Genomic DNA, 85,127 nt, shown 5'->3' with positions numbered 1-85,127 from the left:
TCAATTGTAATAGCTCCACTGCTTACATCGTAAAATCTCGGAATTAAGGAACAAATCGTCGTTTTGCCTGCACCCGATGGACCTACAAAGGCAATCGTCTGCCCTGCTTGTATATCAAATGTAATATTCGATAATACCGTTTTTGAAGAATCATAATTAAAATGAACATTGTTAAATGAAATATCCCCGTAAAGGTGTGTAACGTTTTTTGCTCCATCCCGATCTTGAATTTCAGGGTCTTGCTCAATTAACTCACGGAAACGTTTAAAACCTGCCATTCCCTTTGGATATAGCTCTAATAATGCACTAATTTTATCAATAGGCTTTATTAGAACATTTGTATATAAAACAAAGCTTACCAGTTCTCCATAAGAGAGTTTTCCATTAAAGCTTAGCCATGCTCCAACAACAAGTACAACTAACGTTAATAAGCGTGTCATCATATAAATACTAGAGTGTGTCCCTGCCATAATTTTATAAGCATACAATTTGGCAGAGCGGAAAAAGCCATTTTGCTCTTGAAAACGTTCAATTTCAAACGCTTCATTTGTAAAGGATTTAACGACACGTACACCAGATACGCTATCCTCTACACGCCCATTGACATCAGCAATTTTTCCATACATAGTTTTCCATGCATTATTCATTTTTACATTACTAAACGTTACTAGCCATGTTAAAAATGGCACCATAATCGCTGCAATTAAAGCCAGCGTTGGATTAACATTAAACATAATAGCAAATGCACCAACAAACGTCATTATCGCAATAAATAAATCTTCTGGCCCATGATGTGCAAACTCCCCAATATCAAATAAATCATTTGTGATCCGACTCATGATATGTCCTGTTTTTGTATTATCAAAGAATCGAAACGATTGTCGTTGAACATGCGTAAAGAGCTCTTTCCGCATATCTGTTTCAATGTTAATGCCTAGCTTATGCCCCAAATAATTGACGATAAAGTTAAGAACTGTGCTCAGTACATAGACAAGCAGTAATAATACACTAACTTTGACTATCATACCCCAGTCACCCGTAGGTAAAAGCTCATCGATAAACCATTGTACTGCTAATGGAAATGCAAGTTCTAAAATGGCGACAATAATGGCACTTGAAAAATCGATAACAAACAGTCGCTTATGTGGTTTGTAATATGAAAAAAACTTTTTATACATATGTTCCCCTCTCAAGCTGTTAAATTTTCACTTATCTCCAATAGTACCACTTGTTTAAACCATTCCAAAAGTATTTTTTCGCCAAATTTCCATATTTCTATTTGCATTTCAGTTTAGAAATGCTATAATTTAATTATAAAGAATTGAATAGCTTTTGACATTATTGTCAAAGGGGAGTAGCTAGCAGATGCGAGTAATCCATCTGATTTCACATTCGTCATTACATGGTTTTTGACCATCGGGTGTGAAGGCATATCTTAAATGATAAGATATTTTTTCTGTATACATACAGTTAATCGCTTAGCAAGACCTTTGCCTATTTTTTAGGCATAGGTCTTTTTCTTTTGCCTAAAATAGGGAAAGACTAAGTTAAAAGCAGTCATTCACTTCTATAAAAGATTAAAGGAGGAAACAAATTTGGAGGCAATTTTATTAGAATACGCATGGGTACTCGTTGTATTAATTGTACTAGAGGGTTTATTAGCTGCTGATAACGCTGTCGTGATGGCTGTAATGGTTAAACATTTACCAAAGGCTCAGCAACAAAAAGCATTATTATATGGATTAGTGGGTGCATTTATTTTCCGCTTTGCCGCTCTATTCCTTATCACAACACTCGTTAATTTCTGGCAAATTCAAGCTATAGGGGCTGCCTATTTATTATTCATGTCTATCAAGCATATTTATGATTCTCGGAAAGCCTCGCAAAATCCGGAAGAAATTGAAGAGCCTAAAAAGAAATCTGGCTTCTGGGTGACTGTAATGAAAGTAGAATTAGCTGATATCGCCTTTGCAGTTGATTCGATTTTAGCAGCAGTTGCTATTGCAGTAACGTTACCATATATTGGAGATTTTGATATTGGTGGCATTAATGCAGGGCAATTTGCAGTTATGTTCCTAGGAGGAATTATCGGTGTGATTATGATGCGATTTGCAGCACGTTGGTTTGTACGTGTGCTCGATAAATTCCCATCCCTTGAAACAGCTGCCTTCCTAATTGTTGGCTGGGTTGGTGTAAAACTAGCCGTCCTAACATTAGCACATGAAAAACTAGGTGTAATTCCACATGAATTCCCTCACTCCACTTTATGGAAAGCAACTTTCTGGATTGTGTTAGTTGGTATTGCCCTTGGTGGTTATTTAGTGGGTGTCAAAAATCAACAGAAAAACACAAAATAAAATATTTGAAAAAATCACCTATAAAAAGCATTAGTATTTCAATATGAATTTGATTAAAAATGCTAATTGAGAACTAATATCAATTGAGTTTTGTAGCGATTACTGTGAAAAATTAAATTTTTGTATGTCTGCCTCTCTTCGCTGTATACTAGAAGAAAGCAGAAGGTATTTACTGCAAAGGGAGGAAAACTTTTATGTTATCTGAAAAACTACACACAGCATTAAATGATCAAATGAATTTTGAATTTTACTCCGCACATGCCTATATGGCGATGGCTGCGTACTGTACGGACCAAGATTATGATGGCTTTGCCAATTTCTTTTTAGTACAGGCAGAGGAAGAACGCTTCCATGCCATGAAATTTTATAATTTCCTAAGTGTTATGGGCTACCGTGCAACCATCCAAGGTTTTGAGAGCCCAGGTAATCATTTCGAATCTATTTTAGATGCCTTCAAAACGGCACTTTCTCATGAAAAAGAAGTGACTCGTCGTATTTACAATTTGTCAGACATCGCTTTAGATGAACGTGAGCATGCGACAATGGCATTCTTAAAATGGTTTATTGATGAGCAGGTAGAGGAAGAATCAACATTCGACACACTAATTCGTAAAATTGAACGTATTGAAAATGACTCCAATGCTATCTTTATGCTAGATGCGGAATTAGCTACACGCACATTTACGCCTGATGCTGAGGCATAGAATTTCATTTAGCCTATTTTAAATGAAAATTTAATTTGGAAAATGCAAAAAGCTACTAAGTTTTTGATGGAAACTTAGTAGCTTACTTTTTTGCTGAATTAATACGGATAAAATTTTTTTAGTTTTAATAAAAATTGCCATCTGCATAACCAAAAAATCCTACTTCTTCGTTCGGTTTTAATAACAATAGTTGTTCAGTACCCTTTAGGTAAAATAAGGGCGCATCAAAATTGCTATACGGTTTCCCTAAATCTTTATACCATTTTTCATTCTGTTGTTTAGAATAAAAATCAAACGAAATAAATTCAATCGTATCGCTTATACCTATATAAGAACAATAATGCGTCTCTATATCTTTTCCAGTACTATCCTTCAAATAATAAATATTACAGTCTATTTCACCATTTCCAGTTATGTACTGTTCCCTCTTAACTGGGTTTCCTAGCTTATTAACTACATCTTTTCTCGAAGAACCTAAAGTAATTCCATTTACTAAAAAAACATTTTTTTGTTTATCGATCTTAATGATAAATTTATCCCGTTCAAATAATTCCACCAATGATTGGTTATGCTTTTCAGCAATCTCCACTGCTGACTCCCCGTTACTATTTACACTATTTAGATTTGCCTTATTTTTTATTAGTACCTCAACAGTATTTTTATCTCCATTCAATATGGCTAAATATAACGGTGTTTGACCTTGCTTATTAAGTCCATTTAGATCTGTTCCCTTTTTTATTAGCTCAGACAAGAAAGTCATATCATCTTTTTTATGATTAAGTAAAACATGGATAGCATTATTTCCATTTTCATCAACCTTATTGAGATTTAGTCCTTTATCTATAAATAGTTGAACAATATCTTTATTTTGAGTAAGAATAGCCGTTTCATATGTATTTTGACCCGCTGCATTCTTTCTATTCAAATCAAGGTCCAGGTTCACTAAGTCCTTTAATAATTCTGTATTGCTTAACTGATGTAATAGGGCTACCTGTACTATATTATTTCCCTCATTGTCCACTTCTTGAAGATTCACTTTAATTTCATTAACAAGATAGTCAATCATATCTCTGTTCCCTATTTTCATTGCATAATATAGAACCGTGTGTCCTTGCTCATTTTTTACATTCATATCAACCCCAAATGGATGAAGCTCTTTTAGTATTTCATATTGGTTATTTATGGATGCAATATGTGCAAGAGTATTTCTTTCTTTACCAACCTTTATACTTCCTATTTCTTTATTCATTAAGGACATAGCAATTTTTTTATTTGGTAATTTTATAGCTTCACTTACTGAATTTTCACCGTCTTTATTAATAAAAGTAACTTTTGCACCGTTTTTAAGTAAAAATTCTATATTCTTTATATCTTCCATTTTAACGGCCTCAATTAAAGAGTTATTCTTATCTTTTAATAAAAGATAATTATTCCACGAAAATGTAAACTTGGTGATAAAGCCAAAAACCGCTATACCGATAAGCAATAAAAGACTTATAAACATCGAGCAATACATAATGACTTTCTTTACTTTTTTCTTATATATTTTATGCTGACGTTCTTTTTCTGCTAGTTCTTTCTTTTTATGATCTTCAATCTGTTTTTCATAGAATGTAATATTTTCATTTATCGTTTTATCATTCCCGTAATTTGATAGAATATGATCTTTTTCTCTTTTACATCGCTTACATGTTTTTGTATTCTCCACATTTAGACGTCCACATATACATAACCATTTATCATTTATTATTTGTGAATAGTATTTTGCATCATTTCCTTCCTGTGCTTTAACATAAGATAATTGTTTGGGGCTGTTAATTTCTTTTAGTTCTATATCCTCTAATTCAGTTTCCTGTTTAGTCCATGTTGTTTCATCACTAAATAGTACTTTATGAATAACTATATCCATTTTCCTTGTATGGCGAAAATTATCTAATGGAATTTTTTCACCGTTATCAAATGACTGGTTGGGCTTTATTGATTCCGTTAACTGCTGTGTGTATTCAAAGCTATTTGATTCCATCCCAACTGGCTCACCAAATTGATCATAACAATAGACAGTGGCTTTAAAGCCTTTTATATTTTTTTCTGAGATATTATTAAATCTAAATGAACAATAAACTTTACCTGTTTTTTTACTTCTAAATAACTGATACTCAAGCAATTCAACTGGACAATTTATATCAACTAACATTCTATTCCTCCTATTAATTCAACAACTCGAATTCTTCTTGAGGCTTATTAGTACCATTCGCCTTTTTTCCCCAGTACTTCATATCCTCTCTTTTTTTCCTTTAAACTTGATATTGGAGATAAACTAAAAATTAAAGTTGCAACAAATAAAATTATACTTGTTAGCTGTAGTACCAGTTTCATTAGAATTCCTCCACATATTGAAAAATAATAAATATTATATACTAATCACCCATTATTTACTATATATTTCAGGAACCTTGATTGATTTTGATATAAAAAAGAAACGCTCAAAAATGAACGTTTCTCTCTTTTGAAAATATGGAAATATTACTCTTATTTCAAGGGTATATCTACTTTTTGTGTTCCCTCTAAATAGAGTTCATCTGTAATAAAAGAAAGACGAACTGGATTGGCAACTCCATTTAGATTCAATATTTCAATTTGCTCAGTCAGATAGTCATTATTACTATTTATATCTTCACTTTCTGCGTCTACATTATAATCATTTGCATCTGTTGCATTCCCATTAAATCCTTTTATATAACTTGAGGTTGGTATATTTAATGTCACCATTGGTTTTTCTACTTTAACTTGTAACCCTGGAATAGATGGCTTGGATACCACTTTGTTTTGATTAAAATCTACATCTATATAATCCTGTTCTTTTCGTACTATCAATACTTTGCCAATAGATAACGTTAACTTCTTGGGCTCTCTAAAGTAATTACTTTGCATATAGTACGTTGTTCCTTCATCCACTGATCCTGTAGCAACTGTACCTCTATCGATTGCAGACCATTCCTCCCCTTTTTCATCCAAAATACGTATATCATCGAAATCAACAATTTTTTCCTCATTATTGGGGTCAAGTGCGATTGTTACACCTGTACGAATTGGTGAAATAGAGACTGACTTTACCGTAATATTCTGTCCTTCGAAGCTCATTTTCTCATTCAATTCATAGATCTTTGCTTTCGCAATTCCTTTTTTAAGTGCAAATGGAAACGTAAATTCAGTTTGTTTTTCATCCGCAAATTGTATATATAATTCAAATTGGGCATTTTCATAATTTATTGGGTCAAAGAATGTAACAATCAGATTGTCTTCAATTTGAAAAACTTTTTCCTCACGATATCGGTGAAAATCTACTTGGGCATGTACTGCTTCACCGTTTAATCGAAGCTCTATTTTCTCAGTAACTGAATCACTAAGATCCATTGGTGAAGAAATTTTATAGGGTAAAATCATCCCTGTTTCATCGGCAATTACCCCCTGAAGTGTAAACGATAAGTCATTTTTGGTTTGGGTTTGCCCTAATTCCTCATAATAGTGATGATCAAGAATATCAGCAACACCTTTATCATACGTAATCATTTGAACAAGTGGTGCAAGACCTGGAATATTACTAACGACACTAGCAAAAGCGGGAGATAAACGGATAGATCCCACAAAAATCATTAGAAGTGCACATGTTAGAGCCATGCCTTTCCATATTTGCTGACGTTTGCGGTTTTCTTTTCGATAGCGACGAACACTTTCCATACGTGCCACAGCTAGTTGATCATTTGGAACATGAATTTGTGCTAATTCCTGGACAAATGTATCATAGTTATACTTTTCTTCCTTCTCCATCTACAATTCCCCTTTCTCCTGAAAATAAAGTCTTAGCTTTTTCAATGCCGAATGCAATCTAGATTTCACAGTACCTTCTGGTATATTTTGAATGGCAGCAATATCTTGATTTCTATAGTCATGAAAATATTTTAGAAAAATAAGCTCCTGTTGCTCCTTTGGTAGTTTGGTAATGATATCCGTCATTTCAAAGCGGTCGTGGGTATGTACGTTTTCTTCAATTTCAATATCTTCCTGCAAATGAAGTCGCATACTTTTATTACGCATATCATGACAAACATTCAGTAGAATTCGAACAAGCCATGTTCCAAAATAAGCTGATTCTTTTAATGTATGTTTCTTTTTTAAGCTTCGATAAGTAGCTTCTTGAACAGCCTCAATAGCATCATGCTCATTTTTTAAATAGGCAAAGGCCATACGATACATGGTCTGTTCATATTGTTTTAGTAAATTTAAAAAAGCTTGTTCATCCAACTTTCTCACTCCTTTCTATTTATTAGACAGTTGAAAAGACTATATCGTTCATTTTAATTTTAGATTTCTTCATAAGAAAAGAGAAACGTAAAAAACCAACGTTTCTCTTTTCTTCTTTATAATTGGTGAGGCTCTCGAATTTCTCCGTCAAATGCAGCTCGATAAATCGTATAGATATCTTCTCGTTCTAGTAGCATCGGACTTCGTGCTAATATTCTTGTTTGCTTTGTTGCATCGTCCGTTAATTGCTCTAAGGCATCCTCTGGTATATGAAACCCTTTTAAAGTAGAAGGAATATTAACATCTTGAACCAGTTGTTGTAATGCATCTACACATTTATAGGAAGCCTCTTCTTGCGATAAATAGGCAGATGAGATACCCATTGCATCTAAAATATCCTTCAAACGTTTTTCACAGCTTTGACGAATATATCCCATGACATATGGTAAAAGCACTGCATTAGAGTCACCATGAGCTATATGGAATTGACCACCTAATGGATAGGCTAGAGCATGTACACCTGCTACTCCAGCATTGAAGAAGGCCAAGCCAGCTAAATAACTACCATAGCTCATATCTGAACGAGCCTGCCTATTTTGTCCTTCATGGACAGCCGTGCGAATGGAGCCACTAATTAAGCGAATTGCCTGTAGTGCAAGGGCATCAGTCACCTCATTGGCGTTGACTGAAACATATGCCTCAATTGCATGTGTTAAGGCATCTACACCCGTTGCAGCCGTTACCTTTGGTGGTAATGAAATCGTAAGCTCTGGGTCTACGATGGCAATATCTGCTAATAAATAGTCATGTGTCACAACGTCTTTTGTTGTTTCAAGCGACAGCACAGAAATATTTGTCACTTCAGAGCCTGTTCCAGATGTAGTTGGTATTAAAATTTTGGGTAATCCTTTTTGTTCGAGTGTTTTTGTACCTGTTAAATTTAAGTAATCTGCCACTTTTCCATCATGTACTGCTAAAACGGCAGCAAGCTTGGCTAAATCTAGAGCACTTCCGCCACCTAATCCGATGACTAGATCAAAGTGATATTTCCTAGTAAAGTCAACTAGCTTTTCTCCAATAGCAAGCGGTGGTTCTGGGGCAATATCTGTATAAATCGTAGTCGCATATCCTTTTGCAAGCAAAGGTTGTTCGATTTTATCTGTTAACCCTAGTTCTTTTAAAAATGGATCTGTGACAATTAAAATATTGGTAGCTTTAAATTTTTCTACTTCAGGTAGAAGCTGATGTAAACTTCCCCAGCCTGTATAACTTACAGGAGTAAAGGTTAATTTATGCATAAATGATCTACTCCAATCTATTCATAGTGACCTTCCGTCGATTTTCTAAATGATTTAAACTGGACAGGATCATGACCAAACCAAACCTGTGAATTCGTTTCATTAGCAAGTCGGCGAATTCGTTCAACGGTAGAATTATAGCCAACCGAATCATAAATAATTCCTGGTGGCTTCACAGGTGGACCAAAGCTTTCCGCTGTGTAAATGGCATCTGAAGCTAAAATTATACCGCCCGTTTCAGGCATATTAATATGAAGGCCAAGCATGCCCCAAGCATGGCCACTGCCAAAATTCAATACTTGAATCCCTTCCGCAAGCTTCACGTTGTCCTCACCTCGTTTAATGAGGCGCCATTGTAGATTATTTTTAATCCACATATCAATGTCACCCCAAATATAAGCACCTTCTTTTACATTTCTTGCATAGGTTTGGAGTGTTCCATTGAATTCATCTTCCTGTACAATAATCGTCGCATTGGTAAACAGTTCTAAGCAGCCTGCATGATCGAGATGCAGATGGGAAGCAACTACATATTTGATATCCTCAGGACGAACGTTTAATTCTTCTAAACGATGATGTAAATAGCATTCTTCTGGCATATTAATAGGAAATGCTTTTTGCGTAAATTCTCCCCAACGCCCTTCAGGTCCCATCGAGTTTGGATTACATGCAGTATCAAATAAAATTTTGCCCTCTGGATGATCAATTAACACTGTATATACTGGAAATTCTACAAATTCATTTGGCTGGTTTGGATGATCGATAGTTGCTGGATTATGCATAGCAATCATATAGTTTTTATCCATTCGCATCGTACCATTGTCCATTACATACAATTTTGGGTGTTGTTTGATGATCTTCATTTTTCCCATCTCCATTCATGATTAATTGTTATTCCAAATAATGAGCTTCATTTCTGTCATTTCTTCGATTGCATACTTAATGCCCTCACGACCTGTGCCACTTTCTTTTACGCCACCATACGGCATATGATCTACACGATAGGTCGGCACATCATTGATTAGGACACCTCCTACCCGTAATGCCCTTGAAGCCTTAAATGCAGTCTCTATCGAGGGTGTAAAAATACCTGCCTGTAAGCCATAATGAGAATCGTTAACAGCTTCTATTGCCTCCTCTATAGTAGACACTGAATTCACGATGACAACTGGTGCAAAAATTTCTTCACATGATACTCTGCTATGGGATGATACGTTGGATAGCACAGTTGGCAGTAGAACATTATGATCAATATGGCCACCAGATATTATTTTTGCCCCTTCAGCAACCGCTTCTTCAATCCATTGGAGGGCCCGTAGTTGTTCCGTTTCTGAAATCATCATGGCTATATCCGTTGTTTGGTCAAGAGGATCACCAATAATAAGCTGTGCTACTTTTGCACTTAGCTTTTCTAAAAACGCTTGTAACATGCTTTCCATTACATATATCCGTTGTAATGAGATACATACCTGACCTTGATTTGAAAATGCCCCCATTACAATTCGGTCCATAATCTGATCAAGTTGAACCCCTTCGTCAACAATCACCCCTGCATTTGAGCCTAATTCTAATGTTACCTTTTTTAAACCAGCACGATTTCGTAATGAAATACCTACAGCAGGACTTCCGGTAAACGTTATCATTTTTACATTTGGATGTGTTAAAAATACATCTCCTACTAATTTCCCTTGCCCAGTCACTAGATTAAAAGCTCCTGCTGGTAAATTAGTTTGTGCCAATAATTTCGCTAGAAAATGGGCAGATAAAGCTGTTTGAGTAGCTGGCTTTAACACAATCGTATTGCCCGCAGCTAAAGCTGGTCCCACTTTATGGGCTACTAAATTTTGTGGAAAATTAAATGGTGTAATAGCTGCAATGACGCCTATTGGTTCTCGGATTGTATAAGCAAAGCGCCCTTCTCCATTTTTAGAAGCGTCCATCGGAATCATTTCGCCAGATAATCGTTTTGCTTCCTCTGCTGCAAATTTATAGGTTTCAATCGTACGATCAATTTCAGCATAGGCATACTTTAATGGCTTTGCTGATTCTAGTGAAATAATACTAGCTGCTTCCTCTCGATTTTCCAAAAACAATCTAGATAGATGCTCTAAAATTTCTGCTCGTTGGAACGCAGTTAAGGCTGCCATTTCAGAGGCTGCTGCTTGTGCACTTTCAATGGCAAACTGTACATCCTGTTCAGTTGCCATTGCAAACTGTGCAATTACCTCTTTCGAATAGGGGGCTTGAACCTCCATAAATTCGTCTGTCATTTGCCATTGTCCTTTCATCCATAAGCCCCTTTTCAAGACTTCATCACTCCTTCCCTTGAATGGTTACGTATTCATTTCTGAATATAAAGAAATGAATACGTAACCATTTTGGTGTAAAAAAACAAACTGACATTTTATCAGTTTATTTTCTTACATGTTGTATTTCTTGGGAAAAGTTTAACAGATTCTGTTTGCTGTATGCAAGTACTTTTTTTCTCCATGACCTCAAATAATTTTTCAATTGCCATAAATCCAAGGTTTTTTTCTGATTCTAAGCCTACTGTTGTTAAGGCGATAGAATGATGCTTACTAAGCTCGACATTATCTATACCTATTACATTAAAATCCCCTGGCACCCTATAGCCCTGCGCTAAGCATAAATTTAATATTTCAATTGCTATAGCATCCGTCGCAGCACAAATAGCAGTTGGTCGCTTAGGAAGCTGCACAATCTCTTCAAAAACTCGTTCAATATCAATTTTATTGGTATTTGTAAAAAAAGACGGAACCGCTTTTACATCAATCTGATGATCCTCTAAAGCCTTTTGAAAGCCCTTATACCTTCCATAAAAGGTACTCATTTCATGAGGGCCGCCAATCCAACAAATATCTCGATGACCTAAAGATAAAATATGATTTGTCGCGATATATCCAGCTTCTACATTATTTATCTCTACAAAATGTCTATTTTCTTGATGCTTGCGATTAAACATAATAAAAGGTATGCCTAATTTTTCTAACTTAAAAAATAAAGGATCGGTATACAGCATTGACGATAAAATAATCGCATCTGCCTTCGTTTCTAAAACAGAATTATAAATCGTGTCTAAGTTATCCTCCGTTCCAAAATAAACATGAACTTTATAGCCACGAGCATTGACATAGTTAACAATTGCTGTAGTTGTATCAACAAAAAAAGGATTGTGTAAAGGTCCTGAAATCAATGTAATTGTCCCTGTTTTTTGCTGAACAAGTGATCTCGCTATATCATTTGGAATATAGTTTAATTCTTCAATCGCCCTCATTACCTTTTCAATTGTTTTCGGCTTAACTAACTCAGGCGTATTTAATACTCTAGATACAGTTGTTTGAGAAACACCTGCATACTTTGCTACATCTTTTGAAGATACCAAAAAACCACCCATTTCATCTTTGTAAGCCTATTTTATACCATTACAGGGATAATGTTAATAGACAGTCATAGATGTATAATGAGTGATTTAACATCTTGAAAGGTATTTATTTTTTTCGATCATAGGGCATTGCTGCTTCACTCGCTTTAAAATTATAAACAGGTTTAATAACTTTGATAATATCCACCGTTTCTTCAATAGCCGATGTAATCTCTATCATTGGCTTGTAGGCCATAGGAGCCTCATCTAATGTTTCCTCATTTACAGATGTTGTCCATATACCTTGCATTGTTTCTTTAAAATCAGCCATATTTAATGTCGCCTTAGCTGCTCGTCTAGAGTACATTCGCCCTGCCCCATGTGGTGCTGAGAAATTCCAATCCTCGTTTCCTTTTCCCACACAAATCAGCGAGCCGTCTCTCATATTCATAGGAATGACTAATTTTTCTCCTTTATTGGCACGAACTGCTCCCTTTCGTAATGTCATGGTATCTGTATCAATATAGTTATGAATAGTATCAAAGGTTTCATTAAAATTCCAGCCCATATGCTGAGCTATTGTTTCAGCAATGATCCAACGATTCATTCGTGCATATTGCTGCGCGATTTTCATATCATGCATATAATCATGGAAATACTCGCCTTCTAAATAAGCTAAGTCTTTGGGAACTAAAGGGTTTTGTTCTTTGTAAACCTTTATCATCGCTTGTATTTCTTTGTGACGCCCCTGTTCTTTCAGCTCCTCAATCTTTACTGTTAAATCCTCTCGACGCAATGTTTCATAGGCTCTCTTTTGATGCCAGTTAGCTACTTTGGCGCCGACATATCGAGAGCCGGTATGAATTAATAAATAATGGACATCGTTTTCGTCTTTTGCCAATTCGATGAAATGATTTCCTCCACCAAGTGTACCCAATGATAGATTGGTATACTCATCCTTTATACCACTCGCCTTAAATTGACTTCCTTCAAATTCTATAAATTGGCGCGTAGGTGAAACTTCAGGATGAACATCCTGCCCACTAGGTACATAATCTCTAATAGTTGCATCCAGCTTGGCAAAATCAATAGCTGACGCATCCAATTCCGCTACAAAAACACCACAGCCAACATCAACACCGACAAGGTTAGGGACTACGCGATCTTGTAGCTGGATAGTTGTGCCAATCACACACCCCTTTCCTGCGTGGTAATCTGGCATAATTCGTATTTTCGTGCCTGCCATAAAGGCCTGATCTGTTAATTCTTGAATTTGATCAATAGCTGATGGCAGTGCGCTTTTAGCATAAATTTTCGCTTCTGTAAAACGTCCGTTAACAGTAATCATAAAAATCCCTCCTCCCTAACTATACGGACAAATACCATCATTTGTTTCAAATGAAAAAATGTTCTAAAAGTTGACAATACTTTTAGAACATTTTTCTAGCACCTTACTCCTCGTAATGAATATCTAATTTTTTCGGTATGTCTGGAATATCATTTGATTTTACATCTGTTTCTACTAAGCTTAATGCATAAATTGGATATTTATCTTGAACATCAAAAGGAATTGCAATGCTTTCCATCTTATTATTCATTTGGCTACGTGCAAGAATACCATTATAGGATAAATCAATGCTCATAATACGATGGATTGTCTCTTTTAGCATTTCAAGGTCTTTTGCTTTAAGCGGCATTTGTCCATTTAATAAAAACGGCTGAATGTTTTCCTTAATATAGCCCTGTGCTTCGATTAAACAAGAAAATTCATTTAATTTATTGGCATATAATTTTAATTGGCGTTTTTCTTTTGAACGTTGTTGATTGAGCTCTTGTACCTTTAGCTCAATGCGTTGCAAACGTTTTTTCGTTAAATCCATTAGATAGCTTTGGATAGGATGAATAGCCTGAAGCATAATTGCCTCTGCTTCCTGTATTTTCTCAAATTGTTCAATACAAACAGCCTGCTGCTCATTTAGCTTATTCACACGTTCCTTGAAAAATTCATTTTGGGTATGCTGACCAAAAATTGCTTTCATTAATCCTTTTCCATGAATTTTTTTATGCTGTGCATCCAATCGATCATATTCACGTTTATATTCGCTATACATATTGCGATATTCTCGTAACACTTGCTGATAATGGATGGCCTTTTCTGTAAAGCCTTCTACAATTTTGTCCTGCAAATAGTCATGCTGAGAAATGGTTTGTAATAGCTGATATAATGTCTGAACATTTTTAAATACATTGGCGACATCTTCATATTCTTGTTCATATTCTGTGACAATTGTTAAATCGCGTTGATAGCGAGAAAACTCATATTGAGTATCGCCTGCATATTTTTCAATGTTCTCAACGGCAGATTGGAATGGATCACGTTGAGGAATCACAGTTAATTCAAAGCGGAATCGTTCTAGCCATTGCAAAAAGCGAATTAAAATAGCGTACGTTTTTTTATCACTATTTTGTGCAACTCGATGAATTTGAGTAATTAATTGCTCATATTGGCTCTTATGCCATAGCTCATCATTGTTAGTTTGTTGAGCCTTCAGTGCATTTGATGCTGAGATAGGAATAAAATCACTGACTAAATGACCAATTCGTTCTCTCTCGGAAAGAATAAACCCCTCTGTTTCTTCATTCGAATCTATCCCATTTATCACACAATGTGGTTCAACACCTTTATTTTTTAAGGTTTCCATTAATAATATTTCCGCATCAATGGCCATAGAACCTGAGCGTAAAACCCAAAAAATTTCATCCACTCGATTAATTAATGACTCAGAGAAGTAAGCTCTTTCCCCACCGCCAGCTTCCAATGACACTGAATCAATAATTGTTACTGACTTTAATAAATCATTTTTTAGATATACCTCCAAGTAATCTAAATGCTCCCGTAATATTTCCGATGCAAAAGTATCACCAGTTGTCAGTAAGTCAAGCTTACTCATATCAAATATTGCCACAACACCATCCAAAAAATAGGCTCTTATTTCTTCATGTTCGCCATATCGCAAAAATGTATTTACGCCAGTTGGATGCTGTTCACTCACAGGTAAAACGTGACGTCCTAAAAGCCCGTTCACAAGTGTTGTTTTGCCAACTCGCTCTTTCCCCACAATAAGAATCATCGTTTGATTATTGGCATCCTGTATAATTCGATTAAGATGCTTAGCTGTGTCTTTTACATATGTATTCTGTACGATGATGCCATGCAATTGTCTTAAACGATCAACAAGCTGTGGTAAAATATTATTTGCTGAGGCTGTATTTTCGATTGGCAGGTTGTCAATGTTTGTCATCCTCAAAACCTCTTTTCGTATGTATCTATAAGTCTATTATAAATGATACGAATCCTTTTCTAATACATAGTACTAAGAAATATTGACAAAAAAGGACAAAATGCTTACAGAGAGTCGTCAAAATTAGGAATTATCTCATGTATATTTAATCAACTATTACGTATATTATTCCCTATTATTGAGAAAGTAAATTTTATATCTATTATTCTTCTAATCCAGCCATACGTGCATATACCTCTCCAAGTGTTGGCATGCCAGCTTGAGCGCCAAATTTCTCAACGGATAGAGAGGCTGCAATGTTCGCAAAATATAGAGCCTGATCTAATGACTGACCTTCAACTAAAGCATAGGCAAGTGCTCCATTAAACGTATCACCTGCACCTGTTGTATCTACCGCTTTTGTCATATAAGCTGGCACATGAATCTGATATTCCCCATCAAAATAACGAGCTCCGTCACTACCTAAGGTTATAATCATTTTATTTGGATATTTTTTTAAAATAGTGTCAAAATCATCGCCAAAAATTTCTGCACATTCCGTTTCATTCGGTGTAATATACGAAATATCTTCCATCCATTGGACATCAAAATTAGCTGCTGGAGCAGGATTTAATAGCACAGGTATATGGACTTCTTTGCATAATTTTAGGGCATAGGCAACAGTTTCCTTGGGAATTTCGAGCTGTATAATGACCATTTGACTTTGCTGAATAATTTCCCTTGCCGCTTCAATCTGAGCAGGCTTTAACTCATAATTTGCGCCAGGCACTACAATAATGCGGTTATCTTGATTATAGATTAATATATTGGCAATCCCAGTAGGCACTGCCGTACTTTTAATAGCCTTAGTTTGAATTGACTCTTGCAATAAAACCTTTCGTAGGGTTTCACCAAAGCTATCATTGCCCACACAGCCAATCATTGTAACCTCACTTCCAAGACGTGCAGCAGCAATTGCCTGATTGGCCCCCTTACCACCTGGTGCCGTTTGAAACGCTGAACCAAAAATCGTTTCACCTTGCTTTGGAAAAGTATCCATTTGTACAACCAAATCCATATTAAGACTCCCAATAACTGTAATCATCTTTTTCCCTACCTTTCATTCCTTATATTCTATCGAAAAAAATGTGATCGAAACAAGAATAACGAGCGGTTTTTTCTCCTAGCTGAGCGCTTTTCTCTTCTGGCCGAGCGATTCTGGACAGCACCTGAGCGCTTTTTTCTCCTGGCCGAGCGATTCTTGATGGCACCTGAGCGATTTACTATCCTAGACGAGCGATTCTGGACGGCACCTGAGCGATTTACTATCCTAGCCGAGAGATTCTGGACGGCACCTGAGCGCTTTTTCTCCTGGCCGAGCGTTTCTTCTTGGTTCCGAAGGAGTTTCCCCTTACCCAAGCATTCACCATCCTCCATTTAACCGGCAACATCTAACTGCAATAAAAAGACTGAAGACAATTGTACCTCGTCTTCAGTCTTATGGAAAATCATCTATTAAAATGCAATACGTTTTGCTTCGTAAGCAGCAATTTGTTCCTCGTATTTTATCGTTAGGGCAATTTCATCCCAGCCATTTAGTAAAGTTTCTTTATAATAAGAATCAATGTTAAATTTATAGACGGCTCCATCTTCACCAGTTACTGTTTGAGCCTCCAGATTGACTTCCATCGTGTAAGGCTTATCGTGACCCTTTGCTAAAATTTCATCACATTCTGCTTCTGTTAGCTTAATTGGTAAAATACCATTTTTAAAGCAGTTATTATGGAAAATATCTGCAAATGATGGTGCGATAACAACATTGAAGCCATAATCTAGGATAGCCCATGGAGCATGTTCGCGAGAAGAACCACATCCAAAGTTATCTTGTGCTACTAAAATTTTGGAGTTTTTAAATTCAGGTTTATTCAATACAAAATCTGGAATTTCATTACCCTGTGTGTCAAAACGCCAATGATAAAATAAAAATTTTCCAAAGCCTGTGCGCTCAATTCGTTTTAGAAACTCTTTCGAAATAATTTGATCTGTATCTACGTTTTTACGATCAAGTGGCGTTATGACACTATTCACGATATTAATTGGTTCCATGTTCAATCATCCCTTCCGTGTAAAAACAAACTTACACCGTTTCCTTTACAAATTCACGTACATCCACAAAATGTCCAGCAATTGCTGCGGCTGCTGCCATTGGTGGTGATACAAGGTGTGTACGAGAACCTGCTCCCTGGCGTCCTTCAAAGTTACGGTTGGATGTAGATGCACAGCGTTCGCCAGCAGGTACAACATCATCATTCATAGCTAAACACATGGAGCAACCTGATTCACGCCATTCAAAGCCTGCTTCTGTAAAGATTTTATCTAACCCTTCTGCCTCAGCTTGCTTTTTTGTAGAATGGGAACCTGGTACAACGATTGCTGTGACATTATCATGTACCTTTCTTCCTTGGATGACACTTGCAGCCGCGCGTAAATCACTGATGCGTGAGTTTGTACAAGAGCCGATAAATACGTGTTGGATATCGATGGATGTTAATGGTTGCCCTTCTTTTAAGCCCATATAGGCAAGTGCTTTGCGAAGTGCCGCTTTATCTGATTCATCCTTGTAATCCGCTTGTGTTGGAACAGTTCCTGAGACACCTGTACCCATGGAAGGATTTGTTCCCCAAGTAATGATTGGCTCAATTTCTTCTGCTTTAATAATACGAACTGTATCATATGTTGCGTCCGCATCAGAAGCAAGGCTTACCCAATAGGCTGCCGCTTCATCAAATTTTTCGTCTTGGGGTGCATATTTACGACCACGAATGTAGTCAACAGTTATTTGGTCAGGTGAAATAAGACCAGCCTTTGCACCTGCTTCAATTGACATGTTACAAATCGTCATACGTTCTTCCATTGAGAGTTTGTGGATAGCCTCTCCAGTGAATTCCACAATATGTCCTGTACCAACGCCGATACCGAATTTAGCGATAATTGCTAGAATAATATCTTTTGCAGCTACACCAACAGGTAGCTCACCTTCAACACGAATTTCCATTGTTTTTGGCTTGTTTTGCCAAAGGGTTTGTGTTGAAAGTACATGCTCTACCTCAGACGTACCAATACCAAAGGCAATAGCTCCAAAGGCACCGTGTGTGGATGTATGGGAATCACCGCAAACAATTGTTTTACCAGGCTGTGTTAAGCCTAATTCTGGTCCAATAACATGAACAATTCCCTGATCAGGGTGCCCCATTCCAGCTAGCTCGACACCGAATTCTTCAGCATTTTTAGCCAAAGTTTCGATTTGATTACGTGCAATTGGGTCATTAATTGTTGGTAGATTTTTAGTAGGTACGTTATGATCCATTGTTGCAAAGCTTAAATCTGGACGGCGCACCTTACGTCCGTTCATACGCAGACCTTCAAAAGCCTGCGGAGAAGTAACTTCATGAATTAAATGAAGATCAATATATAACAGGTCAGGTTTGCCCTCTTCCTGATAAACAACATGTTTATCCCAAATCTTTTCAATTATATTTTTGCCCATTGTCTTCACCTATTTCTTAAATGTATGTTGTCATAATGCTTTCTGAAACAAAGCTAGTATCAATCTCGTTAATTACTTTATCTGTCCATTCATTCGTAGATAGAATACGACCACCATCACGAGCAAGATCTGCTGTGAAATAACCATCATCAAATACTGCACTAACAGCACGTTCAATTTCCGCCGCTTCTTCTTTTAAGCCAAATGAATATTGCAGCATCATCGCCACAGAAAGAATAGTTGCCGCTGGATTGGCTACACCTTGGCCAGCAATTTCTGGAGCTGAGCCATGTACTGGTTCATATAGACCGAAATTATCGCCACGAATGGAGGCCGATGGTAATACACCTAAAGAACCTGTAATAACAGAGGCTTCATCACTTAAAATATCACCAAACATATTTTCAGTAACAACCACATCATAGTGACCTGGATTTGTAATTAATTTCATCGCCACCGAATCAACTAAATTATGCTCAACCTGTACATCGGGATATTCTTTTTTCTTCGCTTCTACTACTTCTCGCCATAGTCGACTAGTTTCCAGTACATTTGCTTTATCAACAGAACATAATTTGCCTCCACGTAAACGTGCTAATTCAAAGGCATTTTCAACAATCCGTTCAACCTCAGCCGTTGAATAAACAGTTGTATCAATCGCACCATTTTCAGTACGCATACGTGGTTCCCCGAAGTATACGCCGCCTGTTAATTCACGTACAATCATTAAATCGACGTTTTCGGCAACTTCACGTTTTAATGGTGAAGCATCAAGTAAACTCGGGAACGCCTTTACTGGACGTAGATTTGCAAATAAATCAAAATGTTTACGAATACGCAATAAGCCTTTTTCTGGACGTAATTCAGGTGGATTATTATCCCATTTCGGACCACCTACTGCCCCAAGTAAAATTGCATCGCTGCTTTCACACATTTCAATCGTCTCATCTGGTAATGGATTATTGTGTTGGTCGATGGCAGCGCCTCCAATTGTTGCATAACCCAAATGGAATGTATGGTTGAAACGTTTACCAATTACTTGCAATACACGTACAGCAGAAGCAACAACCTCTGGCCCAATTCCGTCACCAGGAAGTACTGTAATTTTTTTCTCCATCGTCAAAACACCTTTCTTTGTATAGTGTAGACATACACTATTTTAGTAAAGACTCTCACCTACAAATATAGATGAGAGCCATCAATGTGAATGATACGAAGTCCATTCACTACCACTAATCTGTGACATTCACCAGAGGCTTAATGCTTAACTCACAGGTTGTGCACGTAAACTTGCCAGAATTAAATGACGATTAATCGCATTTAGATAAGCTTTTGCAGAAGCTTCTAAGACATCCTGTGAGGAATTTCTGCCAGTTGTCGACACACACCATCATAACGAATATTAATGATGGCTTTACCCAGTGCATCGCGCCCCTTGCCAACAGTTGCTTGGCGATTTCAATTTTTCTGCTGTATTTAATATAATACTAGCGGATTGTTCGCCGTCGCGAAGAGTTGTATCGAAAATATTAATTTTTCGCACTTGTTGCCACTTCTCTCACAACTTTTTCTTTCCCTTCATTGATGAATGGCATCATAGCACGTAATTTAGCACCAACTTCTTCGATTTGGTGGTTTGCACCTGCTTCTTTGAATTTTGTATATTCTGGACGACCGTTTTCGTTTTCTTGAATCCAACGGCGAGCAAACGTACCATCCTGGATATCTGTTAATACTTCTTTCATACGACCTTTTACGGATTCATCGATAATACGTGGTCCTGCAACATAGTCACCCCACTCAGCTGTATCCGATACTGAGTAACGCATTGTTGCCATACCACCTTCAAACATAAGGTCAACGATTAATTTTAATTCATGAAGTGTTTCAAAGTATGCTAATTCTGGTTGGTAACCAGCTTCAACTAATGTTTCAAAACCAGCTCTTACTAATTGTGTAGCACCACCACAAAGTACTGCTTGTTCACCGAATAGGTCTGTTTCAGTTTCCTCTTTAAATGTAGTTTCAAGAAGACCACCGCGAGCTGCGCCAATTCCTTTTCCGTATGCTAGGGCTAAGTCTTTCGCTTGACCTGTTGCATCTTGATGGATTGCGAATAAACCTGGTACACCTGCACCCTCTTGATATTGACGACGCACTAAGTGTCCTGGACCTTTTGGTGCTACTAAGAATACATCAACATCTGCTGGTGGTGTAATTTGACCGAAATGAATGTTAAAGCCGTGTGCAAACATAAGTGCTTTACCTGCTTCAAGATGTGGAGCGATTTCAGCCTCATAGACAGCTTTTTGGCGCTCATCTGGAAGTAAGATTTGAATAACGTCTGCTTCTTGTGCTGCCTCAGCTACAGTTTTAACGTCTAATCCATCAGCTTTCGCTGCATCGAAAGATCCGCCTGGACGAACACCTACAACTACATCAAAGCCTGATTCTTTTAGGTTAAGAGCATGTGCATGACCTTGTGAGCCATATCCGATAATTGCGATTTTTTTCCCTTTTAATACTTCCTCGTTGATGTTTTGTTCATAGTACATAGTAGCCATTGTTTGTTTCCTCCTAAATTTGGGTTTAATTTTTGACTTTAAATGCACAGTACAGTATTGCGCTATGCATCTAAAGCAATCAATTTTATATGCAAACTATTTTAAAATAGAGAGCTGCGGATTTGAGATTTTTTGTGTTTCTCGAACAGAAGCAGTTGCCCCTGTGCGTGTTAATTCTTTAATTCCATATGGTCGAATGAGTTCAATAAAGGCATCAATCTTATCTGGATGTCCTACAACTTGATATGTGACAACATTTTTTGCCGTATCAATAATTTGTGGACGGAATGGTTCAACAATTGAATTCATTTCCAATCGTAAGTTTGGTGGCGAAATAACTTTGACAAGCGCTAACTCACGTAACACGATTGATTTATCTGTTATATCATTGACCTTTAATACATCAATTTGTTTTGATAACTGCTTTACTAGCTGTTCAATTTTACTCTCATCTTCTACATTTACAACAAATGTCATTTTCGAGAAGTTTGGCTGCTCGGTATGACCAACTGTAATGGATTCAATATTGAATTGGCGTTTCATCAGCAAGCCCGTTACACGGTTTAATACGCCACTTTGGTTAATCACTGTTACTGTAATTACTCGTTTCAACTCTTTTTCACCCCGATCATTTCATGTAAGCCTTTGCCAGGTGCTACCATAGGATAAACACATTCAAGCTGTTTAACACGACAATCAATTAATACTGGATCATCTGAAAGAAGTGCCTCACGGAAAATGCTCTCCGCTTCATCGATTGTATTAATACGATAACCCTTTATACCATATGCATCAGCTAATTTAACAAAGTCTGGTTGGATTGGCATTAATGAAGATGAATAGCGCTCCTCATAAAATGTTTGTTGCCACTGGCGTACCATTCCAAGACAGCTGTTATTTAAAATTACCACCTTTACTGGTAGGTTGAATTCTTTTAATAGGGAAAGCTCTTGTGCAGTCATTTGGAACCCTGCATCTCCTACAATAGAAACAACCTTTTTGTCTGGCTTCGCAAACTGGGCGCCAATTGCAGCTGGGAAGCCGAAGCCCATCGTACCAAGTCCACCAGACGTTACCCATCCATGATCATTATTTAAGCGATAATATTGTGCAGCCCACATTTGATGCTGACCAACATCCGTTGTGACAATTGCATCACCTTCTGTAATTTTATGCACAAGCTCTAATGCTTCCTGTGGTAAAACTTCCTTTTCTCCAGGATCTTTGCAGTACCACAGAGGGTATTCATTGGCATGATTTCTTAAGTATGCAAGCCATTCTGCTGTATCAGGACCCTCAAAATCCTTTTTCAACAATGCTTTTAATGCTTCTTTTGCATCTGCCACAATAGGGATATCAGTTGGCACATTTTTACCAATTTCTGCTGGATCAATATCAATGTGTATAATTGTTGCATTTGGAGCAAATGTCGCTAAATTTCCTGTTAGGCGATCATCAAAACGAGCACCAATATTTAATAATAAATCAGATTTTGTAATAGCTGTATTCGCTGTAACAGTACCATGCATACCAGCCATTCCGATAAATAATTCATGTTCTCCATGGATGGATCCAAGCCCTAAAAGCGTGTTAGTTACTGGAATACGGTATTTTTCCGCAAATCTTGTTAATTCTTCACGTGCATCCGCAAAGAGTACGCCAGCACCAGCTAAAATGAGAGGATTCTTTGCTAATGAAATTGCCTGAATTGCTTTTTGAATTTGTAAATAGTTTGGCTTATAGGTTGGTTGATAACCTGGTAAATAAATTTCATTTGGAGCTTGTGGCGGATTTTCCACATCAAACAGCATTTGAGACACATTTTTTGGGAAATCCACTACTACGGGACCTTTCCTACCCGTATTGGCGATATGGAAAGCCTCTTGTACAATACGCGGAATATCATTGACATCCTGTACTTGGTAGTTATGCTTTGTAATTGGTGTTGTAATTCCCATAATATCCGCTTCTTGGAAAGCATCTGTACCAATGACAGATGTGGCCACTTGACCTGTAAAAATAACTAACGGAATTGAGTCAATCATAGCATCAGCAATACCTGTTACTAGATTGGTTGCCCCCGGTCCACTAGTGGCAATAACAACTCCTGGTTTATTGGAAACCCGTGCATAACCTTCTGCCGCATGGATCGCACCTTGTTCATGTCTAGTTAAAATATGACGAATTGGATTTTTATACATTGCATCATAAATTTGTAGAACAGCACCGCCTGGATAACCGAAAATAATTTCGACACCTTGATCATGCAATGCTTGCACTAAAACGTCAGCACCATCTTTCGCCTGATAGGTTTGTTCAGCCTTTGCTGTTGTTGCTAATTCTTCTTTTTCATTGATAGAAACATTCGCACTCATCAAATATGCCTCCTTCTTCTTTTTCATTCAATTTCACATTAGTGATGCGCATCAGTGAAGTATAACTGGCTGAAGGTCTCCTTAAGAAAGTAAGAGACTCTTCTGAAACGTCGACAAAAATAATAAAAAGCCTTTTTCTCCACACGCAAAGAACTACCTTACGTAGGGATGAAAAAGACTTTCCATGGTACCACCCTTTTTTATAGCAAAAACTTGCTACCTCGTGAATAAATGAAAGCATTTATGGACCAATGCGAGTTTATTCGCATCCAATACGGTGTCATAAAACATTTATTCATTAATAACGAGCACTTTCGATTATGCCCGGAGCTATCTAATGGCAACTGCGTTTAATAGCTCACTCCGAGGGGATGTCGGATCTAGTTGTATCGCCGGCTTCCAGCACGACCGGCTCTCTGGTAGATACAAGGCTCTAGAACCTTTAACCTCATCAACGTTTTAACATATCAAATTGTTAAATTTTCATTACGCCACCTGTAGAAGCGTTGGTTACTAATTTTGAATATCTTGCAAGCCAACCACGTTTGATTTTCGGTTCAAATACTGGCAGTTTTGCACGACGTTCAGCTAAAACTTCATCTGAAACTTCTAAATTGATTGTACGATTTGGTAGATCAATTGTGATGACATCACCATTTTCAACTAATGCGATTGGACCACCTTCTGCTGCTTCCGGTGAAATATGTCCAATTGAAATACCACGAGATGCACCTGAGAAACGACCATCTGTAATTAATGCAACCTTTGTGCCGAGACCACGGCCTTGAATAGCAGACGTTGGTGCGAGCATTTCAGGCATCCCTGGGCCACCTTTTGGTCCTTCGTAGCGAATGACGACTACATGGCCCTCTTTCACTATTCCATTATCAATATTTTCCTGTGCCGCTTCTTGTGAATCAAAGACGATTGCCTCGCCTCTGAATACCTGAATAGAAGGGTCGACAGCTCCTACTTTTATAACAGAGCCTTCTGGTGCGATATTACCAAATAAAACTGATAAGCCACCGACTGGGCTATACGGATTGTCTTTCGTACGGATAACTTGATCATTTGTGATGTGATAGTCTTTTACAAGTTCACCCATTGTTACACCAGCAACTGTTGGGCGGTCTGGATAAATTGCACCCGGAATAGTTGCTAATTCATTAATAATGGCACTAACGCCACCAGCTTTATTAATATCATCCATTGAAATATCTGAAGCTGGCATAATTTTTGCTAGATATGGAACACGTTCTGCCACTTTATTGATATCTTCAATGTTATAGTCAATTTCAGCCTCATTAGCGATCGCTAACGTATGAAGAACTGTATTTGTTGACCCACCCATTGCCATATCCAGTGCAAATGCATCATCAATTGCCTCTTTTGTAATAATGTCACGAGGCTTAATATCCTCTTTAATCATACGGACTAGTTGTTTAGCGGCCTCTTTTATAAGCTGATGGCGCTCTTCAGATGTAGCAACGATTGTACCATTACCTGGTAAAGCTACACCTAACATTTCCATTAAACAGTTCATAGAGTTCGCTGTAAACATCCCTGAGCATGATCCACATGTTGGACATGCGTTATTTTCAATATCTAATAGCTCTTCAGCTGACATTTTCCCTGATTTATGTGCCCCTACCCCTTCAAATACAGAAGTTAAAGATAGTTGCTTACCTGTTGCAGAAGTACCAGCCTCCATTGGACCACCAGAAACGAAAATTGATGGTACGTTTGTACGAACTGCTGCCATTAGCATTCCCGGTGTAATTTTGTCACAGTTTGGAATGTAGAATACACCATCAAACCAGTGTGCATTAATAACTGTTTCTGCAGAGTCTGCGATAATTTCACGGCTTGGTAAGGAGTAACGCATACCAATATGCCCCATCGCAATGCCATCATCTACCCCAATTGTATTAAACTCAAATGGAATTCCTCCTGCTTCAATAATGGCTTCTTTGACAACATCAGCAAATGTACGTAAATGAACGTGACCTGGTATAATGTCGATATAAGAATTACAAACCCCAATAAATGGCTTGCCTAAATCTTTTGCTTTTACTTTGCCTGTTGCATATAAAAGACTTCGATGTGGCGCACGATCTACGCCTACTTTAATCATGTCACTTCTCATTTTAAACGCCCCTCATTTATTGCTATGTTCGTTGCTATATACGAAATGTTCTGTCTATTTTGTTTTCGTCTATATGTTAACTGCCTGAAAGACAACTAACTGCTATAACGAACGTGTTAAATTGTTGTTATCATAGTACGAAAAAAAGGTCTCGTCAACAGTATTTTTTGAATTGTTTAAACAATTTAAATTATTCGTTAAATTTGAAATCGTTTTCATGCTGATTAAGCATCGCTTTTATCTCGTTTTGATAAATTTTTTGACATTTCGTTCAAATTTTAATTTTTCATAAATATCTTTATGTTGACTTTCCATTACCTTGGAAGATGAGTAGAAGTCTACAGAATAAGATAGCGCTTACAATGTGAATAATTTTCTTAAATATCCAGTGAAAAAAACATTATCTGGATCATACTGACGACGAATTGCTAAAAACTTTTCAATATCTGGATATAGTTCATACACATACTCAGCTGTTAAATGATTTTGTTTTCCCCAATGTGGACGTCCCTTATATTTCTTCATCATCGTATGAATCCATTCAAAATAAGGTTCTTCAGACATTCCTTTATACATATGAAAGGCAATAAAGGCTGATTCTTGCCCCTGCGTAGGACTTAAAAAACCTGCTTCACCAGCTGTAGTTCTACATTCCAATGGAAAATGAACATTAAAAAGCCCCTTCTTGAAGGTTGCATGAATCTCCTCCATACATGCTTCGAAATACATTAAGGGAATTGCATATTCACTTTCCTGAAACTTTACGCTTCTAGGGGATGGATAAATTTCATAACTAATGCCTGTTTTCTCCCCCTCTACAACATTTGCTGCAGCTATTTTACTCATCGTTCCACTTAATGAAGGCTTCCATTTACAAAGCTCAGACATTGCTAAAAATGCACCATTTTCTACTATTTGAAGTTTCATTATTTCAATTCTCCTGCTCCAGTCACTCTGATAAACAGGGTGTACCACATCCATACGTTTAACTTGTATGGTCTCACTACCGGGAAAATAAAACCATTCCACATGACGATGCTGTCGAATATCCTCGGCAAAAATAGTCAGTCCGTTTGTCAGGGTATCCCTTGTACCTATATAATGTAGGCCGTAAAGAGGTATTACCTTGATTGTCACCTTCACAAGCACACCAAGCATACCGAGTGATACATGTAAAGATTCAGATAAATCATCTAAGCCTCTAGTATGCTCTCGATATGTCCCAGTACCGTCAACAAATCCCCATTTTGTGACTGTTGAAGATAGCGAGCCTAGTGTTACTCCTGTTCCATGTGTGCCTGTTGACACGGCACCCGCAATGGATTGCTCTTGAATATCCCCCATATTACTTAGAGCAAAGCCATGTTTTGCAAGCAAAGGCCCAATTTCATATAAATAGGTTCCAGCCCAAAGCGTTACCTCTTGCTTTTCCTCATTTACAGCTATAAGCCCACGCATATTATGTAAAGAAAGTGCGATATGCTCAGGCATTGCAACAGCACTAAAAGAGTGAGCGGCACCTGTGACACGAATTGTTTTTCCCGATTCACGCGCTTGCTTCACTATATTGACTACATCCTCAATCGATTGGGGTAAATACATCTCACCTGGATAAGAGATTACATTGCCAGCCCAATTTGTCCATTTCTCACCATTTTTCCATTTCTCTATAGAAAACATTGCCCATCCCCCCTATAAGTATTATAAGACCCTACATACTTGTCCCCTCGAATAGTATGCAGTTTTTGAAATCTTTCACAAAGCTCTCCTGCTTTTGCATGTCGAAAATACAATGTGTCACCTACATTAATATTTTTATGCTTTACCTTAATCGGTGATTGAACTTCTCCTGCTCCTTCTAAACTAAGATATGAAAAAAAGGTGGGTTCATAGAATACCGGTAAACGATCAGCACCGATTGCACCAGAGGCAGTATAGCCTCCTCCGTGGCAAACAACAATATTCTTATCTGGCTTCCTCGTTACTCTTAAAGCAAAGCCAGCTGCCTTCTCAAGGTATAAATGCGTAAACTGATCAAACAATGCTGGGGCATAAAATGCAGAGCCCACTGTTATTTCCGTTACTTCTCTCTGCTGTGCAGTATACGCCATACTTCCTGAACCGCCACCGTTGATAAAGCGTACTTTTGGAAAATACGCCTTTATATGAGCAATGGCTAATCGACGGAACTGAGTAACCTGTTTTTTAGCTTGTTGCTGCATAACGTCTATAATTCTTCCCTTTATAGCATTTACAGGTCGATTACCCACTCCAGCAATTTGTGCTTCATACCCCATAGCTCCTACTACCTCGATATCTGGCTGTTGTTCTATAAATTTTAAGAACGGTGTTAAGGTCTCTAATGAATAAAGGGAAGAACGTTTTGTACCGAAATAAAGTAATTTAAAATCATTGGACACATTAATATCTATACATACCTGTACACGAACGCCAAGCTCTTGTCCTAGCCTAGCCAAAAAAGTCACATGCTCCTCCTTATCAACCATAAAAGTGACGGTTTTTCCTTCTTTTACGAAGTGTAATAACTTTCGTACAGATCCTTCTTCCATAACTGGATAGCCAAGCAATACATCATCAAAATGCTGCTGCAATAAGAAAAGAGTCTCAGCAGCCGTAAACGTCATATATCCAACAGCATTTGGAAGGTTGTCGTATAAATATCGTAGTATCTCTACAGAACGAATTGATTTTGTAGCAATTCGGATATTTTTTTCTCCGCAATCATTGCGAACCGTTGCAATATTTTTATCTAAAGCATCAAAATCTATCCAAGCAAATGGCCGCTCTATTTCTTGAAAAGCGTGGTCAAATCTTGTTGTCATCCAATCACTCCTTTACATGTACTATGTATTTGACAATTGTCTAAAAAATTCCTTTTCATATCACGATTTCAAAAGTATTTCATATAATAGTTCAAGACAACAAAAAACAACCGTGGACATATCATCAAAATAGCCATCACGGTTGCTTTAGTTTTCGACAAGCATTAAACTCACCTTTCTATATTATTTTTATTAGCTTACGAGACAAAAATGAAATCTGCTGCTATATTTAGCATCACTAGCAGATGTAAACCTGCAATAAGTAACCCTTGTCGATTTAAACGCTTCATAGCTGTCATATTCATATTGAACACTCTCCTTTTTTCATATTATACTCACAAGGAAAACAATTTTCAAACTATTCTTAATATTAAAATATAATCATTTTTCTGACAACCAGGCCCAAATATGGCATGATTAAAGTGAAATTATACCTATAGGGAGAGTGGAAAAATTGAAAAAAGCGTTATTAGTTATCGATTATACGTATGATTTTGTAGCCTCTGATGGAAAACTAACATGTGGTGAACCCGGTCAAGTATTGGATGAAAAAATAGCATCCTTAATCAAACAATTTATTGCTGATCAAGAATTTATTGTTTTTGCCAATGATTTACATGAAGAAAATGATAGCTTTCATCCTGAAACAAAGCTATTTCCTCCACACAATATTCGTGGCACAAAGGGGCGCCATTTATATGGGCAAGTAGGTGAAATGTATAATCTTTACAAAGATAAGGTATTATGGCTTGATAAAACACGTTATAGTGCATTTGCGGGAACTACTTTATCCATATTATTGAAGGAACGTGGCATTGAAGAAATTCATTTAGTTGGTGTATGTACGGATATTTGCGTATTACATACAGCTGTCGATGCTTATAATTTGGGTATTCCCACAGTTATTTATGCACATGGTGTTGCAAGTTTTGATGCTGCAGGCCATGAATGGGCATTACGTCATTTTGAACATACGCTAGGTGCAACAATTGTTCAATAAAGCCATTTCATGGATTTGTAATAAAAACCATAGAAGCTAGGTGCGTTTAATATGCTCTATTCAGGGTATAACTAAGTAATCGCCATTATATCTTAATTTTAAGGAGATGAAGAAAAATGATTAGCTTCATTTGGTATTTAATCATCGGCGGTATTTTAGGTTGGTTAGCTGGCGTCATTTTAGGAAAAGATGTACCTGGCGGCATCATTGGAAATATCGTTGCAGGGATTGTCGGTTCATGGGTCGGTAGCATGGTTTTGGGCAACTGGGGTTGGAGAGTTAGTGATTTTTACGTATTCCCAGCATTAATTGGTGCGATTGTGCTTATATTCATTGTAAGCATTATTTTAAAGAGTATGCGTAAAGCAACCTAAATATGTAGGAAAGAGCCATCAATTTTGGTGGCTCTTTACTTTTTATCATTTAACAGCACTGCGTGTTTCAACTCATCATGATAATCATTATATAAATTAAAATAATGTAACACCTTTTCAACGTATTCATCACTATGATTGTACTGAAAAACAGCCTGTTTAACATCGCCATTTGCTGCCCCGTTTTTTGATAAATAATTTGCTGCACTATAAATAGCATCCTCAATATCATATGGATCAGCAATTCCATCTCCATTGGCATCAACACCATAACCACCGTATTTCTTTATGGCTTCTGGACTCATTAGCTCTGTTTTTGAAATATTTCCTTTCCCTAAACCGGAACAGGAAGGATGTTTCCAGCCCACAAATGTACATGGCATAAATTGCATCGGACCTTCAGCACCTGCTGGGGAAACAAGAGATTTCATGGAGGAAAAGCGAGTTTCTATTCGATGATGGGCTGCTAGTAAAGTCCATGGCACACCATATTTCTCCTCTGCTGCTACATAAATAGGAATAAATTGTTCAGGAATTTTCATATCAAAATTTTGTTGAATATCTTCTATTGCCCGTTGTTGAGCGATTTTCTCAAATATCGGTAGTGTTTGAAGCTCCCTCCAGGCAAAAAAAGCAAGGACATAAACTGTTATGGCTATTGGTACTAATAGTGCTATCACTCCCAATTGAACGGATGATGATAATGGTTTTTTCTTCATATTTTTCGTCATAATTCACACCTAATTAAATTTTCTCTTTCTATATTACCAAATTTGTCGTTTTTTGTAGTCATTTTTTCAGTATATAATTTCCACTATTATAACAGTTGAAAAGAACGGGAAAAATATAGTAAAATATATTTTGATTCATTTATATGGGTAAATATTGGAGGAATTTGTTTTGTGGAAAGACTTTAAAGAGTTTGCTATGAAGGGCAATATTGTCGATCTAGCAGTAGCAGTGGTGATTGGTGGTGCTTTCGGTAAAATTGTTACCTCCTTAGTTGCAAATATTATTATGCCATTAGTCGGTATTTTAACTGGTGGTATCGATTTAACAGAAAGCTTTGTCTATGGCTCTGGTGATGCCACAGTTAAATTGGGTGAATTTTTACAGTCGATTATTGACTTTTTAATAATTGCTTTTGCAATTTTTATGGCATTAAGAATTATGACCAAGTTTTCTCGTAAAAAAGAAGAGGCAGTTGTGGAAGAACCAGCACCTGAACTAGATGCGAAGGAAGAGCTGCTAAAGGAAATTCGAGATTTATTAAAAAAAGAACAAGCCTAATATTACTAAAGAATCTGTCGCATTTTCCTATTAGGAAGCAGGCAGATTCTTTTTTTTAAAACAACAATTAAAGGAAGCTTTATGGGTTAGATACCTTGATTCATTTGCTAATAATTCCTCTCTCAACGCTGGAGTAAAGCAATCATAATTTGATAATCCAATGTGCCTCAATTATATCAATTTTTGCATATTATCCTGCTGCTATCTTAAATCTCAGTCATTTTGCCCTTAAAGACAAATATTCTTGCATTTCCGTTCTACCTATTCCTCTTGGATACTCCCCTTTCTCCATCTCCTACTATTCCTAGGTGATTTACCTTAAATAATCTAGCTAATTTTCTGAAATCATCTTGTTCTTCTTTATCATACATGTTAAATTGGTAACAATTATTGAGAATATGGATCAAGAGAAAATTTGACTCTTTCCATGACTACGATGCAGAAAAGAGTGACGATATGACAATCAACAGAAGTATTGAAACAAAACTTGTACAACTTGGCAATTTAAGTGATCCAAGAACAGGTGCTGTCAGCCCGCCAATTCATCTATCAACAGCGTACAAGCATACGGGGATTGGTGAATCCACTGGTTTTGACTATACACGTACAAAAAATCCAACCCGTAGCTTATTAGAAGAAGGAATTGCTGATTTAGAAGGCGGGGACATGGGTTTTGCCTGTAGTTCAGGTATGGCAGCCATTCAGTTAATTCTATCATTATTTAAGCCTGGGGATGAATTGGTGGTGCCTGATGATTTATATGGAGGTACATATCGACTTTTTCATTTCTTCGAAGAGACATATAATATTAAGCCTGTTTACTCAAAATTTGAATCGGTTGAACAGGTTGAAGCTTTAATCAATAACAATACGCGTGCCTTTTTCATTGAAACTCCGACAAACCCACTTATGCAGGAATTTGATTTGCAAACTTACGCGGAATTAGCCCACAAGCATGATGTTTGGTTAATTGTTGATAACACATTCTATACGCCATATTTCCAACGTCCAATCGAATTAGGTGCAGATATTGTTATTCATTCAGCTACTAAGTATATTGGTGGTCATAATGATGTCTTAGCGGGTTTAGTTGTCGCAAAAGGCGCAGAACTAGCGGAACGTATTGCCTTTCTTCATAATGGCAGCGGAATGGTATTAGGGGCAATGGATGCTTGGCTATTGATTCGTGGCTTAAAAACAATGCATCTTCGTCTAAAGCAGCACGATGCAAATGCAAAAGCAATTGCTGCTTATCTAGAGCAGGAAGAACTTGTAACTGACGTATTATACACAGGAAAAGGCGGTATGCTGTCCTTCCGTTTACAGAAAGCTGAGTGGATTGACCCATTCCTTCGTAACTTAAAATTAATTACGTTTGCTGAGAGCCTTGGCGGTGTTGAAAGCTTTATTACATACCCTGCTACTCAGACACATGCAGATATGCCATATGAGGAACGTATTGAACGTGGTGTATGTGACCGTTTACTGCGTTTCTCAGTCGGAATTGAAGAGGCTGAGGATTTAATTGCTGATTTAAAACAAGTATTCGATATCCTTAGAAAAGAGGCATAGACATGAAGCAACGTATGGAAACAAGCCTAATACACGCAGGAGTTCGTGACGGCTACGCTAATAAAAAAGGTGCAGTCAATGTGCCTATGTATTTATCATCAACGTTTCATCAGGAGAGTATTGATGAATTTGGAGAATATGATTATGCTCGATCAGGTAACCCTACAAGGGATGCATTGGAAAAAGCAGTTGCGGAACTTGAAGGAGGAGTTCGTGCACATGCCTTCTCCTCAGGGATTGCCGCTGTGTCCGCAGCCTTGATGCTATTATCACAGGGTGATCATATTGTGATGACAGAAGATGTTTATGGGGGCACATATCGTTTCGTCACTAAAGTATTACCACGTTTTGGGATAACGCATACTTTTGTTGATTTTACCGATTTAGCAGCTGTTGAAGCAGCTATCACACCTACAACTAAATTGCTTTATATGGAAACACCATCAAATCCTACGCTTGGCATTACAGATATTCGTGGGGTAGTTACCTTAGCCAAGCAGCAGCATCATTGTTTAACGTTTTTAGACAATACATTTATGACACCTTTACACCAACGTCCACTTGAGCTAGGTGTAGATGTTGTCATCCACAGTGCTACAAAGTTTTTATCCGGACACTCTGATATTATTGCAGGATTGACGGTTACAGCTGATGAAAAGCTAGGACAAGACCTTTACTTTATCCAAAATTCATTCGGCAATATTCTAGGTGTACAGGATTCCTTTACACTATTGCAAAATATAAAGACGACTGCTGTACGCTTTAGTCGCTCAGCGGAATCAGCACAAAAGATTGCAGAATTTTTAGCTGCAAACCCTCTTGTCGAGCAAGTATATTACCCTGGGCTTGAATCTCATCCAGGCTATGATATTCATCGTAGCCAGTGCACAAGTGCAGGTGCTGTCCTATCATTCCGTCTGCCAAGCTACAAAGCCGCAAAAGCACTTGTAGAAGCGATGAAAATTCCTGTTTTTGCAGTCTCTCTTGGTGGCGTTGAATCGATTTTATCCTACCCAGCCAAAATGAGTCATGCTGCAATGGAGCCTGAGGAACGTGCAAAACGTGGTATTACTGACGGACTATTACGCTTCTCAGTAGGACTAGAGCATGTTGACGATCTGATCGCTGATTTCACACAAGCATTAGAGATTGCCGAAAAGGCATAAAAAATAGTAAACAAAACAACCGCGTCTCTATCAACTAGAAACGCGGTTGTTTTAGCTAATATAGCCTATTTCTTCTAAAATTTTTTCGTGTTAAATTTTAGGAGAAATAGGCTATAGAATGTTCTATACATTAGTAGAAGCGCTAGTAATAAAGCTGAAAATTTGTGAACCTAGTCCCTTGCTAGTTTTCAGATTCCCCAAATGATTTCAATAACGGAAATACACTTAATGATTAATAGGAGCCATTACTCGATACAAATAATCTCCATGTCCTTTTGCTAGTGACACTTCCTGCTCATCTGTTATCCAATAAAAGGAGAATATAAAACCTGTTTCGTTTAATCCTGTAGGATGATGCTGCCATGTATCTCGTTTTTCATTCGTCGTTAGATGATAAAAATAGCGTTTTTGTAAAGCGCCTGAATAATGATTAAAATAATCTTCAGCAATTAACCCATTAACTGTTAAATGCGATAAGCCAGTCTCCTCAAACATCTCTCGAGTTACAGCCTCTAGCGGTGTTTCCCCTTCCTCTACTGTGCCTTTTGGAATTTGGATGCCGGCTCCTTCTGTATTTTGCTCAAATACTAGCACCTGTAACTGCCCCTCATGCTCTCTTGTAATATAGCCAAATGCTTTTTCAACTACTTGCATGAAGTCATCTCCTTTCGTATGATTTAATGTTACAATAAATAGAAAAATTGGAATTATGGGTGGTAAGTGTTGACACTCATTATACGACAGATACAAGAGAATGACATCTTTTTCGTGCAAGAAATTGCCAAGAGAAGCTGGCATCAACCATACGAAAGCATCATCCTATATGACATCCAGAATCGTTTTTTACAGGTTGCTTGATAGTGCTGGGCGCTTAAAAGAACATCTAGAAATCAGTCCTTTTTAAGTTGCTATACTAGAGGAATTAATTTAGTAGATTTCCAATTTTTCAAATATAAAAAACGATGAAGCTGAGCTTTTGGGCAATCTAATTCTTCCTGAAACACAGGGCAAAAAAGGTATCCAAATGTTTTCTTATCTTTGTGTAGAGAGGGAAAATATAAGAGGTATGAGCTTTTATCAAGCAAGAGGCTTTGTGAAACTAGCAGAGTATGAAAATCTATTCGATGGGCATATAAGTTAAACTCAGCTTAAAGCTGTAACGGAGCTAAAATTTACTCCGTTACAATTTGTGACTAGGCAAGATTGATTTGCTTAGATTCGAGGACAAGTGCTGTTAATCCCGAGTCACTTCCTGATTCATGTGCTTGGCCTTTTTGCCAAAATACACCCTCTCCAGCCTTTAAAAATATCTTCTCCTTATCTGCTCCACAAATCCATCCTTCACCTTGAATGACTATAAATAACTGGGGAACAGGAGCCTCATGCATTCCAACGATACCACCCTGCTCTATATACATAAAGCCAATACTCGTTGGTTCTACCGTTCTCATTATCTTCTTATAGAAAGCGTCTACTGAATCATAATTTATAATTTGATTGGCAAACTCTTGTGTGAAATTAAATATTTTCATATTATTTATATTTCCTTCCTATGAAATTAAACTATATTATTCTTAAAAGCATTGTGAGACAGCCCATGCCTTCACTATGCTAATTCTTCCTGTGCAAATGCTAACAGCGTCCCATCTTCTTTCTTGAAATAAAAAGCAAATGCATCATAGCCATTTCTTTTGATTGTGTTCCAGTCTGCTGTTTCTCCGCTAATCAGTTGTACATAACCTTGGTCATCTACCTCATAGTCATCCACTTCTTCATCGAAATCAATATTATAAAAAAATGATAATACAATCTCTGTTGGGGGCATGTTATATTTTTGAAGTGAACGATTAACACGTTGTTCTTCTGTATACTCATCACAAAACAATGCATTATAGCCATGCATGGTCCCATCAAACAATAAAATTTCCTCTGCTGTTAATGGGTCCTTTGCAACGATTTTAGTGGTTGTACCTGTAATGAAAGGCATTACCTCCCCCTCAAGCGATAACATATCACCATAATACCAAATTTCAAATTGTTGATTGCCAGTGCTAGAACAAAGCTGTAAGTGTGATTCAACTTCGTTTGGTTGTTGTACGTTTTCTGCAAATGGCTGTAAATATGTTGGAATTGGAATATTCATTACTTTCACTCCTTTTTAATTAACTTTATGCACTATTATAATAAAAGGAAACATTTAACTTTATCTAATGAAGATATATTATTCAACCAGAAGGCATAGTTATTGTAAATGGTGATAAAAATTTAATGATTCCAGGTGGGTATTAATGGAAAAAGGAAAGACGTTGATAGCGCATAGATTTTGTATAAAAGTCTATACCTAGAATTTGATTAGCCAATTTAATGAAATTAAACCATCTTATACATTAAAACATCATCAATATATTGCTTATCATTTAACTTAATTTCATTGATTTTTCTTCCTTCCTCCACAAATCCCATCTTTTTATAGAGAGCAATGGCACTTTCATTTGTTGAAAATACGCCAAGACTAATCTTTTCAATATATGGATTGAGCTCTGCCCACTTTAGTAGCTTCTCAAGCAAACGTTTTCCTATCCCAAGACCACGATATTCTTTTAATATCATCATGCCAAAGGAACCTGTATGAGCTAATCGTTTTCGATTTGGTGATTGAAACACAAGCAACCAACTATTTTTTCTTGATATTGTGCGATTAAGATTAATTCTCGTTCATTTTCTAATTTTGCTTGTATCCATTTTCTTTGCTCATCAATCGTTTGCTGAAATTCCTCTAATGTAGTGATTAAATAATCAACTTCTGCTAAAACTTCACTCTGTATTGCCAGCATATTTTCAGCATCCTCTTCAGTGGCAGCTCTAATTTTGATTTGTTCTGTCATTTAGTATCTCTCCCTTCAAAAAAGCAACACAAATAGTCTCCTTATATGATATGGACATCAAGGAGACTAAATGATTTTAATGATTTCTAGTCAGATATCTTTGGAAATTTTTTAAATCCTTTGCCAAAAACTCATTGGATAACCAAGCATTTGTTGTTTTGATATCCTCCATAAAATTGGAAAGAGAGGTTTTATCTAATTGACTAAATTGCTTTGAAACCTCTGTATTTTTAATGTTTTTTTGCCAATTACCATAGTCTTTTATTTTTTCTTGCACGAGATGTGGTTGATTTGTATAAATCGATTTTACCAATTGATTATATTCCTTGAATGCTTCCACAAGCGCATCTTTATCCTGTTTTTCAGTAGCAGCTACTATTTTATCTTTAAAGCTCTGCCATTTTTCAGGGTACGCCTCTTTTACTAAATCATCTATATGAATATAATCATCCGGTGCATGTACTAATGGTCCCTTTTCAATGGTATATGAAACAGTACCATTGTCATTTTTCACGCCATTGACTGCAAATTTTGCAATTGTTGTCATAGCCTCCATAAAATCTTTTGCCTGTTTTCCCTGTAAGTAGTTATCTGCAATAAATTGCGCTTTTTCTAAACCAAGTGAAATCATGGCTTGACGCTGTTCTTCCGTCATATTGCCAACATTATGCACTAAGAGATTTTGAGAGATTGTTGAATATGTAGCATCTAGTGCTTGCTGACTTGCACCTTTTAAGCTATTGACAAGTTTCTCGTTTGTTTGAATATGCGGGATGATGATGGCAAGAACATTATGTTCAATTTCCTCATCCAATCGAGCCTGCTGTTCCGCACGAATAGCCAGCTGCTCCTCACTTTCTACGTAGTTTAATTTCCCTCCATCCTTAAACATAGAGGTTATTTTTTGAGCTATCTCCTCTGGTGCCTCTTGCAATTGAATGTGAGAATCGAATAAACTACGCGCTTCATTTCCAATTGTGACAACATCCTGACCCTTTTTTAAAGTTTGAGGATTTCCATCTTCCTTAGACAGAGTATGGATGGTTTGAAGAAAATTAACTGTATTTGTATATGATGTTATTTTCATTATAATCCCCTCTCCCTTTTAAATTCGTTAGAGTTTATATCGGATTAATTACAAAATAATTGAAGATAAAAAAATAATTGGGTCTATTTTAGCTTACAAAATAAAAAACCCAGAATAAATTCTGGGCTTGATGACACTTACTTTTCTAGCATGATTAAAACTGTCGGGCCTTTGCTTCACTTCTCAAGATACGGTTGTGGAGAGTAATCTCCGTTTCACCATTTACTTGAGATTTAGAATGCTTAATCCTTGACCAGTTGCGGTGGATTTTTTGAGATTTGGGGTCTAATTGTTCAAACCTACTCATTTTTCCATCCTCCTCATCATTATAGATTTCATAAGTGAAATCCGTTTTAGTATGACCTACGAATTAAAAATTATTCTTCCCACACTTTTAAAAGGTATGGTAGGCAAATAATAGGAGGTCCCTTAAGTTAGCCGTTTTATTGGGATATAACTAACACACCTTAATTAACTACAGTATCAGTGCCATCAATAAAAAATTTAATAACCATTAAATATTTTGCCCTATATTGTGTAAGAAAATTAATCATTCATTAAGATTTTTTCTCTTCGAATATTTACCATCTTCCGAGTTGATATATATACACTTTCTATTGTGTTTTCCTTAATTATTATTTTTTGAGCCTCTAAATAAGTAAAATTAGGTAGATGATAAAAAGTAATAAAGCTTATTAATAGCCCTATAGGACAACTTTGTCGCATGGTGAAACAGCTAAATCCTGTCTCGAACGATACAGTCACCTTTTTTTTACCACAGAAGCATCGGCTAAGTCGTGAATTTGAACAAGAAAAAGGGGGATTATCAGTATTACTTAAAACAGCAACCCAAAGCTAGGAACTTAGCTAAGGGTTGCTGTTTTAGTTAGTTGAATCTCGATGAATGACTATTGGCTTAAAGCGATAGAGTTTTTGTTCATCAGCTATCTGTTCTTTTTTGATTTTTGCAAAGAGTAGTGAAGCAGATTTTTGAGCCATCGGTAGGATAGGCTGTTTTAATGTAGTAATGGAAGGAGTTAAAAAATTTGCATAGGGCACATCATCAACAGCTATCACTTGTAAATCATTCGGTACACGTAAGTTTCGCTTTTTTATATAAATCATTAATTCTTGAAAAATACGATCATTTGCAGCAATAATTCCCTTTGGTGGTTGTTCCAATGCAAATAATTGATCGAATATTTCTTCCATCTCTACTGGTTCACCATTTTTAATGTATCGCTCATCAACTAACATATTTTTATTTTGAAGTGCTTGGCGAAATCCTTCTAAACGTTCTACACGAGGAGTAATTGGTAAGGCTAAAGATGTGGTGATAATGGCTAACGGGTGCTTTCGAAACGTTTCCACTGCCGTACTCATTGCTGAAAAATTATCAAGCAATACAGCTGGAATATCCACTCCCTCTATAAAACGGTCGATAAAAACGATTGGAATCGCTTGTTGGTGAAGCCTTACATACAGATTTTTGTTTTCTCCTGTTGGAAAAACAATCAAGCCATCCACCTGTTTTTCTAGTAAAGTTTCGATATGTTTTTTTTCTTTTTTAGGATTATCCGCTGAATTACATACAATCATATGGAAGCCTTCTTTATCAAATTCTGCTTCCAGTGCATTTATAATTTTTGTTGAAAAGTCATGGATAATATTCGCTACTATAATACCTATCGTAAAGGTAGATTTCTGTTTTAAGCTACGTGCCATTAAATTTGGACGATATTGCAATGCTTCAATAGCTTCTTCAATTTTTTTACGAGTCTCTACACTCATATATTCATATCGCTTATTCAAATATTGCGAGACGGTACTATTCGAAACATTTGCATATTGCGCAACATCGGCAATTGTTGTTTTTTTCACTAAAATCAATCTCCTACCTATAAATATGGAAACTCTCCTTGGTATTATGTAGCATAGCATACTTTACTAGTTAAGTTAACTATTCAAATAGTTATATACTTGTTCTGGTAAATCAATGCCCTGATCCATTGTTTCCGCACTACATTTCTGTTCAATTTCACCAGGTACCAGTACCTGTTCAAAATTAGGTGCCGTTGGCGCATCATGTAATTCATTCATCATTTGTGAGATACTTGCTTTGAATTGATCAATATCTCCAAAAATATTTGGATCTAATACATATAAATATTGTCCTAGATTTCGTTTTTGTTCGTAATCGCTATACATTTTTGAAATGTGTGGACCAAAAGCTGCACTTGCTAAAATTCCGGAAAGAACATCTACTACAAGTGCCATACCATATCCTTTTGCCCCTGCAAAGGGTGTTAAAGATTTTACTTGATGAGGGTCTGTAGTTGGCACCCCTTGTGCATCAACTCCCCATGTATTTGGGATTGTTTCTCCTTTTTCACGTGCATATAAAATTTTCCCGAGTGCTACATTACTAGTTGCCATATCCAAAATGATTGGTTTATCGTTTGTTGGAAAACCGTAAGCTATTGGATTCGTCCCAAAATAAGGCTCTTTTCCTCCAAAAGGAACGACTGCAGAGTCGGTTTGTGAGCACATAATAGCAATTAAATTTTCACTAGTGGCCTGTTCAAGGAAATAGCCGAGTGCCCCACAATGGCTACTCTCTTGAATAATCGTTGTACATGAACCATGTTCCTTTGCTATTTTAATCGTTTCATCCATCGCTTCTTTACAAATAACATGTCCAAAACCATTATCACCTCTAAATAGAAGGTGATTTGTACCCCGTTTTTCTACTGAAAAATTTGGGTTTTTCGTTATGCCGCCTGCCTTTAAACGTGTTAAATAATGTTCCACACGCATAACACCATGAGAACTGACACCACGTAAATCAGCATAAATCAAAACATCTGCTACTTGCGCCGCCGTTTCAGCGTCAACACCCTGAGCTGTGAATTTTTGAACAACTATTTCTTTTAATACTGGTACAGAAATATTCATTGAAAATAATCCTCCCATTATTTAAAATAGATTTGGGCTTTATTCGTATTGTACTGTTTTGCCTCGAAGTAAGAAATTGCTTCGTCAAATGCAATATTTTTCGTGACATAGCCTTGCTTTATAGCACCTGATTGCATATAGTTCATGACTGTCTCAAAATCTTCCAAAGTAGCATTACGACTACTTTTCAACGTTAATTCCTTTGAATGGAATTCAGGATCGTTAAATGTAATCGTCTTCTTCATTAAGCCAATAAATACTAATGTTCCGCTATTTTCTACGTACTGGAACGAAGATTCCATTGATTGTTGATTACCTGTTGCATCAAAGACAACTGTAGGAAGTTCGCCATTAAAATTTTCATGTAATTGGGACATTACCTCATGACTACCAACAATTACGCCATCCGCTTCCGTCCATGCCTGTCCTGCTTTTAAACGTTCTTCATTCAAGTCCATTAAAACTGTTTTTGCTCCCCGTAATTTAGCAAAGCGTGCCGCTCCTAACCCAATTGGCCCTGCACCGATGACAAGTACTGTATCATTCTCTGTTAATTCTGAACGACGAACAGCATGAGCACCAATAGCTAATGGCTCAACAATAGCTAATTGATCGCCTGACACTGCATTATCTGTAATCACAATACTGTCATCGACTACGATATACTCACCCATACCTCCATCCATATGTACACCTAATACTTTCAAGGATTTACAGCAGTTCGTTTGGCCTCGACGACATGCAACACACTCCCCACAATGGATGTATGGAATAACTGTTGCACGATCTCCTACTTCAATGGCTTTTACTGCTTCACCGACTTCTTCCACGATAGCAGCTAGTTCATGGCCTAACACACGTGGATAACTAAAGAATGGCTGTTCACCTGCAAAAGCATGTGTATCTGTTCCACACACGCCAATATGTGTGATTTTTAATAGAACATCATGACTTCTTACAATACTTGGCTTGTCTACCTCACGTTCCACCATATGAAACGGTTCTTTAATAATCAATTGTCGCATACTATTTCCTCCAATAATCTATGAATTGTGGATAATTGTTGAATCACCTCGGTTGCATCACATTGAAAATGCTGTTCGATAAATTGTTGCATTGGCTTTGTCTGCCCCTGTTCAAAATGGTTATGGATATCAACCAACTTTTCGATAACCTGATCGGATTCACGCATGGAAAAGCGTGTTGGATTCATTGCATATATCCCTAATGCTAAAGCTTGATAGTATATTTCTGTTTCAGCAAATGGAGCAATACGTGTTTGCCACTTTGATAATTCATTTAATTGAATATCATATAGCTGATGCTCAATAAATGGATTTAAAAAACGTTCAAAGACATCTTGCTGATAGCGTTCATCTACTTGGAATCGTTGTGTAAAATCGTTTGTTACTTTTTCAATAAAGGCTCGAACGCCTGCATTAGAAAATGCCTCTCTTACGGTTGTATAATTATAAATTTTGCCAAATGCTGAAAGCAAAATATGACTACCATTTAAAATGGCGACTTTGCGTTTCCGTTACATGTCTAAATCATCAAAAACAAAAGGTAAATCAAGACATGTTGGCCAATATTTAAAAGGCTCTTTCTGATCAATCACAAATAAGAAATAGGGTTCACAAACTGTATATAAGGCATCCTTTCCCTGATACTCTTGTGGATAACCCGTTACAATACGGTCTACTAGTGTATTACAAAAAGTTAAAGTAGCGAGCCAGTCATTAAATGCTATAGGCAAGTTCCAGTCTTTGGCATGCTGTAGACAAATCGTTTTTAGTGTAGAGCCATTCTGTTCTATTAATTCCAGAGGCACAATTGCCAATTGTTTTTCACCTTGAAAATGATTGTAATATTGTTCTAGAAAGACTGTTAACTTTGCTGCATAGCTTGTTGGACAGGCAGTAGGGTATGGGATATTTTCGTAATAAATACCTGCCTCTGTTGTATTAGACACAATCATTTCTAATGTTTCTGACTGCGCATATTGTAAAAATGTATGCCAGTTCTCATATGGATGAATAGTATCTTGAATAATCTTAATAGTGGTTTCTTCTTCTACAACCTCACCATTTTTTAACCCACGTTCCATCACAGTGAATTGCAACTGTTGTTCTTCTAGCTGTTTAACTGTTTTTCCTCTTGCTGTTGCTGCGACTGAAACGATACTGCAAGGGACTCGTAGTTTTTCAACTGCTAAGTCAAAAAAGCCTCTAATAAAATTCCCATCACCTATTTGCATGATTTTAATAGGATGCTTCATATCATTTCTCTCCTACATCGTCACGCCATCTTTAAAAATGGCGATTTCTTTGAATCCATATTTCTCATTATTTGTTTGTACTTCTCCTGAAGCTAGCGCTACTATATAATCCATAAATTCATCCACTAATACATCCATCGGCTTACCTTCCACTAACTGCCCTGCGTTAAAGTCAATCCAATTTTTTTTGCGTTCATAAAGTGGTGTATTTGTTGAAATTTTGACTGTAGGTGTCGGTCCTCCAAACGGTGTGCCCCTACCTGTTGAAAAAAGGACGATTTGGCAACCCGTTGAGGCAAGTGCTGTTGTTGATACAAGATCATTTCCTGGACCGTTTAATAAATGTAGCCCCTTTGTTGTCATACGGTCTCCGTAATCAAGCACTTCTTTTACCTCTTGGAACCCCCCTTTTTGAATACAGCCAAGTGATTTTTCCTCCAATGTTGTTATTCCACCCGCTTTGTTTCCTGGAGAAGGATTTTCATAGACAGGTTGATTATATTTCATAAAATACTGTTTAAAATCATTTACTAAGTGCACAATATCCTCAAAAACAGAGACATTTTTTGCACGTTCCATTAAAATCTGTTCAGCACCAAACATTTCTGGAACTTCCGTTAACACCGTTGCACCGCCTGCAGAGATCAATTGATCAGAAAATGCGCCAATCATCGGATTAGCTGTAATGCCAGAGAAACCATCACTACCGCCACATTTTAAACCAATTTTCAGTTCTGAAATAGGGTACGCTTGTCTTTCGAATGTCGTCACATAGTCAAAGGCCTTTTCAAGCAATTGTTGACCCTCTTTCATTTCATCTGCAGATTCTTGAACATTTAAAAAGGCTACGCGTTGTTCATCATAATGGCCGATTGTTTTCTTAAATAGCTCAATATAATTGTTCTCACACCCTAGCCCAAATACAATCACTGCCCCTGCATTTGGGTGGTGAATTAAATTAGCTAATATTTTTTGTGTATACGTTAAATCATCACCGAGTTGTGAACAACCATATGGATGAGCGAAATGCTGTACACCATCAAAGTTGTCAGCCTTCAAAAATTGATTGCCTAACTTCGCCAGATTTTCAGCTACTTTGTTAATACATCCAACCGTATTAATAATCCAGATTTCATTTCGTACACCAACCTGACCATCTGTTCTACGATATCCCTTGAATGTGCGCTGTGCATGACGAGGCTCGGCTATGGGATGTGTTTTTGGATTAAATTCATAGCTTAATTCACCCGATAAATTGGTTTTCATATTATGTGAGTGAACCCAACTACCTGCTAGGATTTCTTCTCTCGCATGTCCAATTGGAAAACCATATTTTGTGATATGTGTATCTTTAGAAAGAGTTGTGATGGCAATCTTATGCCCACGTTGTACTGATTGCTGTAACGTTATTTCTATCCCATCCAATGGAAGTAAAAAGCCTTGAGGAAGATCACTCAAGGCTATGGCAACATTGTCCATCGGATGAATTTTAATAACTGACTGATTGTTCATTTGAATCCATCCTTTCTATTTCTAAGCTATTTCTTTATGAACAATTGGTGTAACAAATTTAATAACTGCTAAGGAAGCGATGACTGCTAAACCACCTGCAAGTAAGAAAGCCGCAGAGAACGTGCCTGTTTTATCTACTAAGAAGCCTGTTAAAGTTGGTCCAATAATCCCTGCCGTGTTTGCAAGGAAATGCATAAAACCACCAACAGATCCAACATATTTTGATTCCACCACGTCATTGATGATTGCCCAATAAATAGCACCTGTTAAATATAAGAAGAAAACAGAGGTAGCAACAAGCGCGACAGCACTAACTGTTGTTGTTACAATACCTGCACAGCCAATAGATACGGCTGCTAAGAATAAGCATGTAACTAGAACGACTTTACGAGAGAATAAAACACCCTTACGCATAAAGCGTTTATAGATGAAATCCGATACAATCCCACTCAATGCTAAACCGAAGAATCCTAAAATCCATGGAATAACGGTTACGATACTCATATCTTTAACAGCCATGCCACGAGCCTCTACTAAATAGCTTGGGAACCAAGTTAAGAAAAAGAATAGGATATAGTTATAGGCAAAGAATGAAAAAGCTGTAAACAATACTGTTGGTTGTTTTAAGTAGTAAGACAGTCCACGACTATGATTGATATCTTCTGCTGCAATTTCTAAATTTGCCATTGGTTCTACATTTTCTTCTTTGTTTGGCTTTTCTTTTACTACTTTAAACCATACAATTGCCCAAATAAATCCAAGAATCATAATCGCAATAAATGAATATTTCCAGCCATATGCTAATGCAATATAACCAACAATTGGACCTGCAATTGCACCACCAAGTGGCGTACCACTATTGGCTAGCCCTACTACAGAGGCACGTTTATCTGCTGGGAACCAGTTATTCACCATTTTATTTATGGTTGAAGACAATGGCCCTTCTGCCATACCAAAGACAATACGAACAATAATCAACGAAGCAAACCCAACGACTAATACCATTGCTCCACTGAATAAAGACCATACAATCATCGCTACAAATAGCGTTAACTTGGCACCAAATTTATCGGAAGCCATTCCGCCCAAGAAGTTGAAAATGGCATATCCAACAGAGAAACTACTAAAGATAATCCCTAATTGTGTCGACGTTAGATGAATATCCTCTTGAATAAATGGTGCTGCAATCGATAATGCTGAACGGTCTAAATAGTTAATGACACCTGCTAAAAATAGCATGACAATAACAACCGTTTTGCCATCTCCAAAAATACCTTGTTGTTTCATATCTTTCACCCCTAAATTTGAAATAGATTCCCTTTGTTAAACGCCTGCGTAAGCCATAAATCCACCATCAACAGGAATCGTTACGCCAGTGACAAATGCTGAGTATGTATCATCAGCTAAAAATAATAATGTCCCTAATAAATCTTGTGGTTTACCAAAACGCTTTTGTGGTGTAGCTGTAATGATTTTTTCTGAACGTGCTGTTAGTGAGCCATCTTCTGTCAGCAATAGATTACGGTTTTGTTCGGTAATAAAAAATCCAGGTGCAATGGCATTAACACGTAAACCTGCTTCTGCAAAATGCACAGCCATCCATTGTGTAAAATTATGGATCGCTGCCTTTGCCGCGCTATATGCAGGCACTTTTGTCATAGGAGCATAGGAACTCATGGATGAAATATTAATAATCGTCCCCTTCGTTTTAAGCAATGCTTCGCCAAAAACTTGGGCAGCTAAAAATGTTCCTGTAAAATTATTCGAGAATACGCTTTCAAAACCGTTTGGCGTTAATTCAAAGAAATTTGGTGAAGTTGATTCTTCTTTATATACTTCATCAGCAGTAATGGCATCTGGATGATTGCCGCCCGCTCCATTAATAAGCACATCAATCCGACCATATTGCTGTAAAATTGCTTGCCTTGCTGCTATTAATGATTCTTTATTTAAAACATCCACAGAAAAATTAATCGCTTCCCCACCATTTTCTTTAATCGATTGGACGACTTCTTCTCCTTTTTGTGCTGTACGATTTAAAATAGCTACTCGCATTCCTTGCTTGGCCAATTCCTTTGCCATCTCAGAACAAAGAACACCACTGCCACCTGTTACAACGGCTACTTTATTTTGTAATGCCTCATGCACCTTACTCACCTACTTTTAAAATGACTTTACGTACTTCATTTGGGTTTTTTTCTATAAATTCAAAGGCTTCTTTTGCTTCATGTAATGAAAAAGTATGTGAAATTAAACCTTGTTGCTGTAGCTTTCCAGCATTGACAAGCTTGACTACGTTTTCAAATTGGAACGTTTGCAAACGCGAACCTTTTATTGACAATTCTTTCTTCGTAATTGGTAGAGGAGCAAGTTCAATAGCTTCCTCTCCAAAGCTAAGGACTACCACTCTTCCAGCCACTGAAACAGCATCAATAGAATTCTTAAAAGTTAGCGGAATACATACCGCATCAATAGATACATTGACGCCTACTCCATCTGTCCATTGATTAACAGCCTCTAATAAATCTTGTTCATTTACATTTACAACTTCATCCGCACCAAGTTCTTTTGCATAAGAGAGCTTAGTCGGATCCAAATCAGAAATCATCACGCGTGCATCCATTAATTTAGCCATCTTTAAAATGCAAATGCCAATTGGCCCTGCCCCTTGAATCAATAGCGTCTCACCAGCCTGTAATTCACCACGATATACTGCTTGGGCACCAATTGTATAAGGTTCGATTAAAACTGCCTCTTCTAAAGAAGTGTGGTCTGCTACTTTATGCAATTGCTTTTCAGCCACAACAAAACGCTCACGCATACCTCCATCTTCATGGACACCAAAAACAGAAAGCTGTTCGCAGACATTTGGTTGTCCTTTACGGCAAGCATAGCACTCTCCACAATAACGAATCGGTTCGACAACAACTTTGTCACCAGCTTTTAATCCTTGCACCTCCTGGCCAACCTCTAACACACGTCCAACAACTTCATGCCCTGGCACGCGAGGCAATGTCGCTAATGGATTCGAGCCATGATAAATATGCATATCTGATCCGCAAATACCAACATATTCGGTTTGAACAAGGACATCTGTTGGCTTTGTTATCACTGGTTCTGCTACATCAATTAAAGCCATTTCAAAAGGTTTGATTACTTGTAGTGCTTTCATACATGTCACCTATTTCTTTAGATTTTCATAAGCATCCCAAAGACCATTTAAATACATAATGCCAAGTGCTCGATCATATAAACCGTACCCTGGACGACATTGTTCTCCCCAAATATGACGACCATGATCTGGACGTACATAGCCTTCATAGTTTTGATCATTTAATGTGCGAACAATATTTTTAATATCGATTGAACCATCAGATGTAAAATGCGATGTTTCAAAGAAACTACCATTTTCCATAATCTTGACATTGCGAATATGGGCAAATGGAGCACGATATGCATATTTTTCAGCGATTGCAACCATATCATTTTGTGGATCTGCTCCCATTGAACCTGAGCAGAACGTAAAACCATTTGCCACTGAATCAGAGATTTTAATTAATTTTTCATAGCTTTCTGCTCCCGTAATAATGCGCGGTAAGCCAAAGATGGAATACGGTGGATCATCTGGATGAATCGCCATTTGAATACCTGCTTCTTCTGCAACTGGTAAAATGGCTTGTAAGAAATAAGCTAAGTTGTCCCAAAGTTTGGCTTCATCTACTTCCTTGTACTGCTCGAATAATTCAGAAAGTCGAGCTAATCGTTCTGGCTCCCATCCTGGAAGGGTTAAATCCGAAGAAGCGCTTACTTCATTCACTAGTTCTTGTGGATCTAAATTCATTACCTTTTCCTTATCAAAATAGAGAGCCGTTGAGCCGTCTTCTAATGGATGGAATAGGTCTGTACGTGTCCAATCAAATACAGGCATGAAGTTATAGCAAATGACCTTGACACCAACCTCGCCTAGGTTGCGAATAGATTGTTTATAGTTTTCAATATATTGATCACGTGTTGGCAATCCTAGTTTAATATCCTCATGGACATTGACACTTTCTACAACATCTGTATGGAATCCAAAAGAACGTATATAGTCAACCTCATCTTGAATGATCTCTTTTGTCCATACTTCCCCAGCTGCTAGATGATGTAATGCCCAAACAATTCCTTTTACATTTGGAATTTGTTTTACATCTTCTAATTTCACTGTATCATTGCCACGACCGTACCATCTAAATGTCATATTCATCCTTACTACCTCCTAGTTTGATAGATTTTTCATATACGCTTTTGCTTGAGCTACAACACCTTTATACCCATCCTTTGCAAATGCTTTATTTAAATCACTACCGATACCAACCGCGACTGCACCTGCATTTAACCATTCATTCATATTAGCTAAACCAACACCGCCTGTAGGCATAATTGTGATATTTGGTAGTGGACCTTTAACCGTTTTAATAAAGCTAGGTTCAAATTGATTTCCTGGAAATAATTTAATAATGTCACTTCCACCTTCAAGAGCTGTCACCATTTCTGTAATGGTCATACACCCTGGTAGGTACGGTATGCTATAGCGATTGCAAAGCTTTGCAATCGCAGCATTATAGCTTGGACTAACAACAAACTTTGCACCGTTTAAAATGGCGTGGCGCGCAGTCTCTACATCCAATACTGTACCTGCCCCAATTATTGCATCACTATGGCGTAATGCTTTAAAGGTTTCTTCAACAAATGGTGTTGTATACGTTATTTCAATTGCTCGAATGCCACCTGCAATGGCACCTTTTGAAATTTCTGTCGCTTCTTCAGGTGAACTTCCGCGAATAACAGCTACAACTTTTGCATCTGACAACGCTTTCAAAATTTCAATTTTTTGCATTCCTGACAACTCCTAACGCTCAATTAGTTTTTCATCGCCGATAAATTGCCTTAATTCTTGCAAGGATGGGAGCCCTTCATTGTCTCCTTTAATCGTTGCTACCAATGCCCCTGCACCATTGGCTAAACGAAGGCGTTCTGGGATATCGTAACCATTTAAATAGCTATAGACATACGCTGCATCAAATGCATCTCCTGCTCCAACAGTATCAATGGCACGAATGGAAAAAGCTTCTCGATCATACCGTTCGGTAGTTGTATAAACAGTGGCGCCTTGTTCACCTTTTTTCACAATAATTTCGTCTATTTTATAACTCTCTTGAACGCCTTTAACTGTACGCCCTTCAAATAAAAGTTCAAATTCATCCTGTCCTGTTAAAAGAAGATTAATAGATGGATACACTTTTTCGTATACAGCTCGGGCATCTTCTATAGTCCATAGTTTTAAACGTAAATTTGGATCAAAGGATATAGGAATATTTTTTGCTTGTGCTAAAGCAATCAATTTCAATGCAACTTGAATGTTATGTTTACATACTGCTAAATACACGCCGCTAATATGTAATAAATCCACATCATCGAGTACTGACTCATCAATTCGATCTTCAGTCAGCTCAAGTAAAGGTGATGGGTTGCGGTAATAAAACGATTTACCTGCACCGTCTTCTCGAATTTCCTTGAAGTAGATAGACGTTGGAATATGTGGTGTTCGTAAGACATGTGAAACATCAATCCCTTCACCACGCGCAAAGTTATAAATTAACTTGCCAAATTCATCGTCTCCAATACAACTAATCCATTTTGCTTCCATATCTAAACGTGTAACACCAATTGCAAAATTTAATTCTGCACCACCTACAGCTCGCTCAAAGGAAGGAACGAAACGTAGAGGACCTGTCTTAGATGGATTAAAAACGACCATTGCATCCCCAATCGTTGCAATTCGTTTATTTCTCAATATTTTCATCCCCTTCACAAGTAAAACGTTTTACTAAAACGTTTTACTAATACTAACATGATTTTTTTAGTGTTGCAACAATAATCCGATTATTTAGATAGTTGGAAACAAATGCGTTTACAAAAAAGTAGTCTCTAAATACATAAAAACCCCGTAAAATTCTAGCTTTTACGAGGAACATTCACTAATTATTGATAGTACAAGCAAACTTCAGGAGTTGACCAAATTAGATGTTGCAGAGGTACCATGGATTTATCATAAGAGAAACTTATTAATTTCGTATTGGCAAATTAACATCCGGATTTTGAATTGTTCCCACACAATTTTAGTAATACAAAATAGAACCATCCCTGCAAGATGAATGTACAAAACATATACACAATCGTTATATAAAAATTCATGATATTTCTCAAGAAGAGGTTACCCAACATATTACTATATTGGAGAAATCATTGAATTTAGCATAGGGAAATAAAACAAGATCTGCTAACTATATGTTCGTTTGACTGTACTATTGAAAATGGGGCTAAAAGTGGGCTAGTTTATATCTAACCCCCACTCAAACCGCTATATATATCAGTGCCTATTAGATTCTACTTAGCTAATTAAATATTTGTACCTACTTTAGTGCTATCATACACTCTAAGTTGATTTCTACCACTTTCCTTGGCAGTATAAAGTGCTTGATCAGCCTTATCAAGTAGCTCATAAAATGTAGCAACATCGCTGGCTCGACCATATTCTGCTATGCCAATACTCACTGTTACATTGATCTTTACATGATCATTTGTGTATGGATTCGCTTCTACATTTTCACGAACTCTTTCTGCTATTTTTATGGCACTTTCTATTGTTGTATCTGGAGATAAAATAACAAACTCCTCTCCCCCATACCTTGTGATTAAATCCACTCGTCGTACAGAATTAGAAATGATGTTGGCCACATGCTTTAACACCTCATCACCAATTAAATGTCCATAAGTATCATTAACCTTTTTGAAAAAATCAATATCAATGGCTATACATGAACATGCATTTTCATCTTCTAAACATTTCTCAAAAACAAGCTCTCCCTGCTCAATTAAATAAAAGCGGTTATAGAGCTTTGTGAGCTGACAGGTTATCGATAATTCCTTCAATAAAATTGTATCCTGTCTGACTTTGGTGCTCATATCATTAAAGGATGAACAAAGCTCCTGAAATTCCTGTGCATAAGGTGCTAGCTGGTGTTCATTTATTTGATAATCATAATTTCCTTGCTGTACCTTTCCAACACCTGTCAAAAGCTGTTGAATGGGTTCTTCAATTTTTTTTGAAAGCTGAAGCATAACTCTAATAGTAAAGAATGACCCTATGACAATACAAATGGCTATAAGAAGAAATCGAATAATGAGTGGTTTTAATGCATCGAATAAAACAATTTCTGAAATAATAAACCATTTTCCTTGATTGATTGGCTTACTTTTCGCAAACACCCATTTACCGTTCATATCTTTATAAACATGAAGGTCATTTGCCGTATTATTGACAGCGAAATCAAGAATATGCTCATCCACTATAAATTGTTCAGATGAGCTATCATTGTTTCTCACATTTAACTCAGTCAGCATCATGCCATTCTGATTCATAATATAGGCATGTCCAAGAAAGCCGACTCTTGATTCATGTAGGTACTGGTTGATTACCTGGACATTCACGGTTCCAAAAACTACGCCATTAAATTCTTGCTGCTCATTTAAAATAGGTGAGGCAAATGCAACAATTGGCTGATTGGTAACCTTACTGATAAAAATATCTGTGATGTAGGATTGTTGTGTTTTTTTGGCAATCTGAAAATACTCTCGATTTTGTACATTTACACCCTTCCCATTTGTTGTAAGTTCTGTAACGGTATCAAATTGCACAATGCCATCTTTATTGACGAAGATCAAGTCAGTAAAATCTGTTTTATCTTTGAAATCTTGAAAAAAAGCTTGTGCCTTTTCATAATGGTAACCTTTTACAAAGTCTAAATTAGCAATAGTATGTATATCACTGGAACGTTCTTTTAACCAGCTTTCAAAAAAGTATGTTTGAGCATTTAAATAATTTACCATCTCTTCATTTTGGTGCTGAATAGTTTGTCGGAACTCAATGAAAAGTGTTGGAATAAATATACAAAGTCCAATGATAAAAGTAATGAGTATAAGTGCCCTATGAAGCTGACCTCTTATCTTGTTTGGCTGTGGAATGTTTCTAAAAACCCTCAAAGTATTCACCTCCACCTTTTACAATAAAAAGTACTCTATTCATTAAAAATACCACAATCTAATGACTGTGGCAGTGAAATATTTAAGAGTTATTCCTATTATTGAAGCATAATTTGAAGAATTGTAATAAATACAGCCGTGACGATAGGCAATATTTTCAAAGAAGTGTGGCCGATTGAGGATGAATAAATAGGCTCTAATGGATCTTTCGTAGGAGAGGCTAAATACTGGATAAAACGTTGCCAGCGACTTTTTTTATATGTGATTAGCTGCTTGGGAATCTCTATTTTATCTTGATCTAAGCTGTCCTTTAGCCACTGCTCCTTGTGAAATTCATTTTTAAGCATCGAAATCCTCCTTTAGCTCTTCCTTTAAAGTCTTTATCGCATTATGTAATCTCGATTTAACGGTACCAAGTGGGATGGACAAGATTTGTGCAATTTCCTCCTGTGGCAAATCATGATAATATACAAGCAAAATAACTGCTCGTTGCTTTTCGGGTAATTGAAGTATAGCTTCTTGAACCGTTAACTTTTCATCAGCCGATAGACGTCGACTTTCTGTTGGTACTAAAAATGGAAAGAGTGTGCGCCACTTTTTGCGTCGATTTAATTTATTGATCATTAAACGATAAGCAATTTGAAATAAAAATGCCTTCACTGTTCCCTTTTGCTGATCAAAATCCTGCTTTATATATTGTAAACGCTCAAAGGTATCTTGTACAATATCAATGCTTAGCTGCTCCTCACGAGTATAGCGAAATAAAAAGCAGTACAGAGGCTCATACAAACGACTATAGAGCTGTTCAAAGCCCTCAATATCGCCATTTTTATAAACCTCCATCCACTCCTCATTGCTCATCATCTAGCTCATCCCCCCAATGAGCCTTAATGGACTTCAAAGTTATAGAAAGACGACCTACCAAATAGCCTACTATTACAAAGACCCATGTTGACGATTGATTGGCAAAAAACTGCACATATGGATTTTCGATTGTTTGAGAAGAGGTTAAAAGAAAGAAAACTGCCTGCACACAAAGTATTGTATAAATGGCTAAAACGAGCGTTAACGTATCAAATACATTCCAACGTAAATAAATGGTTGTTTTTTTATAATTAATTTTTCTATTTTCGCGTACAACATATTTTTTATCCATCGGGATTGTAATTCCCAAAATAATAATAGTCAAAACTCCATTTGCAATTAAAGATACAATAAATCCAATTCCCATAAAATCACCTATTTACTGGTATATACTTTCTTAGTGATTGCTGCTAACACCAAGCTTAGAACTGCTAAAATTATACAATACTGATATTGTGGAAGCCATGTTTCACCCATTAAATTTAATGATACTTGCAAGCTATCATATAAATATAGCATCGGATTCCAAATTAGGAAAATAAAATAATCTTGAGGGTTTTTCCCCGCTAATGTTAAAAACATCGATGTCATTTGTATGGAAAACATAAATAACATCATAATTGGTACAAGCATACTTGTTGCTACTTTTTCATTTTTAAATAGACCTGCCAATATAAAGCTCAATGGATACATTGCCAGTAATACAAAATTACTCATTAAAATAACTAGCAGAAATGATGATAAAGAAATATCAATTATAAATGAATAACCAGTGAGTAGTAACACTAAAAATAGGTTTAATAATGTAAAGACACCAATTCCCATCCCTATATAATAATTGTGTGGCTTAATGCCTGTACGCTGCACCCATTGAAGGGTTTTATTGGCTTTCATATCAGCTAAATAGATTGTAGCACTAGAAAAAGAAAAAAAGAAGATTAGCATAATTATCGAAATTGGTAAAAACTGACCTTTAATCAAAAATTCAAATGATTCTTCCGTCATCACGCTTTTAGCAAAAAATGATATGGTCATAAACATAAATCCTGGTAACAAATTTCCAATAGCCATTCCTGGGTTACGAATACTTTCCAACATATACATACGTGCAATTTGCTTAATCATCCTGCTTTTCCTCCTAAAATTTGACCTGTCGCTTCGTAATAAAGACCTTCAATTCCTGGTAATCTTGCGTCAGTATATTTATGATAGAGCTCATCTTGTGTAGCATTTTCAATAATTTTACCCTCTTTTAGGATGACAATATAATCAAATAATGGCTCTAATCCTGCCACCTCATGACTAATAATAATGAGCAATTTATTACGCTGACTAATTTCCTGCTGTAGGTAAAACATCAATTGCTTTTTCTTTGTTAAATCTAAATCAGCAAATGGCTCATCTAATATGATAATGGGTTTATTTAATAAGAAAGAAAGGTAGATAGATACTGCTTTTCGCTGACCGCCTGATGCATTTTTCATCATAATATGATCATATGTTGGTAACCCTAATATTTCATATAGCTCACCCAAATCAATCCTGTTGTTCGTCAATGTAGCAAAAAGAGCAATCACTTCGCGAATTTTAAGATGCTGATAGCTTGAAAAAAATTGATATTGCAGCGCTACCTGCTCATGTACATTAACCGGCGAACCCTGGATTTGCATAGAGCCCTCCTCTGATTTTAGATCACCTGCTATACACTTTGATAATGTAGATTTTCCGGCACCATTTTGGCCTAGCAATAAATAGCAATTGCCCCATTTAAATGTAGTTGATACACCGTCCAGTACATTTACACCATTAAATTTTTTCACAATATCCTTAACAATTAGTTCCAAAATATAACCTCCCTTTTTGTATTTCACTCACTATACAAACAGGGATCATAAAAAGTTCATTTTATTTTAAAAAAAACAAAAAAAGTTTTTTTCTATCACCATAACGCACTCAAACCTTCACATTCAATAGGAACAAGCATTAAAAAAAGCCCACACGCTTGTGCAGACTTCATAGCTTCTAGCATACCGTAGAACGAGGAATTTTCAACTCTATTACACTTCAAAGGTTTTGGAAGAAAAATTGTTATAGTATCTTCCAGACAAGCAGGTAAATTTTAAGACACAGTAATCAGGATCCGTTACACCAAGTGGATAATAAAGTGTATCGCCATCTTGCCAGATTAACTCCTTAGATGCCGGATCCTCTAACACTTCCATAGTTCCCTTGAACATTACCCCTTCAAAACGCTTTTGATCGCAAAAGTAAACGCTTGCCCTTTGTTCATTTCGGAATTGGGCTACCCGCATAGGGGACGTATTTGTTGTAAAATAAAAAGTATGAAAGCCCTCTCTTTCGCGTGGCGCAAGCATGGCCTTCACTTGAGGAAACCCCTCATGATCGATGGAGCCTACGAATGCCGTATTTTGCTGTTCTAGCAGCCTGTTAACTGAATCCTGTAAATTGTTCATTTAAGTATATACTCCTTTCTAATTCAATGGTCTAGAAATAGTATACGGAGCTTTAAAACTATCGAATAGTACCCACTTTTTCGTAAGTATCTTTTTTATTCAATGAATCCCTTCATTTTTAAAAAATCCTCCATTCCATGCTCCTGCATTAATTGAATGCCCACATTTTGCATAATTTCTACTGCTTCGTATAGTTTTTTGCCTCTCTCGCTTAAACGATACTCTACTTTTAATGGATAGCCTTCAAAAGAGGTTTTTTCTACAATGTTGAATTCTATTAAATCGTTTAGATGCTCTAATAACATTTTTTGAGTAATTCCTTGAATATCTTTAACAAGCTGTGAAAGAGATGCAGGTCCTTTGGCAAGTTGCCATAAAATCATAGGCTTCCATTTTCCTCGTGTTATATCGTGGGTTAATTCTAATGGACAAGTATATTGATCCCTCATTTTCATTTATATTCTCCTCCACCATTCATTGTATTTTAATATGAGCGTATCATAAAAAGAGGTTGGAATATGTATATTTTTGTTAAATTAAAAAAGTGAGAAATCAACGTTTCTAAAAAATTGATTTCTCACACAAATTAGCTTTTACATAAATACTTTTTCACTAACGCTCACTCATCCACCTCAGCTTTTAACAGTGAGAGTAGTTCCTTGTTAAAGTTAGGTTGTTTATCCTGAATAGGTTTAAAAAATTGGGCATCCGTATTTTCAACAATTGGTAACGCTATTTTAATTTTATTTGACCCCTCCTCAGTTGGAGAAAGTAGTATCTCGCGCTTATCTAAAGGGTTTTTGTTTCTACAAATAAATCCTTTAGCCTCAAGTGTTCTGACAACATCTGAAACCATCATACTATTTAATTTTGTAAAATCTGCGAGTCTTTTTTGAGTAACCGTCTCACCATTTACATGTAGATAATCACACGCAGTTAATAGCACAAACTGGACATGCGTCAGATCTATCCTGCTCAGTTCCTTTGTAATCATCCTTTGCCAGGCTTGTGTAACTTGCCATAATAAAAAACCCGAGCTTTCTTTTGGATCATTAAACTTTGATTTCCATTCCACTAAAATCCACCCCCATTGCATTTGCAATTGTTATAAAATCTTGTTTAGTTACTTCAAAATGTCCTCTACGAAATAATAAACCTATATTTGCATTTTCAGATACGAATGTTAGCTTTGATTTGATATGTACAAAACTTACATTGTGGCAAGGCTGATACAATATGTCCAACCTGTAGGGAAAAAATTCAGGAGCCATTTGCACTTGATAAACATTTCCTGACTTAACCATTCCAATAGCAGTAAAAGCTTGAAGAGGGTTCCCGTCTGGATATTTGGTTTTTGGCGAATAGTATATTAACCAATCTCCTGCATTCATTCTCTTTAAAGGTGCATATTTTCCATGACAAAGCTGTGCAAACCCATCTTTTTCACCTATTTTAACATGTTCTTCGGATACAACCCCTATCCAAAATCTTTGCTTCATGAGATATCACCTCTAGCAAGTTGGTTTAAATTGGACATACTATTCGGAATGCCTTGTGTAATCATAGGGCCAATTTGATTCCCAATCATTTCAGCATTCGGTCCAGATAGGATTACACTATGAGTCACCTTTGTCTGCATGCCAAGAATTTCTATTTCGTGACGAAAATCCATCTTAATGCTTAACTGTTCGAGAATTGTTGTATTGGTAAAAAGTTTATTTTGTTTTACTTCTGTAAGCGTAAATAGCAAAGGCTCCTGTCCCAAAAGTGTTAAATCCCCTGTCACCCCTTCTTCAAATGATCCATTAATTTTTACCTCTAGTATACTATCGTCCCATTTTTTCCATTTATCTACATTATTATATAGCTTCCAAATAGCTTCTGGTGTTGCTTCAGTAATAATTGAATTTTCATATTTCCACATCATTATTCACCCATTCTTAAATTAGTAAGTGCACTTATCAATAATAATAAGTGCACTTATTATTATTGTCAATAAAATTTATTGTAGAGGGAGTAGTCATCAACGTCTTCTCATAATTTTCCTTCTAAAGTACTAAATTAATTTAAACTAATTTTAACCTTGATACGCTAGACTACTTTTAGGGAATATGAAAATTTTGTTGATACTTCCCTTATCATTTTTTAGGAGGATATTCGTATGAAAAAATTAGTTATTGGTAGCACATTAGCGGTTGGCTTATTATTTGCAGGAGCAAACCAATCATCTGCAGCTTCCATTCAAGGAGTAGGTTACCAGGGGACGGCTCCTATTGATTTATCTTCTGTTGATTTAGAAACAGCTTTAAAAATGGTTCAACAGCAAAGAACTAACCTATTAGAAAGTCAATTACAAACACAATTGACAGAAGTCCAAACAAGAAATGAACAACTAGCTGGTTTAAATGAACAACTCAACTCACAGCAAATGGATATGCTACGCATGCAAAGTATGAACAGTAAACGAAATGAAGCATTTGATGCAATGACAAATTTTGTAAAGAAAATGCAAGACAGCCGATCCTCCATTCTCGGCAATTTACGCTAATACAGCTACAAGCAAACAAAAAGAGACTTGCCTCTATGCTTAGCAAGTCTCTTTTTTACTTTTTTTCAAATAAAAAATAAAACTAGATGAAGTTTTGTACAACTTCATCTAGCTTGAATTTCCTATTTCTCATTTTTTATAAATTGCTGAAGTGCAGGCAGCAGCTCTTCATGTAGTGGCAATGCTGGGTCTGCATAGGTTGCTAAATTCCCAGCGCGATCTGTTGGGGCCTTTTTCAATACATGGTTCATATCCTTCATATAGAGCAGCTTTGCCTCTTGCTTCCCTTTCTTTAAAGCTTCTGCATCTGCTTCCTTTACCTGTAAATCATTGGTACCCTGCACAATTAATACACGACTTTGTACTTTCGTAAGCTCGTCTGCCGGATTATAGTTTAACATGGACATCAAATAAGGCTGAATAGCAGGACGGAAAATTGCCTGTAATTTAGGAGAAATGTTCTCCACCTGCTTGCCTTGTTTGAGAGATTTTAGAATAGCCGTTGATTCTTTATAAAGTTTTGGTGTCAATTGACCATTTAATTGCTCTAATAGCACAACATCTAAGGGTCTTCCTACACCTGCAATTGAAACATAGGATGCTACCTTTGTTTTTTGTGCTGCAAGTAATCCAATAAGTGCTCCTTCGCTATGCCCAATAATATGCACACTTGAATAAGATTTATCAGCTAGTAGCGCATTAATTACTTGAACAGCGTCATCTACGTATTGATCAAACGTTCCATCCTCTTCCTTTGTTAAGAGAGATTGATTATCGCCTAATCCTCGTTTATCATAGCGAACAGTTGCGATTCCTTCATCTGCCAAACCTTCCGCAATCATTTTTAAGCTATTATTTTTACCAGCTAAAGTGGAATTGCCATCTTTATCAGTTGGTCCAGAGCCCGCAATGATGAGTGCTACTGGAGATGGTTTTTTGCTAGTCTTTTGAAGTGCTACAGTTAATTCACCATTTTGAACAGGTATCTTCATTGTTTCATACGTAATTGGTTGTTCTTTATAAGATTTTAATAAAAGTGGGAATGCACCCCCATTCTGTTGGAACGTTGCTTCTATTTGATCATCTTTTAAGGTTCCATTAATAGCAATTGCAGAGCCATTTAAGTTAATGGAAACACTCACCTTATTACTTGAATACGTAACTTTATTTAATGGAAGATTCGATATACCTTGTATAGGTACTGATAATGTCCCACCATCCTGTTTTAACTCAACAATAATAGGGAGAGCGCCATTTGGTGTCTCAATATTCCCTTCCCATTTTCCGATAAACTGTTCATTCATTGAACGTTTCTCCTTTGTCAATTTACTTTCCGCAACCGCCTCTTTTTGCCCACAGGCAACTAACAGTAAAATGGTACAGCATAACAAAAATAACTTCTTCATCCAATCTCCCTCTCTATATAAAGATAAGCAATAAAATGGGTGCTAATGTAAGACAGATAATGATATAGAAATATTTATTTGCACAATTCACAGTCCAACCAATCCCGTATTTTTTCTGCACAATTAATGATGGATCGTTTTTGTTGAAATAAAAAATACCCCATTTCCAATATCGATCATCTGTTGCAGCTGTTTCATTTGTATGTAAATCATCAAAACGTTCATTGCTTTTACTAAGCTTCCAAATTAAAACTAGTAAGCCTCCTAATGTGATCACATTAAAAGCAATAAAAAGTGGGAAAAAGTATTGTGCTGTTTGATCCTTTAAAATAACGGTGGTGTAGTGTAAAACTACAAAAAGAATGGTCATACTATAATTGATCGCTGCTAAGTACCAGCTACCATACTTACGTTGAGTTAGCTCTCGATGTATGGAAGCTTCTTTGGCCTGTGCGCTCAATTGTAATTTAGAACTTTTCATGCCTATGACCATAATGAAAAAGCTAAGTTGAATAGCCAGTAAAATAAGAGGCATAGTGATGACAGACAGACGAGATTTTTCTGTCCAACCATCCACCTCCCCTGCCGAATTCCAATGTGTTGCAAAACTATCTGGGATTGAATCATAATTCATGTACGTAAAAGTCATTAATGCAATTGTCATAATAATTGGTAGGCTAAAAAATATCGGTGACAGGGTTTCATCTTTCTGTCGTATTGACAAATCAGTAACATACACCGTTTTTGTCTGTGCTTCCCACTGCTCTTGCTCTTTTAATTTTTTTGTTTTGATATGATAATTCATGTAAAGACCAGATGATAGAAGAAGCATAACATAAAGAAGAAGAAAGGATAGGAAGGTCACCTTCTCCTCATGTATAGTAGTCAAAAGATGTAGCCCAATTTGTACTAGTAAACACAAACTAGCAATGCCACCTACCCATTGGCTATACCGCCTTTTCCACTTTATTAATTGCGAATGTTTGACAAAGGGTTCTGGTATAGAAACGCCAAAGACATTTGTTTTTCTTGCTAAATGTGGTGTCATGGCTTCCAAAATCCCGACAATGATAAAAATGCCTACTATTACCAGCATGCTTCCCCTACTTCCATTGTTTTAAAATTCGCTGGAACAAACTTGTCATTTGTTCTTTTTCTAACCCACGTGCAAAAGCTTCTGCCATTATAGGCTTTAAGGCATTTTCTACTTTTGCAACCTCTATTTCTTCCAGCTCACGCTTTTGACCACCTATAATGACAGCTTTCGCTTTCGGCTTTAATGCGATTAAGCCTTTTTCTTCAAGTTCATGATAACTTTTACTCACTGTACTGACATTAATACCTAAATCCGTAGCCATAGAACGCACTGATGGTAAAGTATCCCCATTTTTGAGCTCTCCTTTAGCAATTAATTCAATTAATTGATTAGCTAATTGTTTATAGAGCTGTAACTCATCACTTGGATCTAAGCGTATTTGCATTTTACACCTCCATCTGTACCACCCTAAACATAACAGAATCTGTTATGCATATAGTAATACAGAATTACCTAAATGTCAAATGGAGATATATTTAATTTCAGATTGTTGTTTTTCTTTATTGATCACATTCATCACCTTTTTAAGCAGGTTCCCTCTAAAATTAAAAAAGGACCCAGAATAATTCTGGATCCTTGGACACTTATAGCTCTATTTGATTTTTATCTGTATTGTTTTTTGCTTCATCTTAAGCGACAGCAAAACAGAATTTTCTGCCATGTCTAAAACTTAAGTTTTAGAAGCTCACCTGATACAGTTGTGGCGGACTTTCCTGAGATTCCTGGTCTTTGGGTGTTTGACTACTCATTCTACATCCTCCTCATCAGATTAGATTAATAAGTGTTTCCGGTTTTAATATGAGCTATATACCAACTATTTATTCACGAAATCTACATTTGGCAAAAAAGTTGCTTTAAGCCTCTTTAGTAAAAACCTGTTGTGCAATCGTTAATGCGTTTTGAACAAGCGGGAAGCCAATATAAGGCACTAGCTGCAATAAGGCCTCAACAATTTCTGTCTGTGTTAAGCCAGCATGTAAGCCCCGCTCTATGTGTGTTTTAGTTTGTGGTGCAGCGCCTTGTGTTACCACCGCGGTAATAACAACAAGTGCACGGCTTTTAGCATCTAATCCCGGACGTGAATAGACCTCACCATAGGCAAATTCTATAATCATTTTTCGTAAATCTGGTGCCACGTCAGCTAGTGCATCCGATTCAATCATTCGATCAGCCTCTTGCTCCGTAACATATTGTTTAATTGTGTCTAACCCCTTTGTAAAACGCTCATTCATGGCCAATCCCCCTAAAAGATAATCATTACATTTCCTTATACAAAAACCCCAATTCCGCGTCTCCAGAATTGGGGATTGTCCTTCACATATGTAAGGGTCTCTTTTTCACTTCACCCTCTGGCTCCGTTGAAAAAGGAAATAGTTTTTTCATAGTGCCTCACTGGACAGCTTTAATGAATATCTATGCAAAAGTCACAAGGACATGCACGCTAAAGAAATGGTTATGCAAAACAAGCTTTTGCTTTTTCAATTTGGATATTTACTTGATCAAATCCTGTACCACCTAAAGAATGACGACGACGAACGGCAGCTTCAGGTGCTAATACATCATAAATATCCACTTCGATAAGCTCGCTTTCTTTTTTCATGTCTTCAAGCGGTAAATCTAATAAATAGATGCCCTTTTGAATACAAGTGAACACAAGCTTTCCAGTTACTTCATGTGCCTCACGGAAAGGCATACCCTTTGTTGCAAGATAATCTGCTAGCTCCGTCGCATTGGAGAAGTCGGCGTGTACTGCCTGATGTAAACGTTCTGTCTTAACAGTCATCGTGCGAATCATACCTTCAAAGATTTTTAGAGAGCCAAGAATGGTATGGACAGTATCAAACATACCTTCTTTATCCTCCTGCATATCTTTGTTGTATGTTAATGGTGTGCCTTTTAGAACCGTTAATAAGCCCATTAGGTTTCCATAAACACGTCCTGTTTTACCACGGATTAACTCTGCCATATCAGGATTTTTCTTCTGTGGCATAATGGAAGAACCTGTTGAGAAGGCATCATCCAATTCGATAAACTTAAATTCATCTGTTGACCATAGAATAATTTCCTCTGCAAAGCGTGATAAATGTGCCATTAATAATGATGAATTGCTTAAAAATTCAACGATAAAATCACGATCACTCACCGCATCCATGGAGTTGGCATAAACCTCACTAAAGCCTAAAAGCTCTGCTGATTTTAAGCGATCGATTGGGAAAGTTGTCCCAGCCATGGCACCTGCCCCTAACGGTAGGATATCAATACGCTTCATCGATTCTGTAAAGCGTTGTTTATCGCGTTCTAGCATCCAGAAATAAGCCATTAAATGATGTGCAAATGAGATTGGTTGTGCACGTTGTAGATGTGTATAGCCTGGAGCAATTGTTTCTACATGCACCTCAGCTTTTTCAAGCAATGTTTTTTGGAAAGTTTCAATTAATCCAATCGCTTCGTTTACACGTTTTTTTAAGAAAATATGCATATCTGTAGCTACTTGATCATTTCGGCTACGACCTGTGTGAAGCTTCCCGCCTACAGGACCGATTAAATCAATCAGCATCTTCTCAAGATTTAAATGGATATCTTCATTTGCAACTGTAAATTCAAGCTCACCTGCAATTGCTTTTTCCTGTAACTGTCCAAGACCGCCAAGAATAGCCTCTACGTCCGCTGCGGGTAAAATACCTGTTGCACCAAGCATCGTAACATGTGCAACACTTCCTTCAAGGTCTTCTAGAACAAGCTGTTGGTCAAAGCCAATCGATGCGCCGAATTCGTCCACCCATGCTTCGGCTGATTTTTGGAAACGTCCGCCCCAAAGTTTTGTCATAACAGCTCACCCTTTCGTTTATTTCTTTATCAATTATGCTTCTATTTGGATATATTGCTGATAGAAGGCTAAAAGGTGCAGCACAGCGCATTGCCACACTACACCTTGCTTGTCAAAATTACTTTTTATTGACAGAAGAGTTCACTACTGTTGGTAGACCCCATAACTCGATAAAGCCTACTGCTGAAGCGTGGTTGAATTGATCTTCTTTTGAGTATGTTGCTAGCTTTTCACTGTATAATGAATTTGGTGATTTACGTCCTTCTACAATCGCATGACCTTTGAATAGTTTCACACGTACTGTACCATTTACATATTGCTGTGATTGTGCAAGGAATGCTTCAAGTGCATCACGTAATGGTGAGAACCATAAACCATCATAAATTAATTCTGATAGCTTTTTCTCAATAACTGGCTTGAAGTGTGCTAATTCTTTTACAAGTGTTAAATCCTCAAGCTCTTTATGAGCCGTTAACAGCACTTTTGCTCCAGGAATTTCATATACTTCACGAGATTTAATACCTACTAAACGGTTTTCTACATGGTCAATACGGCCAACACCATGGGCACCAGCTACTGCATTTAGTTCTTGAATTAAATCAGCAAGCTTCATTTCTTTTCCGTTTAATGCAACCGGTTTACCAGCCACAAATTCGATTTCCACATATTCAGCTTCATCTGGTGCATTTTCAACAGAAACAGTTAAACCGTAAGCTTCTTCTGGTGGTGAAACCCATGGATCTTCCATGATTCCCGCTTCGTTTGCGCGACCCCATAAGTTTTGGTCAATCGAGAATGGTGAATCTAATGTTGCAGGAATAGGCACATTATGCTTCATTGCATATTCGATTTCCTCGTCACGGCTCCAGCCCCATTCACGAACAGGAGCTAATACCTCTAAATCTGGATTTAATGCTTTAATAGAAACCTCGAAACGAACTTGGTCATTCCCTTTTCCTGTACAACCATGAGCTACTGCGTCAGCGCCCACTTGGTTGGCAATCTCCACTAACTTTTTCGAGATTAGTGGACGAGAAAGTGCTGATACTAATGGATATTTTTGTTCATACCAAGTATGTGCTTGTAATGAAATCAGTGCATAACCTTCAGCAAATTCATCCTTTGCATCTACCATATAAGATTCAATTGCCCCTACTTGAAGAGCTTTATTTTTAATAAACTCAAGATCTTTCCCCTCACCAACGTCAAGACAAACTGCAATAACGTCCCAACCTTGTTCTTTTAACCATGGAATTGCTACAGAAGTATCAAGACCTCCTGAGTATGCTAATACTACTTTTTTATTTGCCATTAAAAATGCGCCTCCAATTAATCTATGAGATATGTATGTTTATACATTCATATAAAAGTTTATACACGAATAGTAACACGTTATAAAAATAAACACAAGTGTATTTTTATAAATTCATAGACATTTATGTTTATTGTAAAAAGTAAGTCATTTCAATACTTATAGCTATGGTACAAACTATGAATATTTTTACTCTTATAGATGATTTCCTACTTTCTACTTGGGTGTATACAATATAAATTTCCGAAGATAACACACTGTTTAGAATTCGATTGTGCAATAGGGATAGGGGCATTGAAAAAGTCGATTGGCCACAATAAAATGTGATGCCAATCGACTTTTTTAAAAAAAGATATTTACCTATACAGCTTCTAGTCTACATAACAGTAGACTTTTCATAAAGAAGGCTTTTCTCATTCTTGCCATACAACACCTTCTTTGGATTGATAATGATAATTAAAACTGCTGCTATTCCATATAAAATGGCGTTATACAGAATTAAATCGCTTAAATTTCCGTTTATGATGCCAATAAAAAAATTAAAGTTATGATGGATGGTAATCGGAATAATTAAATTTTGATTTAAATTATAAAATGCCGCCATTAGTATTGTAGTGGACATGATTGAAATCATAAAGAATAGAATATACTTCATTAAATCAATCCCCGTAAATCCTGTAGTAAACCAGATGGGTAGATGCCACAGCCCCCACCAGAATCCTATGATGATTGACGCTTTTAATGGAGGATGCTTTTTCTGAAGCTCCATTAATGCAAAGCCTCTCCAACCTAATTCTTCACCAAATGGTCCTGATAATAGTGTTTTGAAAAAGTAAAAGAGCAGCATACCCCATGAGGATAAAGTGAAAATTGAGTCTACTTCACTCTTGCTCAAGACGATTAACATTATTGTCAAAAAGATAAGGGCTTGAATTGTACTTACAGAAAGCAACACTGAAACTTTAACTTTATGTTTGAATTTACTTTTTACAAATTGTATAAAACTCTGACCAGGATAGATTTTCTTAAAAAGGATAGCAAACGCAAAGGTAGAAGCCCAGGATGAAATACAATGGACTACAACAAATAACCATGTGGACAAACCTAACATCTTGGTTAGGCCTACAAGACAAAAAAGTGGCCAAAAGATGATATTGGTTAGTAGGATAAAACTTACTATTGGTCTTTTTAATTTTTTTTCTTTACTCATACATATTCATCCTTTCAAATTACGGATATTTTCAGCTTAAACCTAGGAGTTACCCACAGGTCAATACAATATAAGGGTCTAAAAAATAAATAGTTACTTAAAAAAGATGCTAAAGTCTAGATTTTTATGTATCAATAGTATTAAAATCGCGTTATTTGATTTAGATGAAACTCTGTTAAATAGGAAGAAATATTTAATCCAATTAGAAATCGAGGATATTTATTACGATGTAATGGAAGGGGGTAGGATCATGATTTGTCTAATACATAAAAACTACAAAAAACCATCTACCATTATATTTGGTGGATGGTTTATGTTTTGAAATTTGCTCTGCAGCATAAGCATTGCCTTTTGGGACACTCTATTAAGTATAAGTAGCCTTCTATCAAGCACAAATACTCGTTCACTCATGCATATTTTTCTGTCTATTCAGCAATCCCCCACTCAAAACAAAAATTTTATGATGTTTTCGACAAAATAAAAGCCTGCCTAACAACGAAAATCACTTAATAGGTACATAAATTTCTAAAAAGGCTCGTTCTAAGCCATCTTCATACGTAGTAAGTAATTGATTTATATACACTAGTCCCAAAAGTTCATAGCCGTTTTCTTTTGCCGCTTTTTTTATACTAGCCTCGACTTTATGGTCCGTATTTTTTCCACCCGTTGACCACCTCCCATCTTCAATAACTGTATACAGACATTTTGGATGGGATAAAATTTCACCTGCTATTTCTTTATCAAAATCCTCTACTTTTTTTACGATGATAAACTTATCTTCTTGTACACCTTCTTTATTGAAATGAATAACTCTTCTCAAAGAGGTAAGTGTCACTGCTTGTTTTAAATTTTCTAAGTTATCCTTTATTATTTCATATTTATCATATGCAGTATGATGCTCAATTTCTCCCTTTACCTCAATAGGCTTCATTTCTTGGATGGTATATGTGCCTAGAAATTTTTTAACTTTTTCGCAATCTTCCTGAACGGTTTGAAGCTTTTTTACTAGCAACTTTTTATACTCGATTTCTTCCATAACCTCCTGCATTTTCTCCTCGAATAGTGATTGTATGCCCTCTATGCTCTTGCCTTTTCTTAATTCTTGAATTTTTTTAATTTCAATATCCATTTCGCGATAGAAATTAACTGTTGTTATATCATATATATCAAAACGATTATATTCTCTATACCCATTCTCGCTATTTTGCTTTGGCTTTACTAATTCCTTTTCCTCATAAAACTTTAAAGTATCTCTTGAAACCCCTAAAAACTTCGCTACCTGTCCAATTGTGTACATACTGCTCTCCTTTCCTATTCTTTTGAATACTTTAAATCAATTTTGCCTTGGCATAATTATAGCTGACGCTTTGCTTTCGCTATAGAAAACATTTGTAGCTGTCGCTTTGCTTTCGCTACAGATAAAAGTGTGTTGCTGCCGCTATACTTTCGATACAAAAAACATCTGCTGGATGAAGATAAAAAACTGTAAACACTCTCTCCTTCTTTTTTGAGAATGGTTACAGTTTAATCCCTGCTTATTTTTTATAGAAAAATGATTTGCCAAAAAATTCAATGGTGGCAGGAGCCAGTGCATAAAGCTTGCTGGATAATCCCATGATTTTTGGTAAGTTCACCTCTCGAACAGGGCGTTTAATTGTTTTAACCGTAGCCTGTGCTACTTCTTCTGCTGTTAATAAAAATCTACCTAAGGAAGCCCGATAGCCGCTATCATCACTCGCCTTATCTAAAAATGGCGTATCAATTGGGCCAGGATGTATCGCTGTCACTTTAATCTGATAAGGCGCTAGTTCCATACGAAGTCCATTAGTAAATCCGACTATAGCATGCTTTGTTGCAGCATAAACACTAGCTTTTGGAGTCGCTACCTTCCCTGCCTGTGAGCCAATGAAAATAAGGTGCCCCTGTTGACGCTGTATCATTGGCAATGCTAAGCGCTTGGCCAAATACATTGGCACACTTACATTTAAGTTCACCATTTGGGAAATAGCCTCATCAGGTAATGTAGGTGCGATACCAAATTTACCTACACCTGCTGAGAATATCGCCACATCAAGTGGTGGTAGTTGGGCGCAAATTTCATCAATAGCGGTTAAATTTGTTAAATCAGCTTGAATCACATTTGCACCTAAGCGTGCTAGTGCTTTTAATGCGGCAGTATTTCGTCCTGTTGCATATACGATATGATTCTGTGCTACTAATAATTCTGTAATTTTTAATCCTACTCCACTTGTTGCACCCGTAACGAAGATTGTCTTTTTATCAGCCATGCAAACGCCTACTTTCTTTTAAATACATAAATACCTTCCTCAGTTTTCGTAGATGTAATATACTGATTGGCTTCTAAATAATCTAAATGTCCAAGTGTTTTGGATAGTGTTAAACCTAGTTTTCGCTGAAAAATAGCCGGATACAGGCGCATTGTGACTTGAACAACCGTTAGTTGATCTTCACCTAATAGCTCTAATACCTTCATCGATTGCTGATGCTGACGTTCTAGACGTTTATCGATTAATAAAGGAATATCCTCTAATTCCGCACCATGACCTGTATGCATCATTTTCACTGGCAATTTTCGTAAAATTTCAAGTGATTCATTATATTGTAGTAATGATTTAGTACGTCCTATTGTACGATCCAATGGTGGTTCAATTAATGGGTTTGGCGTAATTTTTTCCAGTAATAAATCCCCGCCAATCACATGATGCGTTTTTTCATCCCAGAAGATGAAGTGGCTTTGTGCGTGCCCTAATGTTTCAATCGCCTTTAAGCCCGGATGACCAGGTACTTCATCTCCATCACCTAGAATTTGTGTTAATGGACGTTCACCGACAAGTTCTAATTCACGACGTACATGTACACTCGGTTGAATATATTCCTGTGGAACGCCATGCTCAAATAAGCGTTCACTATAAAATCGTTCATGATATCGTAAAAACTCCTCGTCATGACGAAGCCACTTATCGTTATAGGCATGCCCTAAAATTTCTGCATGTGGAAAGGCATCTACCCAACCTGCATGATCTGGATGGTGATGGGTGAGGACAACCTGTTCAATATCCCTTAATTCGTAGCCTGCTGCTCGAATCCCCCATTTCAATGCATCATAGGCTTCCATTGTTTTTGGTCCAACATCAAAGAGTGTTAGTGCATCACCTTTGACAACAAATGCATTGACATCTCCTACTTCATAGGGTGTTGGTATTTCTATTTTGTATATAGACAAAGCTGTTTCCCCCTTTTGTACTACTAGTGAATAACAATTCATTCTATTTTACAAGTTTTTCTTCTTTTCGTCATCCACCTGTTGACAGGTTGACGTATTATCAATATAATTTTGAATAATCTAATTATTTTTGTGCGTTGATGAAGCCAAGTACGTAATTGGTGAAGGTGTCTCAGAGAGTGTTACATTTGCTGCGAGTAACATCACCCACTCCCATTACCGAACCTACTTCTGAGCAGTTATGAAAACATAACCGTTCCCCTTGCGATAAAAGGGTTAAAAGTTGTGCCAATTGGCAAACAAAGGTGGTACCGCGGAAACAACAGCGTTTTCGTCCTTCTTGATAAGGACGGGAGCGCTTTTTATTTTGAACTGGAGGTTTTGTTCATGAAGAAAATACTATTTATCGGTGCAGGCTCAATGGCAGAGGCATTGATTCAGGGCTGGATTAACCAAAAGGTATTTACAGCACAAGAAATTTATGTCACCAATCGCTCAGATAAAGTACGATTACAATTTTTGCACGAAACATATGGTGTCAATTGCTTAGTTGATGCAGAAATTTTTAAACAAGCAGACTTAATTATTTTAGCAATGAAGCCAAAAGATGCTATTGCAGCAATGGATGAGTTGAAAGCGAAAATCACAGAGCACTCAGCCGTCCTCTCTATTTTAGCAGGTATAGCTATTCAAACCATCACAGAGCATTTAGGCATACGCCCAATTGCTCGGGTTATGCCTAATACTTCAGCCACAATCGGGATGTCGGCTAGTGGTATTGCCTTCAATAACGAAGTGACTACTGAACAGCGTACGACTTTCTTACAATTACTTGAGGCAGTTGGTTCGGTCATTGAAGTAGATGAGGATCAATTACATGCTGTAACGGCTCTTTCAGGTAGTGGTCCTGCTTATATCTATTATTTAATGGAGGCATTTGAAAAAGTCGGCACAAAGGTTGGTCTTTCAAAGGATACCGTACGACTATTAATGACACAAACACTGGCAGGGACTGCTGAAATGCTGAAGCAATCTGTTGATGAGCCAGATGTACTACGCAGAAAGGTGACTAGTCCAGGGGGCACGACAGAAGCCGGGATTAAAGCGCTTGAAAAATATCAATTTAATGAGGCAATTGAAGCATGTATTAAAGAAGCAGAGGCTCGGTCTCGTTCACTTGCAAATAGTAAGTAAAATGTGCAAAATAGAGTTTATCACTAGGAATTAGGGGGCTTTATTTTGACTAAATTATTCGAACCTTATCAACTACAGTCTATCACTTTAAAAAATCGTGTTGTGATGGCACCAATGTGTATGTATTCTGCTCAGGATGATGGACTTGTCACGCCATTTCATCAAGTTCATTATGCAACACGAGCTGCGGGTCAAGTAGGTTTAATCATTCTTGAAGCAACAGGTATTGTCCCAGAGGGTCGTATCTCCAATAAAGATCTTGGTATTTGGGATGATGCCCATATCGAAGGCTTACGTCAATTAGTCAATGGCATGAAGGCGTATGGAGCAAAAACTGGTATTCAGTTAGCACATGCCGGACGCAAAGCAACGGTGGAGGGAGAAATTTTTGCCCCTTCAGCTATTGCCTTTAGTGATGACTATCAAACGCCAACTGAAATGACAATAGAAGACATTGAATATGTTATAGAAGCATTTAAGAAAGCCGCTATTCGTGCTGCTAAAGCTGGCTTTGATGTCCTTGAAATTCATGGAGCACACGGCTATCTTATTAGTGAATTTTTATCACCAGCAACTAATAAACGGACTGATTTGTATGGAGGGTCACAGGAAAATCGATACCGTATATTACGTCAAGTGATTGATGCCATTCGTAGTGTATGGGAGGGTCCTTTACTTGTACGTGTATCTGCAGAAGATTATGCAGCAGATGGAACGACAATGGAAGACTTTATCGTCTTTAGCCGCTGGATGAAATCACAGGGTGTTGATTTAGTGGATGTTTCTACAGGAGGTGTCGTGCAAGCACATATTAATATTTTTCCTGGCTACCAAGTACCTCATGCTGAAGCGATTAAACATGGTGCTGAAATACCAACAGGCGCAGTTGGTCTGATTACAACAGCTATTCAGGCAGAGGAAATCTTACAAAATAATCGTGCTGACTTAATTTTCTTAGCTCGTGTTCTTCTGCGCGAGCCATATTGGCCATTACACGCAGCCAAGGATTTAGGAGAAGACATTCAACCACCAGTGCAATACGTACGTGGTTGGTAAAAAATAGCGGTATATGGGCTATTTACCTAAATGTAAAAAACAGCTTGTTGATTTATGCTAACAAGCTGTTCTTATTTCAATAAAGAGGATTTTGTTTAATTTCTTCATCAACTGCCTGCACTAACGACTCTGCATCATCCGCAGTTACAATTTCTCCATTGACGATGGCAAAGATCCCTTGCTCACAAATTTCACAATGAGATGTACAGCCAGATTCTTCAATTTCAATATCAGACCTTTCAACTAATACATCATAAGCATCTGCTGAACCCAATGATAAATTTGTGATGCAAAACTCTACTCTATTTTTCAATTGCTGTGGCTCTTTCTTTTTCTTAAAAATAGAAAATACCATTCTTTCTTTACTCCCCCTACTCTCTCCATCTAAACACTATGACTTACATTACTTTAATAGTATGGCGTAGTCAGGACAAAGGTAATGCCCTTCTTCTAAACAAAATAATTTACTTAAAAGCAGTAAAAAACCATCTAGGAGAGCATTTGGTTTTTTCATACTCTGATCTTATACAATTCAATATTCATTTCTCCATATCTATTACATCTTCTAATCTATCATAAAATCGCACATAAATACTTTTTTATGCCTGTTAAAATTCATTTTGCATGTCCAACGTTTTCATATCGTAATCTAATCCCAATTCTGCACGAGAAAATAAATCCCTAATAGTAGATTCATCTTCACATGTATTCTTAAATGAAATAGCAAACTTCTCTAATCCTTTTTTATCAGAGGAATAAGCACAAAACATACTAGCTTCGGAATCAAAATGGACAATACCTTTTAATTCGGGCATTTTTTCTTCAAGAAAGACAATCGCCAAGGATTCCCAATCGTAACTCCCTCCTTCAAATCCCTCTTCAGAACGTGTATCAAAAAAAGCTCTTGCTTATATTCACCAACATCTAATCCTTTTTTAAATTTGGGTATTTTACTTTCCTCCACCCTAAGAAAATTGCCAATAACTATGTATGGGATTCATAATTGAGTCTTCTAAAATCTGTGCATATAAATAGATAGCTCCAAACGAAAAGGGATAGCTTTTTCTTGGCTTTATTAGGGTATCTGGATACCCATCCTCATCGACCTGGAATATAAAATCAAAACCGTCATCATGCAACTTGTTATAGTAATACTCTTCTCCCTGAATATGCCTTGGTGTTCCCCAAAATTTGATCAGAAAACGTTCTTCAAATGACGCTTTATCACTTACTATATTAGCTTCCGAAATAAAGTGCTTGACTAAATCAGGATCGGCAAAAGTATCAAGTTTACTTTCTTCTGTTTTAGGGTGTTTCATTGTTATTAATGAACAATTGGGATATCTATTTTTAGAAATACGCTCTTCAAAATGATTAGGAGCAAAAATGGAGATCATCTCAGTTTCATTAAAAGGATTAACGATAGACAAATAAAAATTCATCTCCGCTTCCTTTTTTACCATGCCTTCCAATTCATCGAAATAAGCCGGTGCGTTCCCTCCGATCCATCCTTTACCGCTATCCTTTTCACTGGCTTGAAAGAGCATACACTCTGTTCGTTCTTTAAGAATTTTTATATCTCTCATTGCATTTCTCCTTCTATTCACAATCGCTACTGAATATAATCAAAGATCATTGCCCAGCCTTCCTTAGGACTTCCATATCCCCAATGTGGCCCCGTTATTTTTTCCAATTGATCGAGCTTTTCCTGATATTGCTTCACCATGGCTTGACGTTCTTCTTGCGTATATGAGTTCAAACGTTCGTCACTTACCTTTAGGCGCATATTATGCAGGAAGTTGATCATCTCACAATAAAGTGAATCATCCTCAAACGTAATGAAATCAGGAAAAATGGCAATGACTTCGTCAAAAGCATACTGCAAATCCTGCAAGCCAAATTTCACCAACATCTCGGAAATATACGGCACGAGATGCGGCTGATACGCGATAATACCGTCCCAGCCATCACACTGCCAGTTGCCAATTGTATTGATGGCTATGTGAAGTTGAAATAACTCTGGCGACACCTTCTCTCGAATGACGTCCAGTTCGCCGATCTCCCATATTTTATCGGATAATATCGCTAGATCCATTTCATCTGCTGGGATTTTTCCATCCCATATCTCATTCATTTCAATACTCACAGCTACATCTCTCCCGGAATTAGAATTATGTTCGTTTTAATTTCTCTAATTCGATAGTTCTAAATAACTTCTTATCCGTGCATCTTCAATCGTCTTCGCCCAAATTTTTGTATTTCATAAATTTTTCCCAGATTGCAGTCGCTTCCACATGACCCAATCGCGCAATAGTGTCTTCTCTCTTCTTCCCTTTTTCTGGAAACGTCGCCAACACTTCTCCCAACTTCATATAAATGATTCCCTCTGGATATTTGTCCTTCTATTCACAATCGCGTATACTATTGGATTTATATACTTCGACACCATCCCCACACGACTCGAAATTTTCAGCTCACCTAGCCTATTCAATTTCCTTCATAATCTCTATTAAGCCCTCCCATATCGTATTACTGATGACTCTGTTGATGGTTGAGTAGCAACCAAGCCACCTCTGAATTTAAAGCTCCACTTCACCTGCTTGATCTTGCTCTAGATGAACAAGTGGAACAGGAGAGTAAATAAACGTATCCCCGTCGTCTTCAAGCTTATACATGATACAAAACAAAGCTGAACCACGCTGATCACCACTCGGTATAGAGAAAATCATAGCTGGACAACGCAGCTCAGCAGAATGAACACTTGCACATAGATCTTTATAAGTAATATCAGCAAGGGTGTCAATATCTTCAAGATGCTGCTGATAATCCCCAATAACTTGCATGTAATACGCTATATTATGTTTATACTTATTCGTAAAGCTTTGCTTATACTCTTCAATGCTAAGAAAGCAACACTCCCAATCCAAAGGCGGGATACTTAACACATAGCGATAGAACTTCAATTTTCCTGATTCCTCCTCTTTTCGAAATCGGAGTTAGTGATTTCATTTTAATTAAACTTTATTAAAATGCTACATCCAATACTTTCGTTCCAATCATTCAACAATGATGAAATATTTCATTATACACTTTTATTTTTTAAAAACTAAAAATGCATCATTTTCAAAGTAATAAAGGAACGCTTGGAATAGCTGATCTAGTGATGGATTTTCAAACTGATTATTTACATTGTCAATTACATCTTCAATACCTGCACCATCCAATGTTTCTATCCAACCATTTTTTTTCGCTTGTTCTGGTAAAAAATCATCTGAATTGGGCGGAAAATCAAAGCTATCTAGTGAAAATATTCCTCTTGTATTTAAATTCCATTCTTTTGAATTTGGAGGTAGATAAAACCAAGTCTCTGGATTTCTCTTTGGATGTGATAACACATCACTAATACTCAATAAATTCATCTTTTCTTCCGTCATAATTTACACCTTCTTTTCTTTGGATGAAGAATGACTTGTACCAGCAAAAAGCTTTATGTTGTCCCTTTGAAATGAATTGTAAATTGTATCCTTTCTGGGCGTACTAACAGATTTAGAGGTAGTATTTAATCAAATAATTTTCCAGCCAAACTAGATATTTCGTGAATTGCATCTTCAAGTTTTTCTTCCTCTTCTTCAGAATACTTGCCTTCATTAAAATAAAAGTAATTGCTGATATCTACAAAACATAAAGCTAGTTTCTTAGGAACTTCGGTTTTATTCGAATACTCCGTAATCAATATCTTCATTGCTTCAATTAATGTATTGTAGTTGTTTTCATTTAATCCTAATCCCACTCTTAATGAACATAGTATAGAGTTATCACCAATAGTATATTCATAAACTATCTTTAAAGCCTCATCTACTTTCATCAGTTCTCTCCTCGTTAGTAGCTAGGGCTCTTTATGATAGAATTATTTTAGAGCCACACATCTTGAGCTTGCCTTAGCTTCTGAATTGGCTGTAAGCTTGCCTCTTTAACATCTAAATCAATTGTAGTACCTCAATTTGAATGCAATTTTACGATGATTATCATGAAATGTCCATGCTTGTTCAATTTGAATAGGAAAATCTGTATTTCACCGCAAAATTCCGCTTGTTACAACACTTTCTATACGATTATTACCAAAAATGGTTTCAAATCGGTTAAACAAATCTTTCGGAATTTGAACACTCGGAATATTAATCTCTTTAAAATAGTCATGCATTGAAGTTTTAAAGTAAAAAAACGCTACACAAGAATTACTCTTATGTAGCATTTTAATGATTATTTAAACGACCTTAGTTGGAGTTTATATGCTGAACCAAGCTCACCGTAGCCAGGTGCATATAAAGATGCACTAAGCTTCTTGGCTGCTACTATTACAAATTCTTTTTTAAACACACTAAAAACTCAATCATTCCATTTTCTATTTTAGCCGCTACATTTCCACCTAGTTTTTCTGCAAGCAGCTTGACAATAGAAAGTCCTAGACCCGTGTTTTTACGTCTGGAATTGTCTGTTGTATAAAATCGGTCAAAGAGCTGGTTAGGATTTAGTTGACTATTTTCGTCAATCGGATTTTGAAAACAGATATATGCATGTTCTTCTTCTAACCACATCTTGATCGTGACATCACCTTGCGCATGCATAATGCTATTTCGTACTAGGTTTTGCACAATGCGTAAAAGCATTTCTTCATCAGAGTTAATAATGAGCGGCTCATAATTAGGTAAGGTGACGGCTATCCCTTGTTGTTCAAATTGTGCAAAGGCACCAGCAATTTCTTCAAACACGATGTTTGATATATTAATACGATCCTTTTTAGGTTGATCTTCATTACTATGCAAATAGGAATATTCAAAAAATGTTGCTAATAATTGCTCTAGTCTTCCAACATGTTTTTGTGCGACTCCAAGCTTTGCAAGCTGCTTTTCTGTTAATGGTTCTTTTAAAAGCATTTGTTGATAGCCCTTTATCGCAGTTAGTGGCGTACGGAAATCATGAGAAATGTTTGAAATCATTTCTTTATAGTATTTTTCCTCCCGTTTAATATACGACCTTGATTTCTGCGATTCTATCAATATGCGATTTATATTTGCCACTAGTTGATTTATTTCTTTGTTTAATAGCTCTACGCTAATTGGCTGCGTATATTGCTCATGTAGACGTTGTGACAATTGTATGTTCATCAATCGTATTTGCCTTTGTATATAAAAAATATAAAACAATAATCCTACAATGACTACAATTGCCACAATCCACATTCCCTACATCCCCTTACTTGATTTCTGCTTTTCTAAATGTCATGAATGTTAAATATATAATTACTACTATAAAGATGATACAAATGGAAACGGCCGAAATTATATCACCTTTACTCATGCTTAAATTAATCGTAAGATACTCCGCTGAATAGGGTGTGAAGGATAATACTTTATCTATCATCTCAAATGAATCCTGAAAACTAGCGACCTGCCCAAAGAACATGGACATCATGTAATATGCAGCTACTACAAGCACCGATTTTCTTAAGGCAAACGCAAGTAAAATACAAGTCGTTAACTGTGCAAGATAGACTATAGTCATTGTGCACATTATTGTTACGTATTCACCAAAGCTACCACTAGTAGTCGAAGTTAGAATGCTTAAAAAACCTGCTGCTTTCCCGCCCATGCTAAACGTGCTGTCCATTGATAAACCAATTATTGTCATGATGATATATGGGCTTACAAGAACAATAAGTAATATCCAGAAAACAATCGCTTTACTTATGACAATTTGGATTCTTGCAAAGCCGCTTATAATTGGATGGTGAATATTTTTTGTATCAAAATCTGAACAAATAAGTGTAGTAGCAAGTACTGCGCCTACTATTGACATCGTATTCATATCAGATAGTAGAAAACCAACGTTGCTGATGCTTTCATTTATTGAGTTATTGCCAATCCCATAGGCAATACTAAACATTGCTATTGCAGAACATGTTGTAAGAGCCAGTAAGACCCAAAATATTTTGGATTTAGTTGTTTTATAGAGGTAAGCACGTACTAAATTAAACATGGTGCACACCTCCAATTAACGTAAGGAAATAGTTCTCTAATGTGTCTCCTTGTAGACTAAATTCCGTAAGTGTTACCCCATTTTCAAATAAGGCGGTTGATACGTCCCCAAGATCCTCTAAGAAATCATACAATTTAATCGTTTTATTTGGCATGACTTGAAAATTTTGTGTTTTAAGATTTGTTTCTAATACATGTGCACATTGTTCGGGAGCTGTACAACCAATGCGAATATAATGTCTACATTCTTCGTCGAGCTGTTGTTGCGTCATTTGTTTCATAATTTTCCCTTTATGAATAATGATATAATCAGTTGTTGTTTGATAAAGTTCCGGTAAATTATGACTCGAAATTAAAATTGTCATCTGTCGCTCTTCACAAAGCCGTGTTAAAAGCTGACGAATTTCAACAACACCTATAGGATCTAACCCATTCACTGGCTCATCTAAAATCAATAACTCTGGGTTAGTTAATAATGCAATAGCAATGCCTAAACGTTGTTTCATGCCTAGTGAAAAATGCTTAGCTTTCTTATTGTTGGTACTCGTCAATCCAACCAATTGCAGTATTTCATCCTCTAACTCCTCATTCGGAATCCCCCGCATTAAACGATGATATTTAAGGTTACCTTTTGCAGTCATATCAGGGCTAATCGCTGGTTGTTCAATCATGCTGGCAATACGTTTTCGTTGCAGCTGTATTTCCTTGTCAGATGATTTTCCAAATAACTCAAATGAACCTTCTGTTTGAAAACTAATTCCTGAAATAATCTTCATTAAGGTCGATTTACCCGCACCGTTTTCACCAATAAGCCCATAAATACGTCCTTCTTTTAATTCGATTGATACGTCGTGAAGTACTGTATGCTTTTTATATGTTTTCTTTAATTGATTTGTTTTTAATATGGTTTCTCCCATATTAAGCACCTCCCTTTCATATCCATAGATTACTCATGAAAGGTATAGATAAAGTAAAGATGGCGTATAGATTACGGATAATTTATGGACGTAAACGATAACCAAGCCCACGAAGCGTCTCGATATAATCCGTTTGTGGATTTTTTATCTTTAATTTATGTCGAAGATTACTAATATGGATTTTAATAATATGTTCATCCCCTAAATATTCTTCCTGCCAAATGGATTCATATAAATTTGCTTTCGTGAATACTTTCTCTTGATTTGTCATAAATAATTCGAGCAATAAATATTCCTTTGCAGTAAGCAAGACCTCTTCACCACTCACTGTAACTCGCTTAGCGACATCATCCAGTACTATATCCTTGTATTGCAACTGCTTCATAGGTGTAGCTTGTTTTTTAACACGACGTAATATCGATTCAATACGGGCAAGAACCTCACCAAGGTCAAATGGTTTCGTAATATAATCATCAGCTCCTAAACGAAGCAAATCGATTTTAGTAGACACTAAATCTTTTGCTGAAATCATAACAACAGGTACATCCGAAATAGCGCGAATTTCTTTTAATAATTCATCCCCACTTTTATAGGGAAGCATAATATCAAGAAGCACAATATCAAACTCATTTTGTAGAAATGCCCGGTAACCTTCTACTCCATCCATCACACTTGTTACCTGATAATCTGCTTGCTCAAACAATTCGGTTAACATCGCATTTACATCTTCATGATCCTCAACCATTAAAATTCTCAATATAATCACGCCTTTGTTAAAATATCCCTATTGGTATTTATTATATAAAATTTTATGTCGTTCAACATTAAATTTTTAAGAGCTATCACCATAACGTGGGTTGATTTCCATTCCGACTGGGCGCTTTGTTCTGTCGCTTCGCTTTCGCACAGAGCAAAGCTTCCTGGGGGCGTTCGATGAGCCGCTTCGCTTCGCTGCAGGGTCTCGGGCCAACACGATGTTGGTCACGAAGGCGTTATCACAGGATGTGATGGTTTTAGCCTTCGTTCCCCTATTGCTAATCCCCAAGAAGTCGCCCAGTCGTAACGAAGATCAACTTACATGGCATAGGTTTTATTAACAACTTCCTTACTTTTGTAGTACCTCAATTTGAATGCGATTTTACGATGATTATCATGAAATGTCCATGCTTGTTCAATTTGAATAGGAAAATCTGTATTTCACCGCAAAATTCCGCTTGTTACAACACTTTCTGTACGATTATTACCAAAAATGGTTTCAAATCGGTTAAACAAATCTTTCGGAATTTGAACACTCGGAATATTAATTTCTTTAAAATAGTCATGCATTGAAGTTTAAATGTAAAAAACGCTACACAAGAATTACTCTTATGCAGCATTTTAATGATTATTTAAACGACCTTAGTTGGAGGTCATATGCTGAACCAAGCTCACCGTAGCCAGGTGCATATAATATACTAGTGGATGTTTCGACAACATTGTTAAATGTGCCTGCTGGTGTTGTAAGTGTATAGTGAATAGCACGAACAAACTCATTTCTATCTCTTATCGTAACTTTCGATCCCTCTGTAATTGGTTTTTCAAATATATATTGCGTGCCATCCTTCTCATAATAAAAGGCTTGATCTGTTTCATGATAAGTAATATATTGGAAGTCGTAATCCGTGTCAAAGCGTTGATTACCAGTTTTCGTATATACCGTATTATAGGTTAATTGCTGAAGCGTATCACTTGGTAAAAAACCAGATGTAATAACAGGCGCTTCATTTGGTCGTACAGTAGCTAACGCTTTTTTAGGTACAGTATATTTTTCTCCCTTGAATTCTATTAAAGCAGTCGTAGTATCTTCTGATAAAAATGTGACTTCATCAAAACGTTTTAATTCCCCGTGCTTACCTCCAACATAAACACCATAACGAATAAAACGTTTGTCTTGCTTTTGTGCAGGCTGAAGTGCTTTAACTGGGATATAGCCATGTCTCCAGGTTGTTGGCGATTTTACCATGTGATAGCCATTTATTTCGATTCCCAGCAATTCAAATGCCGCTCCTTTTGATGCTTGTTCTAGTACTCTTGCCCCCGTCATTGGACCACTGAGCAGCTGTGCATCAGCATTTAACGTATAATAATCTTTAACATGGGGTGTTGCTTCCGCAATGCGAATATCTGAGCTATCAATATAAACCTCCAATGGGTTACCTTCAAATGGAGCAGCGTAGAAATAATAGTATAATTTTTTCCCAATTTTAAATTGTACAACATCATTGTAGGGATTATAGTCGGCGCTGCCAGGTATATTTTTGCTTAACAGATGATCCCCATATCCTAGAGGCTTTCCGTCCTGACGATTAATATAAATTAAACCCGGATTATCATAAAAAGAAGCTCGAATATCGAGTGGTACCTCCTTAAAAACAACTAAATCGGTTGCCTGTACACGGTATCCTGAGCTCATCCAGTAAAATATTTTATTATCGTATTTTTCAATATCATATACGCGGAAGTAGTTGTTTCGTTTCACTGTTAACGAACTAAAGCTACCATCAGTATTTTTCTTATATACTTTTACATCTTTAGTAAAGGTCATCTTCCCTGCTTGTCCTTTAACAACCTGTGCCCCATCCCACTTTACCTCAGCAGCTTTAGAGGATGTGGGGCTTAATAAAGAAGCAAGAACGACTAGCAGTACGATAAAATATTTCTTCATGTTTTTCCCTCCCATTCTACTTCTGTATATAAACTATTTTAAATATTCTATCATACTATTTTTTTGATACAAAGGTAAAAATGGCCAAGAAGACATATCGGTCTTTTATATTGTCGAATACACAAAGAAATTTCCATATTACAGGTGGCTAAATTGATGATGGAAATATATGCACGATTGACGAGCATCTGTGCTAGATAGAAGCTAGTTATACTTAATAGAATAATCATCCTATTTAATGAAAACTAAAATGTTTAAGGAATGAAAATTCAAAATATCCTATGTTGTATTGCTTGGGCTTCATTTAATCAAAGAATCGGACATTACCAAAGATTCCTCATCAGGCAACGTCCACCTTTATAAAAAAATTAGAAATCATATTCCGCATCTTTTTTAGCGCGAATTTCAGCAAATGCATCTGTTACCATTACTGTATCTTCCGCTAAACGCTCTAGTCGGAAAAGGACATCATCATTCACAATTTCCTTCCTTAAAAAATCCTTTTCCTCTATAAATACATAGGTTGGGACGATATGTGCCTTCATATAGGCTAGAATTGGCTTTACTTGCTGCTCAATCATGAGATAATGTTTAGCTGTACCTGCTGTAACAACCATACTCACCACCTTATCACGAAAGGCATTCACAGGGAGCAGATCAAAAATATTTTTTAATGTTGCTGGGATTGATGCTTGAAATGTAGGTGTACCAATAATCAAGGCATCCGCGGCCATAATGGTTTCTGTTACATATTTTGTATCCCCATCATATTCAAAATAATTACGTCCATCACTAAATACCATATTGTAATCAGCAAGATCAAGCAATGTTACCTCATGCGCTGGATACTTTTCTTGTAAAATGTCAACAACTTTACAAATGGCTGTTTTCGTTTTTGAGCCGACAATTGAACCAGCTAGTGCGACGATTTTCATATTGGACATCTCCTTATTTTGCTGTATGTTTTTTGATTGCAGGTATTATATCGTTGCCAATGATTTCTATATTTTTCATTAATTTTTCGAATGGTACGCCACCAAAGTCTATTTGTGCCATAAATCGCTGCATACCATATAGCTCATATTGATAGAGTAATTTTTCAATGATTTGTTCCTTACTACCAACCATAAGCGCATCACGTGTATCTGGAGCTTGTGCAAATTGTTGCTTTGGATAACCTCCGCCACGAATTGCCTGGAATCCCCCATTAAGATGTGGATACATTCCTTGTAAGGCCTCTTTCGTCGAGTCAGCAACATAAAATAAACTAGTTGTAGCAACTGGTAGCTTGGTAGGATCAAAGCCATTGCGCTCTGCTGCTTCTCTGTAGGCATCTACAGAGGGCTTAAAATTCACAGCAGGACCTCCTAATGTTGTTAACATCATGGGTATGCCCATATATCCTGCCTTTATGGCACTTGCAGGAGGACCACCAACGGCTCGCCAAATTGGTAAAGAGCCGTTTTTCGGTTGCGGTAAAATTTGAGCATTATGCAGGGGTGCTCGATATTGACCTTCCCATGTTATAAGTTCCTCTTCGTTGATTTTTTTCAGCAGCTCTAATTTCTCCTCAAAGATTTCTTCATAGTCTTGTAGGTCAACCCCCAATAAATGATATACCCCTACACGAGAGCCTCGCCCAGCCACAATTTCTGCACGTCCATCTGAGATTAGATCGATTGTCGCAAAATCCTCATAAACACGTACTGGATCAGAGACACTCAATACTGTTGCAGAGCTTGCTAATTTGATTGTTGACGTAGCTTGTGCAATTGCACCTAAAACAACCGTATGTGCTTGTGTTGTAAAATAAGATTGATGACTTTCACCGACACCAAATACATCAATCCCTGCTTGCTCTGCTAACTGACTTGCTTCAATTAGCTCCTGTATACGCTGCTGTGCAGAAATACGAGTCCCCGTTAATGGATTTGGGATATGGTCTCCTAATGAATAGAGTCCAAATTCAATTCCCTTTGATTGATCAATACGATATTTTTCCATTATTTATTCTATCTCCTTATTTTAATGGTTCTAATGTGGATTGAATGCATGCTATACCTTAAAACACCTATAAACATTAGTATATCAATACTCTGTGATTTTAGTGTAAATTTAAACTACGCATAAAAAGCATAAAATTGAATTATGTTGGGGCTAATAAATGGCGAGCATGTGTACTGGGATGTGTAGTAGATTGAGGCTATACTTCAATCTTTTCTTCTTGCCCCACAAAATCAATTAGTTCTTTATCATAAGATCGCAAACCAGCTTATATACATCAATCATTTTAGAAAATCAATTGAAATAGGAGCAAGCGAACAATTCCCACAGTGTAAATAAAAAGAACGGAATCAGTGTATACAAAGAATTACACTGTAAAAAATATTCCTTTCTAGTTATGAACAACTGGAGTTTTATACTTTCATCATTTCAATAAAAGTAAAAAGTTCCACTGTTTTTTTATCTAAGTTAAGCTTCTGGTGTAGGTCATGAGTAAAGATGAAAAATAAGCTACAAACGTTTTTTATAGAATAGAAGAAACCCACTCATTTTGAAAAAAAAGATTAGTCAAAATGAGTGGGTTTAATAAAAATGTTTGATTATTTTCTACCTGTGTTTTTCAAGAATTGCACTCGGAAGACTGCGGTCAAACTGTGCAACAAATCTTAGGGAATAGTTCTTCGTATAACTACCCCTTAGATTATATAATTAATTGGCTGCTCCTGATCTCCCAGGAAAAATCTTTTCAAACAAAATGGAATCAGAGAAACAGTAAAACAGACAAAGAAATACCTTTTCCTTTTCCATAAATTTCTCATCCTATATATACGCTATTTATAAAAAAGTTTGATATTTTTTGTGGCCCTTGCTCTATTCAATTGCCCTTTAAGGGTACAATTCCCTTGCTTATTCTAACGATTTAACATGATTAATTGTTCAAACACTTGTACTCCCGCTTTTTCACCGAATAAAATCTTCTCTAACGTAAGCGTTAACAAATATGGTATCTTGTTTAATTCGTTATCCGTAAAGTCTAAGTTATTTAGCATTATTATAGATTTGTTACTATCCTTGTAACTAATTAACCCTGAATAATAACCTGCCCAATATCCTTCGTGAAGAATAATCTTCTTATATTGAGGATGGTTCTCTATTTTCCACCCAAGTCCATATCCCCCGAAATCTTCGTGCAAACAAGGACAATACCCATTAGCAGCTTCTCCTTTAATGAAA

General features: G+C 36.7%; 87 protein-coding genes and 2 pseudogenes (1 of these 89 running past the window's edge). 10 read left to right on the top strand and 79 right to left on the bottom strand.

All coding sequences use genetic code 11. The features are described from left to right. Positions 1-1,178: ABC transporter transmembrane domain-containing protein (locus AC2CGN_RS13900; protein WP_484514459.1), on the bottom strand; the 1,178-nt coding region annotated here is incomplete at its 3' end. Between the two features lie 417 nt (positions 1,179-1,595). Between AC2CGN_RS13900 and AC2CGN_RS13895 the strand changes: the two genes are divergently transcribed. Both AC2CGN_RS13895 and AC2CGN_RS13890 read left to right on the top strand, forming a co-directional pair. Beyond that, positions 1,596-2,357, top strand: a complete 762-nt coding sequence (locus tag AC2CGN_RS13895) for a TerC family protein (RefSeq protein ID WP_484514457.1) — start codon at positions 1,596-1,598, stop codon at positions 2,355-2,357. A 194-nt stretch (positions 2,358-2,551) separates the two neighbouring features. Then, complete coding sequence (locus AC2CGN_RS13890) at positions 2,552-3,061, top strand: ferritin (protein ID WP_484514455.1); 510 nt, start codon at positions 2,552-2,554, stop codon at positions 3,059-3,061. A gap of 124 nt (positions 3,062-3,185) precedes the next feature. Here AC2CGN_RS13890 and AC2CGN_RS13885 read toward each other — a convergent pair whose 3' ends face one another. From AC2CGN_RS13885 to AC2CGN_RS13785, 21 genes and pseudogenes are all read right to left on the bottom strand, one after another. Continuing rightward, positions 3,186-5,255 carry an ankyrin repeat domain-containing protein gene (locus AC2CGN_RS13885; RefSeq protein ID WP_484514453.1) on the bottom strand — a complete coding sequence of 690 codons (2,070 nt, stop codon included), beginning with the start codon at positions 5,253-5,255 and terminating at the stop codon, positions 3,186-3,188. A 47-nt stretch (positions 5,256-5,302) separates the two neighbouring features. Then, positions 5,303-5,437 carry a hypothetical protein gene (locus AC2CGN_RS13880; RefSeq protein WP_429982099.1) on the bottom strand — a complete coding sequence of 45 codons (135 nt, stop codon included), beginning with the start codon at positions 5,435-5,437 and terminating at the stop codon, positions 5,303-5,305. 153 nt (positions 5,438-5,590) lie between these two features. Next, positions 5,591-6,889 (bottom strand): DUF4179 domain-containing protein, encoded by a 1,299-nt coding sequence (locus AC2CGN_RS13875; protein ID WP_484514451.1) that lies wholly within the window; start codon positions 6,887-6,889, stop codon positions 5,591-5,593. Further along, a complete protein-coding gene (locus tag AC2CGN_RS13870) occupies positions 6,890-7,363 on the bottom strand; it encodes a sigma-70 family RNA polymerase sigma factor (protein ID WP_286923797.1) in 474 nt (157 codons plus the stop codon). It lies immediately after the preceding gene. 116 nt (positions 7,364-7,479) lie between these two features. After that, on the bottom strand, positions 7,480-8,661 hold the full coding sequence (locus tag AC2CGN_RS13865; protein ID WP_484514449.1) for an iron-containing alcohol dehydrogenase: 1,182 nt from the start codon (positions 8,659-8,661) through the stop codon (positions 7,480-7,482). Positions 8,662-8,678: 17 nt separating this feature from the next. Then, complete coding sequence (gene ahlS, locus AC2CGN_RS13860) at positions 8,679-9,524, bottom strand: AhlS family quorum-quenching N-acyl homoserine lactonase (RefSeq protein ID WP_286923794.1); 846 nt, start codon at positions 9,522-9,524, stop codon at positions 8,679-8,681. Between the two features lie 21 nt (positions 9,525-9,545). Then, complete coding sequence (locus AC2CGN_RS13855) at positions 9,546-10,967, bottom strand: aldehyde dehydrogenase family protein (protein ID WP_484514447.1); 1,422 nt, start codon at positions 10,965-10,967, stop codon at positions 9,546-9,548. A gap of 101 nt (positions 10,968-11,068) precedes the next feature. Continuing rightward, positions 11,069-12,064: a LacI family DNA-binding transcriptional regulator gene (locus AC2CGN_RS13850; RefSeq protein ID WP_429987535.1), complete on the bottom strand. Its 996-nt coding sequence runs from the start codon at positions 12,062-12,064 to the stop codon at positions 11,069-11,071. Positions 12,065-12,170: 106 nt separating this feature from the next. Continuing rightward, positions 12,171-13,391, bottom strand: coding sequence for an RtcB family protein (locus AC2CGN_RS13845; protein WP_484514444.1), 1,221 nt, complete (start codon positions 13,389-13,391; stop codon positions 12,171-12,173). A 103-nt stretch (positions 13,392-13,494) separates the two neighbouring features. Continuing rightward, a complete protein-coding gene (locus tag AC2CGN_RS13840; RefSeq protein ID WP_429982105.1) occupies positions 13,495-15,345 on the bottom strand; it encodes a dynamin family protein in 1,851 nt (616 codons plus the stop codon). A 202-nt stretch (positions 15,346-15,547) separates the two neighbouring features. Continuing rightward, complete coding sequence (rbsK, locus tag AC2CGN_RS13835; protein WP_484514442.1) at positions 15,548-16,429, bottom strand: ribokinase; 882 nt, start codon at positions 16,427-16,429, stop codon at positions 15,548-15,550. A 410-nt stretch (positions 16,430-16,839) separates the two neighbouring features. Beyond that, complete coding sequence (gene leuD / locus AC2CGN_RS13830; protein ID WP_484514440.1) at positions 16,840-17,430, bottom strand: 3-isopropylmalate dehydratase small subunit; 591 nt, start codon at positions 17,428-17,430, stop codon at positions 16,840-16,842. A gap of 31 nt (positions 17,431-17,461) precedes the next feature. After that, the gene (gene leuC, locus AC2CGN_RS13825; protein ID WP_429982108.1) at positions 17,462-18,871 is read right to left on the bottom strand and encodes a 3-isopropylmalate dehydratase large subunit; all 1,410 of its coding nucleotides are present in this window, start codon (positions 18,869-18,871) and stop codon (positions 17,462-17,464) included. Positions 18,872-18,887: 16 nt separating this feature from the next. Beyond that, positions 18,888-19,988 carry a 3-isopropylmalate dehydrogenase gene (gene leuB, locus AC2CGN_RS13820; RefSeq protein WP_286923784.1) on the bottom strand — a complete coding sequence of 367 codons (1,101 nt, stop codon included), beginning with the start codon at positions 19,986-19,988 and terminating at the stop codon, positions 18,888-18,890. Positions 19,989-20,135: 147 nt separating this feature from the next. After that, a pseudogene (locus tag AC2CGN_RS13815) lies at positions 20,136-20,326 on the bottom strand (alpha-isopropylmalate synthase regulatory domain-containing protein); the annotation flags it as partial. A gap of 74 nt (positions 20,327-20,400) precedes the next feature. After that, entirely contained in the window at positions 20,401-21,435 is a 1,035-nt protein-coding gene (ilvC, locus tag AC2CGN_RS13810) for a ketol-acid reductoisomerase (protein WP_286923783.1), read from the bottom strand. Between the two features lie 96 nt (positions 21,436-21,531). Continuing rightward, positions 21,532-22,047 carry an acetolactate synthase small subunit gene (gene ilvN / locus AC2CGN_RS13805; RefSeq protein WP_283868395.1) on the bottom strand — a complete coding sequence of 172 codons (516 nt, stop codon included), beginning with the start codon at positions 22,045-22,047 and terminating at the stop codon, positions 21,532-21,534. Further along, the gene (gene ilvB, locus AC2CGN_RS13800) at positions 22,044-23,810 is read right to left on the bottom strand and encodes a biosynthetic-type acetolactate synthase large subunit (RefSeq protein ID WP_484514436.1); all 1,767 of its coding nucleotides are present in this window, start codon (positions 23,808-23,810) and stop codon (positions 22,044-22,046) included. The genes ilvN and ilvB overlap by 4 nt, the downstream gene beginning before the upstream one ends. Before the next feature lie 475 nt (positions 23,811-24,285). Beyond that, positions 24,286-25,956, bottom strand: coding sequence for a dihydroxy-acid dehydratase (gene ilvD / locus AC2CGN_RS13795; RefSeq protein WP_484514434.1), 1,671 nt, complete (start codon positions 25,954-25,956; stop codon positions 24,286-24,288). 357 nt (positions 25,957-26,313) lie between these two features. Next, on the bottom strand, positions 26,314-27,636 hold the full coding sequence (locus tag AC2CGN_RS13790; protein WP_484514432.1) for a D-arabinono-1,4-lactone oxidase: 1,323 nt from the start codon (positions 27,634-27,636) through the stop codon (positions 26,314-26,316). Further along, positions 27,624-28,799 carry an amino acid deaminase/aldolase gene (locus tag AC2CGN_RS13785; RefSeq protein ID WP_429990049.1) on the bottom strand — a complete coding sequence of 392 codons (1,176 nt, stop codon included), beginning with the start codon at positions 28,797-28,799 and terminating at the stop codon, positions 27,624-27,626. Before AC2CGN_RS13785 ends, AC2CGN_RS13790 begins: the two co-directional genes overlap by 13 nt. Positions 28,800-29,253: 454 nt before the next feature. Between AC2CGN_RS13785 and AC2CGN_RS13780 the strand changes: the two genes are divergently transcribed. After that, entirely contained in the window at positions 29,254-29,799 is a 546-nt protein-coding gene (locus AC2CGN_RS13780) for a cysteine hydrolase family protein (RefSeq protein ID WP_484514429.1), read from the top strand. Between the two features lie 116 nt (positions 29,800-29,915). Then, a complete protein-coding gene (locus tag AC2CGN_RS13775) occupies positions 29,916-30,173 on the top strand; it encodes a GlsB/YeaQ/YmgE family stress response membrane protein (RefSeq protein ID WP_054771849.1) in 258 nt (85 codons plus the stop codon). Between the two features lie 35 nt (positions 30,174-30,208). On the opposite strand, the gene AC2CGN_RS13770 is transcribed toward AC2CGN_RS13775, so the two are convergent. Further along, positions 30,209-30,892, bottom strand: a complete 684-nt coding sequence (locus tag AC2CGN_RS13770) for a lytic transglycosylase domain-containing protein (RefSeq protein ID WP_429982113.1) — start codon at positions 30,890-30,892, stop codon at positions 30,209-30,211. 181 nt (positions 30,893-31,073) lie between these two features. Between AC2CGN_RS13770 and mscL the strand changes: the two genes are divergently transcribed. From mscL to AC2CGN_RS13755, 3 genes are all read left to right on the top strand, one after another. Next, entirely contained in the window at positions 31,074-31,463 is a 390-nt protein-coding gene (gene mscL, locus AC2CGN_RS13765) for a large conductance mechanosensitive channel protein MscL (RefSeq protein WP_283868403.1), read from the top strand. Between the two features lie 456 nt (positions 31,464-31,919). Continuing rightward, positions 31,920-33,035, top strand: a complete 1,116-nt coding sequence (locus AC2CGN_RS13760; protein ID WP_484514426.1) for a methionine biosynthesis PLP-dependent protein — start codon at positions 31,920-31,922, stop codon at positions 33,033-33,035. Positions 33,036-33,037: 2 nt separating this feature from the next. Continuing rightward, positions 33,038-34,201 (top strand): aminotransferase class I/II-fold pyridoxal phosphate-dependent enzyme, encoded by a 1,164-nt coding sequence (locus AC2CGN_RS13755; RefSeq protein WP_484514424.1) that lies wholly within the window; start codon positions 33,038-33,040, stop codon positions 34,199-34,201. A gap of 225 nt (positions 34,202-34,426) precedes the next feature. Here the strand turns inward: AC2CGN_RS13755 and AC2CGN_RS13750 are convergent, their stop codons facing one another. The 30 genes and pseudogenes from AC2CGN_RS13750 to AC2CGN_RS13605 all read right to left on the bottom strand — a co-directional run bounded on the left by AC2CGN_RS13750 (position 34,427) and on the right by AC2CGN_RS13605 (position 58,265). Then, a complete protein-coding gene (locus AC2CGN_RS13750) occupies positions 34,427-34,855 on the bottom strand; it encodes an NUDIX hydrolase (RefSeq protein WP_484514422.1) in 429 nt (142 codons plus the stop codon). 539 nt (positions 34,856-35,394) lie between these two features. Further along, positions 35,395-35,733, bottom strand: a complete 339-nt coding sequence (locus tag AC2CGN_RS13745) for a cupin domain-containing protein (protein ID WP_429990046.1) — start codon at positions 35,731-35,733, stop codon at positions 35,395-35,397. 74 nt (positions 35,734-35,807) lie between these two features. Beyond that, a complete protein-coding gene (locus AC2CGN_RS13740; RefSeq protein WP_484514419.1) occupies positions 35,808-36,344 on the bottom strand; it encodes a hypothetical protein in 537 nt (178 codons plus the stop codon). A gap of 227 nt (positions 36,345-36,571) precedes the next feature. Continuing rightward, on the bottom strand, positions 36,572-36,865 hold the full coding sequence (locus AC2CGN_RS13735; protein ID WP_484514417.1) for a GNAT family N-acetyltransferase: 294 nt from the start codon (positions 36,863-36,865) through the stop codon (positions 36,572-36,574). Beyond that, the gene (locus AC2CGN_RS13730) at positions 36,835-37,086 is read right to left on the bottom strand and encodes a GNAT family N-acetyltransferase (RefSeq protein ID WP_484514415.1); all 252 of its coding nucleotides are present in this window, start codon (positions 37,084-37,086) and stop codon (positions 36,835-36,837) included. Before AC2CGN_RS13730 ends, AC2CGN_RS13735 begins: the two co-directional genes overlap by 31 nt. 76 nt (positions 37,087-37,162) lie before the next feature. After that, positions 37,163-38,173 (bottom strand): hypothetical protein, encoded by a 1,011-nt coding sequence (locus AC2CGN_RS13725; RefSeq protein WP_484514413.1) that lies wholly within the window; start codon positions 38,171-38,173, stop codon positions 37,163-37,165. Between the two features lie 154 nt (positions 38,174-38,327). Further along, on the bottom strand, positions 38,328-38,480 hold the full coding sequence (locus AC2CGN_RS13720) for a YpzG family protein (protein WP_283868410.1): 153 nt from the start codon (positions 38,478-38,480) through the stop codon (positions 38,328-38,330). Between the two features lie 575 nt (positions 38,481-39,055). Further along, positions 39,056-40,054, bottom strand: coding sequence for a LacI family DNA-binding transcriptional regulator (locus AC2CGN_RS13715; RefSeq protein ID WP_429982122.1), 999 nt, complete (start codon positions 40,052-40,054; stop codon positions 39,056-39,058). 75 nt (positions 40,055-40,129) lie between these two features. Next, a complete protein-coding gene (gene allD, locus AC2CGN_RS13710; protein WP_484514410.1) occupies positions 40,130-41,128 on the bottom strand; it encodes an ureidoglycolate dehydrogenase in 999 nt (332 codons plus the stop codon). Between the two features lie 17 nt (positions 41,129-41,145). Beyond that, entirely contained in the window at positions 41,146-42,153 is a 1,008-nt protein-coding gene (locus AC2CGN_RS13705; protein WP_484514408.1) for a zinc-binding alcohol dehydrogenase family protein, read from the bottom strand. Further along, positions 42,141-42,650, bottom strand: a pseudogene (locus tag AC2CGN_RS13700) (mannitol dehydrogenase family protein); the annotation flags it as partial. The pseudogene AC2CGN_RS13700 and the gene AC2CGN_RS13705, both read right to left, overlap by 13 nt. A gap of 15 nt (positions 42,651-42,665) precedes the next feature. After that, positions 42,666-43,406, bottom strand: a complete 741-nt coding sequence (locus AC2CGN_RS13695) for a mannitol dehydrogenase family protein (protein ID WP_484514406.1) — start codon at positions 43,404-43,406, stop codon at positions 42,666-42,668. Positions 43,407-43,418: 12 nt separating this feature from the next. After that, on the bottom strand, positions 43,419-44,918 hold the full coding sequence (locus AC2CGN_RS13690) for a UxaA family hydrolase (RefSeq protein WP_484514404.1): 1,500 nt from the start codon (positions 44,916-44,918) through the stop codon (positions 43,419-43,421). A gap of 21 nt (positions 44,919-44,939) precedes the next feature. Next, positions 44,940-46,205, bottom strand: a complete 1,266-nt coding sequence (locus tag AC2CGN_RS13685) for an MFS transporter (RefSeq protein ID WP_429987552.1) — start codon at positions 46,203-46,205, stop codon at positions 44,940-44,942. 36 nt (positions 46,206-46,241) lie between these two features. After that, positions 46,242-47,075 (bottom strand): SDR family oxidoreductase, encoded by an 834-nt coding sequence (locus AC2CGN_RS13680; RefSeq protein ID WP_484514401.1) that lies wholly within the window; start codon positions 47,073-47,075, stop codon positions 46,242-46,244. Continuing rightward, a complete protein-coding gene (locus tag AC2CGN_RS13675; protein ID WP_484514399.1) occupies positions 47,068-48,090 on the bottom strand; it encodes a zinc-binding alcohol dehydrogenase family protein in 1,023 nt (340 codons plus the stop codon). Before AC2CGN_RS13675 ends, AC2CGN_RS13680 begins: the two co-directional genes overlap by 8 nt. 9 nt (positions 48,091-48,099) lie before the next feature. After that, positions 48,100-49,164: a mannonate dehydratase gene (gene uxuA / locus AC2CGN_RS13670; protein WP_429987555.1), complete on the bottom strand. Its 1,065-nt coding sequence runs from the start codon at positions 49,162-49,164 to the stop codon at positions 48,100-48,102. A 12-nt stretch (positions 49,165-49,176) separates the two neighbouring features. Beyond that, the gene (locus tag AC2CGN_RS13665) at positions 49,177-49,797 is read right to left on the bottom strand and encodes a bifunctional 2-keto-4-hydroxyglutarate aldolase/2-keto-3-deoxy-6-phosphogluconate aldolase (protein ID WP_484514397.1); all 621 of its coding nucleotides are present in this window, start codon (positions 49,795-49,797) and stop codon (positions 49,177-49,179) included. A gap of 12 nt (positions 49,798-49,809) precedes the next feature. Beyond that, the gene (locus AC2CGN_RS13660) at positions 49,810-50,763 is read right to left on the bottom strand and encodes a sugar kinase (protein WP_429982132.1); all 954 of its coding nucleotides are present in this window, start codon (positions 50,761-50,763) and stop codon (positions 49,810-49,812) included. Between the two features lie 596 nt (positions 50,764-51,359). After that, the gene (locus AC2CGN_RS13655) at positions 51,360-53,003 is read right to left on the bottom strand and encodes a sensor domain-containing diguanylate cyclase (RefSeq protein WP_484514395.1); all 1,644 of its coding nucleotides are present in this window, start codon (positions 53,001-53,003) and stop codon (positions 51,360-51,362) included. A gap of 98 nt (positions 53,004-53,101) precedes the next feature. Next, a complete protein-coding gene (locus AC2CGN_RS13650; RefSeq protein ID WP_429982134.1) occupies positions 53,102-53,350 on the bottom strand; it encodes a hypothetical protein in 249 nt (82 codons plus the stop codon). Continuing rightward, the gene (locus AC2CGN_RS13645; protein WP_054771869.1) at positions 53,343-53,846 is read right to left on the bottom strand and encodes an RNA polymerase sigma factor; all 504 of its coding nucleotides are present in this window, start codon (positions 53,844-53,846) and stop codon (positions 53,343-53,345) included. Before AC2CGN_RS13645 ends, AC2CGN_RS13650 begins: the two co-directional genes overlap by 8 nt. 7 nt (positions 53,847-53,853) lie before the next feature. Further along, complete coding sequence (locus AC2CGN_RS13640) at positions 53,854-54,234, bottom strand: group-specific protein (protein WP_286923748.1); 381 nt, start codon at positions 54,232-54,234, stop codon at positions 53,854-53,856. 8 nt (positions 54,235-54,242) lie between these two features. Beyond that, entirely contained in the window at positions 54,243-54,992 is a 750-nt protein-coding gene (locus AC2CGN_RS13635) for an ABC transporter permease (protein ID WP_484514392.1), read from the bottom strand. Next, positions 54,989-55,711 (bottom strand): ATP-binding cassette domain-containing protein, encoded by a 723-nt coding sequence (locus AC2CGN_RS13630; RefSeq protein ID WP_484514390.1) that lies wholly within the window; start codon positions 55,709-55,711, stop codon positions 54,989-54,991. The genes AC2CGN_RS13635 and AC2CGN_RS13630 overlap by 4 nt, the downstream gene beginning before the upstream one ends. Positions 55,712-55,924: 213 nt before the next feature. Beyond that, on the bottom strand, positions 55,925-56,341 hold the full coding sequence (locus tag AC2CGN_RS13625) for a pyridoxamine 5'-phosphate oxidase family protein (protein WP_484514388.1): 417 nt from the start codon (positions 56,339-56,341) through the stop codon (positions 55,925-55,927). A 95-nt stretch (positions 56,342-56,436) separates the two neighbouring features. Beyond that, a complete protein-coding gene (locus tag AC2CGN_RS13620) occupies positions 56,437-56,796 on the bottom strand; it encodes a winged helix-turn-helix transcriptional regulator (protein ID WP_484514386.1) in 360 nt (119 codons plus the stop codon). Positions 56,797-56,960: 164 nt separating this feature from the next. Further along, complete coding sequence (locus AC2CGN_RS13615) at positions 56,961-57,416, bottom strand: MarR family winged helix-turn-helix transcriptional regulator (protein ID WP_429982139.1); 456 nt, start codon at positions 57,414-57,416, stop codon at positions 56,961-56,963. Continuing rightward, a complete protein-coding gene (locus AC2CGN_RS13610; protein WP_484514384.1) occupies positions 57,394-57,840 on the bottom strand; it encodes an EVE domain-containing protein in 447 nt (148 codons plus the stop codon). The genes AC2CGN_RS13615 and AC2CGN_RS13610 overlap by 23 nt, the downstream gene beginning before the upstream one ends. Beyond that, positions 57,837-58,265, bottom strand: a complete 429-nt coding sequence (locus AC2CGN_RS13605) for an SRPBCC family protein (protein ID WP_484514382.1) — start codon at positions 58,263-58,265, stop codon at positions 57,837-57,839. The genes AC2CGN_RS13610 and AC2CGN_RS13605 overlap by 4 nt, the downstream gene beginning before the upstream one ends. A 237-nt stretch (positions 58,266-58,502) precedes the next feature. Here AC2CGN_RS13605 and AC2CGN_RS13600 point away from each other — a divergent pair, with 237 nt between their 5' ends. Next, on the top strand, positions 58,503-58,889 hold the full coding sequence (locus AC2CGN_RS13600; RefSeq protein WP_429982142.1) for a hypothetical protein: 387 nt from the start codon (positions 58,503-58,505) through the stop codon (positions 58,887-58,889). Positions 58,890-59,011: 122 nt separating this feature from the next. Here AC2CGN_RS13600 and AC2CGN_RS13595 read toward each other — a convergent pair whose 3' ends face one another. The 10 genes from AC2CGN_RS13595 to AC2CGN_RS13550 form a co-directional block, all read right to left on the bottom strand. Next, complete coding sequence (locus AC2CGN_RS13595; RefSeq protein ID WP_484514379.1) at positions 59,012-60,295, bottom strand: alpha/beta hydrolase; 1,284 nt, start codon at positions 60,293-60,295, stop codon at positions 59,012-59,014. Positions 60,296-60,308: 13 nt separating this feature from the next. Beyond that, complete coding sequence (locus tag AC2CGN_RS13590; protein ID WP_484514377.1) at positions 60,309-61,391, bottom strand: DUF1648 domain-containing protein; 1,083 nt, start codon at positions 61,389-61,391, stop codon at positions 60,309-60,311. Positions 61,392-61,398: 7 nt separating this feature from the next. After that, positions 61,399-61,776, bottom strand: coding sequence for a GntR family transcriptional regulator (locus AC2CGN_RS13585; RefSeq protein ID WP_429982145.1), 378 nt, complete (start codon positions 61,774-61,776; stop codon positions 61,399-61,401). 469 nt (positions 61,777-62,245) lie between these two features. Then, on the bottom strand, positions 62,246-62,623 hold the full coding sequence (locus AC2CGN_RS13580) for a carboxymuconolactone decarboxylase family protein (protein WP_484514375.1): 378 nt from the start codon (positions 62,621-62,623) through the stop codon (positions 62,246-62,248). Positions 62,624-62,844: 221 nt separating this feature from the next. Then, complete coding sequence (gene argH / locus AC2CGN_RS13575) at positions 62,845-64,218, bottom strand: argininosuccinate lyase (protein ID WP_429987563.1); 1,374 nt, start codon at positions 64,216-64,218, stop codon at positions 62,845-62,847. A 118-nt stretch (positions 64,219-64,336) separates the two neighbouring features. Then, complete coding sequence (locus AC2CGN_RS13570; protein ID WP_283868437.1) at positions 64,337-65,530, bottom strand: argininosuccinate synthase; 1,194 nt, start codon at positions 65,528-65,530, stop codon at positions 64,337-64,339. Positions 65,531-65,906: 376 nt separating this feature from the next. Beyond that, positions 65,907-66,740, bottom strand: coding sequence for a CPBP family intramembrane glutamic endopeptidase (locus tag AC2CGN_RS13565; protein WP_484514372.1), 834 nt, complete (start codon positions 66,738-66,740; stop codon positions 65,907-65,909). Positions 66,741-67,242: 502 nt separating this feature from the next. Next, positions 67,243-68,037: a MerR family transcriptional regulator gene (locus tag AC2CGN_RS13560; RefSeq protein WP_484514370.1), complete on the bottom strand. Its 795-nt coding sequence runs from the start codon at positions 68,035-68,037 to the stop codon at positions 67,243-67,245. Between the two features lie 238 nt (positions 68,038-68,275). After that, positions 68,276-69,028, bottom strand: a complete 753-nt coding sequence (locus AC2CGN_RS13555) for an SDR family NAD(P)-dependent oxidoreductase (RefSeq protein ID WP_484514368.1) — start codon at positions 69,026-69,028, stop codon at positions 68,276-68,278. 8 nt (positions 69,029-69,036) lie between these two features. Continuing rightward, positions 69,037-70,026, bottom strand: a complete 990-nt coding sequence (locus AC2CGN_RS13550) for an MBL fold metallo-hydrolase (protein ID WP_484514366.1) — start codon at positions 70,024-70,026, stop codon at positions 69,037-69,039. Between the two features lie 345 nt (positions 70,027-70,371). Here AC2CGN_RS13550 and proC point away from each other — a divergent pair, with 345 nt between their 5' ends. Both proC and namA read left to right on the top strand, forming a co-directional pair. After that, positions 70,372-71,178 carry a pyrroline-5-carboxylate reductase gene (gene proC / locus AC2CGN_RS13545; protein ID WP_429982152.1) on the top strand — a complete coding sequence of 269 codons (807 nt, stop codon included), beginning with the start codon at positions 70,372-70,374 and terminating at the stop codon, positions 71,176-71,178. A 45-nt stretch (positions 71,179-71,223) separates the two neighbouring features. Continuing rightward, a complete protein-coding gene (gene namA, locus AC2CGN_RS13540) occupies positions 71,224-72,234 on the top strand; it encodes an NADPH dehydrogenase NamA (RefSeq protein WP_484514363.1) in 1,011 nt (336 codons plus the stop codon). A 76-nt stretch (positions 72,235-72,310) separates the two neighbouring features. Here namA and AC2CGN_RS13535 read toward each other — a convergent pair whose 3' ends face one another. From AC2CGN_RS13535 to AC2CGN_RS13460, 16 genes are all read right to left on the bottom strand, one after another. Continuing rightward, entirely contained in the window at positions 72,311-72,589 is a 279-nt protein-coding gene (locus tag AC2CGN_RS13535) for a YuzB family protein (protein ID WP_283868444.1), read from the bottom strand. Positions 72,590-72,842: 253 nt separating this feature from the next. Continuing rightward, positions 72,843-73,076 carry an Imm51 family immunity protein gene (locus tag AC2CGN_RS13530; RefSeq protein WP_484514361.1) on the bottom strand — a complete coding sequence of 78 codons (234 nt, stop codon included), beginning with the start codon at positions 73,074-73,076 and terminating at the stop codon, positions 72,843-72,845. Between the two features lie 123 nt (positions 73,077-73,199). Beyond that, positions 73,200-73,820, bottom strand: a complete 621-nt coding sequence (locus tag AC2CGN_RS13525; protein WP_484514359.1) for a hypothetical protein — start codon at positions 73,818-73,820, stop codon at positions 73,200-73,202. A 26-nt stretch (positions 73,821-73,846) separates the two neighbouring features. Further along, positions 73,847-74,380, bottom strand: coding sequence for a hypothetical protein (locus AC2CGN_RS13520; protein WP_484514357.1), 534 nt, complete (start codon positions 74,378-74,380; stop codon positions 73,847-73,849). 85 nt (positions 74,381-74,465) lie between these two features. Beyond that, a complete protein-coding gene (locus tag AC2CGN_RS13515; RefSeq protein WP_484514355.1) occupies positions 74,466-74,606 on the bottom strand; it encodes a hypothetical protein in 141 nt (46 codons plus the stop codon). A 207-nt stretch (positions 74,607-74,813) separates the two neighbouring features. After that, complete coding sequence (locus AC2CGN_RS13510) at positions 74,814-75,197, bottom strand: hypothetical protein (RefSeq protein WP_429982158.1); 384 nt, start codon at positions 75,195-75,197, stop codon at positions 74,814-74,816. A gap of 129 nt (positions 75,198-75,326) precedes the next feature. Continuing rightward, complete coding sequence (locus AC2CGN_RS13505) at positions 75,327-75,668, bottom strand: DUF7716 domain-containing protein (protein ID WP_464527392.1); 342 nt, start codon at positions 75,666-75,668, stop codon at positions 75,327-75,329. Positions 75,669-75,793: 125 nt separating this feature from the next. Further along, positions 75,794-76,099: a hypothetical protein gene (locus AC2CGN_RS13500; protein WP_429982160.1), complete on the bottom strand. Its 306-nt coding sequence runs from the start codon at positions 76,097-76,099 to the stop codon at positions 75,794-75,796. A gap of 490 nt (positions 76,100-76,589) precedes the next feature. Beyond that, positions 76,590-77,474, bottom strand: coding sequence for a sensor histidine kinase (locus AC2CGN_RS13495; RefSeq protein WP_286923719.1), 885 nt, complete (start codon positions 77,472-77,474; stop codon positions 76,590-76,592). 13 nt (positions 77,475-77,487) lie between these two features. Beyond that, positions 77,488-78,270, bottom strand: a complete 783-nt coding sequence (locus tag AC2CGN_RS13490) for an ABC transporter permease (RefSeq protein ID WP_484514352.1) — start codon at positions 78,268-78,270, stop codon at positions 77,488-77,490. After that, complete coding sequence (locus tag AC2CGN_RS13485) at positions 78,263-79,186, bottom strand: ATP-binding cassette domain-containing protein (RefSeq protein WP_429990019.1); 924 nt, start codon at positions 79,184-79,186, stop codon at positions 78,263-78,265. The genes AC2CGN_RS13490 and AC2CGN_RS13485 overlap by 8 nt, the downstream gene beginning before the upstream one ends. A gap of 82 nt (positions 79,187-79,268) precedes the next feature. Then, on the bottom strand, positions 79,269-79,952 hold the full coding sequence (locus AC2CGN_RS13480) for a response regulator transcription factor (RefSeq protein ID WP_484514350.1): 684 nt from the start codon (positions 79,950-79,952) through the stop codon (positions 79,269-79,271). 618 nt (positions 79,953-80,570) lie between these two features. Beyond that, entirely contained in the window at positions 80,571-81,890 is a 1,320-nt protein-coding gene (locus tag AC2CGN_RS13475) for a hypothetical protein (RefSeq protein ID WP_429987574.1), read from the bottom strand. Between the two features lie 368 nt (positions 81,891-82,258). Then, entirely contained in the window at positions 82,259-82,825 is a 567-nt protein-coding gene (locus AC2CGN_RS13470) for an NADPH-dependent FMN reductase (protein ID WP_429982165.1), read from the bottom strand. A 13-nt stretch (positions 82,826-82,838) separates the two neighbouring features. Further along, the gene (locus AC2CGN_RS13465; RefSeq protein ID WP_283868459.1) at positions 82,839-83,894 is read right to left on the bottom strand and encodes an LLM class flavin-dependent oxidoreductase; all 1,056 of its coding nucleotides are present in this window, start codon (positions 83,892-83,894) and stop codon (positions 82,839-82,841) included. A gap of 911 nt (positions 83,895-84,805) precedes the next feature. After that, positions 84,806-85,127: the final stretch of a serine hydrolase domain-containing protein gene (locus tag AC2CGN_RS13460; protein WP_484514347.1), read on the bottom strand. Its footprint extends 824 nt past the window's final position; 322 of the gene's 1,146 nt are visible here — the last part of the coding sequence; the start codon falls outside the window, past its right edge; it ends in the stop codon at positions 84,806-84,808.

The organism is Lysinibacillus sp. DFXJR4, from assembly GCF_057196045.1.
Note: the sequence above shows the minus strand (reverse complement) of the source record. Positions and strands in the feature narration are given on the sequence as shown.

Excerpts from the sequence above, each read along its gene's own strand:
- AC2CGN_RS13890 (WP_484514455.1), top strand. The coding sequence starts at position 2,552 with ATGTTATCTGAAAAACTACACACAGCATTAAATGATCAAATGAATTTT.
- AC2CGN_RS13885 (WP_484514453.1), bottom strand. The coding sequence starts at position 5,255 with ATGTTAGTTGATATAAATTGTCCAGTTGAATTGCTTGAGTATCAGTTA.
- AC2CGN_RS13880 (WP_429982099.1), bottom strand. The coding sequence starts at position 5,437 with ATGAAACTGGTACTACAGCTAACAAGTATAATTTTATTTGTTGCAACT.
- AC2CGN_RS13875 (WP_484514451.1), bottom strand. The coding sequence starts at position 6,889 with ATGGAGAAGGAAGAAAAGTATAACTATGATACATTTGTCCAGGAATTA.
- AC2CGN_RS13865 (WP_484514449.1), bottom strand. The coding sequence starts at position 8,661 with ATGCATAAATTAACCTTTACTCCTGTAAGTTATACAGGCTGGGGAAGT.
- ahlS (WP_286923794.1), bottom strand. The coding sequence starts at position 9,524 with ATGAAGATCATCAAACAACACCCAAAATTGTATGTAATGGACAATGGT.
- AC2CGN_RS13845 (WP_484514444.1), bottom strand. The coding sequence starts at position 13,391 with ATGATTACTGTTAACGGACGTTTTACAGAAGCGAAAATTTATGCTAAA.
- AC2CGN_RS13840 (WP_429982105.1), bottom strand. The coding sequence starts at position 15,345 with ATGACAAACATTGACAACCTGCCAATCGAAAATACAGCCTCAGCAAAT.
- rbsK (WP_484514442.1), bottom strand. The coding sequence starts at position 16,429 with ATGATTACAGTTATTGGGAGTCTTAATATGGATTTGGTTGTACAAATG.
- leuD (WP_484514440.1), bottom strand. The coding sequence starts at position 17,430 with ATGGAACCAATTAATATCGTGAATAGTGTCATAACGCCACTTGATCGT.
- leuC (WP_429982108.1), bottom strand. The coding sequence starts at position 18,871 with ATGGGCAAAAATATAATTGAAAAGATTTGGGATAAACATGTTGTTTAT.
- leuB (WP_286923784.1), bottom strand. The coding sequence starts at position 19,988 with ATGGAGAAAAAAATTACAGTACTTCCTGGTGACGGAATTGGGCCAGAG.
- ilvC (WP_286923783.1), bottom strand. The coding sequence starts at position 21,435 with ATGGCTACTATGTACTATGAACAAAACATCAACGAGGAAGTATTAAAA.
- ilvB (WP_484514436.1), bottom strand. The coding sequence starts at position 23,810 with ATGAGTGCGAATGTTTCTATCAATGAAAAAGAAGAATTAGCAACAACA.
- ilvD (WP_484514434.1), bottom strand. The coding sequence starts at position 25,956 with ATGAGAAGTGACATGATTAAAGTAGGCGTAGATCGTGCGCCACATCGA.
- AC2CGN_RS13790 (WP_484514432.1), bottom strand. The coding sequence starts at position 27,636 with ATGTTTTCTATAGAGAAATGGAAAAATGGTGAGAAATGGACAAATTGG.
- AC2CGN_RS13785 (WP_429990049.1), bottom strand. The coding sequence starts at position 28,799 with ATGACAACAAGATTTGACCACGCTTTTCAAGAAATAGAGCGGCCATTT.
- AC2CGN_RS13775 (WP_054771849.1), top strand. The coding sequence starts at position 29,916 with ATGATTAGCTTCATTTGGTATTTAATCATCGGCGGTATTTTAGGTTGG.
- AC2CGN_RS13770 (WP_429982113.1), bottom strand. The coding sequence starts at position 30,892 with ATGAAGAAAAAACCATTATCATCATCCGTTCAATTGGGAGTGATAGCA.
- AC2CGN_RS13760 (WP_484514426.1), top strand. The coding sequence starts at position 31,920 with ATGACAATCAACAGAAGTATTGAAACAAAACTTGTACAACTTGGCAAT.
- AC2CGN_RS13755 (WP_484514424.1), top strand. The coding sequence starts at position 33,038 with ATGAAGCAACGTATGGAAACAAGCCTAATACACGCAGGAGTTCGTGAC.
- AC2CGN_RS13750 (WP_484514422.1), bottom strand. The coding sequence starts at position 34,855 with ATGCAAGTAGTTGAAAAAGCATTTGGCTATATTACAAGAGAGCATGAG.
- AC2CGN_RS13745 (WP_429990046.1), bottom strand. The coding sequence starts at position 35,733 with ATGAAAATATTTAATTTCACACAAGAGTTTGCCAATCAAATTATAAAT.
- AC2CGN_RS13740 (WP_484514419.1), bottom strand. The coding sequence starts at position 36,344 with ATGAATATTCCAATTCCAACATATTTACAGCCATTTGCAGAAAACGTA.
- AC2CGN_RS13730 (WP_484514415.1), bottom strand. The coding sequence starts at position 37,086 with ATGACAGAACAAATCAAAATTAGAGCTGCCACTGAAGAGGATGCTGAA.
- AC2CGN_RS13725 (WP_484514413.1), bottom strand. The coding sequence starts at position 38,173 with ATGAAAATAACATCATATACAAATACAGTTAATTTTCTTCAAACCATC.
- AC2CGN_RS13720 (WP_283868410.1), bottom strand. The coding sequence starts at position 38,480 with ATGAGTAGGTTTGAACAATTAGACCCCAAATCTCAAAAAATCCACCGC.
- allD (WP_484514410.1), bottom strand. The coding sequence starts at position 41,128 with ATGAATATTTCTGTACCAGTATTAAAAGAAATAGTTGTTCAAAAATTC.
- AC2CGN_RS13705 (WP_484514408.1), bottom strand. The coding sequence starts at position 42,153 with ATGCGACAATTGATTATTAAAGAACCGTTTCATATGGTGGAACGTGAG.
- AC2CGN_RS13695 (WP_484514406.1), bottom strand. The coding sequence starts at position 43,406 with ATGAAGCATCCTATTAAAATCATGCAAATAGGTGATGGGAATTTTATT.
- AC2CGN_RS13690 (WP_484514404.1), bottom strand. The coding sequence starts at position 44,918 with ATGAACAATCAGTCAGTTATTAAAATTCATCCGATGGACAATGTTGCC.
- AC2CGN_RS13685 (WP_429987552.1), bottom strand. The coding sequence starts at position 46,205 with ATGAAACAACAAGGTATTTTTGGAGATGGCAAAACGGTTGTTATTGTC.
- AC2CGN_RS13675 (WP_484514399.1), bottom strand. The coding sequence starts at position 48,090 with ATGAAAGCACTACAAGTAATCAAACCTTTTGAAATGGCTTTAATTGAT.
- uxuA (WP_429987555.1), bottom strand. The coding sequence starts at position 49,164 with ATGAATATGACATTTAGATGGTACGGTCGTGGCAATGATACAGTGAAA.
- AC2CGN_RS13665 (WP_484514397.1), bottom strand. The coding sequence starts at position 49,797 with ATGCAAAAAATTGAAATTTTGAAAGCGTTGTCAGATGCAAAAGTTGTA.
- AC2CGN_RS13660 (WP_429982132.1), bottom strand. The coding sequence starts at position 50,763 with ATGAAAATATTGAGAAATAAACGAATTGCAACGATTGGGGATGCAATG.
- AC2CGN_RS13650 (WP_429982134.1), bottom strand. The coding sequence starts at position 53,350 with ATGCTTAAAAATGAATTTCACAAGGAGCAGTGGCTAAAGGACAGCTTA.
- AC2CGN_RS13645 (WP_054771869.1), bottom strand. The coding sequence starts at position 53,846 with ATGGAGGTTTATAAAAATGGCGATATTGAGGGCTTTGAACAGCTCTAT.
- AC2CGN_RS13640 (WP_286923748.1), bottom strand. The coding sequence starts at position 54,234 with ATGGGAATTGGATTTATTGTATCTTTAATTGCAAATGGAGTTTTGACT.
- AC2CGN_RS13635 (WP_484514392.1), bottom strand. The coding sequence starts at position 54,992 with ATGATTAAGCAAATTGCACGTATGTATATGTTGGAAAGTATTCGTAAC.
- AC2CGN_RS13625 (WP_484514388.1), bottom strand. The coding sequence starts at position 56,341 with ATGAACAATTTACAGGATTCAGTTAACAGGCTGCTAGAACAGCAAAAT.
- AC2CGN_RS13620 (WP_484514386.1), bottom strand. The coding sequence starts at position 56,796 with ATGAAAATGAGGGATCAATATACTTGTCCATTAGAATTAACCCACGAT.
- AC2CGN_RS13610 (WP_484514384.1), bottom strand. The coding sequence starts at position 57,840 with ATGAAGCAAAGATTTTGGATAGGGGTTGTATCCGAAGAACATGTTAAA.
- AC2CGN_RS13605 (WP_484514382.1), bottom strand. The coding sequence starts at position 58,265 with ATGTGGAAATATGAAAATTCAATTATTACTGAAGCAACACCAGAAGCT.
- AC2CGN_RS13600 (WP_429982142.1), top strand. The coding sequence starts at position 58,503 with ATGAAAAAATTAGTTATTGGTAGCACATTAGCGGTTGGCTTATTATTT.
- AC2CGN_RS13595 (WP_484514379.1), bottom strand. The coding sequence starts at position 60,295 with ATGAAGAAGTTATTTTTGTTATGCTGTACCATTTTACTGTTAGTTGCC.
- AC2CGN_RS13590 (WP_484514377.1), bottom strand. The coding sequence starts at position 61,391 with ATGCTGGTAATAGTAGGCATTTTTATCATTGTCGGGATTTTGGAAGCC.
- AC2CGN_RS13585 (WP_429982145.1), bottom strand. The coding sequence starts at position 61,776 with ATGCAAATACGCTTAGATCCAAGTGATGAGTTACAGCTCTATAAACAA.
- AC2CGN_RS13580 (WP_484514375.1), bottom strand. The coding sequence starts at position 62,623 with ATGAATGAGCGTTTTACAAAGGGGTTAGACACAATTAAACAATATGTT.
- argH (WP_429987563.1), bottom strand. The coding sequence starts at position 64,218 with ATGACAAAACTTTGGGGCGGACGTTTCCAAAAATCAGCCGAAGCATGG.
- AC2CGN_RS13570 (WP_283868437.1), bottom strand. The coding sequence starts at position 65,530 with ATGGCAAATAAAAAAGTAGTATTAGCATACTCAGGAGGTCTTGATACT.
- AC2CGN_RS13565 (WP_484514372.1), bottom strand. The coding sequence starts at position 66,740 with ATGAGTAAAGAAAAAAAATTAAAAAGACCAATAGTAAGTTTTATCCTA.
- AC2CGN_RS13560 (WP_484514370.1), bottom strand. The coding sequence starts at position 68,037 with ATGTACACAATTGGACAGGTAGCGAAGTTTTTAGGGGTTTCAAGAGAT.
- AC2CGN_RS13555 (WP_484514368.1), bottom strand. The coding sequence starts at position 69,028 with ATGGCTGATAAAAAGACAATCTTCGTTACGGGTGCAACAAGTGGAGTA.
- AC2CGN_RS13550 (WP_484514366.1), bottom strand. The coding sequence starts at position 70,026 with ATGAATTGTTATTCACTAGTAGTACAAAAGGGGGAAACAGCTTTGTCT.
- proC (WP_429982152.1), top strand. The coding sequence starts at position 70,372 with ATGAAGAAAATACTATTTATCGGTGCAGGCTCAATGGCAGAGGCATTG.
- AC2CGN_RS13535 (WP_283868444.1), bottom strand. The coding sequence starts at position 72,589 with ATGGTATTTTCTATTTTTAAGAAAAAGAAAGAGCCACAGCAATTGAAA.
- AC2CGN_RS13525 (WP_484514359.1), bottom strand. The coding sequence starts at position 73,820 with ATGAGAGATATAAAAATTCTTAAAGAACGAACAGAGTGTATGCTCTTT.
- AC2CGN_RS13515 (WP_484514355.1), bottom strand. The coding sequence starts at position 74,606 with ATGAAGTTGGGAGAAGTGTTGGCGACGTTTCCAGAAAAAGGGAAGAAG.
- AC2CGN_RS13505 (WP_464527392.1), bottom strand. The coding sequence starts at position 75,668 with ATGACGGAAGAAAAGATGAATTTATTGAGTATTAGTGATGTGTTATCA.
- AC2CGN_RS13500 (WP_429982160.1), bottom strand. The coding sequence starts at position 76,099 with ATGAAAGTAGATGAGGCTTTAAAGATAGTTTATGAATATACTATTGGT.
- AC2CGN_RS13495 (WP_286923719.1), bottom strand. The coding sequence starts at position 77,474 with ATGTGGATTGTGGCAATTGTAGTCATTGTAGGATTATTGTTTTATATT.
- AC2CGN_RS13490 (WP_484514352.1), bottom strand. The coding sequence starts at position 78,270 with ATGTTTAATTTAGTACGTGCTTACCTCTATAAAACAACTAAATCCAAA.
- AC2CGN_RS13485 (WP_429990019.1), bottom strand. The coding sequence starts at position 79,186 with ATGGGAGAAACCATATTAAAAACAAATCAATTAAAGAAAACATATAAA.
- AC2CGN_RS13475 (WP_429987574.1), bottom strand. The coding sequence starts at position 81,890 with ATGAAGAAATATTTTATCGTACTGCTAGTCGTTCTTGCTTCTTTATTA.
- AC2CGN_RS13470 (WP_429982165.1), bottom strand. The coding sequence starts at position 82,825 with ATGAAAATCGTCGCACTAGCTGGTTCAATTGTCGGCTCAAAAACGAAA.
- AC2CGN_RS13465 (WP_283868459.1), bottom strand. The coding sequence starts at position 83,894 with ATGGAAAAATATCGTATTGATCAATCAAAGGGAATTGAATTTGGACTC.